The sequence below is a fragment of the Actinoplanes sp. NPDC049802 genome (assembly GCF_040656595.1).
GTDB lineage: Bacteria > Actinomycetota > Actinomycetes > Mycobacteriales > Micromonosporaceae > Actinoplanes.
Genome location: NZ_JBFAMR010000014.1, coordinates 54,278 through 139,151, shown reverse-complemented (window position 1 = coordinate 139,151; position 84,874 = coordinate 54,278). Strand labels below are relative to the sequence as shown.

Below are 84,874 nucleotides of genomic sequence, written 5' to 3'. Positions count from 1 at the left end.
GCGAGATCAGCCAGCCCGAGATGACGAACAGGAAGACGTCGATGCCGACGTTGCCGAAACGGGTCCAGGTCATCACGCCGCTGACCACGAAGACGACCTCGGCCGCCGGGCTGAGCTCGGCCGGCGGGCGCGGCACGGGCCGGACCCGGCAGGGCGGCCGCGCGGACCGGCGGGGCGGCCCCGGGAACGCGGGACGGTGTCACGCGTACCGGAGAGGTCAGGGGTTGATCGTGTAGCGGTCGCCGTAGACGTGCCAGGTCAGCGGTGTGGCCAGGTCGAGGTTGCCGGCTTTCAGGAAGACGCGCTGCGCGGTGTCCACCCGGCTGGTGTCGCTGTGCGCGGCCTCGGTGCGCATCTCGGCGGCGCGCACGTCCAGGAACGCGTTCAGGTAGGCGATCTCGTCACCGCCTTGCACCGGCGTACGCTGCCGGGCGGCCGCCCGGGCCCGGATGCTGCGCAGACCGGAGACTCCGTGCATCACTGCCGCGTCGAAGTAGGCGAACTGGCCCAGCGCCCGCAGCCCGTCCGCCTCGGCCAGGCGCACGGCGGGGGTGAAGTACATCCGGTCGCGGACGGCCTCCTGCACCTGACGGAACGCCGGGTCGGCGGCCGCCGCGCGCCAGGCTCCCGGGAAGCCCGGGTCGAGGCCGTCGTGCGAGTCCGTCCCGTCGACGGCGCGCAGCGCGGGCAGGTAGGCGGCCAGGCGGTTGCCGGGGCGCCGGCGGGTGTACTCGGTGACCACGGCGAGCATGTCCGAGGTGCCGGAGCAGAATCCGGCGATGCCGGCCGTGTAGCCGCGGCCGTCGTGGAGGTCCTCTATGTAGCCGTACTCGGAGCGCCACTCCAATGTCGAGTTCTCCGCGCTGGAGACCAGCTTGAGGGCGAGCTCCTTCTTCGCCCCGGCGGTCAGCCCGGCGGCGACCGGCGGCACGTCGGCCGTCACGGCGGTCTCGACGGCCGGGGCGGCGCCGCCCGGCCCGAACGCCTGGATCTCCCACAACGAGTAGCCCACGGATGTCCCCCGCCGGGTGGCGAGCACCCGGAGATGGCGCCCGGTCCCGTTGAGGTTGCGGATGTCGTCGGCGCCACCGTCGCCGGAGCCGGTGCGGTAGAGGTCGGTCCAGGACGCGCCGTCGCCGGAGAGCTGGATCCGATACGCCTCGGCGAACCCTTTGGCCCACGACAACCGCACCCGCCGGACGTCCTGGGCGGCGCCGAGGTCGACCTGGAGCCACTCGGTGCCGTGCCCGGCGGCGGACCACCGGGTCCGCGGCGATCCGTCGGTGGCCCCGGGAGCCGCCCACGCCACGCTCTCGGTGGACGAGGCGAGCACCGGGCGGCCCCGGGACAACAGCACGTCGCCAGAGGCCCTGGCCGCCACCGAGACGGCCAGGGGCACGCAGAGCACCGCCGCGATGCCGCTCCCCAGCGCCACTGATCGATACGACCCGGCCCGCATCCGCATGTCTCCACGCTAGGGAGACGGTGTCAGCGACGTTTGCGGTTCCGGGAAATGAGGAACACCACGACGACGATCACACCGACCACGGCCAGGCAGCAGAGGATGCCGAAGAAGCCGAAGCCGCCGCGCCGGGACCTGCGCGCCGCCTCGATCATCAGCTCGCCCGTGCCGGTCGACGCCCAGGCGGCCGCCGGAACCAGCAACGTCGCCAGCACCCCGGCCAGCGCCGCGGTGAACCATCGTTTGATCACGCCGAGCCTCCCGGGCCCGGTCTCGCGGTTCTCGCCCACCGGGGCGGGGGCGGGCGCCGCCGGGCGCCGCTCAGTGCGGTCGGTCAGACCATGCATGTCAGCCATATGCCCCATGCTGACCGATGTACGCAACGGGTAAGGAATCGTGTACGGAGGGGTTGCGAGCGAAGGGGGCGGCGATGGACGCGGATCTGACGGCTCTGGCCGAGGCGCACGGGGTGGCCACGTGGTACGAGAACTGGCGGCGCAAACGCACCGACGTGGCCGCCGAGTCGGTGATCGGCGTGCTCGGCATGCTGGGCGTCGACGCGAGCACACCGGCCGCGGTCCGGGAGGCACTGGCCGCCGCCCGCCGCCGCGACACCGGTGCCCGCCTGCCCGGGACGATCGTGCTGCGCGAGGGCGCCGTCCGGGATCTTCCGGGCCCGGCCGAGATCCGGCTGGAGGACGGTGGCGTACGAAACGTGGACAGCCTGCCGGGCGACCTGCCGCTGGGCTGGCACCGGCTGCATGCCGCCGGACAGGAGGTGACCCTCGTGGTGGTCCCGGAGCGGCTGCCCGAGCCGCCGGAGACCTGGGGCTGGATGCTCCAGCTCTACACGCTGCACTCGGCCGGCTCGTGGGGCATGGGCGACCTCGGGGACCTGCGTGACTTCGTGGCCGGGTCGGCGGGCGCCGGGCTGGTGGTGCTGAACCCGCTGCACGCGATCACACCGGTCCGGCCGGTGCCGGCGTCGCCGTACTCGCCGTCGAGCCGGCGCTTCGCCAACCCGCTCTACCTGCGGGTGGCCGACACCGCCGAGTACCGGCGTGCCGATCCGGCGTTGCGGGCCCGGGTGGACGCGCTGCGGCCGGTGGAACCCGCGGACGGCCTGATCGACTACGACGCGGTGCTGACCGCCAAGTTCGCGGCGCTGGAGCTGCTCTGGCCGCTGGCCGCGCCGGTCGACCTGGACCGGGATCCGGGGCTCACCGACTTCGCCCGGTTCTGCGCGCTGGCCGAGGAGCACGGACCCGACTGGCGGCTGTGGCCGGAGGAGTTGCGGCGGCCGGACGCTGCGGCGGTTCGCGCGTACCGGGGTGACCGGATCGCCTTCCACGTCTGGGTGCAGCGGCTGCTGGAGGAACAGTTCGACACGGCCGGGGAGGCGGCCCGGGAGCACGGCATGCCGGTCGGCATCGTGCACGACCTGGCGGTGGCGGTCGAGCCGGGCGGCGCGGACGGGTGGCTGCTGCAGGACGTGCTCGCCATGGAGGCCCGCACCGGGGCGCCGCCGGACGCGTTCAACCAGCTCGGCCAGGAGTGGGGCGGGGTGGCGTGGCGACCGGACCGGCTGATCGAGACCGGGTACGCGGCCTATCGGGACATGCTGCGGCGGATCTTCCGGCACGCCGGTGGGCTGCGGGTGGACCACGTGGCCGGGCTCTGGCGGCTGTGGTGGGTGCCGGCCGGCCTGGGCCCGGCGAACGGCACGTACGTGCACTACGACCCGGAGGCGATGCTGGGGATCCTGGCGCTGGAGGCGTACCGGGCGGGGGCCGTGGTGATCGGGGAGGACCTGGGCACGGTCATGCCGGTCGTCACCGAGGGACTGGACCGCACCAACATGCTCGGCTCGGCGGTGCTCTGGTTCACCCGCGACGACGAGGGCGGCTACCGGCCGTCGGCCGGATATCCGCGGAACGCGCTGGCCAGCGTCTCCACCCATGATCTGCCGACCGCTTCCGGCTTCCTGGCCGGCGAGCAGGTGGAGGTACGCGCGGCGCTGGGTCAGCTGGCCGGCCCGGTCGAGCGGGAGCGGGCGGCCTGGCGCAGGGACCGGGCGCAGCTGTTCGACCGGCTCCGCGCCGAGGGCCTGCTGTCCGGGGCACGGCCGTCGGCCGAGGAGGTGGTGGTGGCCATGCACGAGTTCCTGGCCCGTACGCCGTGCCGGCTGGTCACCGCCTCGCTGCACGACGTCCTGATGGAACGCCGCCAGCCGAACCTGCCGGGCACCTTCGACGAGTACCCGAACTGGCGCATCCCGCTCAGCCGGGATCTGGCCGGGGTGGTCGCCGACCCGCTGTTCCGCAAGGTGGCCGGGATCCTGGGCGGCCGGGCGCGGCCGCTCCCGGGCCGGCACCCGGCGGCCCGCGCGGGTCAGATGGCGAGCGGCTCCGGCGGCGGGTCGTCGTCCAGCGCGTAGAGCATCGGGTGCAGCGGCAGGTAGGTGTGCTCCCGCCGGCAGCGGGCCGGCGGGAGCAGCGAGGAGCGGTGTTCGGGGTGTTCCCGGCAGTGCCGGAGCGCCCGGAAGACCGCGTCGTCGTGGTGGCGGCCGCCGCCGTACTCGCCGCATCCGGAGCAGTCCCACCGCCAGAACGGCGCACCCTCGTCGGAGGTGTGGCGGCGGATCCGCAGCGGCGGACCTGCCGGAGACCGGTCCGCCGCGGACGGCCGCCGCTGTGCGCCGATCATCTCGGCAAGCAGGTTGCTCGACATGCGATCAGTGTGGAACGCACCCGGTGCGGCTTATAACCGTTTTGTCAAAGTCTCACCGTGCCGTGACCGTCCCCGGCCGAAGTCTCACCGTGCCGTGACGATTCCCAGCCCGGAGGCGGTGACACCGGGGAACACGCCGGTCAGGTCGGCCACCCCGCACCGGGCCCGCAGAATCTCGCCGATCACCGAGCGGTAGTCGGTCGTCACCGCCAGGTCGCCGTCACGCAACTCGGCCGCGGTCAGACCGGGCCAGCGGCCGTACACCTTGCCGCCCTTGACGTTGCCGCCCAGCACGAACACGGCGTTGCCGTACCCGTGGTCCAGGCCGCCCGAGCCGTTCTGCATGACCCGCCGCCCGAACTCGCTGATCGTGATCACGGTGACCCGGCGCAGGTGCTCCGGGCCCAGGTCGGCCGCGAACGCGGCGAGCGCCGTGGCGAACGACGTGAGCTGTTCGTACATCCGCTTGCCGGGCGCCGCGACACCCAGGTTCTCGTGCATGTCCCAGTCGCCGGTGTCGACCGTCGCGCTCAGCAGCCCGCCGTGCGTCTTGATCAGCCGGGCCACGTCGCGCAGCGCGCCACCCAGCTCACCGGACGGGTAGGCCGCGCCGTTGGCCGGGCTGTACGCCTTGGCCCGCAGCCTCGCGACCTGCCGCAGCCCGCTGGTCAGCTGCCCGGCGGTGGCCTTGAGCGGCGCCGGCGCGTCCTCGAACAGCCGCGTCATGGTGGCGGCGATCGGCCGGTCGGCCTGCTCGCCGGTGAGCACCATCTTGTCGATCGCGGTCACCCCGACGTACGGGGCCGGGCCGCCGAGGACCCGGGCCGGCATGGCGGTGCCCATGGCGACCGCCTGGAACGGGTCGCTGGAGCCGACCGAGCCGAGCATCCGGTTCAGCCAGCCGCTCCGGATCGAGGTCCCGGGGGCGGCCCGCTCCAGCTCCTCCATGGCGGAGAAGTGCGACCGGTTCGGCGCCGGCTGGCCGACCGCGTGCACCGCGGCGAGCTGCCCACCGGTCCAGTACGGCAGCAGCGGCGCCAGCGCGGGGTGCAGCCCGAAGAACGCGTCACCGCCGATCAGCTGCGACTTCGGCACCGCGATGGTCGGCCGGGCGGCGTAGTACGCGGGGTCACCGGCCGGCACCACGGCGGACAGCCCGTCGAAGCCGCCCCGCAGGGAGACCAGCACCAGCACGTCTCCGGCGTACCCGGGGTCGGCCGCGTACGCCAGGCTGGTCCCGGCCGTGGCCCCGGCCACCCCGGCCGCCACCCCGGCGCCGGCCGCCAGCAGCCGCCGCCGGGAGAGCACGGCCCGCTCGTTGTCCTCGCAACCACACACGGCACTCATCACAGGCCTCATCTCAGCGCGAAGGACGGGGAGTTCAGGAGCATCCCCATCAGGTACGGGTACATCCAGCCGGCCGCCGGGTCGTTCGCCTTGAGCGGCGACGCCGGGGTCCGGCCGTAGAAATCGGCGAGCGCGGCGATCTGCTTCGCGGTCGGCGCGATGCCGACCAACCGGACCGCGGTCCGCTCGATGAGCGCGCCGTACGTCGGGGGCAGTGCCCCCACCATGCCGGTGAGCAGCGACGCGGGCCGGGTCAGCGTCTCCGGCCACCAGCCGGCCGCGATCGACAGGTGGAAGTTCCAGCGCACCAGCAGCCCGGACGGTGAGTCCCAGGCCGGCGCCACGTCCGGGTAGCCGTTCGGTGGCCCCCAGAACAGCGGCGCCTGCCCGGCGTCACGTGCCATCCAGTACAGGCTCTCCAGGAACTTGATGCCACTGGCGGCCGGGCCGTAGCCCAGGGTCCGCACGGTGGCCGCCAGGTCCTCGAACGGCGTTCTGGCCTTCGCCCCGATCGACGCCGCGAACTCGGCGGACCCGAACAGCGCCCGCAGCACCGGCGCGATCGCCGACCGGTTGTCCAGGTAGACCTTGACGAGCGCGGTGATCAGCGAGGCGGGCGGCTGGTCGGCGACGAACCGGACGCACAGCTTGGTGACGATCCGGCGGGCCGTCACCGGGTGCAGGGCCAGGTAGTCGAGCAGCGCCATGGCGGCCGCCTCGCCCCCGGCCGTGGTGGCGTTGGCGTGCTGGAAGGACAGCACCCGGACCGCCCCGGTCACGTGGTTCGCACCGTCGTACCGGTATCGGCCGGTCGCGCCGTTCACGGTGAGGCCGGTGAGCAGCCGGGCGGCGTTCTTCACGTCCGCCTCGGTGTGCGCCAGCCCGACCGTGTGCAGCTCCAGCAGCTCCCGCCCGTAGTTCTCGTTGGGCGCGGCCCGGGTCGAGTAGCGGTTGTCCAGGTAGGTGAGCATCGCCGGGTGCCGGGCCGAGGCCTTCAGCAGGTCGGAGAATCTCCCGAAGGCGTGCCGCCGGATCGTCGTGTCGTAGTCGATCCGGCTGTCCCACACCTCACCGGCCGGGCAGGTCACGTTGAGGTGGTTGCTCCAGAAGTCGGACATCACCTCGAGCAGTTGCCGCTCGCTCCAGAGCGCCCGGGTGACGGCCGCGAAGCCGAGCTGCCACATCGGTTCCCAGCTGTGCCGCTTGAGCGTGCCGGCGGCGACCCGGGAGCGGATCTCGGCGGTGCTCAGCCTGGCCAGCGGCAACCGGGCGAGCACGTCGTCGGCCACCGGGTCGGCGATCGACGACGGGTCGAGCTGCCGGTCCAGCCACGCCGCGGCGCCCAGCCGCCGGATCTCGGCGATCGAGGCCGGGGTGGGGCCGAAGGTGGCCCGGCGCAGCAGGTGCAGCAGCGGGTCGGTGGGCAGGAGGCCGGCCGGGACCGGCTCGGCGGCGGCGGGCGTGCCGACGGGCAGGACGGCCGCGGCGCCGGCCGCCGCCATCCCGCCCATCACACCGCGCCGCGTCAACGTCTGCTCGAGGATGCTCACGAGGTAGAAGTCGGGAGACTCCGGTGGGCCCTGTGGGTTCCCGGCGCCGCGCTACCCACCCGCTACCTGGATACTGGCCCGATGGCACAGCGCAGGGCGTCGCGGCGGCGGGTGGAGACGGTCGCCTCCGGGATCGCCGAGCTGGTTCCCGACCCGGACCGGGACACCGCCTGGACCCTGCTGCTGGACGGCGCCCCGCAGTCACACGTCGATCTGGCCGACCCGACCCACCTGCAGTTCGAGTACGTGCGCCGGATGGCGGCCGCGATCGACCTGGCGGCTCCGGCGGGCCGCCCGCTGCGGGTGCTGCACCTGGGCGGCGGCGCGCTGACCCTGCCGCGCTACGTGGCGGCCACCCGGCCCGGCTCGGCACAGCGGGTGGTGGAGATCGACGGGCCGCTGGTCGAGCTGGTGCGCTCGGCGCTGCCGTTGCCGCCCTCGGCCAACATCCGGGTACGGGTGGCGGACGCCCGGGCCGCCGTCGAGGGGATGCGGGACGCCGGCTACGACCTGATCGTCCTGGACGTCTTCGCGGGCGCGCGAACCCCCGCCCACCTGGCCTCGGCAGAGTTCGCCGGCGAGCTGGCGCGGATCCTCGCCCCGGCGGGCCGGCTGGTCGCGAACGTGGCCGACGGCCCGCCGCTGCGGTTCGCCCGCGGACAGGTCGCCACCATCCGGGCCGCACTGCCGGAGGCCTGCCTGGTCGCCGACGCCGGGGTGCTGCGCGGGCGGCGGTTCGGCAATCTGGTGGTCATCGCCGGGCGTACCCCGCCGCCGGTCGCGGAGCTCGCCCGGCGGGCCGCCGGAGACTGGTTCCCCGGCCGGGTGGAGACCGATCTGGAACGCTTCGCGGGCGGAGCGGCACCCGTGCCGGACTCCGCGGCGGTAGCCTCTCCCCTGCCACCGGAAGGCCTCTTCGGTAACCGAAAGTGATCACTGAATGGGCCGAAGGTGCATCAGTGGTCACCGTCCTGTGTCGAATTCGTAAGTTCCGGTGTGATTCACGCCCGGTAACTGGCGACACCGGCGGTAGCCCGTTGTAATCGATGGTGCCGCGTGATCCCGATCGCGGCGACCACGGGGAAGGCAACCATGTACCACCAGCACTTCCTGTCCGCCAACGGCACGGACCTCGGACCGCTCGACGGCGGTGAGCGCGTCCTGTGGCGCGGCCGCTGCGCGGTCGCGGAGTACGCGTTCGACGAGGCCTCCTCGCTGCCCCGATGGACGCTGCCGGAGGAGACGGACGTCATCGTGACGGACCGCAGGGTCCGATACGTGTCCGGCACCAACGGCACGCAGCGTAGTGGTGAGTTGTTCTGGCTCTGGCCGCAGCACCTCCGGGTGCAGCCCGGCAACCGGGAGACCGGCCGCAACGCCACGGTCACCCAGATCCAGCTGGTCTGCAACGGCCCGTCCGGCACCTACCCGGCCCTGATCTTCGCCGGCGGCGACCTGGCCACGGTCGGCGACGCGGACCGGCTGGCGAACCTGCTGCGCAAGACGATCGCCCACTTCCGGGTGGAGAACGCCGACCTGATCGGCGTCCCCCCGATCCAGGTGCGGATGCTGTCCCGCCTGGCGATCGGCCCCGAGTTCACCAACTTCCAGGGCGGCCAGGGGCAGACCGTGTCGCTGCTCGGCTCGGTCCCGGTGCCCGCCCCCGACGGCGCGGAGCCCGAGCCGGAGTACGCCGGGGAGGTTCCGGTCTCGGCGCCCCGCGAGCACACCGATCGTCCCGGCTTGGAGGCCGACGCCCAGCGCGCGGAGGACGCGATTCGCGCCGAGCTGGCCTCCCGCAACGCCGAGCCGGACCTGGCGTCCCGTGCGGCCAGCCTGGCAGCCCGGGTGGCGAGCCTGGTCTCCGACTCGCCCGACGGCGGGCAGGCGAACCTCTCCGCCTACCTCGACAGGGACTACGGCTCAGGTCGCTGACGGGGCGAAGCAGTGCCCCGCGGCGACCCGTTCGTCGTGCACCCGGTGCGCCCGCGCGAGCAGTTCCATGAGATCGGTGTGCCGGCGGATCCGGGCCCGCTGCTTCTCCGGCAGCCGCTCGAGGTTCTCCTCCTCGGCCAGCAGCCGGTGGTAGATCTCGTCGCAGTAGGCCGGGTCGGTCTCGATGTCGAGGAACTCGGTGGCGTGCCGCCGGGCCGCGGCCACCGACGTACGGGCCCGGCCCTTGGGGCTGAGCAGCGAGGCGACCACGGTGATCAGCAGGACGCCGACGATGATGCCGAGGGAGACGAGGGTCGGGATCTCGACCACGTCGATGGGCTCGCCGTCGTTGATGAACGGCACGTTGTTCTCGTGCAGGGCGTGCAGGATCAGTTTCACGCCGATCAGCGCCAGGATCGCGGCCAGGCCGTAGGACAGGTAGACCAGCCGGTCCAGCAGCCCGTCGATCAGGAAGTACAACTGCCGTAGCCCGAGCAGGGAGAAGGCGGTGGCGGTGAAGACCAGGTAGACGTTCTGGGTGAGACCGAAGATGGCCGGGATCGAGTCCAGCGCGAAGAGGATGTCGGTGCCGCCGATCGCCACCATGACGAGCAGCATCGGGGTGAGCACCCGCTTGCCGTCCTGGTAGGTGAAGAGTTTGTCCCCGTCGTAGGTGTCCGACGTGTGCAGGAACCGCCGGGCCAGCCGGATCACGATGTTGTCCGGCGGCTCGCTCTCGCCGTCGTGCTTCTCCTTCAGCAGGTTGCCCGCGGTGATCAGCAGAATCAGGCCGAACACGTAGAAGATCCAGGCGAACGAGTTGATCAGCGCGGCGCCGAGCAGGATGAATCCGGTCCGGGCCAGCAACGAGACGACGATCCCGAAGAGCAGCACCTTCTGCTGGTCGGCGCGGGGCACCTTGAAACTGCTCAACAGCAGCAGGAAGACGAACAGGTTGTCGACCGAGAGCGCCTCCTCGGTGATGTATCCGGCGAAATACTCGGCGCCCATCGTGGAACCGCCGAACACCCACACGCCGACACCGAACAGAATGGCGATGGAGACGTAGATCGAGGTCCACAGCGCGGCCTCGCGCAGCCGGGGCACGTGGGCCTTGCGGACGTGGAAGAAGAAGTCGAAGAGCAGGAGACCGACGATTCCGAGGACGGTCAGGACCCACACCACACCGGACACCTGCTGCATCCGCTCATCCTAGAGGCGATCGTCCCCCGTCACTGCGGCTCGCAACTGTGACGAGGTCAGGAAGAGGGCGCCGCTCAGATTCGCGCCGCGCAGATCCGTACCCCGCATGTCGGCTCCGGTGAAATCGGCCCGGCGCAGGTCCGCGTCGCGCAGGTCGGCTCCGATGAGGAGCGCGCCGCGGAAACTCGCGCCGCGCAGATCGGCGCCGCGCATGCGCCTGCCGATCAGGCGGGCGCCGCTGTGGTCCGGCCCTCTGCGGCCGGCCCGGGCCATCTCACTCGCTCGGCGCAGAAGCGGGACGACCTTTCCCCGGTACGCGTCCACGTCCATTTTCCGCAGTTGCTCCGGAGACCGGCCGGCCAGCGCGTCGGTCTCGTCGAGAGCGGCACGCAGACCCGGGTGCAGCCGTCGCGTCTCGTTCAGCTCCAGCGCCTCGGTGAGATACCACATCAGCTCATGCAATTGCCGCATCACCGGCAGCACCGCGAACATGTCCCCGGCGATGTCCGGTGTGGACCGCCAGTCCTGTCCGCCGAACGTCTCGTTCGTGATCCGCTGGCCGGCGCCGAAGCAGTCGAACACCACGCAGCCGTGGAAGCCGCGCCGCTCCAGATGCTGGTGAATGGTGCACCGGAAGTCGTCGCCCAGATTCCGGCAGGGCTGCCCGGCCGGCTTGTCGATCGCGAAGTCCGAGGACCGGGCGAAGGCAGGCGCGACACAACAGAGCGCGGCGCACCGTGCACAATCAGCGGCAAGGCGAGTCATTTCATCCATTTCCGTGGAACTACTGATTCGGTGCGCCGGAAAGATAACGGCGAAATCGGGCGGCTGACTGAAATCGCCCATTATCCCCTCGCCCCGGCACCTGCGTCACTTTACCGACAGCGGCCCAAGGTCCCACTCACCTGCAACTTTGATCACTGAACGCCGATGGGGACCACATGCGATGGCACCAGCGGGTAGGGTGCCCAAGCAGGATGAACGATGACCTTGCGTGTCGATTGTCGATAGCGTCAGCGTTCAATGCCTGAGCGGGCGCTCTGAGTGCTGCCCTCACCACGGAGGATCTTCAACGACATGCACAGACGACCGAAAACGATTCTCGGCAGTATCGCCGCCGGCACGCTGGCAGCCACCGCGGCGGTGTTCGGCATCAACCCCGCGTCGGCCGCGGCCGCGCCGACCTTCGACATCGTTCCGCTGCGGACCGGCTACGGCCCGGTCACGCTGACCGGCACAGCGGACCCGGGCGACACCGTCCACCTGTATGAGTGGGCGTACGTGTGGGGCTACAACTGGACCCAGGAACAGCTCGCCGAGGAGCCGGCGAACGACTACAAGACCGGCGGCTTCGTCACCACGACGGCGAACTCCAGCGGTCGCTGGAGCATCAGCCGCGACATGGACTCCGGCCACGTCTTCATGGTCGGCACCGACGACGGCTACTCGCAGATCCGCAAGGGTCCCGTGCGTGTCAAGGCGGATCTGAACGTCACCGCGAGCGGAAGCACGGTTGACTTCCGGGTCAACGCCGACCCGGCGCAGCCGGGCCTGCCGGTGAGGATCCAGCGCTACTCCTCGTCCGGCGGTTGGACGACGTTGGTCTCCGGCCTTACCGTCGAGGTGACGATCGAGGGGCAGAAGTACGCCATCTACGAGGGCTCGGTCGCGGACCAGCCGTCCGGCGTCTCGTACTACCGGGCGTTCCTCGAGGGTAACGACGCGGATTGGGCGGACAAGTCCACCTACGTCGTCGCCAACTACTCGGAGAACCAGCAGGCCGGCAGCGGCGCCAGCAACGGGGTGCCGCCGGGCAACCCGACCCCGTCGCCGGTGTACGACACCGGTGTGACGACGCCGCCGACCACGCCCACCACCAAGCCGCCGACGTCGCCCACCACCAAGCCGCCGACCACGCCGCCGACGACGACGCCCACCAAGCCGCCGACCACCCCGGCCGGCCCCGCCGTGGGGGCGGTGCAGTTCACCCGGATCCAGTACAACGCTCCGGGCGTGGACAAGAAGACCAACAAGAGCTACAACGGCGAGTACTTCCGCCTCACGAACAAGACCAAGAGCACCATCAACCTCAAGGGCTGGACCGTTCGGGACGCCGCGGGCAACCTCTACCGGTTCACGGCGAACTACAACCTGGCCGCGGGCAAGAACGTGCTGGTCCGCACCGGTAAGGGCACGAACACCTCGACCGTCCGCTACTGGGGCAAGGCGAAGCACGTGTGGAACAACGGCGGCGACACCGCCTACGTGCGTACCGGTGCCGACAAGACGATCGACACCTGCAGGTGGACCAAGCCCGGCAATGGCTACACCAACTGCTGATCAGCGGTAACAGCAGGACGACGGCCCTCCGGGTTCTCCCGGAGGGCCGTCTCGTCACCGGCGGCTATCCGTCGACATCTCTCGTGACTCGCCCGATCAGGAGACCACGGCGACGTCACCGCCACCCGACTTCGCCTTGATCTCGTGAGCCGACCCGGGAACCTCCTGGACCGACACCTCCCGGTTGCCGCCGTCAGTGGTGGCGTCCACCTCGTACGCCCCGGCCGGGACTTTGATCTTGACGTTGCCGCCCTCGCTTGTCGCGTCGACCAGATCCGCCGCGACCGAGTACTCCAGATCGACGTCGCCGCCCGCGGTGCTCACCGTGGTGTTCGCACCGAGACCACGGCCGGTGACGTCGCCACCCGCGGTCCTGACCTTCACGACGGTCCCGGCGGGAAGCTCGATCCGGTAGTCGACGTGGCAGCCGTCCCCACCGCAGCCCCTGTCCACCAGGTTGAGCGTGCCGCCGTCGACGCTGTGCGAGGTCTCCGGCTCGGTGTCCGAGTAGGTCAGGTCCTCGGTGACCTTCACCGTGCCGGAGTCCGAAGCGGTGAGGGTGACGTTGCCGCCCTGAGCGTCCAGCGAGACGGTGCCGACCTTCGCACTGATGTCGTACGTGTTCTCCGCCCTCTGGCCGGCTCCGCTCGCCTGCGGGCCGCACCCGGCGGCCGCCAGCGCGCCCATCGCGATCACCAGGGTGCTCACGCTCGTCCTCGTCGATCTCATCGGGTTCCTTCCTCGGTGGCGCCCACCCGGCTGAGGACCTTGGTGTCCTCGGCCGGCTCGTTGTCGTGACGGACGGCCGGCCGGGGCTTCGGCGCGGGCCGGCCGCGCAGCGACCAGGCCCGGTCGCCGAGCAGCGACAGCGCCGCGGGCAGCAGCACACCCCGGACGATCGTCGCGTCGATGAGAACGGCGACCGCCATGCCGACGCCGAGCATCTTGTACTCGATGCCGGACAGCGTCGCGAAGATCGCGAAGACCGCGATCATGACGACCGCCGCGCTGGTCACCACACCGGCGCTGCCGCCGACGCCGTGGACGACCGCGTCCTCGGCGGACTCGCCGCGGGCCCAGCGCTCCCGCACCCGGCTCAGGATGAAGACGTGGTAGTCCATGCTCAGTCCGAACAGGATCACGAACATGAACAGCGGCAGCCAGTTGACCACCCCGCCGAAGGACGAGAAGCCGAGCAGCCCGGCGAGGTTCCCGTTCTGGAAGCCGAGGACCACGATGCCGATGGCCGCGCCGATCGCGAGCAGGTTGAGCACCATCGAGACCGCGGCCACCAGCGGTGCCCGGAACGCGGCGACCAGCACGATGAAGGACAGCGCCAGGACGAAGCCGATCACCCGGATCGTCCTGGTCTCCAGCACCTGGGCGAAGTCGTGCAGGCCGGCGGTGCGGCCGCCCACCGCGTACTCCAGATTGGAGGCCCCGGAGAACGCCTGGGGCAGCACGTCCTCGCGCAGGGTGCGCAAAGCCTCGACCGAGGTGTCGTCGGTGCCGCCGCCGGCGAGCGGGACCTTGACGCTCAGCACGCCGCCCACCGGGGTGGCGGAGATCTGGTCGCCGAGCAGGTCGCTCGCGGCGGCCTCCCGGCGCAGCGCCTCGACGGCCTGGTCGGCGGCGCCGGTGGTAGCGCCGTCGCCCCAGACCACGACCTGGGCCGGGTCGGCGCCGCCGGGGAACGCCTGCTGGAGCCGGACACCGGCGTCCACGGCCGGGATGCCGCGCGGCAGCGAGTCGAGCCGGCCGGGCTCGCTGAGCTTCATGCCGAAGGCCGGCAGGGCGAGCGCCGTCAGCGCGATCAGGGCGATGCCGCCGAAGACGACCGGGTGGCGGGAGACGCCGCCGGCGATCGCCGACCAGCCGCGAGAGCCGCTCGCCGTGGTACGGGACCGGCCGAGCAGCGGCACCCGGAGCGAGTCGACGCGCCGGCCGAGCAGGCTGAGCATCGCGGGCAGGACGGTGACCGAGCCGAGCACCGCCAGGCTCACCACGATGATCGTGCCGATCGCCATGCCGTTGAACGTGTCGACCTGGGCGAGGAACAGCCCGGCCAGGGAGAGGATCACGGTGATGCCGGAGACCACCACGGCGTGCCCGGAGGTGCGGGCGCTGATCCTGAGTGCCTCGGCCGGGTCCTTGCCGGCGGCCCGTTCCTCGCGCTCGCGGCGCAGGTAGAACAGCGAGTAGTCGACACCGACCGCCATGCCGATCAGCAGCACCACCGACGACACCGTGCTGTTGGCCGGGATGACCGTGCCGACCAGCCCGAGAACGCCGAGGCCGGCGAGCACCGCGCCGGCCGCGAGGAACAACGGGACGGCAGCCGCGATCAGCGCGCCGAAGACGACGATCAGGATGATCAGGGTGACCGGCAGGGACAGCAACTCGGCCCGGGCCAGGTCCTCGTCGGCGGCCTTGTCGACCGCGGAGGTCAGCGAGATGTCGCCGGCCATCGCGACCCGGACGTCCGGGTGCGCGGCCTGGATCGCCTCGACCTCGGTCCTGATCTTGGCGAAGTGCTCGTCCGCCTCCGCCCCGGGGCCCGGAATGGTGAAGCTGACCAGGCCGGACCGGCCGTCCTCGGAGACCAGCTCGGCGCGCGTCCGCTCGTTGTCGAGCGGCGTCACGATCTGTGTGGTGGCTCCGGGCAGCGCCTTGAGCCGGTCGCCCAGGTCCTTGGCGGCGCTCTCCAGCTCGGGGCTGCCGACGAACGGCCTGTCCCGGTTCGGAGCCTCGATGAGCACGTTCTCCGTGTACGTCGGGACGACCTTCTGAGCGCGGATCATGCTCTGTGCCCGGCCGGCCTCGCCCGCGTCGGTGGTCTTGGCGCCCGATCCCGCGGCGTCACCGAGCAGCACCGCCACGGCGACCAGCAGGATCCAGCCCACGATGATCTTCTTGGGGTGGCGGGCCGACCAGCCCACCATCCGCTCCGACAAGGGCTCCTTCGCCGTCGGCGCCTTCCGTGACATGACTGTCCCTCCTGGTTGGCCTGGGCTTTCCTCACCCGGCGGCTTGTCAGCCTCAGAATCCGAAGTCCATCGAGTACGAATGAGGCGTGAGCCGCACCCGGATCCGGCGACTGTCGGCATCGTCGGCCGGCCATCCGTGGACGACGTCCACCGCTTGCGCGGAGATGCTCATGAGGTTTCACCCTGCCGTCGCTTCCGTGGCGTCACCGCCCCTCGGCGCCAGCCTCCGGCATCCCGTTATCGGCACGCCTTCTCTTCGTTATCGCCAGGCGGTTCGCCGGCACAGGCCGCGGACAGCGACGACACCTTCCGGTACGGCCGGGTCAGCCGATACCGCATCGGCCCTTCACCCGCGCGAGCACCGTGAGAACGTCCTCCTCCAGCATCGGAGCACGCATCTCGCGGAACATGTCCCGGGCCCGCTCCAGACGGGCGATCGCCGTCTCCCGGCTCCCGCTGTCGAGTTCCAGTTCGCCCAGCCGGAACTCGATCCTCGCCTGGAGGATCGGCTTGCCGCTGGTGGCCGCCCGCTCACGGCCGCTGGACAGGGCCGCCCGGGCCGCCGCGTGGTCGCCGTCCGCCAGGTGCGCGGTGCCCAGCCCGAGCAGCGCGTACGACTCGCCGATCAGATCGCCGAGGTCACGCGTCGCGGCCAGCACGTCGCCGAAGATCGTCACCGCCCGGTGCACGTCGCCGGACTGCAGATGAGCCTGCCCGAGCCGGTACAGCGCCTGCGCCTCGATCCGCCGGCTGCCGGCCCGGCGGCTGACCTCGAGCGACTCGACGAGCAGGGCGGTGGCCTTCGCCGGCTCCCCGCGATCCAGCTCGACCTGCGCCATGTTGTGCAGCACGTGCGCGGCCGCGGTCATGTCGCCGACCCGGCGCAGCACCGTGAGCGCTTGCTCGTACCGCCGGTACGACGCACCGAGTTCACCGCCCATCCGCTCCAGATAGGCGAGGTGCCGGTTCGTCACCGCCGCGCCGTGCTCCTCACCGAGCGCCTCGAACAGCGCGACGGCTTCGTCCAGGTACCGGCGCGCGTCGGCGAGCCGGTTCTCCACGACAGCCAGGGAACCCATCGAGTACCGGATCACCGCCTGGCCGAGCCCGTCCCCGGCCTGCTGGGTGGCGGCCAGCGCGATCTCGGTGGTCTCCCGCCAGTCGTTGAGGTAGTCCCGCAACTCGAACAGGGTGATCGACTTGATCGTCAGGTCCCACGAGTAGTCGGCGGCGCCCACCTTGGCGGCCTGGCGGATCGCCGCCACGATGCACTGCCGTTCCCGTTCGAACCAGTCGAGCGGGTCGCTGAGAATCCGGTCGGTGACCTGCGGCGGAAGTCGCCGGCGCGCCGCCGGGCTGTGCATCAGATGGTTGCCCGGCCCGTAGAACCTGCGGTGCGCCTCCTCGGCGAGGAACAGCATCCCGCCGAACACTCGCCGGAGCGCCGCGGTCCGCTCCGCCGGCGGCTCCTCGGCGGCCAGGCGCTCCCGGGCGAAGACCCGGATGAGGTCGTGCATCCGGTACTGCCGGTGCCGGCTGTGCTCGGTACGGACGGTCTCCACGAGTTGCGCGTCCACCAGTTCGTCGAGCAGGTCGTGGGCGTCCGGCAGCGGCTCGTCGAGCAGGGCGGCGCACACCCACGCCGAGAAGTCCGGGCAGTCGACGACGGCGATCAGCCGGAACAGTCGCCGGGCCGGTTCGCTGATGTTGTCGTACGTGATCGAGATGCTGACCCGTACGCCCAAGGCCCCGTGGTTCAGCTCGTCGAGCCGTCGGGACTCGTTCTCCAGCCGGTCGACGAGTTGCCCGACCGTCCAGTGTGGCCGCGCCGACAGCCGCGCCCCGGCGATGCGCAGGGCGAGCGGCAGCCCTCCACACAGGTCGCCGAGCTTCTCGGAGGCCTCCCGCTCGGCCCGGACCCGGTCGGCACCGGCGATCCGGGCGAGCAGTTCCAGGCATTGCGACGGCTCCAGCACGTCGATGTCGACGTGCACCGCCCCGGGCAGGGCGCCGAGCCGGTTGCCGGCGGTGATCAGCACCGCGGTGCGCGGACTGCCCGGCAGCAGCGGCAACACCTGCGCCTCGGAGCCGGCGTTGTCCAGCACGACCAGCATGCGGCGGTCGGACAGCAGCCCGCGGTACATCTCCGCGCGCTCCTCCAGCCCGTCCGGGATCGCCGTGCCGGGGACACCGAGCGCCCGCAGGAACCGCTCCAGGATCCGCATCGGGCTGACCCGGTCGGAGCTGCGGCCGTGCAGGTCGGCGAAGAGCTGCCCGTCCGGAAAGCGGGACGCCAGCCGGTGCGACACGTGGACACCGAGCGCCGTCTTGCCGATGCCTGGCTTCCCGGCCACCACGATGATCGGCACGGCCAGTCGGCCCGGGTTCGCGGCGGCCGTCACGAGTTGCAGCTCGATGGCGTCGATCTGCCGGCCGCGGCCGGTGAAGTCGGCGATGTCGGTGGGCAGCATGCACGGCGCCGTCCCGCCGGGGCCGGACGGCCGCGCCGCCTCCCCGGCCACGATGGCCCGCTCCGGCACGCCGAGATCGGCACTCGACGTGAGAATGGCTTGTTCCAGCCGCTGCAGCCACTCGCTCGGCTCCAGGCCCAGCTCGTCGATCAGCGTGCGACGGGCCGCACGATAGGCGTCCAGCGCCTCGGCCTGCCGGCCCGACCGGTAGAGCGCCAGCATGAGCTGACCACGCAGCCGCTCCCGCAGCGGATGGACCGCGACCAGGCCGGCCAGCTCCGGAATCACCTCGCGGTGCCGGCCCAGCTCCAGGTCGTACTCGATGCAGTCCTCGTTGATCGTGAGCCGTCGCTCGGCGAAGCGGTCGGCGACCATCCGCAGCGGCTCGCTGTCGAGCCCCTCCAGCGCCGGGCCGCGCCACAGCGCCAGCGCCTCCCGGTAGCGGGCCGTCGCGTCCTCCCGGCGGCCGGTGTCCCCGGCGGCCCGTGCCTCCCGGACGAGCCGTTCGTAGCGGTGCAGGTCGACGCCGATCCCGTCGGGCACGAGCACGTACCCCTGATTGCGGGTGACGATGGCCTGAGGACGGCCGTGCGCGCCGAGCAACCGGCGCAGCGCGGAAACGCAGATCTGCACCTGCACGCGGGCGCTGGAGGGAAGGCTCTCCCCGTAGACCGCTGTCATCAGGCGGTCGATGGAGATGACCGTTCCGGCTTCGAGAACGAGGCTGGCCAGAACGATCTGCTGACGGTTGCCGCCGATGTCGAGCCGTCGACCGCCGGCGACCGCTTCCAGCGGCCCCAGCACGTGAAACTCCATGGGCGCCCGCTATCGCCGGCCAGACGGAAGCCGCAGTGCCCGTATTTCGCCTACCTGCTTCTTTCCGCCGTTCGAGGCTGCGTCTTCCGGGTGGAGTCGTGTCCGCAAGTCTCTGTCCCCCATGAGGTCGCCCCGAGCCTACGAACTATCCGAAGTGGTCGCCACCTCCTTCCCACAGGCTGCTCGCGGCGGCTCTTCGCGGTGCGGGGAACGCCTCACCCGGAGAGAGGGCGACTTTCCGGCCGCCTGATGTCGCCATACTTTCGATGAGGTAAGGCGGTCGGGAAACAGAAAACGCGGCTCGTCTGGTGACGAACCGCGTTTTCCCTTTGTAGCGGGGACAGGATTTGAACCTGCGACCTCTGGGTTATGAGCCCAGCGAGCTACCGAGCTGCTCCACCCCGCGTCGGTAGATAAAGCTTAGCGCGTCGCTTCCGAGGCCCGCACACCACCCCCTCCATCAGGGGGCGCGGCGCCGGCACGGGCTCCGCGTCATGATCGAACCGACCCGGAATGCGCCCGGTCGACCCGCGTCCCGGCCTTGATCTCGAAGGTGAAGACGGCCCCGGCATCGCGTTCCAGCACCAAGTCGACGTGGCCCTTGGGCTGACGGGTGACCCGGGGACCCGGGGCCGTCCCCCATGCCGGCAGCCGCTGGACGACGAAGACCGCTTCCAGGAGTCGGGTGTAATTCTCTGCACTGCTCTTTTCCATGCCCACGGCCTCGGCCATGGCGGCCATGTTGAGCACCTGACCAGACCGCGCAGCAAGCACGTTGAGTCCGGCCCGACATCTTGCCCTGCGACCGGCTGCGTGTCGTGGTGATCGACGAGGTGCCTTACCTGGTTACCGCTGAATTTTCAGACGTTTGCGCAGTCCAACACGGTTGCCAAGCTGAGCCCCGCAAGCCGATACATCGCCTAATTTACATCCATCGCTATGTGAGGCCAGGATTTCGCCAGTACGCCAACCGAAAACAACCACGAACAACCGAAGAAGAGGCAGCAGACCGATTGCACACCGGGCACACCCGTCGAGCCAAGACAGGAGGATCTCGTGTTGCCTCGTGCCATTCCATGCCGGCAGATCTTTGGCTCGGACCATGCCCGGACGAAGATCAAAAACGCGGTCCGTCACGAAGACGAACCGCGTTCTGACTTGCACCTAACTTTGGTAGCGGGGACAGGATTTGAACCTGCGACCTCTGGGTTATGAGCCCAGCGAGCTACCGAGCTGCTCCACCCCGCGTTGACTTCTTAACCCTAGCGCACTGACTCCGGGGGCCGCAAAACGGCCCCCGGAGACGAGCGTCACCCGCCCGTGGTTGCGGTCGGGCTTGCGGCTGCGGACGGGCTCGCCGACGTGTTCGGCGCGGCGCCGGACTGACTGGCCGTCTGCCAACGGGCCATGGCGTCGTCGAGTGCCTTGAGGGCCTCGCCCTCCTTGACGAAGTCGCCCGCCTGCCGGGCGGCCCGCAGGTCCTTGATCGCCTTGTCGATGTCGGCGGCCGCCTGGGCGAGCTCGGGGCTGAGCTCGCTGGGCGGCTGGTTGCCCGGCGGTGTCGTTGGTGTGGTCGGCGTGCTGGGTGTGCCGCCGGTGGCTGGCGGAGCACCGTTCTTCCCTAGGGCTGCGAGGGCTTCGAGTGCTTCGGTGAGGTTGTCCTCGAGGACGACGTAGTCGCCGGCGTCACCGTAGGACATCAACACCTTCTGCAGCAGCGGCGCGGCGTTGGCCTGGCTGCTCTTCACGTAGACGGGCTCGACATACAGGATGTCGTCGGCCAGTGGTAGTGAGATCAGGTTGCCGTAGAGAACCGAGGCCTGACCGCCCCGGGTGAGCAGGGCCAACTGCTGGGAGACAGAGGCGTTGTTGACCATCCGCTGGTGCACCTGGACCGGACCGGGAACCGCCGCGTCGTCGGGGAGCTCCCAGACCTCCAGTTTGGGAGAGCCGTCGACGTACGAGGCGGAGATCAGGGCCGCCATGTTCTCCCGGTTGGCCGGGGTGACGCCGGCGGTGAGCTGGAAGCGGGTCTCCTCCTGCTCGGGCAGCTTGACGTTCAGGTAGAACGGCGGCTGCTTACCGCTCTGCGGCGAGTCCGGAGCGTTCGGCACCTGCCAGAAGTCGTCGCCGGAGAAGAACGTCCGCGCTTCGGTGACGTGGAACTTGGTGAGCAGGTTGCGCTGCACCTTGAACAGGTCGGCCGGGTAGCGGAAATGCTCGGCGAGCGCCTGCGGGATCTGGCTCTTCGGGACGATCAGGTCGCCGCCGAACGCCTTGTTCCACGCCTTGAGGACCGGGTCCTGGTCGTCGAACTCGTAGAGCGTCACGGTGCCGTCGTACGCGTCGACGGTCGCCTTGACCGAGTTGCGCATGTAGTTGACGTCATCCTTGGCCAGGGCGAACGATCCGGTGCCGGTCAGCTCGTCACGGGTCTCGGTGGCCAGGTTGATCTTCTGAGCGTACGGGTAGGTCTTGGCCGTCGTGTAGCCGTCGAGGATCCAGGTGATGCGCCCGTTGACGACGGCCGGGTACGGGTCGCCGTCGATGGTGAGGAACGGCGCGACCTTGGCGACCCGCTCGCGCGGCTCCCGGATGTACATCAGCTTGGACTCGGAGTTGACCGCGTCGGAGAGCAGGAAGTTGCTCTCGGTGTTCTTGATCGCGAAGACCATCCGCCGGAAGAACGACCCGATCTCGACGCCGCCCTTGCCCTCGTAGGTGTAGAGGACCTCGCCGCTGTTCGCGTTGTTCTGCTCCTGCGGGCGGTCGAACTCGACGTTCTTGCTCTTGCTCTCCTGACCGACGATCACGTACTCGGTGGACTGCTCGCCGTAGTAGATCCGCGGCTGCTCCGCCTTGATCAGGTCGGTCGGCTCGGCGCAGTTGCCCTGGGTCTGCCCGGAGCCGCCGAGGAAGCCGGAGACGAAGTACGGCAGACCGGTGCCGCACACCCGGTTGGCCGGCGCTGCCACCAGGCCGTAGCCGTGGGTGTAGACGGTGTGCCGGTTGATCCAGTTGCGCTGCTGGTCGGTGAGCTTGTCGTCGTTGATCTCACGGGCGCCGACCACGTAGTCCTGGGTCTTACCGTTGATCGTGTACCGGTCGACGTCCAGCTTCTCGCCGAAGTCGTAGAAGCCGCGGGACTGCTGCGACTGCGTGAACGCCTGCGAGACGAGCTGCGGGTCGATCAGCCGGACGTTCTGCGCGCTGGTGTCGGCGGCCAGCGTCGCGGGTGGGCGGCCACTGGTCGCCGTGTACTGGGCGACATCGGTGTTCTCCAACCCGAACGCCGCCCTGGTCGCCTCGATCGATCTGGCGATGTATGGCGCTTCCTTGTCCGAGAGGCTCGGCTTCACCTGGAAGTTCTGCACGGCCAGCGGGTAGATGCCGCCGATCGCCACGGCCGAGATGGCCAGCAGCGCCAGCGAGACGCCCGGCCACACCAGGTTCCGCATCACCGCGTTGGAGAAGACGATGATCGCGATCGCCACCACCACGGAGATGTAGGCGAGGATCTCCTTGGCCGGCAGCAGCGCGTTGACGTCGGTGAAGCCGGCGCCGTAGAGGTCCGGGGACACGTGCTGCTCCAGCAGCAGCGCGCGCCGGTCCAGCACGTAGGCCACCGCCTTGAGCAGCACGAACACTGCGACCAGGGTGGTCAGGTGAGCGCGGGCGGCACCGGTCATCCGGTCGCCGACGCCCTGAAGGCGCACGCCGCCGAAGACGTAGTGCACCGCCAGCGAGCCGAGCACCGCCAGCACCACCGCGGTGAAGCCCAGGCCGAGCAGGTAGCGCAGGAACGGGTACTCGAACACGTAGAACGAGATGTCGACCTTGAACTGCGGATCCTCGACCCCGAACGAGCCACCGTTACGGAACAGCATCCAGTCGCCCCAGCGGCTCTGCGCGGAGAGACCCGCGAAGAAGCCGATGACGAGACCGGTCACGGCGATCCAGGTCCCCAGGCGCGGGGCGAGGATCATCCGGTACCGCTCCAGGGTGGCCTGCTCCGCGGAATGCGGGCGCAACAGCGGCCGCAGACGGTATGCCAGGTAGAGGTTGCCGGCGACGAACAGTGTCATCACCGCACCGACGGCCAGGAACAGCACGAGGCGGGTCAGCAGCACTCCGGAGAAGACGCTCGTCTTCTCGACCTCGGAGAACCACAGGAAGTCGGTGTACGCGTCGATACCCCAACCCAGCAGCGTGAATAGTATGAAGACCCCGACCAGGACGCCGACGGTGACGCGACCGCGCCGGCTCATCCTCGGTAGAGGACTGTTACGCATGACCAACGTTGGCTCCACACTTCGTCTGGCCGGTGTTTCACCTTACGATGTCGCATCCAGCTTCGGTACGCGGCAGAACTGTCTCGTCACTCCCGGCACGTGGATCACGAGGCCGAGCACGGCTTCGGATCGTTGCCGGAGGTGAAAGCCTGTATCGCGGCGAGCGCGTCGTCCACCGTGGCCACCTCGGCCATCGGCAGGCCGGGCACGGCGTTACGCAGCGCCTCCGCACAGTTTTCCTTGGGGACCAGGAAGAGCTCGGCGCTGGCCTTCTTCGCGCCGACCAGCTTCTGCGGGATGCCGCCGATCGGTCCCACGTCGCCGTTGTCGGTGATGGTCCCGGTGCCGGCGATGACCTTCCCGCCGGTGAGATCCTCGGCACGCATCTTGTCGATGATGCCGAGAGCGAACATCAGTCCCGCGCTCGGACCGCCGATCTTGTCAAGATCAATCTCAATCTCGTACGGGTTGGGCTGCTTGGTGTCGATCTCGACACCGATCCGCGGCGTGCCGTCGGCCTCGTCGGCCTTCGAGGTGATCCGCGCCGTCCCGGGCTGACCGCCCCGGTCGTACGCCACTGTCAGCGTGGACCCCGCCGGCTTGGCCCGGACCAGCTCGATCACCTGGGCACGGTTGGTGATCGGGGTGCCGTCGACCGCCGTGATCACGTCGTCGGCCCGCAGCACGCCGTCGGCCGCCCCACCAGGGGTGACCTTGGCCACGTAGGTCAGCACGGGGTAACCCAGCTCACGCAAGGCCACCGTCTCGGCGCTGCTCTGCGACTGCTTCCACTCCTGCGCGTTCTGCTCCTGGACCTGCTTCTCGCTCTGGTCCGGCGGGTAGATCAGCTCGCGCGGCACCACCGCGTCGGAATCGCTCAGCCAACTCCGGATCGCCTGCACCAACTCGACCTGCGACTGCACATTGACAGTGGTGAGGCGCAGCTGCCCGGCCGACTCCGAGGTCTCGCCCTTCGTGACCTGAATGACCTCGGTGCCGTTGTCCGAACCGAGGGTGTCGACCGTGGGTCCGGGCTTGAGCACCACGTAGGGCATGGGTGCGACCATCACACCGGCAGCCAGCAGAGCGGTGATCAGGGCGCCGAGGATGACGGTGACACCGCGACGTCTCATGCGCGAGAGCGTACCCACCCTGTCTGAGTTCTCTCTGAGCTGACACCTCCCTCGGTCCGCTGCGGGGTTTTCGCGCGTACCGTTGGGTCGTGCCTGATATCCCGTTCGGCTTCTCCCTGCCGGGCGCTCAGCCGCCCGACCCCTCCGACCCGCAGCAGATGCAGCAGTTCATGGCGCAGCTGCAGCAGATGTTCGCCGCGCCCGGCAGTGGCCCGGTCAACTGGGACCTGGCTCGACAGGTCGCCGCCAGCCAGCTCTCGGCGTCCGGTGACCCCGCGGTGAACATGCTGGAGCGCCACCAGGTCGAGGAGGCTCTGCGTCTCGCCGACCTCTGGCTCGACCCGGTGTGCGCACTACCCAGCGGCATCCACAAGTCCGTGGCGTGGAACCGCAACGAGTGGATCTACAACACTCTCGACGTCTGGAAGAAGCTGTGCGAGCCGATAGCCGGCCGCATGGTGGGCGCGATGGGCGACCTCGTTCCCGAGGAGGCCCGCGCCCAGCTCGGCCCGATGCAGTCGATGGTCGCCACCCTCGGTGGGGCGCTCTTCGGCGGCCAGCTCGGCCAGGCCTTCGGCCAGCTCGCGGCCGAGGTGCTCTCCGCCGGCGACATCGGCCTTCCGCTCGGTCCGGCCGGCACGGCCGCGCTCGTCCCGTCCAACATCAAGGCGTACGGGTCCGGCCTCGAGCTTCCCGAAGACCAGGTGAGGCTGTATGTGGCCTTGCGTGAGGCCGCCCACCAGCGGCTGTTCGGGCACGTCCCGTGGCTGCGGGCACACGTGCTCAGCGCCGTCGAGACGTATGCGAGCGGCATCACGGTCAACCGGGAGGCGATCGAGGAGGCGATGAGCCGAGTCGACCCGAGCGATCCCGAGTCGATGCAGGCGATGGCTCTGGAAGGCATCTTCACGCCCGAGGACACCCCGCAGCAGAAGGCCGGGCTGGCCCGGCTGGAGACCGCGCTCGCCCTGATCGAGGGCTGGGTGGGCCACGTGGTCGACGCCGCCGCGGCGGACCGTCTGCCGTCGGTCGCCGCACTCGGCGAGGCGTTCCGCCGCCGCCGCGCCGCCGGCGGACCGGCCGAGCAGACCTTCGCCGCCCTGGTCGGTCTGGAACTGCGCCCACGCCGCCTGCGTGAGGCGGGCGCCCTGTGGGCGGCCGTCACCGATCACCGCGGCATCCCCGGCCGGGACTCCCTCTGGGATCACCCCGACCTGCTGCCCACCGACGAGGACTTCGCCGACCCGGAGGCGTTCGCTCGCGGCCGCACCGACTGGGACATCAGCGAACTCGACGGCCTCGAGGACGGCCCCAAGGAGGACTGACGCTCACCGGGGCGCCCGTGGGGCGCCCCGGTGGTTCAGCCTGCCCGTTCCCTGTGTCCGCGCCGGGCCCACCGCCGGCCGCCGACTCGCGCTCCGGACGAGACTCCCGCACCCATACGCGGTTCCCGGAACGCCGGCGGGCGGGGCCGTCAACCGCCGAGGAGGGTGCGGGTGTTCTCCCAGCCTTCCAGGGCCGGGTCGAGGGTGGTCAAATCGGCCGGGCCGCGAAGGCGGCGCCACTGCGGGGTGGAGGTGACCTCGCCGGGAGAGGGCGCGGTCCTCCGCAGTGCCGGGGCCGAGCCGTCGTCAAGGTCGTGGTCGGCCAGCCAAGCGGGGGCGGGCAGGCTGGTGGCCACCCCGAAGAGGCCGCCGCCCGGGCCGCCCGCAGCCACCGCGACCGCTTTGCCGTCGAGCGGGCGAAGCAGCTTGCCCAGGGTCATCCCGGGCACGTCGGGAGCATCGGCGGCGATCACCGCGGCCTGATCGAAGCCGTCCTCGGCGGCGGCCCTGAGCACCGGCAGGACGGTCGGCGCCGGGATCTCGTAGATGCGCATGCCGGGCCAGGCGATCTCCTCGGCCAGGGCCCGGTCCTCGGCGGTCGTGGCGATCGCGGCCTCCGCTTGGGCCAGCCTCGCCAGCAGGTCGACCACGTCCTCGGCCATGGCGGTCCGCCAGGCGGTCCGATCGACACCCGGAGGGCTCCACGGAACCGGTACCAGCATTGCCACAACCACCCGCCGAGTCACGCTGTAACCCTATCGACCGACGGCCGGTTCCCTCCGCCGACGCCGGGCCACAGCTTCCGCTCGGTCTGGTTCTTGCTGCTCTCCGGCCTTCGGAACACCTCTAGGTCCCGCTCGGTCGCAGGTCCGGAGCTGCCCGGCCACAAGCCACACGATCGGTGGTTTTTTCAGCTAATTCACAGAAGTTTTTCAGATCAGGCGCTGCCGAGAAGCCGTTCACGGCTCCTCAACAAGACGACGCCACACAACCGGGCGGCACGGAGCCACAGGAGCGGGCGGAAGCCGTTCACTGCGCGCAATGAGCGGCTCAGCAACACGGCGCCACACGAACCGGCGCGGCGTCACACGAACCCGCACGAACCGGCGAAGCCGCACGAACCCGCGAAGCCGCACGAACCAAAACGCGGTGCCGTTCGGTGTGCACGGCAGTTCTTCAACGACACGGCACCGCGTGAAGCGGGCGGCGCGGGGCCACGCGAGCGGGTGGAAGTCGTTTGCTGGCATCCGACGGCTCCACGAGAACAGGCGGGGTGCAACGTCGGCCGGACGGGCTCTGAGGTCATGGGGGCCGTTGCGATCGGGGGCTGGAGAGAGCGTGCGGGGAGCACGGAGGGTGACCCACCACGACGATCTCACCCGGCCCGACCGGCTCGTCGCGCCGCAGGCGCGCCGCGGCAGGGAGTGGCAGGGAGCAGATCTTGCCGTTCGGGGGACACGCAGCCGTACCGATGAAGGGGTTTATTCGGCCATCACCAGCGTGCCGGCCGCAGCGACGCCCTCCAGGTAGCCGCGGGCGCGTTCGGCCTTGGGGAAGCGGTTCACGAGGTCCCAGAAGCGGGTGTTGTGGCTGGGTACGACCAGGTGGGCCAGCTCGTGCAGGAGCACGTAGTCGATGACCCAGTCGGGCATCTCCTGAATGCGGTGGGAGATACGGATGGTCGCGTCGTCGGGGGTGCAGGAACCCCATCGCCCGTTCTGGTTGGTGACCCAGCGCACGCTTGCCGGAACCACGAGCTCGGCGTGATCGGCGAGGTAACGGCTGGTCAGGCGGCGGGCGCGGGCCAGCAACTCGGCGTCGGTGCATCGCAGACGTTCCTCGCGGGCGGCGAGCCGGGCGAGCATCCGCTCCACCCACTCCGTCTCCTCCGCACGGGAGAATCGGTCTGGGATGAGGACCACGACTCGCTCACCGTCGCGATACGCGGACACCGTCCGTCGCCGGCGCTGGCTGCGCCGCACTTCCACGACAGGTTTGCGCGCGCGCGCCATTACCGGCTCGCGCGGCCCAGATTCGGGTTCACGTTGAGACGCTAATCCGCCGCACCCCTGTTACCGCAAGAGTACGGACAATGACTGTCACGGAAATGCGCACTTCGCCCGCATATACCCGAAAAAATTTTCCCCACCGGCAACATCGGTGACATTCGTCAACCTAGACCATCGTCGACACATGAGCCCAACGGGCCCGGCTGTCCGTTTTGTGCCTTTACGATGGGAATCGTCGGCGTGTCCCGGCAAAACTGGCTATAAAGGGTACTTAGGACCGGCACACTCACGTCGTCGGCGACACCGCCGACGCTGCGCTGACATGGAACCGCCCTGACCTGGGTAAGTGAGCGCCCCTGACGGGGGTCACAGTGACCGCCCCGGACAGGGTGGCCACATTCGCGTGGCCGCAAGGCGGTCCAGCGCCGCAAAGAGGTTCGCGCCCGCCGCCGCGAACGAGGCACCGGGCCGGGCGGCCGACGATACGACGAGGAGGAACCGTGGCCGACACCACGTACAACGGCTACTGCGTCAAGTGCAAGGAGAAGCGTGACTTCCAGGGCAACGTGGAGGTCTCCAAGACCGGCATGAACATGGCCAAGGGCAAGTGCCCGGTCTGCGGGACGACGATGAACCGGATCCTGGGCAAGGCCAAGGCATGACCCGCCACCACCGGGGAGGCGGCCACCGCGGCCACCTCCCCGGTGGCCGGCTGCCCGTAACCGTGTTCACTCAGACACGTTGAGTCAACTGGATGCACACACTGCCTGTGGATAACTCGCCCCCAGGCTGTGGACAACCTCACTCACAGCGGCTGAGCCTGTGGATAACATCACCCCTGCGCAGCTTCGCAGTGACACCCTGTCACCCATGAACCGGACACCGCTGCCCCGGCCCACCCTGGTCCCCGGGCTGCCCCGCTTCTGGCGCACCGCCGGCGAGCTGCAGCTCGGACTGGATCCCGCGCATGCCGTGCTGCTGCACCTGCCCGACGCACGCGCCGCCGGGCTCCTCGACCTGCTGGACGGTGAGCGGGCCGAGCGGCTCGTCCTGGTCCGCGCCGCCGAGCTGGGCATACCGCCGGCCGAGGCGCTCACCCTGCTGGACCTGCTGCACGAGGCGGGCCTGGTGCTGCCCGCCTCGTCGCTGCTGCCCGCCGCCCTGCCGGCCGCCGTGCGGAATCAGCTCACCGCCGAGGCCGCCGCCCTGGCCCTCGGCCGGGCCGCCCGCTCCCGCGTCCCGGGCACCGATCGCTCCGGTCCGTCGCCCGCCCAGATCCTGCGCCGCCGCCGGGAGGCCCGCGTGGTGCTCAACGGCCGGGGCAGGCTCGGCTCCACCATCGCGGTGGCACTCGCCCAAGCCGGCGTCGGGCACGTCCACGCCGATCTGTCGGGCGTGGTCGGGCCGGCTGAGATCACCGGCACCCCACTGCTCGCCACCGACGTGGGGCAGCCCCGTCACAGTGCCGTCACAGCGGCGATCGAGCGGATCGTGCCGGGCACCGGGGTGCACCCCGTCCGGCGCTCCCCGGCGTCCCTGGTCGTCCAGTTGGCCCACGACGAGCCGCCCGCCCTGGTCGCCGCCGGTCACGCGGCGCGGCGTCAACCGCACCTGTCCGTCACGGTGCGCGACGGCGTCGCGGTGATCGGGCCGCTCGTGCCGGCCACCGGCGCACCCTGTCTGAACTGCCTCGACCTGCACCGCAGGGAGCGCGACGACGGCTGGAGCGGCGCCGCGCCCCCGCCCGCGCCGGACGGGACCGAACCCTGCACGGTGACCACGTTGCTCGCCGCCACGGCGTTCGCGGCCGGCGAGGCGCTGGCCTTCCTGGACGGCGCCACGCCGGAGACCCTCGGGGCGGCGGTGGAGATCTCCACGCCCGGACGATTCCGTCGCCGGACCTGGCCACCGCATCCGCGATGCGGTTGTCAGCGGGGCCGTCGAAGGCCAACCTTCACCGGACCTTCACCGCATAACCACCAAACCACCGTGCGACAGGCCGGGTGAAGGCCGGATGTCGGTCACAATGATCTGGTGACGGACATACCGCGCCGCGCCGCGTCCCGGACAGCGAAGCTCGCCGCACTTCCGCTCGGCTTCGCCGGGCGCGCAGCCCTCGGTCTCGGCAAACGTGCCGTCGGCATAGCGTCCGACGTCATCTCCGCCGACATCCAGCAGCGCACCGCCGAGCAGATCTTCAGCGTGCTGGGCCAGCTCAAGGGCGGAGCGATGAAATTCGGCCAAGCCCTGTCGGTTTTCGAGGCCGCACTGCCCGAGGAGATGGCCGGCCCCTATCGCCAGGCCTTGACCAAGCTCCAGGAGGCCGCGCCGCCGATGCCGGTGGCCAACGTGCACAAGGCGCTGGCCGAGCAACTGGGCCCGGACTGGCGGGACAGGTTCGCCGAGTTCGACGACAGCCCGGCTGCCGCCGCCAGCATCGGGCAGGTGCACCGGGCCGTGTGGAAACTGCCGCCGGCCCGCCGCAACGCAAAACCGAAGTTGCTGCCGGTGGCTGTGAAGGTGCAGTACCCGGGCGCCGGTGACGCGCTGATCACCGACCTCAAACAGCTCTCCCGCCTGGCCGGCATGTTCAAGATCATTCAGCCGGGGATCGATGTGAAACCCCTGCTGGCCGAGCTCCGGGACCGGATCACCGAGGAGCTCGACTACGAGATGGAAGCGGAGACCCAGCGGGCCTTCGAGGAGGCGTACCGGGGCGATCCGGAGATCTTCGTGCCCCGGGTGGTGGCCTCCGCCCCACGGATCCTGGTCACCGAGTGGGTGGACGGCACCCCGCTGGCCGACGTGATCACCGGCGGCACGCCCGCCGAGCGTGACGAGGCCGGCCGGCTGATGGCGATCCTGCACTTCTCCGCACCCGGCCGGGCCGGTCTGCTGCACGCCGACCCGCATCCCGGAAACTTCCGGATCCTGCCCGACGGCCGGCTCGGCGTCATCGACTTCGGCGCGGTGGCCCGGCTCCCCGACGGCCACCCGGAACCGATCGGCCGTCTGGTCCGGCTCGCCCTCGACGGCCAGGCACAAGCAGTCGTCGACGGACTGCGCGACGAGGGTTTCGTCAAGGCGACCGACGACCTCGACGCCGAAGCGCTGCTGGAGTTCCTGCTCCCGATGATCGAACCGGTCGCGGTGGAGCGGTTCCGCTTCACCCGGAGCTGGCTGCGCTCGGAGGCGACCAGGCTCACCAATCCCCGCGGTCCGGCCTACCAACTCAGCCGGCGGCTCAATCTGCCACCGTCCTACCTGCTCATCCACCGGGTGACCCTGGGGTCGATGGGGGTGCTCTGCCAGCTGGAGGCGGAGGCCTCGTATCGCGAGATCCTGCAGAAATGGCTGCCAGGCTTCGCCCCCGCCATTTGATCAATCGCCCCTAAAAGATCATGGGCGCTGTCGTCGGTGGCGATACGTTCGACCGAACCCGTTCGCCATCATTGGCGTACTCCGATATGAAGAATCCACGGTCAACCACCATGACCCCTGGTTCGAACAAGGAGTGCAGCCAAGATGGAGCGACCTTCGACGGAAGAACTGACGCTCGTCGCCGACTGCGTGGATCTCTGGACGGCGGGCGAGATGAAGCTCAAACCACTGGCCGCTCATTACCGAACCGTGGTCGCCTCCATCTCCACAGCCGAGCGGCATCTCGGCGCGCTGTGGCGATCTGAAATGGTCGGCGGCCCGTACGGCCCGGCACGAAGCGCGTGGGAGTCTCTCGCCGAGACCGCGATCGCGATGCTGCGAGAGACCGCCGACAATCTCGAGGCGACCGGCGACGCGCTGGTGATGGCATCCGAGATGTACGCGGAGACCGAGGACATCAACGCCGAGGCGATCCGGAAGATGAAGGCGCCTGTCATCGCAGCCGCGACCTATGATCCGGCCACGCCGCCCGAACCAGGAGGCGTGGCCCGATGAGCTATGCCGAACTGCGCCAGCACGCACAGCGGATCGAGGAGCTCGCATTCGAGACGGCTATCAAGCAGTTGCGGATCGAGATGCTCCCGAGCGGCAGATACATCGCCCCGGACAGCTCACCGATCTCCGACGAGTTCGTCGAACTCGTACGGGAACAGAACTCGGGGATCGCCGCGATGTTCGAACCTTTTCTCGATCTACCCGACCCGGCATCATTGGCCCTCATGCACGAACAGCTCATGGAGGCCGCTCAGGCACTGGCCAGCGGACCCAACGGATCAATTGATCCGGTGCATGGGCTGAAATTCGTCGCCAGTGGCGAGATGAACAAGATCGACCACGTGAAGACGACGCTCCGCGAGTGGCGCGGCGGTGGAGCCGAGGTCTTCAAGGCCTCCTTCCTGGAGCCGTTCACGGATGTGGTCGGTAATCATTTCAGCCTGGTCGCCACCCTCATGGCCGCGATCAAGGCTGAGGAGATCCTGTGGGAGGAATGCCGTAAGAATCTGGACGAGTTGGCGCACGAGGCGATCAATGCATTCGATTCCATGGGTGACCATGGCTCCGCCTCGGCAGTCATCCTGTTGAGTCTGGCGTCGTCGATCGTCTCGGTCGGCGCCGCGATCACGACCGGAGGAGCGTCCGCAGCGCTCACCGCGGTCGGAGCTGCCACACAGGTCGCCGGAACCGTCGTGGACAAGATGCCCGCGGAGGAGGCGCCGGCGATACGACTCGATGCGAAGACTCCGTACGAACTCCGGCAGCAGATCCTTGAGGGTCTGTACGAGATCGCCTTCCATGTGCTCCGCAAGGAGCAACAGATCGCCGACGCGATGATCATGAGTTCCGAGACCGTGGCGAGGATGCGAACCGACTTCGTCTCCCCGCGCCCGACGCTCGCGGACCTGTCGAGGAGGACCATCCTCACCGATCAGGGACTGGGGCACAACGCATGAGGGGCAGACGAACCCGGATCGCCATTGCTGCGGCCATCGCATTGGCCACCTCGGGTTCTCTGGCCGGCTGCTTCCGCTCGGCGCCGGAGCAGCCGGTAAAACCCCTCTGCCCGATCGCCGCGCCACCATCTCAGCAACTCGGAGCCGAAACCGCCGGTGTTCGGGTCGTGGAGACAGGTTTCACCAGAGTCGGTGGATTCGGTACCGCGAAAGTCAGTATGGGCGCACTCATCCGAAACGACTCGGACAAGGTCGCCTATCGTACGTTGGTCACCTTCGACGCCGTCGATGCGGCCGGCCGGTCGGTGATCCACGATGACCATCGCCTTTTCCGCACTCAGCTAGTTCCGGTGATATCGCCCGGCGATACCCTGCCCGTCGGAAGCGCCAGCCTCCTCGACGAGGCCGCTCAGAGCCGGGAAAGTCAGATCGCGTCGATCAACGTGACCGCCCACGTCATCCAGTGGCTGGATCCGAACCCCCGCGCCGAAGGGCTCGCCAAGGTGACCGCCGAGGTCGTGGCCGGAAGCGGCAAACGCGACGACAGCGGAAAGGGCGAGATCACCTATGACTTCGAATCTCCGAGTTGCGCCCCGATGACCTCGCGAGGCGTGTCGATGGTCTTTCACAGTGAGTCGGGGGACATCCTCGGGGGCAGTCTGGCTAGTCCGACGTCGTGGCTCACATGCGAACCCGGCATCAACAGCGGCAAGCGGGAGATCATCTCCCAGTCCGACATTCCGGCCGGTGCCGATCTCGACCGCACCTCGATCACCGTCTACTGCGACTTCGATCGGGCGCAGCCCTCGCTGGCTTCCGGTAGTCCCTACAACTGACTTGAGCACGCCACGCAAGACGGCCCTGCAGGGGAACAACACGTAGGCATCGCCGGGTTCCTCACCGGCGGTGTCCCGAGAACCGGTGTGTGGTTCGGGCGCGAGTCGCGCCCGAACCACACACCGGGACGGCCTTCCCGGCGGTCGGCACCCGGTGTGGGTGTGGCTACGCCTGCGGCGGGTGTCGACCGCAAGAACGCGCCGTCCCGCCGCCGGAAGGCTGAGCGCATCAGGGAGAAGCCTCGAGATGGCTACGTGTTACCCGTCTGCGCGCCCTAACGGCCCGTCCGCTTGGACGGGCCGTTAGTTCATCAAGGGTCTGTCACTAGAGCCCGACACCGCGATCCCTGGTAGCCCGCCTGCGGGCGTCCATCGTGATCTGGTGGGAGGAGCGGTAGGCCTCAGGTGCACGGTCACTCTGAGGCCGACGCATTCGGGCACGGGACAACGCTTCTTGGATGAGTCTCATCTTCGGGGCTCCACTCGGGTTCATCTCGTTACTCGGCTTTCGGATCTCGATCACGGGTGTGGGGAGGGTGTGCATTTCAGGCCGCCAGGCGGACCGAATTGCGGGAGTCGAGACCGTTCGCGGCGAGCCGCTCCTCGACCTCGACGGCGAGCTCGGCGTCGCGAGCGACGTCGGCCTTACGCGGACGGCCACGGGGCCGCTTGCGCGGAACCACGGCGCCGCGCTCGAAGATCTCTCCACCCCAGACACCCCAGGGCTCCGCACGGTCGACCGCACCGGCCAGGCACTCGGCGCGCAGCGGGCAGTCCCCGCAGAGCGACTTGGCCAGCTCCAGCTGGGCCGGGGAGTCGGAGAACCACAGGTCCGGGTCGAACTTCCGACAGGGCAGGTTCGCCTCGATGTCGACGGTCAGGTCGATCGGGGCCAGCGCCAGACTCATAAAGCCCGGTCACCTCTCTCTTCTTCTCGATCTTCTGGATCGTGTTTCAGGTGTTGCACCGGCGGTCAGCCGGCCAAAAAGACTTGAGGCCGCGGATCCCATTTCTGGGTTCCGCGGCCTCGAGGTGAGCCGGAGGTCTGTTTGTCAGACCGGCCTTCCTCGAGGCGGGACACCGCTGCCACCATCCGTGTAACGCTTGCTGGAGATGGTGTTGCTGCCCTTGAAGCCAGTGGTCCCGTTGTTTCCGCCCGCACGCACCAGGGTCGCTTTGCCCAGCTCGGCCTGGGGACGGACCTGGTGCACCCGCGGAGCCTGGGCGAGCGCTGCCGCGGTCGGCAGGGCCCGGACGGGCTCGGACGGGATCCGCTCAGCGGCCAGCAGCGCCAACGGAGCGGCGGTGGTAGGCAGCGAGGCGGGCAGAGGCCAGGCAGCAGCCGGCAGCATCGACGGAACTGTCATCGTGATGTTGAGCTTCATCGTTGCCACCTGCCTCTCCATGACCTTGCATTCGTGGTTAGAACTACGTGGTTTCAGCCCAAGCGAACGAACCGCTCGCCAAGACGTATCCTGAGGCTATGCCTGCCCTACACGGGAGGGCAAACGAATTAACGCACTAGTTTCCGAAGTTTTTTGTCGCAAGATCATCTGGGCTGGCTCCGGCCACCAGGGCGAAGACCGCGTCGCCGTACTGGCCCAGCTTGCGGGGGCCGATCCCGGCGATCGCGAGCAACTCCGCCGGACCCGTCGGGCGGCGCTCCGCCACGGCCACCAGGGTCGCGTCGGTGAACACCACGTACGCAGGGACTTTGAGCTCGGCGGCAGTGCTCGCGCGCCACACCTGGAGACGCGCGTAGAGGTCCTCGTCGAGGTCGGACGGGCAGGTGGGACAACGGCCCAGCTTGCGGTCGGCGCCGGCCAGCAGGGTCGCGCCGCAGATCCGGCAGGAGGACACCTGCACCCGGCGCCGGTCGGTTTTCCGACTCCGGTCCACCGGGGCACGTTCGTCGGACATCGAACGTTCCAGCTGCGGAAGGAACCGGCACGGCCGACGGGCCCGGCCACCGGGAGAGCGGGACTGGCCGTACGAAAGCCAGAGCAGTTCACGGGCCCGGGTCACGCCCACGTAGAGCAGGCGACGTTCCTCTTCCAGCTGCTCAGCGGTTTTCGCGTACGTCGTCGGCAGGGTCCCGTCGGCGAGGCCGACGAGGAAGACGGCGTCCCATTCGAGACCCTTCGCCGAGTGCAGAGAAGCCAATGTGACTCCTGCCACAGTAGGCGCGTGCTGTTGCTCGGCACGGCGGGCCAGCTCGTCGTTGAAGGCGGACAGCGACACCTCCCGCTGGACCCGTCCCGCCTCGCCGATCGGCAGGATCCGCGGTTCGGCGGCGTACTCCTCGGCGAGGGTGACCAGCGCGGCGAGCGCCTCCCACTGCTCGCGTGCGGCGCCGCCCGGCGGGGGCTGGCTCCGGTTCCACCCGGTCGCGGCGAGCGCCTCCACGACCGCCTCGACGAGCGGGGTCTCACCGGGGATGGACCGCACGCCGGCACGCAGCGCGACCATCGCCTGCCGGATCTCGGCACGCTCGAAGAACCGTTCGGCGCCCCGCACCACGTAGGGCACCTCCGCCTCCGCGAGCGCCTCCTCGTACGCCTCGGATTGCGCGTTGGTCCGGAACAGCACCGCGATCTCGCTCGCCGGGGTGCCCGCCGCGATGAGCTCCCGGCACCGCCGCGCCACCGCGGCGGCCTCGCCCGGCTCGTCCAGGAAGACCTTGCGTTCCGGCTCGGGGCCGGGCGGCCGCTGCCCGACCAGCTCCAGGCGCAGTTTCGCCTCGGTGCCGCGGGCCTGCCGGATCACCGCGTTGGCCAGCCCCACCACCTGCGGGGTGGAGCGGTAGTCGCGGACCAGACGGACCACCACGGCGTCACGGCGCTGCCGCGGAAAATCGATCAGGTACGCCGAGGTGGCCCCGGTGAACGAGTAGATGGTCTGACTGGCGTCGCCGACCACGGTCAGGTCGTCGCGCCCGCCCAGCCAGGCGTCGAGCAGCCGCTGCTGGAGCGGGTTGACGTCCTGGTACTCGTCGACGACGAAGTGCCGGTACTGGGCGCGGATCTGCTCGGCGACGTCGGTGTGTTCCTCGATGCCCCAGACCGCGGCGCGCAGCAGATCCTCGAAGTCGATCACACCCTGGCGGCGTTTCAGCGACTCGTAGGCGGCGAACACCTCGGCCACCCGGGCCGGTTCGAACGGCGGTTCACGCAGCGCCTTGGCCGCGGCCACCACGTACTCCCCCGGCTCGACCAGCGACGACTTGGCCCACTCGATCTCGCCGGCCAGGTCGCGGGCGGCGGCCCGGTCGGCGCGCACCCCGGCGCGGGCGGCCGCGAGACCGACCATGCGTGCCTTGCTCTCCATCAGCTCCGGCATCTGCCGGCCCTCGAGCAGCCGCGGGGCGAAGTAGCGGACCTGCCGCATCGCGGCCGCGTGGAAGGTACGCGCCTGCACCCCGGCCGTGCCGAGGGCGGTGAGCCGGGCCCGCATCTCGGCGGCGGCCCGCGCGGTGAACGTCACGGCCAGCACGTGCCGCGGGCTGATCTCGCCGGAGAGCGTCCGGTAGGCGATGCGGTGGGTGATCGCACGGGTCTTGCCGGTCCCCGCTCCCGCGAGGATGCAGACCGGCCCAGCGGGCGCCGTCACCGCTGTCCGCTGTTCCGGGTCGAGCCCGGCCAGCACCCCTTCACTCCGCACGGTAGGGAATCATGACACCCGTCCGGGGTGTTGTGCTTGTCAGACGCACTGCCGTGTGACCTGTATCGAAGGAGCCCTGACCGATGCTGACCATGTACTCGACGTCCTGGTGTGGGTACTGCCACCGCCTCAAGTCGCAGCTCGACCGCGAGGGCATCGCCTACGACGTCGTCGACATCGAGCAGGACGAGGCCTCGGCCGCGTTCGTTCGCAGCGTCAACGGAGGAAACCAGACCGTGCCGACACTGAAGTTCGCAGACGGCTCGGCGCTCACCAACCCGTCGATCGTCCAGGTCAAGCAGCACCTCGCCGCCATCGCGGTCTGATCACGAAAAGGCCGCCCCGGCCCCGGGGCGGCCTTTCGCGCGAGTCTCAGGGAATCAGCGCCGGGATGCTCGAGTCGAGCAGGCCACGCTCCTTGAGCGCGCCGTAGAGCGGCGTGGTCTCCGGGTTGTGGCCCCACTGGTGGTCGCCGTCACCGTTGCCGAAGCCGCCGAGCAGTTGCTTCTGCACGTCGTTGAGGCCCGACCAGGCCGGCGTGTTCGGCAGGTCCGCGTTCTCGTCGCGCATCGCGATCCAGCGTGGGGTGTAGCCGAAGAACGCGCCGACGCGGGTGATGTCGGAGTAGTTGTCCGATCGGGCGTGCCAGATGCGGCGGTCGAAGACGACCAGGTCACCGGCGTTGGCGGTGATCTGGACGGCGCCCTCGGGCTGCGGCCACGGGACGCCGCGGCTCGGCGGCCCCGGCAGCCAGTTGGTCTTGTGACTGCCGGGCAGGACGGTGAAGTTGCCCCGGCCGGTCTCGCTCACGTCAGAGAACCAGTACGCCAGCTTGACCGACAGCATCGGCCGCGGGTCGGTCTCGATCTCCCGGTTCTGCCGGCCGCCGTCCTGGTGCCAATGCCACCACTCCTGCTGCTTCTCGTGCAGCTGCGGGTGGACGTCGATGTGCGAGTGGTAGATGTGCAGGTTCCACCCGAGCAGCGACCAGATGTACTTGAAAGCCTTGGGGTGGTCGATCAGGAAGGCCAGCTCGGGCACGTGAGCGATCGGCGACAGCTGGTGCAGCGCACCGGTCGCGCTCAGCTTGCCCTCGGCCCGGCACTTCTCGTAATACCCCAGGATCGCGGCCCGGCCGGCCTCGATCTCGCTCTCACTCAGCACCGACGACACGACGATGTAGCCGTCGCGATCGAACGCCTCCCGCTCCTCCGCGGACATCGGCGTCCACGCTGGCGCCTCCACCTGAGTCATCGCTTCCCCTCTCGTCTTTGAAAGGAAGACGCGATGGACCCTCGGATTGGTTGCCGGCTAACCGGAAAAAGTTTCCCAATCTTCGAGGAGCCACTTCTCGATCAGGTAGAACGCGATCGAGGCGTTCATCGGCAGTCCCCACGGGCCCTCACCCGCGATCATCTTCGCGACGTCCTCCCGGGTGAACCAGTGCGCCTCGTCGATCTCCTCCGGGTCCAGGCGCAGCGGCTGACCGGGGTCGGCGATGCCGTGGAACCCGAGCATGAGCGAACCGGGGAACGGCCAGGACTGGCTCCCCTCGTACCGGATCTCGGAGAGGGCGATGCCCACCTCCTCGTGCACCTCACGGGCGACCGCCGACTCGGCCGACTCGCCGGCCTCCACGAAGCCCGCGAGGCAGGAGAAACGCCGGCCGCTGCCCGGCCGCTCCGGCCAGGCCGCGTTGTGGCCGAGCAGACAGCGCCCACCGGGGCCGGGCATCCCGTCGTGCACCAGGATGATCATCGCCGGGTCGGTCCGCGGCCACATCATGTGGCCGTCCGGGTCCACCCGCGCCCAGCCCGCCTCCACCACGGTGGTCGGCTTCCCGCTCCGCGGTGAGAACCGGTGACTGCGATGCCAGTTCCCCAGAGCGACCGCTGTGGTCAGCAGACCGGTGTCGCGGGCGTCGAGCAGGTGCCCGACCTGGCGCAGATCCATCGCCCGGGCGCCCTCGCCCGCAGTGAGCGGGGCGTCGACGGCCCAGAACGGGGTGCCGTCCGGGCCGACGCCCAGGAACCAGCGCTCCCCCTCCGGCGCCTCCGACGGCGGCACCAGGATCAGCGCCGAGCCGCCGTCCGGGCCGTCGGTGACCAGCGCCCGGCCGCCCTTGTCCAAGTCGACGACGACGACCTGGCCACGGTCCCAGGCGGCGGTGAGCCAATCGGAGTCCCGGCGGTGGTGAGCGGCCCGGTCCAAGGTGGTACGCGCGAGCGGCGGAGCGCCCAGCGGTTCGGAACCTGTCAAGATGCGCTGCGCTCCACGACGGTCAGGGCGGCGAGCTGAGCCTCGATCTTCTCGGCGTCGCCGAGGACCACGGTCACCGCGCGGGACGGGGCGAGGTACTTCGCGGCCGCCGCGGCGACCTCCTCACGGGTGGCGGCCGACAACGCCGCCGAATGCTCGCGCAGGTGGTTGAGGCGAAGCCCGAAGCCGGCATAGATGCTGGCCAGCCCGGCCAGGCCGGACTGGGTCGACATACCCAGGCGGAGGGTGCCCAGCGCGTACCGGCGGGCCTGCTCCAGCTCCTCCTCACCGGGCGGGAGGCTGGCGATGCGGCCCAGCTCGTACTGCGTCTCGAGCAGGGACGGGCCGGTCACCTCGGTGGCCACCTCGGCGGCGGCGAGCAGGGCGGAACCGGCGACGAAGTGCTCGATCGACGAATACGACCCGTAGGTGTAGCCCTTGTCCTCCCGGATGTTCTCCGTCCACCGGGACGAGAAGTAGCCGCCGAAGACCAGGTTGGCCAGGCTGAGCGCGGCGTAGTCGGGGTCGGTACGGGTCAGCGCGGGCAGGGCGATCCGCAGCGAGGACTGCACCGAGCCGGGGCGGTCCACCAGCAGCAGCGGGCCGGTCTCCAGCGCCGGGGTGGGCGGGAGCGTCCCGTCCGCGGCGCTGCCGGTCCAGCCGCCGAGGATCTTCTCCGCGGTGTCGATGGCCTGCTCCGGGTCGATGTCGCCGACCAGCACCAGGACCGCGCCGTACGGGCGGATGCGGTCGGCGTGCAGCTCGCGCAGCGGGCCGGGGGAGACGGCTTGGACCTCTTCCGGGCCGGGGGTCTGGACCGCGTACGGGTGAGCGCCGTACATCCGTTTGAGAAGTGCCACCCGGGCCAGGTGGGTGGGCTGGCTCAGGGCGACCTGGATGTGGTCGGCCAGCCGCTCCCGTTCGGTGACCACCTCGGCTTCCGGGTAGGTGGCGTCGGTGAGCACCGCGGCGAGCAGTTCCAGCGTCCGGTCGAGGCCGGCGGCCAGGGCGTTGCCGGTGATCAGCAGCCGGTCCGGGTCGAGGCCGGCGGCCAGGCTGCCGCCGACCGCCTGGAGCTCGGCCGCGATGTCGATGCTCGACATGCCCCTCGTACCGGTGAACAGCGCCTGCGAGAGCAGGGTGGCCGGGGCCAGCGGCGCCCGGCCGAACGGGATCCGCAGCCGCACCTCGACCAGCGGCACGGCGGACCGGCGGATGGCGATCACGGTGAGACCGTTGGGGAGGGTGCGCTCCCGCTCCAGCGGCAGGTTCAGCTCGGCGTCCGGCACCAGGTCCGGCAGAGTCTTGGTCACGCGAGAACCCCCGGGATCACGTCGGCGAAGGCGCGGCGTTCCGGCCGCGAGATGGTCATGCCCCGGCTCCCGGGATCACGTCGGCGAAGGCGCGGCGCTCCGGCCGCGAGATGGTCATACCCCGGCTCCCGGGATCACTTCGACGGAGGCGCGGCGTTCCGGCCGCAGGGTGGCCGCGGCGGCGACGATCTTCTCCGCGGGCACCTCGCTGATCAGCTTGGGCAGATCATTCAGCAGCTCGGGACGGCTGCGCTGCAGCTCCAGCACCGCCATCGGCAGTGCCCGGCCGAGCACGTCGTCGGTGCCGTGCAGCAGGCGGGTCGCCATCCGGGCCTGGGTCCGGTCCAGCTCGCCGGCCTTGAGCCCGTCGGAGGCGAGCCGGTCGAGCTCCTCGTCGATGGTCCGGAGCACCTTGTCGGCGTCGCCGCCGGGCGGCAGGTGTGCCTGGAGGAGCAGCGCGGTCGGGTTGCGTACCTGGTACTCGTCGCCCATGAAGCCGATGTAGCCGCCCATGGTGGTGGCCGTGCGGTCACGCTGGACCAGGCGCTCCACGAGCCGGGAGGCGTCACCGTCGGTGAGCACCTCGGCCAGCACCACGAAGGGAAGGTAGTCGTCGAAGGCGCCGATCGGATCCGGCACCCGCCAGCCGCCGGCGACCGCGGGCAACGGGGCGATGCGATCCGTGTACGACTCGCGGATCTCCGCCGTCAGGTCCGGCTCGGCGAAGTCGGGCAGCAGCGGGGCCGGGCGGGCGGGCACGTCCCCGAAGTGGCGCTCGATCATGACGGTCGCCTCGGCCACGTCGAAGTCGCCGGCCACCGACAGCACCGCATTGCCGCAGGCGTAGTAGCGGTCGAAGAATCCCTGCGCGTCCTCGACGGTGGCGCTCTCCAGGTCCTCGAACGAGCCGTACCCGTCGTGCGCGTTGGGGAAGGTCCGGAACATCACCGGGGGCAGTCTGAGCCAGGGGAATCCGCCGTACGGCCGGCTCAGCACGTTGACCCGGATCTCCTCCTTGACCACGTCGACCTGGTTGCGCAGGTTCTCCTCGGTGAGCCGGGGGCCGCGCATGCGGTCGGCCTCGAGGAACAGCGCGCGCTCGAGGCCGCCGGACGGCAGGACCTCGAAATAGTCGGTGTAGTCGAGGTGGGTGGAACCGTTGAAGCTGCCGCCGGCGCCCTGGACGTGGCGGAAGTGTGCCAGCTTCTCCAGGTTCTCCGAGCCCTGGAACATCAGGTGCTCGAAGAGGTGGGCGAACCCGGTGCGGCCTTCCGGCTCGCTGCGGATGCCGACGTCGTAGACGACCGCCACGCCGACGACGGGGGCGCTGCGATCCGGGGAGAGGACCACGCGCAGACCGTTGCCGAGGGTGAACCGCTCGACCGGGTATTTCGTCGCGGGGATCTTGATTCTGGGCGCCACGGTACGAATCTAGCGGACTCGTCTCCGTAACCGAACGGCGACACCGAGTAAATACATCAATATCCGTTCCCGATCTACCGCCGCGAATCGGACGGGCGTCACACGACACGGACTTGACCAACCCCACCCACTTGACCCAGTATTCCCATCCAACAGGTAGGCAAAGTCGGGAAAGGGGGCCGCTCGCCGTGTACGTCTCGGCACGCACGGACTACGCCGTTCGGGCGATGCTCGCGGTCACCGCCGAGCACCCCCACCTGGCCAAGGCCGCCGGACTGGCGGCCGCACAGGGGATCCCGCTGAGCTTCCTGCAGGGCATCCTGCTCGATCTGCGCCGTGCCGGGCTGCTGCACAGCCATCGCGGCGTGGACGGCGGGTACGCCCTGGCCCGCCCCGCCGAGGAGATCACCGTCGGCGACGTGGTCCGCGCCGTCGGCGGCGCCCTCACCACGGTTCGCGGGCTACCCACGTCCACGGCCACCTACCACGGTGCGGCGACGGCGCTGCACGACGTGTGGGTGGCCGTCGAGGCCGCCATCGAGGGCGTCGTCGACCACCGGACCCTGGCCGAACTCTCCACCACCTCAGTGAAACGAAACTAGGAGTGAGCATGAGCTCCCGCACCGTACGTGCGCTTGCCCTCGCCACGGCCGCCGTCCTGGCCTCGACCGCGCCGGCCGCCTGCGGGTCCGGCGAGGAGTCCCCGGCCGCGGCGGGCGCCGCGGAGGCCGGGACCATCCGCCTCGGCTACTTCCCCAACATCACCCACGCACCCGCCCTGGTCGGTGTCAACAAGGGCTTCTTCACCGAGGCCCTGGGCAGCACCAAGCTCGAGGAGAAGACCTTCAACGCCGGCCCGGCCGCCATCGAGGCACTCTTCTCCGGCGCCATCGACGCCACCTACATCGGCCCGAACCCGGCGATCAACGGCTGGTCCGAGTCCAAGGGCCAGGCGCTGAGGATCGTCGCCGGCAGCACCTCGGGCGGCGCCGGCCTGGTGGTCAAGGAGGGCATCACCACTCCGGCCGACCTCAAGGGCAAGAAGATCGCCACTCCGCAGCTGGGCAACACCCAGGACGTCGCGCTGCGCGCCTGGCTGAAGCAGAACGGCCTGAACGCCGACCAGCAGGGCGGCGGCGACGTCTCGGTGCTGCCGCAGGACAACGCGACCGCGCTCCAGGCCTTCGCCCAGGGCGCGATCGACGGCGCCTGGGTGCCCGAGCCCAACCTGAGCCGGCTGATCCAGGAGTCCAAGGGCAAACTGCTGGTCGACGAGAAGACCCTGTGGCCGGACGGGCAGTTCGTCACCACCCACCTGATCGTCAGCCAGGAGTTCCTGAAGAAGTACCCGGGCACGGTCAAGAAACTGATCCAGGGCCACGTGAAGTCGGTCAAGTACATCGAGACCGACAACGCCGGGGCCCAGACCGCGGCGAACGCACAGATCGAGAAGCTGTCCGGCAAGGCGCTCAAGCCGGAGATCCTCCAGACCGCGTTCAAGAACCTCACGTTCACCCACGACCCGATCGCCTCGTCGCTCTACACCAGCGCGAAGAACGCCGAGTCGGTCGGCCTGCTCGATCCGGTCGACCTCAACGGCATCTACGACCTGACGCTGCTCAACGAGGTCCTCAAGGCCGACGGCCGGCCCGCGGTCAGCGACGCGGCGGCCTGACGGCCGGCGGACAGGAGGGCGAGTATGAGCACGGTAGTGCGGATCGACGACGTCACCAAGCAGTACGGGTCCGGCGGCAACGCTCTGCTCGCCCTCGACCGGGTGTCACTCACCGTCGGCACGGGCGAGTTCGTCTGCCTCCTCGGCGCCTCCGGGTGCGGCAAGAGCACACTGTTGTCGCTGGTGGCGGGACTGGACCGGATCACCGGCGGCACTCTGGACATCGACGGCGATCGGGTCGCCCTGATGTTCCAGGAGGCCGCTCTCTTCCCCTGGCTGTCGGTGGCCGGCAACGTCGAGCTGGCGTTGCGCCTGCAGGGTGTGGGCCGGGCCGAGCGCCGCGAGCGGGCGCAGCAACTGCTGGAGGTCGTCCGGCTGGGCGGTTTCGGCGGCAAACGACCGCACGAGCTGTCCGGAGGCATGCGGCAGCGGGTCGCCCTGGCCCGGGCTCTGGCCCAGGACGCCGATGTCCTGCTGATGGACGAGCCGTTCGGGGCGCTGGACGCGATGACCCGCGACATCCTGCACGGCGAGCTGGAACGGATCTGGCAGGAGCGGAGGCTCACCGTGCTCTTCGTGACACACAACGTCCGGGAGGCGGTTCGGCTCGGCGACCGGGTCGTCCTGTTGAGCAGCCGGCCGGGCCGGGTCATCGAGGAGTTCGAGATCGGCAACCCCCGCCCACGGCGCATCGACTCCCCCGAGGTGGCCTCCCGGGCCGCCGAGATCACCGACCGGCTCCGCGCGGAGGTCGCCCGCCATGCCCACTGAGATCATCACCGACAGCACGGCGGCCGACGAGCTCTCCGGCCTCGACGCCCTGGAACTCGAGCCGAAGCGGGAGAAGGGCGATCTCGGCACACGCGCCTGGCGCAGCGCCTGGCCGAAGCTGGTCGCCGTGGCGATCGCCGTCGCCGCCTGGCAGCTCGTGGTGCTCTCCGAATGGAAACCCAGCTATGTGCTGCCCGGCCCGGCGGACGTGTTCGCCGATCTGAGGGAGCTGGCCACCACGGCCGACTTCTGGGAGGGCGTGCGCCTCACCCTGACCCGGGCCTTCACCGGCTTCCTGCTCGCCGTGGCCATCGGCACGGTGATCGGCGCGGCGGTCTCCCGGTTCGCCCCGCTGCGTGCCGCGATCGGCTCGCTGATCACCGGACTCCAGACCATGCCGTCGATCATGTGGTTCCCGCTGGCGATCCTGCTGTTCCAGCTCAGCGAGAGCGCCATCATGTTCGTGGTGGTCATCGGTGCCGCGCCGTCGGTCGGGAACGGCCTGATCAGCGGCATCGACTACGTGCCCCGGACCTGGCTGCGGGTGGGACAGGTGCTGGGCATGAAGGGCTTCGCGAAGTACCGGCACCTGATCCTGCCCGCGTCGCTGCCGTCCTTCATCTCCGGGCTCAAGCAGGGCTGGGCCTTCTCCTGGCGCAGTCTGATGGCCGGTGAGCTGCTGGTCATCGTGCCGGGCGCGCTGTCCGTGGGTGCCCGCATGCAGAACGCCCGCGACCTGCACGAGGCGTCCCTGGTGATCAGCTACATCATCGTCGTGCTGATCATCGGCATCCTGATCGACATCCTGTTCAACACGGCGGACAACGCCCTGCGCAAACGCTGGGGCCTGACCGGCGACTAGAGCGGCCGGACCGATTTCAGCACCTCGTCGATGACGTGGTCGAACTGCTTGTGGGTGCCGGGCACGGAGACGTACAGAATCGCGGCCGTCGGTTTTCCGACGTCGATGACCGCCACCGCGGACAGCTCCTCGGTGGCGGTCAGGCCCGGCTCCCGGAAGCGCAGCCGGAACTCACTCACCCAGGCCGGACGGCCGCCCAGCGTCGTCACCTCGTCGCGCAGCGGCTCCATGGTGTTCGGCTGCGGGTAGTACTCGGCCCGGACGTCGGCCGCGACCTGCCGCCCCACGCACTCCAGGTCCAGCGTGACGGCGTCGTTGTCGGCCGCCGGCACGGCCGCCGACAGGATCGAGGCGTGGTAGCTGCCGCCGGCGTAGACCTCGGTCACGAAGTGCTGCCCGACCCGGTAGGGCACCCGCAGCGTGCCCGCCTCCCAGACGTCGGTCCAGGTCTGCCAGGGGGCGCCGTACCTCTGATAGGAGATGCCGGCGACGTCGTCGACGGTGCGCTCCCCGGTGGCCGGCGGCGGCGCGCTCGGCGCGACGGTCGCCGCGCCGTTCGGCGAGACCTCGGGCGCCGGGCAGGCCTGCGCCAGCGGCGGCCGCACATCGGCCGGCCCGGCCGCCTTCGACCCGAACGGATCGCCGTCGCCGCCCATGATCACGATCAGCAGAACGGTCAGGCCGATCGCCAGGATCGCCCCGGCCACCCCACCGAAGATCTTCAACTGCCGCCGGCGCCGTCGTGGCCCGTCCGGCGAAGGCGCCTGCGGCGGCGCGGGCGGTTGCGGTCCAGGCTGCGACGGTACGCCGGACGCGGTGACCATCCCCGATGCCCACGCCCCGCCCGGCCGCTCCCAGGGAGACGGGTTCGGGTGCGCGTCGGCCATGACTTCAGTGAACACCACCGGCGCGGAGATCCCACGAGCCGGTGGGCCCCGCCGGGATTGCCCAGCCGATCTACGCCGATCCCGGAAACGTCGGATACCGTGCTGCCATGGAACTGGTGTATCCCCCGGTCGTCGCCCTGGCCAAGACGATGTTCCGCGTGCTCGACAACAAGATCGAAATCGAGGGCGCCGAGCACATCCCGACAAGCGGCGGGGCGGTGCTGGCCAGTAACCACTCGAGCTACCTCGATTTCATCTACTGTGGGCTGGGCTGCCAGCCGGCCAAGCGGCTGGTCCGGTTCATGGCCAAGAAGCAGGTCTTCGACCACAAGATCAGCGGTCCGCTGATGCGCGGCATGCGGCACATCCCCGTCGACCGGAAGGCCGGCACCGCCGCCTTCAAGCACGCCATCGACTCGCTGCGCGGCGGTGAGATCGTCGGCGTCTTCCCGGAGGCGACGATCAGCGAGTCCTTCACCGTCAAGACACTGAAGTCGGGTGCCGCGCGGATGGCCCAGGAGGCCGGCGTGCCGCTGATCCCGATGGCCGTCTGGGGCCCGCACCGGCTCTGGACCAAGGGCCGCAAGAAGGAGCTGACCAAGCGCCACGTACCGGTCCTCATCAAGATCGGCGAGGCGATCGAGGTGCCCGCGGACGCCACCCCCGAGGCGATCACCGCGACGCTGAAGGAGCGGCTCACCGTGCTTCTCGACGCGGTCCAGCGGGCCTACCCGGCGAAACCGTCCGGCCCGGACGACCGGTGGTGGCTGCCGGCGCACCTGGGCGGGACCGCCCCGCTGCCCAGCGGCACGGTCGCCTGAGCCCCATCGTCTGACCGAAACAGATCGTCGAGGGCTTCCGGCGGCCCGGAAGCCCTCGACGTCCGCACGGCGCCGGAACGGCATCGGCGCCGCCCCCGAGCCGGGAACGGCGCCGATCTCGTCAAGTGCCGGCCGCTAGCCGCGGCCGGTGCTCAACGCGAATCAGACAGAGCGGATGTTGGCCGCCTGCGGGCCCTTCTGGCCCTGGGTCACCTCGAACTCCACCCGCTGGTTCTCCTCCAGGGAGCGGTAGCCCGACATCTGGATCGCGGAGAAGTGGGCGAAGACGTCGGCGCCGCCGTCGTCCGGGGTGATGAACCCGAAGCCCTTGTCCGCGTTGAACCACTTCACAACGCCGGTAACCATGCTCGTCTCCTCGACGGTCGATCGCTCCCGCCCATTATGGGCGGGAACGAAGTAATAAGACCCGCGTTCTGTGGGTCTCGTGCTGTCGTACTGATCGCCCGTACCGGAGAAACCCGGGTTACGACAAAGAGCGCCTGGGGCAGACTTCCCCACAGGCGCTCCTGAGTACTTGGGAACCAAACTGACAACGCTGGCGAGCGTAGCACGGAGAGAGGGGTTGCGAAGTGCTCGGAGTAGAAGTGGCGCGGCAGCTCAAAGCTTCCGGACTGATCTGGAAGCCACGGCTGGGCGACCGTTTCGCCGTCCCCGACCGCGATCTGGACGACGAACTGTTCGTGCTCAGCAACATGTTGGTCCAGGTGCACGACCGTCCGGAAGGGCGAATCATCGGCTTCAACGGCACCACCGAGTGGGCGCTCGACGACGTCGATCTGGACGAGGCGCTCTGGCTGCCCCGTGAGGACCAACTGCGGGAACTGCTCGGCGGCGCCTTCCGCGAACTGCGCCGCGAACCCGGCGGCCACATCGTCCGGATCGAGCTGCTCGGCCGCGAGCACACCTTCCCCGCCGCCCGGGCCGAGGACGCCTACGCGGCCGCCCTCCTGCACCTCCTGGCCGCGGCCATCTGACCGGCGCCCGGCCGGGATGCCACGCCGCGACCCGGCCGTCCCTTCCGGAAAACCTTCCCCGGTACGGGCGACACCGCACCCGCCCAATCCGCCCGTCCCGTAGCCGCCACGCGACCGTCTGCCGGGGCACGGCCGAAACGCGCCCGCCGGCGCGTATCGGTGCTCCAGCACCGGACCGCCGCCGTGGTCACAGTGAGTCGGCCGGGATCTCCTCGATCAAGGCGGCCAGGTCGGCGGCCTCCATCAGATCGGCGGGGCGGACCGTGACCTGTTCACGGACATAGTGGAAACCGGCACGCACCTTCCGCACCGGCACCCCCGCCAGCGACGCCCAGGCGATCCGGTACGCCGACAGCTGCACCGCCGCGGCCTCCGCCTCCGCGCCGCCCGGCCGCCGGCCCGTCTTCCAGTCGATCACGTCGAACCGGCCGTCCGGGTCGGCGAAGACCGCGTCCATCCGCCCGCGGATCACCACCCCACCGATCGTCGTGGCGAACGGCACCTCCACCTCGACCGGCGTCCGCTCCGCCCACTCCCCGGTCAGGAACGCCTCCTGCAGCAGGGCCAGCTCGTCGTCGTCCGCCGCGTTGTCGTCGGCCGCGCCCGGCAGCTCGTCGATGTCGATCAGCCGGGCCGACCCGAACCGCTGCTCCAGCCACGCATGGAAAGCGGTGCCCCGGCGGGCCTGTGGCGCCGGGCGCTGCGGCAGCGGACGGCGGAGCGTTCGAGCCAGCGCCTGCGGGTCCCGCCGCAGCACCACGAGCTGCGACACCGACAGGTGGGCGGGCACCACCACCTCGATCGGGCCCTCCTGGCGGGTGCGCTCGGCCCGCTCGGCCAGCAGCAGCCTCGCCTCCCGCCGCCAGCGGGCGATGTCCGGATCGTCGGCCTCCGCCACCCCGGACCCGGAAGTCGCCGCTCCGGCGGCTGCGGCTTCGCCGGCGGGCGACGGCGAACGATCCGGTCCGGCCGGTTCACCGTCCCCCGGCGGTGGCTCGGCGGTGCCGCGGTCGGCCGGGTCGAGATCCGAATCGGACTCGGTCGGGCGTACCCCGGAAGGTTTCGAACGGGGCGCGGGAATCGCCCAGGCGGCGCCCTCATCGGGAAGCCCGACCAGATCGGCCGCCAGGCCGGCGCGAGCCGCAACCTCGGGATCCGCGGCAGCCAGATCGGCGAACGCCTCGGCCGCGGAGGCGTCCGGGCGCTCGATCATGCGACGGATCAGGTCGGCGGCGGCCGCCATCGCCGGACGGCGAAGCCCGAGCGGATCGGCCGGCCACTCGGCCGTCGCCACCACCTGATCGCTCGGATTGGTGTCACCGGGCGCCGGCTCCGGCGTCCAGACATCCACCACACCCGCCCCGTCGGCGCAGGTCGCGCGGATCTCGTCGAGGAAGACCGACGGGCCGCGCGGGCGTTTCACCCCGTCACCCCACCAGTAACCCGAACACAGCAGCAGGCGGCGTGGCCGGGTCACGGCGACATAGGCCAGGCGGCGTTCCTCGCGTTCGTCGTGCTCCCGCCAGGCACGACCGAACGCGGTCACGGCGGCGGCGACATCCTTCTGCTCGACCGCGTCGCCCAGATCCAGCGCAGGAAGACCCGACGCGTCGCCACGCAGCGGAAACGGCAGCACACCGATGCCGCCGAGATAGTGGTCCGAAGAACGGGCCAGACCCGGCCAGACACCCCGGCACAGACCGGCGACCGAGACGACGTCCCACTCCAGGCCCTTCGCGGCATGCGCGGTCAGGATCTGCACCGCGCCCTCCACCACATCCACCTGGCCCGGCTCCAGACCGCGCTCCTCCTCCTCGGCGGCGGCCAGGAATGCCAGGAAACCGGCCAGGGTCCCCGTCTCGTTCTCGCCGATGTAGCGGGTCGCCGCCTCACCCAGCGCGTCCAGATGGCCGCGGGCCAGCCCGGCGTCACCGGCGGCCCAGCCGCGCACCGCCACCTCCACGTCCAGGCCGATGGTGCGCTCGATGTCGGCGAGCAGGTCCGGCAACGGCTGGTCCAGGCGGCGGCGCAGAGCGGCCAGCTCCCGCCCGTAGTCCCGCAGACGGCGATAGCCCTCGTCCGAGTACTGCCGCGGCGGGCCCGGATCGGCCAGCGCCTCCACCAGGGTGGCGTCGTCGAGCCGATCGGTGGTGATCTCCTCCGGATCCTCTCCGGAACGGCCCGAAGCAGCCGCGCGGGCCGCCGCTATCGCCCGCGCCCGCCGGTGCAGGGCCACCAGATCACGCGGGCCGATCCGCCAGCGCGCCCCGGTGAGCAGCCGCAACAGCGACGCTCCGTCGGCCGGGTCGGCCAGCACCCGCAACGTGCACACCACGTCGCGCACCTCGGGGGTGTCCAGCAGGCCGCCCAGACCGACCACCTCGACCGGCAGGCCCCGGGACCGCAGCGCCTCCTCGATCACCGGGATCTGACTGCGCACCCGCACCAGCACGGCGCTCGTCGGCCGCCGCTCCAGCGGGATCTCCCCGGCCGGGGCGCTCGGCAGACCGGCGACCAGACGCCAGGCCGTCAGCATCGAATCGGCGATCCAGGCGGCCTCGTCGGCGTACGTCGGAAGCAGCGCGCACGTCACCGTCCGCCCGCCGACCGCAGCCGCCACCCGGTCGGCCGACTGGAGCTGATGCACGTGGGCGCGCAGCGGGGCGGAGATCGCGTTCGCCACCCGCAGGATCTCCGGCCGGTTACGCCAGCTGCGGGTCAGCGTGCGCTCCCAGGCCGGACGGTCACCGGAATCCCGGAACTCCTCCGGAAACCGCTCCAACGTCCCCGCCGACGCGCCCCGCCAGCCGTAGATCGACTGACACGGGTCGCCCACCGCGGTCACCGGATGGCCCCCGCCGAACAGGTTGTTCAGCATCGTCACCTGGGCGTGGCTGGTGTCCTGATACTCATCCAGCAGCACGATCCGGAAACGGCCCCGCTCGATCGCGCCGACCTCCGGATGATCACGGGCCACCAGCGCGGCACGGGCCATCTGGTCGCCGAAGTCCATCGCCTCCAGGTCGAGTTTGCGCTGTTCGTACGCCCGGACGAGAGGCAGCAGAGTGAGCCGGCCCTGCTGGCGGCGCAGCACCTCCGCGACATCCCGGTAGACCCGCCCCGGGAACTCCTGCACCTCGGCGAAGAACCGGCCCGTCCAGGCCGCCAGATCGCCCGGCGTGACCAGATGCTCGGACAACTCGGCGGACAATGCCAGAACGTCGTCGGTGACCGTGCCCGGCGCCCGGTTCAGCCCGGTCATCTCACCCGTGTACGTGCGCACCAGCGAGTCGACGATCTGCCAGCGGGCCGCCTCCGTCAGCAGGCGGGCGGACGGCTCGTAGCCGGCCCGCAGTCCGTGCTCGGTCACGACCCGGGCCGCGTACGCGTGATAGGTCGAGATGGTGGCCTCACCGGCGAACGCGTCATCCCGGCCCAGCCTGCGAACCAGTTGGCCGAGGCGGGTCCGGACCCGGTGCGACAGCTCCCCGGCCGCCTTGCGGGTGAAGGTCAGGCCCAGGATCTCACCGGGATGCGCATACCCGTTCGCGACCAGCCAGACCACCCGTGACGCCATCGTCTCCGTCTTGCCGGAGCCGGCGCCCGCCACCACCAGCAGCGGCTCCACCGGCGACGCGATGATCGCCTCCTGCTCGGTGGTCGGCTCCGGCAGCCGCAGCAGCCGGGCCAGCTCGCGAGGCGTGTAGCGGGGCCCTGAGTCGGCGGCCCGGCGGCGCGGCCGCGGCCCCTCGGCGAACAACGTCGGCTGCGTCATCAGTGCGATTCCGGTCGTCTCGAAGTCAATGGTCCAGCGGTCCGCACCCCGGCGCCCGGCCTCCACCGCGCGGCGCCGCGCGGCGTCATCCGTCGCCGTCCGGGGTCGGTTCGACGACCTGGCGGCCCTTGCCGGATATCGGGCAGCTGGTGCGAACCGGGCACACCCGGCAGCGGCTGTTCGCCACCGCGGAGAACGTGGCCGCGGCCATCGTGTCCGCGGTGCGGCGCACCATCGCATACGCCCACTGCGGGTCGGTGGCCTCGGTCAACGGCACCTGAAGCTGCTCCCGGGCGTCCTTACCCGGCCCGAGCTGCACCAGCGCGGCGCCACCGCTGTCCGAGCCGTAGTCCGCGAAAGCCCCCGCCGCGATCGCCGCCTGATAGCCCCCCAGCTGCGGATTCTCGGCCACATCGGCGGACGAGACAGCGGTCGTCTTCCCCGTCTTCAAGTCGATGACGACGAGCCGCCCCTCCTCGTCCACCTCCAGCCGATCCACCCGGCCGGTCAACTGGATCGGCCGGCGCTCGTCCTCCAGCCGCACCGTGAACTCGTGCTCGATCGCCAGCAGCCGCCGCGGATTCGCCGCCAGCCAGCGCAACAGTTTGTCCACCATCGCCTGGGCGCGCTCCTGCTCCGAACCGGCCAGCCACTGCGCGGCCAGCTCGATCGAGTCGAAACGGGCCGACACGTACTCGACCAACTTCTCCCGGTCCGCGTTCGCGTCCTCGGCCAGCATCGCCGCGGCATGCACCAGATTGCCGATGCCCTGAGCCGGCCCGGCCGGAGCCGCCCCGCCGTGCCGCTCCAACAGCCAGCGCAGACTGCAGCGCAGCGCGCTCTCCATCGACGACGGCGTCACCTTGACCGCCTCACCCTCGTCGACGAGCGGCCGGTCGTCGGAGAGCGGCCGCAACCCCCACCACTCGTCCGGGTGCGCCCCCGGCACCCCCGCCGCCGCGAGCCGTGCCAACTCGGCCGCCGCGGCGCGCCTCCGGCTGGGCGTCTCAGCACTTCCCACCACGACGGTACGAAGCTCGGCCACCAGTGAGGCCAAAGTCAACGCCCGGGGCGGCCGCCCCATCGGAATCTCCACCTCGGCGTCGCCGTCCTCAGACGACCCGGCCCGGCCCGCATCCGAGTCTTCGCCCAAGTCCGCACTCGCACTGGGCCTTGCACTTGCACTCGCACTCGCCGAGTCACTCAGCTCACCCAAGCCAGTCGGGCCGCCGAACTCGCCGTCGTTCGGCCCTGAGTGGCCACCGATATCGCCTGCCTTTGCTGGACCGCTGGAGTCCCTCGGCTCGGAGCGATCCCCGAGGTCGCCGGACCGCGGCGGGGCGGCCGTACCAGCCGACTCCGAGGAATCGCTGAGGTCGGTGGCCTCGGAAGGGCGACTTGAGCCGGTCCCGCCCGCCGGGCCGCCCGGCGGACCGGACGGGTCGTCCGCGCCGTCCGGGCCACCCGGGCCATCCGCGCTGCCCGGACCGTCCGGGCCGTTCGCGCTGCCCGGGCCGTCCGGGCCGTTCGCGCTGCCCGGGCCGTCCGGGCCGTTCGCGCTGCCCGGGCCGTCCGGGCCGTTCGCGCTGCCCGGGCCGTTCGGGTCGTTCGGGTCGTTCGGGTCGTCCGGGCCGGTGTCCCAGGGGTCCGGGTCGGGCGGAAGGTCGCCGGGACCACCGCCGCCGATGCGACGGATGGTGGGGGTGGCCAGTTCGGTGAGGAAGCGGCTGGGCTGTTCCTCACCGATCGAGCCACCCACCCCGGCCGAGGAGACGGCGGTGACGACGAGGCGGTGGCGGGCCCGGGTGACGGCCACGTAGAACAGGCGCCGCTCCTCGTCGAGCAGGGCCGACGTCTCGCCGATCACGGCCGCGGGGCCGGAGGCGGGACGGCCGGCCAGCACGTCGACGAGGCGTTCGGAGCCGAGCAGACTGCCGCGCAGGCGCAGGTCGGGCCAGATGCCCTCCTGGACGCCGGCGAGAATCACCACGTCCCATTCGAGGCCTTTCGCCGCGTGGGCGGTGAGGAGCCGGACGGCCTCGCCGCGGTCCGCGCTCGGGGCGATCGAGTCGGCGGGCAGCTCCTGGCCGAGGACGTGATCGAGGAAGACCGAGACGCCGGCGCCGGGCAGCCGGTCGACGAACCGGGCGGCCGCGTCGAAGAGGACCACCATGGCGTCCAGGTCGCGGTCGGCGGCCTCGGACCGCCACTGCCGCGCCCGGCCGGAGTCACGCTGGTCGGGCATGGGGACGTTGCCGGTGCTCATCGCGAACCACCGGTCGTGCAGGCCGCTCTCCCGCCACACCGTCCAGAGCACCTGCTCGGCGGAGGCGCCGGGTGCGGCCGCCGCCTCCCGGGCCACGGTCAGCAGGCGGGCGATCGCTTGCGCCGGGCGGGCCCAGCGCCGCTCGACCAGGTCCAGCCCGGCCGGGTCGCGGATCGCGTCGACCAGCAGCTCACCCGAAGAGCGACGGTCGCCGGCGGCCACGGCGAGCGCCCGCAGCCCTTGGCGCAGCCGCCGCTCGGCCAGCGGGTCGGCCCCGCCGAGCGGCGAGTGCAGCAGCGCGACGGCCGCTTCCTCGTCGAGCGCGGGCGGATCCACGGCACATCGCAGGAGCAGCAGGAACGGCGCCACCGCCGGCTGCAGATGCAACGGCAGGTCCTCCGCGTGGATGACGGTGGGCACGCCGGCCGCGGCGAGTGCGCGCTGCACCGACGGCTGTTGCAGCATCGTCGACCGCATCAGCACCGCCATCCGCGACCACGGAACCCCGTGCAGCAGGTGAGCCTCCCGCAGCGCGTGCGCGATGTACGCCGTCTCCGCGGCCGTGGACCGGAACGTCCGGACCACCGCCTCGGGTCGCGGCCCGAACTCCTCACCCGCCCGGATTGCTTCCGATCCCCCCGCGGAAGGTGCGTGCGGGGAGACATCGCCATCGGCCGCCGGCGCCGCGCCGGAGGCGGGTGGGTACATGGGGCGGTGGCCGATCGGGCCGCGCATGCGGCGGGCGACTCGCCCGGTGGCGCTGAGCAGCGGTGGGGCGGCACGGTAGTTGGTGTGCAGGACCACCGTCTCGGCCGGGCTGCCGGAGGCCGACGGGAAGGTGGCCGGGAAGGTGCCGACCACGGTGGGGTCGGCGCCGCGGAAGCCGTAGACGGACGAGTCGGGGTCGGCGAAGGCGACCAGCGGCTTGCCGCCGCCGGCGACCAGGCTGAGCAGCTCGACCTGGGCCGGGTCGGTCTCGGCCAGCTCATCGACGTAGACGGACGCCAGGCGGCGGCGCTCGGCCTCCAGCAGGCCGGGCTCGTCGGCGAGAAGGCCGGTGGCGGCCCGGACCAGCTCGGCCGGGTCGTAGGCCGCGGAGCCCCGGGTGGTGACGTCGCGCAGGGCGAGGACCGCCACGTACTCCCGGAGGAAGCGGGCGGCGGCGGGCCAGTCGTCGCGGCCCAGACGCTCACCGAGACGGGCCAGTTCGACCGGGCCGACGCCACGCTCGGCGGCACGTTGCATGAGGTCGCGCAGCTGCTGGGCGAAGGCGCGGGTGGGCAGAGCCGGGCGGAGCGCCTCGGGCCAGCCGATGTCGTCGGTGGCCTCCGGGTCGGCGACGGTGGCCAGCAGCTCCCGGATGATCAGGTCTTGCTCGGGGCCGGTGAGCAGGCGCGGTGACGGCTCACCGCGCTCGGCGGCGGCCCGGCGGAGCAGGCCGAACGCATACGCGTGGAAGGTCCGCACCAACGGCTCGTGCACTATACGGCCGGGCTGGTCGGCGATCCGTGCCTCGATGCGGTCGCGCAGCGACGCCGCCGCTCGGCGCCCGAAGGTGAGCACGAGGATGCGCTCCGGGTCGGCGCCCTCGGCGATCCGGGCGGCGACCGACTCGACCAGCATCGACGTCTTGCCGGTGCCGGGACCACCGACGACCAGGAGTGGCCCGGCCGTGTGCTGGATGACTCGGCGCTGCACCGGGTCGGCGGGCAGCGCGACCGCGACCGGGCGGGGGCGCCGGACCAGACGGTAGGTGGGCCGGCGCACCGGGGGGAGGGATACCGGCGTGCTCACGGCATCTATGAGAGCACGCCGGTATGACGTTATTTCGGGCCGGCAAGCGCGGCGGCGCCGGATTCACACCCGGACGGCCATCCGGGTGAGCCCGTTCGGCGGGAGACGAAGGGCGCCGCGGTGGAAGCCTCAGGCGCCCTCGGCGGGGCTGGCGGTTCCGGAGGCCGCGCCGGACGGCGCGGCCCGTGGCCCGGCCAGCGCCTTCTCGATCAGATCGACGGCCTCCGGCACGGTACGCGCGACGAGCAGCATCTCCATGGCGACCGGACGGACGAACCTCTGATCGACGAGTCCACCGAGCCAGCGCACCAGCCCGTCGTAGAACCCGTCCGGGTCGAGCAGCACGATCGGTTTGCGGTGGACGTCGAGGGTGGCCGTGGTCCAGACCTCGAACAGCTCGTCGAGGGTGCCGAGCCCGCCGGGCAGGGTGAGGAACGCGTCCGACCGGTCGATCATCAGGTTCTTGCGGGAGCCCATGTCCCCGGTGACGACGAGTTCGCTGGTGGCGTGGTCGGCGACCTCCAGGTCGACGAGGCATTGCGGGATGATCCCGAGGGTGTGCCCGCCGGCGGCCCGGGCGCCGGCGCCGACGGTGCCCATCATGCCGACGGAGCCGCCGCCGGACACGAGCGTGTGCCCGCGTTCGGCGAGGATCCGGCCGGTGTCGGTGGCCAGGTCGAGCCAGCGTTGTTCGAGGGTGGTGGAGGAGGCGCAGAAGACGCAGATGTTCGCCACGTCAGCGGGGCCCGTTCGTCTCGGTGAGGGCCGCATCGGCCTCGAGGATGATCCGGACCGCTTCGGCGACGTCGTCGGTGACCTGGATCAGATCGAGGTCCATCGTGGAGATCTTGCCGTCTCCGAGCATCCGGCTCTTCAGCCAGTCGAGCAGCCCGCCCCAGTAGTCGGCGCCCATCAGGATCACCGGGAATCGGGTGACCTTCTTCGTCTGGACCAGGGTGATCGCCTCGAACAACTCGTCGAGGGTGCCGAATCCTCCGGGCAGGACCACGAACGCCTGGGCGTATTTGAGGAACATGGTCTTGCGTACGAAGAAATAGCGGAAATCGATGCCGACGTCGACCCAGTCGTTGAGGCCCTGCTCGAAGGGCAGTTCGATACCGAGCCCGACGGACATGCCGCCGGCTTCGGTGACGCCCCGGTTGGCGGCCTCCATGACGCCCGGGCCACCGCCGGTGATCACCGCGTACCCCGCTTCGGCGAGTGCCATGCCGAGGCTCTCGGCGAGCTCGCACTCGTAGCTGTCGGGTTCGCTGCGGGCCGAGCCGAAGACGCTGACCGCGGGCGGCAGGTCGGCCAGGGTGTCGAAGCCCTCGACGAATTCGGAGAGGATCCGCAGGGCCCGCCAGGCGTCCTTGGTCTTCCATTCCCCACGGTGGTGGGAGTCGAGGAGTTTCTGGTCCGCCGTGCTCGGCGGGATGGAGTCGCGGCGCAGTGTGACGGCTCCGCGATGCCGCTCCGGGGCCGGTTGTGGTCGCCCGTTGGTGCTGTCCGTCATGCCACCAAGGTAGTGCGGACGGTCAGTACCCGGTGAATAACCGGCTGCGTTTCGGTAAGAGGATTGCGACCCGCAGACCTTTTTGCCAGATTGAAGCAACCGACAGTAGCTCTGACGCGTCTGTACTGTTACCGACCTGGCATCACCGGGCTCCCGGCGAAGGAGCAGCCACGATGACGAACCGACACGAGCGCCTCCGGATGCAGCGCCGGATCCGCCTGGTGCTGGAGGAACGGCGAGCGGCTTTCGCGGCGCGTGACGCGGAGCCGGCCGTCGACCCGGAGGCGACGATGGAGATCCCGCCACCGCAGCGCGCGGTGGGGCGGGTCGCCGTGGAGTATTAGGGGGCGAGCCACCGGTAGAGCGTGGCCACCCCGTCGCGGATCTTGCCGATCTCGACGTGCTCGTCAGGCGCGTGGGCGAGCGCCGGATCACCGGGACCGTAGTTGAGTGCGGGAATCCCGAGGGCGGCGAAGCGGGCCACGTCGGTCCAGCCCAGCTTGGCGGCCGGCTCGATGCCGACGGCGGCGAGGAACTCGCGGGCCGGGGCTGCGTCGAGGCCGGGCAGCGCGCCGGGGGCCGAGTCGGTGATCTCCAGTTCGTACCCGTCGAAGACCTCGCGCAGGTGCTCGTGGGCCTGTTTCTCCGAGCGGTCCGGCGCGAATCGCAGGTTGACCTCGACGCTGCACTCGTCCGGTACGACGTTGCCGGCCATGCCTCCGCGGATCCGCACCGCGTTGAGGCCTTCCCGGTAGGTGCAGCCGTCGATGGTGACGGTCCGCGGGCGGTAGTCCTCCAGTCTCCGCAGCACCTCCCCGGCCGCGTGGATGGCGTTGACCCCGCGCCAGGCCCGGGCGGTGTGCGCTCGCCGGCCCCGGGTGTGGACGCGGGCCCCGACCGTCCCCTGGCAGCCGGCCTCGACCGCCCCGTACGTGGGTTCGAGCAGGACCGCGAAGTCGGCCTTGAGCCACTTGGGGTGTGCCTCGGCGACCAGGTTGAGCCCGTTGTGCTCGGACTCGATCTCCTCGGCCTCGTAGAACAGGTAGGTGAGGTCGTATCGCGGGTCGGGCAGGGTGACGGCGAGGTGGAGGGCGAGCGCGACGCCGCCCTTCATGTCGGAGGTGCCGCAGCCGTAGATCAGGTCGTCGACGACGGTGGACGGCAGGTTGCCGTTGACCGGCACGGTGTCGAGGTGCCCGGCGAGGATGACCCGCTGGCCGCGGTCCAGCCGGGTGCGGGCCATCACCGTGTTGCCCACCCGGCGCACGGTCAGGTGGGCGGCCTTGCGGAGGACGTCCTCCACGCAGTCGGCGAGCACCTTCTCGTCGCGGGAGACGGACTCGACGTCGACCAGGGCGCGGGTCAGCACCACCGGGTCGACCAGCACGTCCGGGGTAAGCGGGTTGCCCATGAGCGCACCATACCGGGACGGCACGAGGTCCTTGATCGCTCATGCCGCCGTCATGAGCCGGAGCCGGGCCCGATGATTCGCTCGCGAGCTGCCGGTCTCGGGGTCCGGTAGGGTTTCGCACGTGGAAACCGCGATCTCGACTTCGCCCGCCTGGGGCATCGGCCTCGCCACCGTCACCGCCGAGGGACAGGTTCTGGACACCTGGTTCCCGGCCGGGCATCTGGGGCTCGGCGAGGAGCCCGCCGACGTGCCGGTGCTGCCGGCCGGGCTGACCGGTCCGAAGCCGCTGCCCGGATTGAGCACCGTCGAGGTGCGGGTGGTGGTCAAGTCGCTGGCCGACCCGATCGCCGACGCCTCCGACGCGTACCTGCGGCTGCACCTGCTGTCGCACCGGCTGGTCCGGCCGAACGAGCTGAACCTGGACGGCATCTTCGGCAAGCTGGCCAACGTGGCGTGGACCTCGGCCGGCCCGTGCCCGCCGGAGCGGGTGGACGAGCTGCGGTTGCTGGAGCGTGCGGCGAACCGTCAGCTGACCGTCTTCGGGGTGGACAAGTTCCCCCGGATGACCGACTACGTGGTGCCGTCGGGTGTGCGGATCGCCGACGCGGACCGGGTGCGCCTCGGCGCTCACCTGGCCTCCGGGACGACGGTCATGCAGGAGGGGTTCGTCAACTTCAACGCCGGCACGCTCGGCACCTCGATGGTCGAGGGCCGGATCGTGCAGGGTGTGGTGGTCGGTGACGGCTCGGACATCGGCGGCGGTTCGTCGATCATGGGCACGCTCTCCGGCGGCGGCAAGGAGAAGGTGCGGATCGGCGAGCGCAGCCTGCTGGGGGCGAACGCCGGGGTCGGCATCTCACTGGGCGACGACTGCGTGGTGGAGGCGGGCGTCTACATCACCGCCGCCTCCAAGGTCTCGTTGCCGGACGGCCGTGTGGTGAAGGCCATCCAGCTCTCCGGTGTGAACAATCTCCTGTTCTGGCGCAACTCGCTCTCCGGCGCGCTGGAGGCCCGCCCGCGCAAGGGCACCGGCATCGAGCTGAATTCGGCGTTGCATGCCAACGACTGATCCACCCTGACGCGACAGCCTCACTGACGCAACGATCGGGCGGCCGCCGTGCGAACGGCGGCCGTCAGCGTGTCCAGGGCGTTCGACGAGAGCCGCCAGCACTGCCAGTAGAGCGGGACGTCCAGGTGGCCGCCGGGGTCGATCTCCACGAGCCTGCCGGCCGCGAGTTCCGGGCGGGCCTCCTGCTCGTAGAGCAGTCCCCAGCCGAGGCCGAGCCGGATCGCCCGGTTGAACGCCGCGGTGGCCGGGATGTAGTGAACCGGGGGGTCGTAGTCGTACCGGGCGTGCAGGAAGCGGTGCTGGATGCGGTCCTTGCGGTTGTAGACGAGCACCGGCGTCCGGCTCAGGTCGGTGATGTCGAGTGCGGGCGACGCGACCGCGAGGTAACGCATGACGCCCAGCCGCTCCACCCGGCAGCCCTGGACCGGGTGGTGGTCGGCGGTCACGGCGGCCATCGCGGTGCCGCTGCGCAGCAGTTCGGCGGTGTGGTCCTGGTCGTCGGTGTGCAGCTCGAACAGCACGCCGGGCACCTGGTGGAGCACCGGCAGGAACCAGCTGTCCAGGGAGTCGGCGTTGACCACGACGGAGAGCTGCACCGCGCCGCCGGAGCCGGACAGCCGGGCCTGGTCGAGGGCCTCACGTTCGAGCAGCGCCACCTGGCCGGCGAAGCGGATCAGCACCTCGCCCGCCGTGGTGGCCGTACACGGTTTGGCACGGCGCACCAGCACCTGCCCGACGGTCTGCTCCAGCGCCTTGATCCGCTGACTGACCGCGGACGGCGTGACGTGCAACACCCGCGCCGCCGCCTCGAAACTGCCCTGCTCCACGACAGCCTGGAAGGTCGCCAACTGCACCTGATCCACGTTAGGAAAACTAATCCGTCCTCAAAATGATTAGCTGGAGCCACGCCGAAACGGTGACTAGCGTCGAGACATGCTCTCCTCCGCTTTAGCCGGTTTTGTCGCATCCGCTGTGCTGATCATCGCGATCGGAGCCCAGAACGCGTTCGTCCTTCGTCAAGGGCTGCGCCGGGAACACGTACTCCCCGTGGTCTTGACCTGCGCCTTCTCGGACCTCGCGCTGATCTGCGCGGGCATCGCCGGGCTCGGCGCGGTCCTGACCGCGCGCCCCGAGCTGATCTCGGCGATCCGCTGGGCCGGGGCGGCGTTCCTGCTCGGTTACGCGGCGCTGGCCGCGCGCCGGGCGCTGCGGCCGGGGATCCTGCAGACGGCCGGGAAGGCGCCGGCCACACTGCGCGCCACCCTGCTCACCTGCCTGGCCCTCACCTATCTCAACCCGCACGTCTATCTGGACACCGTGCTGCTGCTCGGCTCGGTGGCGCAGCAGCATCCGCACCGGTGGCTGTTCGGGCTGGGCGCGGCCGCCGCCAGCCTGACCTGGTTCGTCTCCCTCGGTCTCGGCGCGCGGTGGCTGGCCCCGGTGCTCGCCCGGCCCACCTCCTGGCGGGTGCTCGACGGCTCGATCGCCCTGGTCATGGCCGCCCTCGGCGTCACACTCGTCGTGCAGGCTTGACTCTCCACCTGGTGGAGAGTCCAGGGTCAGTGATGTGGGGAGCGACATGCGAGGCATCGGCGAGGCGGCCCGGGCCAGCGGGCTCAGCGTCAGCGCGCTGCGGTTCTACGACAGCGCCGGCGTGCTGGTCCCGGCCGCGGTGGATCCGCTCACCGGCTACCGGCGTTACACCGGCGAGCAGATCAGAGCCGCCCGGCTCATCGCCGGTCTGCGGCGGGTGGGCATGCCGGTCGCCGAGATCGCGCAGGTGGTGCGAGACCTTTCCGACCCCTTTTCGGTACGGGTGAGGCTCGACGGCCATCTGGCGCGATTGGAGGCCGGACTGGCCGATGCCCGGCGGGAGCTCCTCCGCCTGCACACCCTGCTCGACCTGGAGGAGAAACTGATGACCCGCATCACCCTGCCCGCCACCGCCCTGTCCGCGGCCCTCGACGCCGTGCTGTTCGCCGCGGTGGGGGCCACCGATCCGCTTCCGGCCGGCGTGCTCGTCGAGACCGGCGACGGCGACGTCACCCTGGTCGCCACCGACCGCTACCGGATCGCCGTGGCCACCGCTCCGGCCACGGTGGAGGGCTCGGCCGCGCGGCTGTTCCTTCCGCTCACCCTGGCCGAGGACCTGCGCGGTCTCGGCGGCGGCGACGTCACCGTGGACCTGACCGCCGACCGGGTGGCCGCCCAAGCCGGCGACCGGACCGTCGAGGGCAAGCCTCTCGACCTGGACTTCCCGGACTGGCGGCGCCTGATCGGCCCGGGGCCGGAGAGCCGCCGGGTCACCGTGGACGTGGCGGAGCTGCGCGGTCTGCTCGACGGGGCTCCGGTCATCGACCGGGAACACGAGGGACGGGCCTACCCGGTGTCGGTCCTCGCCGTCGATCCGGCCGGCTCGGTGCGGTTCGCCGGAGCCGACGAGTGGGCCGCCGACGACGGGGCGCACGTCGCGGTGAACCGGGAGTTCCTGCTCGAGGCGCTGGACGCGGGCGGCGCCGGGCAGCTGGTGCTGGAGCTCGACGGTCCGGTCCGTCCACTCGCGGTCCGCCCGGTGGGCGGCGAATCCCATTTCTCGCTACTCATGCCGGTCCGGCACTGAGTCTGGTAACCGTTCAGCCACAGTCCGGCACCGGTCCTGGAAAGGCCGTGGGATCGAGTCGCTGATCAGCGGCGTCTGCGGCTACTTTTTGGTCCGTGCGCAGCAACCGGCAGGAGGAAGATCTCAACGCCGCGGCTACCGGCGCCTCCATGACCGGGTGGGAGTTCGCCTGGCTGGACGGCCTGGCCGTGGCGTCGGAGCCGTCCTGGTCCTACCTCGACCTGGCCCGGCCGTTGATGCGCCGGGCCAGCAGTGTCCTGGACCTCGACACCGGCGGCGGTGAGCTGCTCGCCGAGCTGGCCCCGCTGCCGCCGCACACCGTCGCGGTGGAGACCTGGGCGCGCAACACTCCGGCCGCCCGGGAGCGGCTCGCCCCGTTCGGGGTCGAGGTGCAGACCGAGCTGCCGTCCGAGGAGAACGGTTTCGACCTGGTGCTGAGCCGGCACGGGCGGCTGCCCGCGGCGGACATCGCCCGGCTGCTCAAGCCCGGTGGCGTGCTGCTCACCCAGCAGGTCGGCAGCGACGACCTGGCCGATCTCAACGTGGCCCTCGGCGCCCCGCCCCCGCATCCGCGGCGGTGGGACGCGGAGGTCGCGGCGGCCGCGCTCCAGGCGGCCGGGCTGCGGGTCACCGAGCTGCGGGAGGAGCATCCGCTCCTCACCTTCCGGGACATCGCCGCGGTGGTCCATCACCTGCGCACGGTGCCCTGGCAGATCCGCGACTTCACCCCTCATCGGTACGAGCGGGAGCTGGCCCGGCTGTCCGCGCTCATCCGGGTCCGGGGGGAATTCGTGGTGCGGGCGCACCGGTTCCTGGTCCGGGCCGAGAGGCCGACAGAGGTGTAAGCGGCAAGCCTCTTTCAGGGGAACGATTCTGTCAGGCGGCTAACCCATTCGGGTTCCGGATCGGAAAATTCCTTTCCGGACAGCGCGTGGAATCGGCTCGATACTTCACGTTTCAAGCTTCATTCCGGGGCGTTCCATGCCCTCTGGAGGATCCGAGCCCACCTCGGGCTTGCGGATCGGAGAAGCCACTGGACGTGGCCGTCCACGCAGGTGAAGACGGGTCTCCTGGATCTCCGGCACGGTCCGGAGTGAGCGGTGCGGTGGACTCCGTCACGCCTGCGGGGTAACCGGGACGGACCGGGTCCGCCGCCGTCTCGCATGCGACAGGGGACGGTACGGACGATCGTCGGGTTGGAACGGGTCAGCCATCTTTGTCGCAGCGCCGGGTGGCCTTGTGGGCCCCGGTGACATCCGATTCAACGACGCGCACCCCGAAACAGTCGCTCATGAACTGTACGGAGTGGCGCTCGCTCACCCGCGTTCCAGGAGGAACTTCCCATGCCCAAGTACACCAAGCGCTCCGTTGCCCTCGTCACCGCCGGCGTCGTCGCCGTCAGCGGAGGCGCGGCCTGGGCGGCCTGGAGCATCCTCGGCGGGGGTTCCGCCACGGCGACCGCCGGTTCCGCGGCCGACCTCGAGGTCACCGGTGCCAGCATCACCGCGCTCGTTCCGGGCGGCACCAGCGACATCACGCTGACGGTCGCCAACCCGAACACCTTCCCGGTGAAGGTCACGAGCCTGAACTTCGTCGGCATCACCACGAACAAGGCCGGCTGCGACGCCACGGCCAACGTGCAGTTCGCGAATGAATCGTTGCCGACCGAGCCGGCGACCGCGCTGGACGTCCCAGCCAAGAGCGGGTCGGTGAACGGCTCCAAGACGATCACCATCACCGGCGCGCTCAGCATGATCGCGGACGCGGACGACGACTGCCAGGGCGCCGCGTTCGCCATCGACACCGACGTGAACGGCATCAGCAACGCCGCCGCCTGATGACGATGTGGCGGGGCGCCGGGGCGCCCCGCCACATCCCATCCGCACCCTCCGCTCCAGCAGACAGAAACGGCAGCCAAACGTGCTCGGATCATCGCTGCGGGCTCGGCCCGTCCTCGTCACGTGCCTAGTCGCCACCACGCTGGCCACCACGGGCGGCGCCGCCTGGGCGCTCTGGAGCCTGGACGGGCTGGGCGTCACATCGGCGTCGGCCGGCGAAGTGATACAGCTCCAGGTGACCGCACGCCCCCGGCCCGACAATCCGCTCTACCCGGGAGCACGGTCGGCGCTTTCGATCACCGTCCGCAACGACAACCGTTTCCCGGTGCTGCTCACCACGGTGCGGCCCGGCACCGGCCCGGCAACGGTGGACGCTGCACATGAGAACGCGGGATGCGCCACCACCGGCGTCTCGCTGACGAAGTCGAGTTTCCCCGTCGTCTGGCGTATTCCCGCGCAGCGAAGCGCCACGTTCGCCCTGTCCAACTCCATCACGATGTCCAACGCCTCGGACTCGGCCTGTCAGGGTGCGACGTTCACCGTCCCGCTCACCGTCACCGGGACGAACGATGCGAGTTGACCGCCGGCGTCTGAGGGCCGCCCGACACGCGGTGGCCGGCGGAACGGCCGTGGCCTGCGTCTGGGTCGCGGCCGTTCTCCGTACCGAGAGAAGTGAAGTTGATCTCATGAAGGGCACGGCGGTCGTGATGGAGGTGAGCGGGAGCCCGATCGGGGGTCTGCATCCGGGGGCCGTGCGGCGCACCCGGGTGACGGTGACCAATCCTTTTCCGTTCGCGATCGCGGTGCGGTCGGTCGAGGCCCGGGTGGCCTCGACCTCGGAGCGCCGGTGCCGGCCGGTCGACGCCAACCTTCAGGTCGGCACCTACCTGGGCGTACTGCCACTCAGCGTCCCGGGAAACGGCCGGAAACCGGGCGGAGAGTTCGAGGTGACGATGCCGAACACGGTGGTCGACGCGTGCCGGAAGGCGTCCTTCAAGCTGGTGTTCACCGCCACCGCGACCAGGGTGGACCGGTGAGACGACGGTCCGCGGCGGCGATCGTCGTGACGGGAGCGGTGGCGGCGATCGCGGCCGGCAGTGGGCTCAGCGCCTGGGCCGCCTGGACCGTCAGCGCCGCCTCGGGACAGGCCGTTCTCAGCGGGGGCACACTGCCGGGAGTGAAGAAGCCGGATGCGGCGCTGGTCGGCGAGGTGCCGACGGTGAGCTGGGAGGCGGTGAAGCTCGGAACGGGGCAGGCGGTCGGCGGGTATCTGGTGTTCCGAAACGACGGGAACGACCGGTCGGAGGTGTGCCGAGTCGCGGCCACCGCCCTGACCTGCGCCGATGACGCTGCCGAGGTGGGGCGGGCGGTGACCTACACCGTCCACGCCACGGCCGGGAACCGCTGGGTGGGACCGCCCAGCCCGATCAGCGACCTGGTCATCCGGCCGGCCGGCCGGCTGGCGCCGAGTCCGGCGGCCGGCGCACCGAAGCCGCCCCCGAGCGCCGGGAGCCCCGGGACCAGCGGAAACAGCAGCGGAGCGCAGGCCGGGAAGACCGCCGGGCCCGGCAAAACCAGCAACACACCGACACCCGAGGCCGCGTCGTCGCCGTCCACCGAGGCCACCTCCGCCACGCCGGCACCGACGACAACCGCGCCGGAGACCGCCGATCCGCAGTGACCCGGGCCCGCCGACGGCGGCCGGGTGGGAATCCACCGGCCCGCGTGACCGGGCCCGGGCGGCTGGGGCCACCTCGGTCCACAGCGACCCGGGCCTCGCCGGCGGCGGGCGGGTGGAAACCGCCTCGGCCCACAGCGGCCCGGCGCGGGCGGTGGGGCCACCTCGATCCGCCGTGGTCGGCGCGGCGAGTGGGCCCCGCGGCGCTGGCCGGAGTGATCTTCGCGGATTTGGTGGAATCGCGCGGGCGGACGACGCGGATCCGGGCTGGACAAACCGGTTGCGGGCGGCCGGGGGCCGGATCGGTGGACAGCGGTGGGGCCCGATTCCATCACCCCGCGGGGGTAAACCGGATGGGCAGACCTGTCCGATTTATGCGCCAGAACGGCGGACGGAAAACCGATCACATCGGACATCTCCATCGGGGAACGTTGTATGAGCGCCGAATCCGGCATCATTCCCACCGGCCTTCGAGGAGGAACGAGCCGCATGCCCGACCTGAGCCATCCCCGCGCGGCTGCCACCACCGAGGTTGTCTCGTGAATCGGCGCGATGTCCTGCATGGCTTCACCGGGGACGAACTCCCGCGTACCGATCATGCGCATCTGGAGCTCGACGCGGCCGACCACGAGGAACCCACCTGGGAGGTTCGGCATCCGGGACCGCGGCGCAGGTTCGATCGGCGGGCCCGGACCATCCTCACCGCCGCGGCGGTCGCGGCCCTGCTCGCCAACGCCGGGGCGGCCTGGGCGTACTGGCGGTTCAACGGGCCGGAGAAGGACCACCTGCCGCCGGCCGCGACCAGCGTGGAGATCGCGTTGACCGCGAAGTCGGACAACAGCCGGCCGCTGCTGCCCGGTGACACCGGCAACCTGACGGTCACGGTGACGAATCAGCATCCGGTGCCGGTGCACATCACCACGATCATGGCCGCGCCGGGGCAGGTGGTCGCGGACTACGAGCACCGGGAGGCGGGCTGCGTCGACCCGCCGGTGGAGATCAACCAGAAGAGCATCGCGGTGTCGTGGGAGGTGCCGCGGAACACGATCGGGGCGTTCCCGGTGGCCGGGGCCCTGACCATGCGGGCCGGCGCTCCGGCTGCCTGCCGTGGCGCCACCTTCACGATTCCGGTGCGCGCGCAGGCCGTACGCCCATAGATCCGGTGCGCGCGCAGGCCGTACGCCCATAGGTCTTGAAAGTCCGGCGGCGGTCAACTCTGACGGCATGACTGTCTCGGTGGTGACCGGCGCGAGCGCCGGAATCGGGCGCGCGGTGGCCCGTGCGCCGGCGGCGCGGGGCGACCGGGTGGCACTGCTCGCGCGGGGCGCGGAGGGTCTCGCGAGCGTGGCGGAGGAGGTACGCCGTGCCGGCGCCACCGCGCCGCGGGCTCACACGTTGATCCGGTGCCGTGGGATGGGCCGCTCGATGGTGGCCGGATCGACCACGACGGCGTCGTGCAGCACGTGCCGGGCCCGGTCGGTGGCGACCCGGGCCAACTGTCCGTCGTGGCTGGCCGCCTCGATGCCGTCGGCGATCACCTTGGCGGTGGCCTCGCCGTAGGTCCGTGCGTCGTGGATCTCCCGTTCGTGCATGAGGGACGCCTCGTGCTCGCGGAGCCGGCCGGCCCGTGCCTCGGCCCGCTCGTACGCGTTGCCGCGGGACACCAGTTTGAGCCCGACGGCCGCACAGTCCAGCGCCACCAGCAGCAGCGCGATGCCCAGGTAGAAGACGCCGACGCCCCAGAAGTCGGTCTTCACGAGGTGCCACATGGCGGCGGTACGGGCGCCGAACCCGGAGTCGCCGCGCACCACCTCGGCGTTGGCCGCCCGTTCCGCGGTGATCATCTCGACCAGCCGGGTCTGTTCACCGGCCCGGGCGATCCGCCCGGCCCGCTGGTCGCGCTGCAACTCGGCGGCCTGCCGGTCGAGTTTCGCGGCCTGGTCGTCGAGGGCCCGGGAACGCCGGACCAGGTCGTGGCAGTAGCCGCCGCGCGGGCAGCCGGGGCTGTGGGTGACGCCGTGCCCGGCCGAGTCGGCGAGCGCCTGCCGGTAGAGCAGCCGGGCGTCCCCGCGTTTCCCGGCGGCCCGGTCGTTGAGCCGGCGGATCGCGGCGTCGTCGGCGGCGTTCTCCCGGCGCAGCTCGGCCAGCCGGGTGGTGTGACCGGCGACGGCGCCGCCGGCGTCGAGCCGGGCCAGCTGGGCGCTGTGCACGGCGGCGAGGTGGGCGTCGATCTCGCCGCGGTACCGGGCCAGCATCAGCGGCTCGGTGATCACCACGGCGAAGAGCAGGGCGAGGCTGAGCCGGCCCAGGTAGAGCCCGAGGGTGGGCGGTCGCAGCAGGTGCCGCGGGTCGGCCGAGTCGAGCTGCTCGTAGTTGATCGTCACCCGGCCCACGACCGCCCGGTCGTAGGCCACCACACCGATCGCCACCAGCGGACCGACCACCCATTGGTACCAGGGATGGGCGTATCCGGAACTGGCGTCGATGAACGCGGCGCCGCCGACCGTGGCATAGAGGAAATAGAGCAGTATGAAGACGCCGATCGATCGGTACAGGACACGGTCGGAATGCGTCGTCACGCTCTGCGGATTCACGTTCGCCACCCGCAGCAGCAGGTGCCCGAGGCCCTTGCGCATGGTGCCGAGTCTGGCCGACCCGGCCGCCGCACGTTGCCGGAATCGGCGGATCAGGCCCCGGGCAGGGTCGGCTCGGTGATGGTGACGCGCAGCAGCACCCGCGCCTCGACACTCTGCGTCTCCGGCGACAGGTCGAAGCCACCGGTGTCCTCGGCGGCGCCGATCGCGAAGGCCGCGGACCGCATCACCGGGTGGCCGCCGGCCGCGTCCGCGTCGGCGATCTCGACGATCCGGTCCAGCTCGGAACCGACCGCCTCGGCATACTCCCGGGCCCGGGCGAGGGCGTCGGCGACGGCCTCCCGGCGCACGTCGGCGCCGGCCCGGTTGCCCGGCCGCAGCTGCCACCACGGGCCGGAGATCGAGACCAGATCCTCGCCAGCCAACCGGTAGAGCAGCTCACCGAGCGACTCGAAGTCCGTGACGGTCACCGTCGTGGAGATCGATCCACGGTACGCCTCGGCCCGCTTGCCGCGCCGGTCGTACTCCGGGTTCATCTGCAGGCCGGTGGTCTCCCGGCGCTCGACGGCCTGGGCGAAGCGGTCGAGCAGGGCCGCGGTTTCGGTCGCCCGCTGGTTGATGCGGGCGACGAGGGCGGCCTTGTCGCGGTCCACCGCGGAGACCGTCACGGTGAAGACGGCCTGCTCCGGGGGGACTTCACGGCGTGCCTCGCCGTGGACGGTGACGATCGTCTTCTCCACGGCGAGGCGCCCCTTTCAGTCGGTGAACGGCTCCGCGAGGCGGTCGGCCGCGGCCGCCACCCGCTCGTCGGTGGCGGTCAGAGCGATCCGCACGTGACGGGCGGCCGCCGGACCGTAGAAGGCGCCGGGCGCGGCGAGGATGCCGCGCCGGGCCAGCCGGTCCACGGTCGCCCAGCAGTCCTCGTCGCGGGTCACCCACAGGTACAGGCCCGCCTCCGAGTGGCTGATCTCGAAACCGGCCTTGGTGAGAGCGGTCCGCAGGGTGTCGCGACGGGACGAGTACCGCGAGCGCTGCTCGGCGACGTGTGTCTCGTCGGTCAGGGCGGCGATCATCGCCGCCTGCACCGGCGCCGGGACGATCATGCCGGCGTGCTTGCGCACCGCCAGCAGCTCGCCGACCAGCGCCGGGTCGCCGCCGACGAACCCGGCCCGGTAACCGGCCAGGTTGGAACGCTTGGACAGGGAGTGCACGGACAGCACGCCGGTGTGGTCGCCGCCGGTCACCTCACCGGACAGCACCGAGACCGGCGTGCTCTCCCAGCCGAGCGACAGGTAGCACTCGTCGCTGACCACGGTGACGCCGCGCTCGCGCCCCCAGTCGACCACCTTGCGCAGGTGCTCGACGGGCAGCACCCGGCCGGTCGGGTTGGACGGCGAGTTGATCCAGATCAGCTTGACGCGGCGGTCCGGGCCGAGCGCGGTGAGCGAGTCGGACCGGATCACCTCGGCGCCAGCCAGGCGGGCGCCCACCTCGTACGTCGGGTAGCAGACGGAAGGGATGACCACCACGTCGCCGGGGCGGACCCCGAGCAGCGTGGGCAGCCAGGCGACCAGCTCCTTGGACCCGATCGTCGGCAGCACGGCCGGCTCACCGGAGGCGCCGCACTCGCGGGCCAGCCACTCCGCGATCGCGGCACGCAACCGTGGCGTGCCGGCGGTCAGCGGGTAGCCGGGCGAGTCGGAGGCGCCGGCCAGCGCCTCCCGGACGGCCGGCGGAACCGGGTCGACCGGGGTGCCGACCGACAGGTCCACGATGCCGTCCGGGTGGGCGGCGGCGACGGTCTTGGCCGGCTCCAGCAGATCCCAGGGGAAGTCCGGCAGGGCCGACGAGAGGGCGCTCAGTGTGCGTCCCCGCGCGGCGGCTGGGCGGCCACGAACGTCGCGTCCTTCTCGATCTTGCCGACCTTGGACGCGCCACCGGGCGAGCCGAGGTCCTCGAAGAACTCGTAGTTGGCGTTCGTGTAGTCCTTCCACTGCTCCGGGACGTCGTCCTCGTAGAAGATCGCCTCGACCGGGCAGACCGGCTCGCAGGCCCCGCAGTCGACGCACTCATCGGGGTGGATGTAGAGCATCCGATTGCCCTCGTAGATGCAGTCGACCGGGCACTCCTCGATGCATGCCTTGTCGAGAACATCGAGGCAGGGCTCAGCGATGATGTAGGTCACTGGTCTTTCCCTTCAAAGCCACGCCGCGGAACCGCCGACGACAAATTGCAGAGCCTAGTATTCCTGCCGAGGGAGGTAATGCGTGCTCCGACAGCAGGATGTGGGACACCGGGTGGTGGTACGGCGAATTGTAGGCGTAACCGCGGACCGCACGCTCTTCACGGATGCCCTCGGCGAACTCGTCGACCTCACCGAGACCGATCTCACACTCGCGACGGACAAGGGCACGCTCCGGGTGCCGCTGCGTGAGGTGCACCGGGCCAAGCGGGTGCCTCCGGCGCGCCGCCCGCACGCCGCCGCGGTGATCGCCCTGGAGATGGCCGCCGACGAGGCGTGGCCGGCCCCGGTCCGCTCCCGGCTGGGCGGCTGGCTCCTGCGGGCCGCCGACAACTGGACCGGCCGGGCCAACTCGGCCCTCCCGGTCGGCGATCCGGACCGCCCGCTCGAGGCCGCCATCGACGCGGTCGTGAAGTGGTATCAGGAGCACGGCCAGCGGCCGCTGATCAACACGCCGATGCCGCTCGCCGCGCCGGTGAGCTCGGCACTCGACGAGCGCGGCTGGACGAGCCGGCCGCTGACCCTGGTGCAGACCGCCCCGCTGGCGCCGCTGATCGCCCTGCCCGCCGACACCGGCCTGCCGCCGGTGGAGCTGGCCGACGCGGCCGGCGACGATTGGTATGCGATGGTCGCGCAGCACAAGGGCGCCCTGCCAGCGGCCGCGATCCGCATTCTGAACGGCGTACCGGAAAGGGTTTTCGCTCAGGTCCGCGACGCGGAGGGTGACCTTCTCGCGGTGGCCCGGGGCGCGGTGACCGGACCGGACCGCTGGCTCGGCGTGTCGCTGGTGCAGACCGTGCCGGCCGCCCGCCGTCGCGGGCTGGGCCGGCACGTGATGCGCGGGCTGGCGCGGTGGGCGTCGCAGCGTGGGGCGACCCGCGTCTACCTGCAGGTGGAGGAGCGGAACGCGGCGGCCGTGACGATGTACGGGCGGCTCGGGTTCAGCACCCACCACACCTATCTGACGCGCGAGGCGCCGCTCTAGCTAGCGGCCGACCACCCGGCGCGGGCGGGCCTTGCGGGCCTCGGTGAAGGCCTTCAGCGCCCGGGAGCGGTAGTCGCGGCCCAGCACCACCGCGGTCCAGTAGCCGAGCAGGATGCCGACGATCGCGCAGGCGCCGTAGATCCAGACCTGGGAGAAGAAGTCGCCGGCGCCGTTGGCGAACGGGCCGTCGCCGCTCAGGAACGGGCCCACCAGGACGGTGAGGGCCATGCCGCCGAGAGCGCCGAACGCCACGTCGGGCAGCCAGCCGGCCGGCTTCTCCCGCTGCGAGCGGACGAAGGCGAGGACCGCGAGAGTCAGCCCGATCGCCAGGAACATGACGATCGTGGCGATGCTCTGTGCGTCGTCCTCGCCGTCGAACGCGAAGCGGATCACCAGCCGGGCCACCGCGTTGATCGCGAACAGGCCGAGCGCCAGCGCCGTGATCCTGAACCAGCGCTGCTGCCTCATCTCGCCCTCCAGAAATCGTGCCGTGTAAATCTTCCGCCGGACATCTTCGCGGATGACACACGGTGTTTCCTAGAGGCTTCCGGAGAGTCCGCTGTGAGCCGGCGCCGCAACGGGCGGCGGTTTCAGGATCAACCGGTACGAGAACATCGCGAACGTCAGGCTGCCGGCCACCATCGTCACGAGGAAAACCCAGTTCGTGCCGCCGACCAGGTAGTCGCCGCCGGAGGTCCGGACGCCGGAGGCGGCCAGCATCACCAGCGTCCACACCGCCCACGGCACGGCGACCGCCCAGCGGCCGGCGGTCGTGCACGCGAACCAGGCGAGCGCCAGGTTCGCCACGACGGCCGCCGGGATGGCCAGCGGCAGGGGGAAGCCGCTCCCCTCGTACGGCGAGTCGCCGGCGAGCAGGGCTCCGATCGCGCCCACCCGCAGGGCGCTCAGCTGCGTCTCCAGGACCGCGGTGACGACCGCGGCGACGAGGGCCACCGCCGTCCCGGCGGCCCGGATCGTGGTGTCGATCATCTGCCGGCCGTGTCGAGACCGGCGAACAGGTCGTTCTCCCAGCCGTACGGCCCCGAGCCGGGCCCGCGGTCACCCTTGGCGAGCGTGTAGTACTCCACGCCCATGAACTCGCCGCCGAAGTCGCCGGCGATCCCGTACAGCCAGGAGTTGTCCGGGATCTGGGTGGCGTGGGCGCGCATCGCCGCGGTCTTCTTGGCGTAGTGGTCGGTGCCGTCGATCCGGGCCGCGATCTGCTCGTCGGGCGTGCCGAACGGCAGGTCCTCCGGCTTCTCCACGTCGGCGAACGGGTTGCTCTCCGCGCCGCGGAACGCCTCCATGCCGTCGATCAGGACGCTCAGTGGCATGGCGGTCCAGTAGATCTTCTCCGGGCCGTCCGGGCCGGCCAGCTCGGCGGCGCGCATCGCGACCCGGTGGGCCTGGATGTGGTCCGGGTGGCCGTAGAAGCCGTTCTCGTCGTAAGTGATCATGACCTGCGGGCGGATCTCCCGCATGATCTCGACCAGGTGGGCGGCCGCCTCGTCCAGATCGGCGCCCCAGAACGCGCCGGGGTGCTCGTTGGTCGGCAGGCCCATCATCCCGGAGTCCCGGTACCGCCCGGGGCCGCCGAGCATCCGGTGGTCGGTGACGCCGAGAGCCGCGTTGGCCCGCTCCCACTCGACCAGGCGGTAGCCGCCGAGCTGATCGGCGTGCGCGGCGCCGAGCCGGGCCAGCTCCGGCACGTGGATCTCACCCTCCTCACCGAGGGTGCAGGTGACCAGCGTCACATGAGCGCCGGTGGAGACGTAGTGCGCCATGGTGGCGCCAGTGCCGATGACCTCGTCGTCAGGATGGGCGTGCACCAGCAGCAGGCGGCGGGCGGGAAGGTCAGTCACGGCGGATACTGTACGCGCGACCACCGCCGAACTCGCTTCACCAGCCCGCGGTTTGCCCGGCGCGAGTCGCCCTTGATCGGCGATGCTGGGGGCGTGGAGTCCCCTAACGACGTGACCGTCGGGGCCGACGGCGCCCGAGTCGTGTTCCTCCGATCCGGCGAGTTGTGGCTGTTCGACGTGGCCACGGGGACGGAACGGCGGGTCGGCGCGGGGCCGGTCGGCTCGTACGCGGCCGACCGCGACGCCCGCACCGCCGCGATCCTGCGCGACGGCGAGCTGTTCCGCGCCGACCTGGTCGGGGGCACGGTCGCCGCGGTGCCGACCGCCGCTCCCGCCCACGACGCCCGCCCGGATCCGCTGGGACTGCGGATCGGGTACGTCACCGATCCCACCGGCGCGGCGGCGCTGCACGTCACCGGGCCGGACGGGGACCGGCTACTGGCCGGCGAGCCGGGCAGCGCGTGGCGGGAGCACGGCGGCACGATCGCCTGGGGGGTGCCGGGGCGGGCGGCGGGCGAGTTCGGGCGGGACCGGGGCTGGTGGTGGTCCCCGGACGGGACCCAGATCCTCGCGGTACGCAGCGCCCGTACCGTCAGCCTGCACCTGCTCGACCTGGACCTCGGCTGGGTGGACGTGCACTGGGACCGGGAGACGTACCCGTACCTGGCGCAGGTGCGCTGGTCCGGCGGCGGGCCGCTGATCACCGTGCTGCGCCGGATGCAGCAGCACGGGCTGATCCTCTCCATCGACCCGCGGACCGGGGAGACCCAGGTGCACGCGGAGCTCGCCGACGCCCGCTGGGTGGAGCCCATCCCGGGCACCCCGCGCCATCTGCCGGACGGCCGGGTGCTGGTCGGCGGCGAGCTCGCCCACGACGGCTTCGACGCCCGCTGCCTGTTCGCCGACGGCAGCCTGCTCACCCCGCCCGGCCTCTACGTGCGGCGGGTCGCCGGGACGCTGCCACGCGACGGCGGACCGGCCGGGGCGACGGACCTGATCGTCGAGGGCAGCCTGGGGGATCCGGCGGTCCGGGAGGTGTTCCGGGTCCACACGTCGCTGGGCGGCGGCGGGCCGGAGGTGAGCCGGGTGGCCGTTCTGGGCGCGACGGACCATGTCACCGTCGGTGGGGACGTGCTGGTCGCCGGTGCGCGGGTGTGGCGCGGGGACCGGTGGGTGGCGACGTTGCGGTCGTCGGCGCCGGAACCGCCGTACCGCCCGGATCCGGCTCTGGAACGGGTCACCGACCGGCGGTTACCGGCCGCCGTGCTCTATCCCACCGGCTTCGTGGCCGGGACGAGGCTGCCGGTCCTGGTCACCCTGGGCGAGGGGCCCGGGCATCAGCAGGTGCTCGCGGACCCCGCGGCCTGGCAGGAGCGCCGGCGCTGGGCCGACTCCGGCTTCGCCGTCGTCAGCATCGATTCCCGGGGTACGCCCGGAGTGGCGCCCAGTTTCGAGAAGGCGGTGCACCGCCGGCTGGCCGACGTGGTCCTCGCCGATCAGGCCGACGGCCTGTACGCGCTGCACGGCAAGCACCCGGACCTGGATCTGAGCCGGGTCGCGGTACGCGGGCACGGGCTGGGCGGCTGGCTGGCGGCACTGGCCGTGCTGCGCCGTCCCGAGGTGTTCCACCGCGCGGTGGCGAGGGATCCGGTCACCGACTGGGCCGACCTGCCGGTCCCGCTGGCCGAGCGCTACCTGGGCGACCGGGCCGACGCCGCCGACGTCTACGCCCACCACGCCCTGGCCGGCGCCTCCCCGCACGTGCTGCTGGTCGGGGCGGAGCTGCCCGGGTTCCGATCGGTCCCGAACGCCGGTTTCGAGGAGGAACGGGCCTTCCTGCTGGACCGCTGAAACTGTCGTACCCGGCGCATAGGGTCGTTTCATGACCCACTTCGATGAGGCGGGTGCGGCGGTGCAGGCCGCGCTCGACGCCGGTGCCCGCTATGCCGACGCACGCGTCATGGTGCGGCGGACCGAGGCCATGTCGGCACGTGACGGCGATGTGGAGGATCTGAGCTTCGACGAGAGCGCCGGCCTGGGCGTCCGTGCTCTGGTCGGGTCGAGTTGGGGCTTCTTCGCCGTCCCGGATCTGTCCGGCCCGTCCGCTCGCGCGGCCGGCGAGCGAGCCGCGCGGATCGCCGCGGCCAGCGCGCTGGTCCGTGGCCCGGCCTCCGATCTGCTGCCGTCGCCGGCCGTCTCGGCGAGCTGGGCCGGCGACTGCGTGATCGACCCGCTCGGGGTCCCGCTGTCCGGCAAGGGCGACCTGCTGGTCCGGGCCACCGCCGCGGCGAAGGCGGCGGGCGCCGACATGGCCGAGGCCGACTACGCGATCTGGGACACCCGCAAGTGGTTCGTCTCCAGCGAGGGCCACCGCATCGACCAGCACATCCGCGAGTGCGGCGCGGGCGTCACGGCGATCGCGATCGGTGACGGCGAGGTGCAGCGGCGGTCCTGGCCGTCGCACCGTGGCCAGTTCGGCACCCGTGGTTGGGAGCTGGTCGAGGAGCTCGACCTGGTCGGCAACGCGCCACGGATGGCCGAGGAGGCCCGGGCCCTGCTGACCGCGCCGCTCTGCCCGTCCGGCGAGACCGATCTGGTGCTCGGCGGCGAGCAACTGGCGCTGCAGATCCACGAGTCGGTGGGGCACGCCATCGAGCTGGACCGGATCCTCGGCTGGGAGGCGGCCTTCGCCGGCACCAGCTGGCTGGATCTGAGCCGGCTGGGCTCGCTGCGCTACGGCTCCGAGCTGATGAACATCACGATCGACCCGACCTTCCCCGGCGCGCTCGGCAGCTTCGGCTTCGACGACGAGGGCACCCCGGCCGTCAAGCGGCACGCGGTCCGCGACGGCGTCTGGGTGGGTGTGCTGGCCGGGCGGGACTCGGCGGCGATCGCCGGGCTGGACTACGCGGGCAGCGTCCGCTCCGACGGCTGGTCCCGGCTGCCCATGGTGCGGATGACGAATGTCGGTCTGGAGCCCGGGCCGCACACCCTCGACGAGATCATCGCGGCCACCGACGACGGGGTCTTCATGGATGTCAACCGCTCCTGGTCGATCGACGACCGCCGGCTGAATTTCCAGTTCGGGTGCGAGATCGGCTACGAGATCAAGAAGGGGAGGCTGGGCCGGATGCTGCGCAACCCGACCTACACCGGGATCGGCCCACGGTTCTGGCAGTCGATGGACATGCTGTCCAGCGAGACCGTCGCCTGGGGCACGCCGAATTGCGGCAAGGGGCAGCCGGGCCAGATCGGGCACACCGGCCATCCGGCCGCACCGGCCCGCTTCTCCGGCGTCCGGGTGGGGGTGCGCGCATGAGTGAGATGCGTTCGGCAGACGAGCTGGAGCTCGCCGTCCGGGTCGTCGAGCTGGTCCGGGAGCTGGGCGGGAGCGGCTGTGAGGCCGAGGTCAACGTGCGGCACGAGGCCGAGGCGCTGACCCGCTTCGCGAACTCGGCGATCCATCAGAACGTGGCGTCGGCCACCACCGACGTTCGGCTGCGCCTGCACACCGACGGCCGGACGGCCGGTGGCTCCACCACGCTGACCGGGCCCGACGGCCTGCGCACTCTGGTCGAGCGGACCCTGGCCGCGGCCCGGGTGAGCCCGGCCGACCGGTCCTGGCCGGGTCTGGCTCCGCCTGCGCCGCCGCGGCTGTCGGCCGGCCATGCCGGCTCGGGTGAGCGGTCCGGGCTGGGGTTCGGCTTCGACGAGGCGACGGCCCGGGCCGATCCGGCGGAGCGGGCCGCGCGGGTCCGCGACTTCGTGGAGGCGGCCGGCGGCCTGGAGACGGCAGGCTACTGCCGCACGCTGTTCGTGTCGGCCGCTTTCGCCAACTCCGCGGGCCAGGCCGTCCACGGGCGGACAGCGGAGGCCGCGATGGACGGCATCGCCCGCACGGCCGGCGCCGACGGGGTGGCCCGGCTGGCCGCCGCCCGGCTCGCCGACCTGGACGGCGCGGTGCTCGGGGCCCGCGCCGCCGCGAAGGCCCGCGCCGCGGTGGGCCCGATCGAGCTGCCCCCCGGTGAGTACGAGGTGGTCCTGGAGCCGGAAGCGGTCTCCGACCTGCTGAAGAATCTCGCGGTCTTCGGCTTCGACGGCCGCGCCCACCACCAGCGGCAGAGTTTCGCCGAGCCGGGCAAGGAACAGTTCGACCCATCGGTGACCATGGTGGATGAGCCGCTCGGCAGCCGCGAGGAGCCGGCCGCCGACCTGCCGTTCGACGACGAGGGCACGCCCCGGCGGGCGCTGGTGCTCGTTCGTGACGGGGTGACCGCGGCGGTGACCCACGACCGCACGTCGGCGGCGCTGGCGGGAGCCGAGTCGACCGGGCACGCGTCGCCGTCGTCCCGCTCGTGGGGGCCGCACGCCCGGCATGTCCGGCTGGAGGCGGTTCCCGTCTCCGGCAACGGCCCGCCGGCCGGCGGCACGGCGCCGATCGCCGACTCGGCACGGCCGCTGGTCGCCCGGATGCGCCGGGGCCTGCTGGTCACCGATCTCTGGTATACGCGGGTGCTCGACCCGAAGACCCTGGTGATCACCGGTCTGACCCGCAACGGCGTCTGGCTGGTGGAGGACGGCGAGATCACCGCTCCGGTGAGTAATCTTCGCTTCACCCAGTCCTATCCGCGGGCGCTCGCGCCGGGCCGGGTGCTGGGCATCGGCGCGTCGACGGTGCTGCTGCCAGAGCTGTGGGGCCGGGCGAGGTATGGTGCTCCCGCCCTGCATCTGGCCGCGTGGAACATCACGGGCAACGCCTCCGGGTAGGTCGATCGACCTACACAATCCGGGACGGTGTTTTGTGACCCGGCCCCGCACCACGTGCGGGACCACCGGCGTAACGTGTGCCCCACATCACTGTCGCGGCACGACGCGAAGCGGGGTAGCAGTATGTCCGGACAACGTCGCCCGAGACCCTGCACACGGCACTGTCAGGAGATGGAATGACGACGACGGCATCACGGCCGGGCGACGGCAAGGCACGCGCGGCGATCTCCGCGCGCACGCTGCGCACCGACCGCTGGTGGCTTGCACCCCTGGTGACCTTTATCGGACTCACCTCGTGGGTCACCTACGCCACCGTCCGGGTGTTCATGCACGACTTTTTCTGGGTCGGGGAGTACCACTACCTCACCCCGTTCTACTCCCCGTGCATGACCGACCGATGCGGTGACGCGGCGATGTTCGGCACCCCACTGCCGAACTTCTTCCTGCTCCCGGAGGCGGCGTTCACCCTGCCGCTTCTACTGATCTTCCGGTTGACCTGCTACTACTACCGGAAGGCGTACTACCGGGCGTTCTGGTTGTCGCCGCCGGCCTGCGCCGTCCCGGACGGCCACAAGACGTACTCCGGTGAGACCCGCTTCCCGCTGATCTTCCAGAACGCGCATCGGTACGCGTTCTACGCCGCCGGAATCATCTCGGTGATCAACACGTGGGACGCGGTCGTGGCACAGACCACCGGGCTCGGCCTGGGCAACGTGATCCTCTGGGTCAACGTGATCCTGCTCTGGGCGTACACGCTGTCCTGCCACTGCTGCCGCCACATCACCGGCGGCCGGCTCAAGCACTTCTCCAAGCACCCGGTGCGTTACCGCTTCTGGACCCTCGTCTCCAAGCTCAACGCCCGGCACATGCAACTCGCGTGGATCACGCTCGGCACCCTGGCGCTGACCGACTTCTACATCATGGGTCTGGCCGCCGACTGGTACTCCGACCTGCGCTTCATCAGCTGAGGAATCCCCCATGAGCAAGCTTACGAGCGAATCATCAGGCACAGTTGAGCGCTCGTCGCGCAGCCGGAGCGAAGCGGCGGTCATGCGATGAGCACCAAGATCGAACGACACCTGTACGACGTCGTCGTGATCGGCGCCGGTGGCGCCGGACTCCGCGCGGCGATCGAGGCCCGGCTCGCCGGGAAACGGACCGCGATCATCTCGAAGTCGCTGTTCGGCAAGGCCCACACGGTGATGGCCGAGGGTGGCGCCGCCGCCGCGATGGGCAACGTCAACTCCAACGACAACTGGATGGTCCACTTCCGCGACACCATGCGCGGCGGCAAGTTCCTGAACAACTTCCGGATGGCCGAGCTGCACGCCAAGGAAGCCCCGGAGCGGATCTGGGAGCTGGAGACCTACGGCGCGCTGTTCGACCGTACGAAAGACGGGAAGATCTCACAGCGGAACTTCGGCGGCCACGAGTACCCGCGACTCGCCCACGTCGGCGACCGCACCGGTCTGGAGCTGATCCGGACCCTCCAGCAGAAGATCGTCTCGCTCCAGCAGGAGGACTTCGCCGAGACCGGCAGCTACGAGTCCCGGATCCGGGTCTTCCAGGAGACCACGATCACCGAGCTGATGCTCGACGGCGACCGGGTGGCCGGGGCGTTCGGCTACTACCGCGAGACCGGCGAGTTCCTGCTCTTCGAAGCGCCGGCCGTGGTGCTGGCCACCGGCGGGGTGGGCCGCAGCTACAAGGTCACGTCGAACTCGTGGGAGTACACGGGCGACGGCCACGCGCTGGCCCTGCGCTCCGGCGCGACGCTGATCAACATGGAGTTCCTCCAGTTCCACCCGACCGGCATGGTCTGGCCGCCCAGTGTCAAGGGCATCCTGGTCACCGAGTCGGTCCGCGGCGACGGCGGGGTGCTGCGCAACTCGGCGGGCAAGCGTTTCATGTTCGACTACGTCCCCGACGTCTTCCGCAAGCAGTACGCGGAGACCGAGGAGGAAGCCGACCGCTGGTACACCGACCCCGACAACAACCGCCGCCCACCCGAGCTGCTGCCGCGTGACGAGGTGGCCCGGGCCATCAACAGCGAGGTCAAGGCGGGCCGCGGCAGCCCGGCCGGCGGCGTGTTCCTCGACGTGTCCACCCGGATGCCGGCCGAGCAGATCATCCGGCGGCTCCCGTCGATGCACCACCAGTTCAAGGAGCTGGCCGACGTCGACATCACCAAGGAGCCGATGGAGGTCGGGCCGACCTGCCACTACGTGATGGGCGGAGTCGAGGTGGAGCCGGACACCGGCGCGGCCCTCGGCACGGTCCAGGGGCTGTTCGCGGCCGGCGAAGTGTCCGGTGGCATGCACGGGTCCAACCGGCTGGGCGGAAACTCGCTCTCCGACCTGCTCGTCTTCGGCAAGCGGGCCGGTGAGCACGCCGCCGCGTATGTGGACGCGCTTCCCGTACGGCCGAAGCCCGCGAAGGTCGACGTGGCCGCCGCGGCCGAGGTGGCACTGGCGCCGCTGACCCGCACCGGCGGGGAGAACCCGTACACGTTGCAGCAGGACCTGCAGGCGGTGATGGGCGATCTGGTCGGCATCATCCGCCGCGAGGGCGAGCTGACCGACGCGCTCAAGCGCCTCCAGGAGCTGAAGGTGCGGGTGGCGAACGTGAGCGCCGACGGCGGCCGCCTCTACAACCCCGGCTGGCACCTCGCCATCGACCTGCGCAACATGCTGGTCGTCTCGGAGTGCACGGCCAAGGCCGCGCTGGAGCGCGAGGAGTCCCGCGGCGGCCACACTCGCGAGGACTTCCCGAAGATGGACCCGCAGTGGCGGCGCGTCAACCTGGTCTGCTCGCTCGACGAGACCGGCGAGGTGCACCTGGAGCGAAAACCGGTCCCGCGGATGCGCAGCGAGCTGATCGACCTGTTCGACCGCAGTGAGCTGGCGAAGTACATGACCGATGAGGAACTCGCCGAGGTGGAGGCAGAGTGAAACGCCACTTTCGTGTCTGGCGCGGCGACCCGTCCGGCGGCGACCTGCGCGACTTCGACGTCGAGGTGCACGAGGGCGAGGTCGTCCTCGACATCATTCACCGGCTGCAGGCCACCCAGGCGCCGGATCTGGCGTGCCGGTGGAACTGCAAGGCCGGCAAGTGCGGCTCCTGCTCGATGGAGATCAACGGCAAGCCGCGGCTCGGCTGCATGACCCGGATGTCGACGTTCGACGAGGACGAGACGATCACGATCACCCCCGTCCGAACCTTCCCGGTGATCCGCGACCTGGTGACCGATGTCTCCTTCAACTATGAGAAGGCGCGGGAGACGCCCGCGTTCGCACCGCCGCCCGGCGTCGCCCCCGGCGACTACCGGATGCAGCAGGTCGACGTGGAACGCAGCCAGGAGTTCCGGAAGTGCATCGAGTGCTTCCTCTGCCAGAACACCTGTCACGTGATCCGCGACCACGACGAGAACAAGCCGGCCTTCTCCGGCCCGCGCTACTTCATCCGGGCCGCCGAGCTGGACATGCACCCGCTCGACGACCGCACGGACCGCAAGGACTATGCGCAGGCCAGCCAGGGTCTCGGCTACTGCAACATCACCAAGTGCTGCACCGAGGTCTGCCCCGAGCACATCAAGATCACGGACAACGCGATCATCCCGATGAAGGAACGCGTGGTCGACCGCCGCTACGACCCTCTGGTCTGGCTCGGCCGCAAGATCTTCCGCCGGGACGGCATGGAGTCGGCGTCGGCGAAGCCGCCGACCGTCAACCCGTCGATGTCCAGCGCCCGCCTCCCGGAGACCGCCCCCGTCGGCCCGGACGGCCACATGGACATCGCCGAGCTCCTCGCCCCGCAGCAGGGCGGCCTGTCCCCCTTCGGCGAGGACATCGAGTTCCCCCTCCCGCCGGAACAGCTCTCCTACCACCACCCCGACCCGGAGAAACCCACCGACCACTGACGGGCGCGAGCGAGGCGGCGGGCTCCCCCTCGCCGTCTCGCTTCAACCCCGTCCCGGTACGCGGTGATCCGCCCCGCCGAGATTCCCCGTCCCCGGAAGCGCCACGCGATCAAGCGCCGCGCAAGGCTGTGCCGCGCCCACCGGGCTGGAGCGGGGTGGTCACCCCGCCTTCGGCTTCCGGTCCCCTGTTCCCGGCACTCCCGGGCCTTCTCCGGTCCCCTGCCTCTCCACCGCCCCGGACTCCCAGAGCTCCCGCCGGCCCGCTACCTGCCCACCGGCCCGGACTCCCAGAGCTCCCGCCGGCCCGCTACCTGCCCACCAGCCCGAGTTCCCAGAGCTCCCACCGGCCCGCTAGCTCCCCACCAGCCCGAGGTCCTGGGTCTTCCCGGCCGTGTGAGCGCGGGCGTTCGCGCCCGCCGAAGGCCTAGAGTCGCAGCGTGCCTCTGCTCACCACACCGGCGCTTCCGCCGGGTTCGCTGTCCGCTGCGACGCAGCCTGTCATCGACGGTGAAGGGCTGCGGTTGCGGCCCTGGCGGGAGGGCGACGCGGACGCGGTGGTGGCGGGTTTCGCTGATCCGGCCGTCCGGCGGTGGCACTGCCGGAGCCTGTCCCCGGCCGAGGCACTCGTCTGGATCGCACAGTGGCCGGCCCGCTGGCGTGCGGAGACCGACGCGGGCTGGGCGATCGTCGAGGGCGGGCAGGTCGTCGGCCAGACCGGCCTGCGGCACATCAGCCTCGACGAGGGCCTCGCACACATCTCCTACTGGGTCCTCCCGGCCGCCCGCGGCCGCCGAACCGCACCCCGGGCTCTGGTGGCGCTGACCCGGTGGAGCTTCACCGAACTCGGCCTGCACCGCCTGGAACTGAGCCATTCCACGCAGAACGCCGCCTCGTGCCAGGTGGCCCAGCGCTGCGGTTATCTCCTGGAGGGCACCAAACGCAGCGAGGCCCGCCACGCCGACGGCTGGCACGACATGCACCTGCACGCCCGTCTGTCGACCGACTGACCCGGCTGGTTGATCTCGGTGAGCGGCGGCGCGGTCAAGCGGCTGAGGCGCTGCCCGCGTGGCCGGACCGCCAGAGGTCGAGGCCGTCGAGGATGCGCTCCAACCCGAACGCGAAGCTCTGATCCCAGATCTGGTCGGGGTCGAGTTCGGTGACGCCGCTCTCCTGCCGCCACCGTGCATAGTCCGGATAGTCGCGCGCATTCTCCTCCAGGAACGGCTCCAGTTGCTCGCGGATCTTCGCGGCCGACTGCCCGGATCGCTGCACTGCCGCGGCGACCGCGGCCTCGGTGGTGGCCGCTCCGATGACGTGCGCGGTGATCAGGGAGTGCACGTGTGACAGGGCTGATCCGGTGAATCCCGCCGCGGACAGCAGCGCGACGCTGCGGTTGCTCATCCGCATCACGTTGGGCCCGATGGTGGGCCGCACCCCCAGCAGCCCGATCACCCACGGATGGCGCAGCAGCATGGCCCGCATGCCGTTGGCCATCACCGACACTCCCACCCGCCACGGGGTGTCGCCCGGCTCGGGCACGTAGATCTCGCCCATCACCTGGTCGACGGCCAGTTCGAGCAGATCGTCCTTGGTCGCCACGTGCCAGTAGAGCGAGGTGGCGCCGGAGCCGAGCCGTGCCCCGAGGCGGCGCATGCTCAAGCCGGCCGCCCCCTCGGTGTCGAGCAGCTCGATCGCCGTGCGCACGATCTGCTCCCGGCTGAGGGTCGGTTGACCGGTGCGTGGGCGGGCCTGGCGCGTCCACACCGAGTCGGTGAATTCGGGCATGAGGTCATCTTAGAGCGACTCGCACACTGTTCGACTCCACTGGTACGGTGTTCGAGCGAACTAGAACGCCGTACGAGAGAGGACTGTCAATGCCCGACCGTCACCCCCGCCGCTGGCTGATCCTGGGCGTGCTGTGCCTGAGCCTGCTCGTGGCAGTCGTGGACAACATGGTGCTCAACATCGCCATCCCGGCGCTGATCCGCGACCTCGGCGCGAGCCCCTCCGAGATTCAGTGGATCATCGACGCCTACATCCTGGTCTTCGCCGGCGCGCTGCTCACCGCGGGCAGCCTCTCCGACCGGCATGGCCGCCGCCTCGGCCTGATCACCGGCCTGGTGATCTTCGGTGGCGCCTCAGCACTGGCCACCATCTGCGAAACCCCGGGCCAGCTGATCGCGGTCCGCGGACTGATGGGCCTGGGCGCCGCTTTTCTGATGCCGGGCACCCTGGCCATTCTCACCACGGTCTTCGACGAGGACGAACGCAAGAAGGCGATCGCGATCTGGAGCTCGGTGCTGATGCTCGGCGCGATCGGCGGCCCCACCCTGGGCGGACTGCTGCTGGAGCATTTCTGGTGGGGATCGGTCTTCCTGCTGAACATCCCGATCGTGTTGCTCGGCATCCTGGCCGCTGTGCTGATCATCCCCGAGTCACGGGGCCCGGCCACCCGGCCCGACATCCTGGGCGCCCTGCTCTCCACGGTCGGCATGGCCGCGCTGGTCTGGGGCGTCATCTCGGCTCCCGAGCACGGCTGGGAGTC

74 protein-coding genes, 2 tRNA genes and 3 pseudogenes (1 of these 79 only partly in view) are annotated in these 84,874 nt (G+C 70.8%); 38 read left to right on the top strand and 41 right to left on the bottom strand.

Annotation, left to right across the window (positions count from 1 at the left end; translation table 11 throughout):
* From AB0I88_RS13240 to AB0I88_RS13230, 3 genes and pseudogenes are all read right to left on the bottom strand, one after another.
* A pseudogene (locus tag AB0I88_RS13240) lies at positions 1 to 136 on the bottom strand (site-2 protease family protein); the annotation flags it as partial.
* A gap of 81 nt (positions 137 to 217) precedes the next feature.
* Complete coding sequence (locus AB0I88_RS13235) at positions 218 to 1,465, bottom strand: chitosanase (protein WP_361022338.1); 1,248 nt, start codon at positions 1,463 to 1,465, stop codon at positions 218 to 220.
* Positions 1,466 to 1,488: 23 nt separating this feature from the next.
* Positions 1,489 to 1,713, bottom strand: a complete 225-nt coding sequence (locus tag AB0I88_RS13230) for a hypothetical protein (protein ID WP_361022350.1) — start codon at positions 1,711 to 1,713, stop codon at positions 1,489 to 1,491.
* A 179-nt stretch (positions 1,714 to 1,892) separates the two neighbouring features.
* Here AB0I88_RS13230 and malQ point away from each other — a divergent pair, with 179 nt between their 5' ends.
* The gene (gene malQ, locus AB0I88_RS13225) at positions 1,893 to 3,899 is read left to right on the top strand and encodes a 4-alpha-glucanotransferase (RefSeq protein WP_361022335.1); all 2,007 of its coding nucleotides are present in this window, start codon (positions 1,893 to 1,895) and stop codon (positions 3,897 to 3,899) included.
* Here malQ and AB0I88_RS13220 read toward each other — a convergent pair.
* From AB0I88_RS13220 to AB0I88_RS13210, 3 genes are all read right to left on the bottom strand, one after another.
* Positions 3,854 to 4,192 (bottom strand): hypothetical protein, encoded by a 339-nt coding sequence (locus AB0I88_RS13220; RefSeq protein ID WP_361022332.1) that lies wholly within the window; start codon positions 4,190 to 4,192, stop codon positions 3,854 to 3,856. The two genes, malQ and AB0I88_RS13220, sit on opposite strands and share 46 nt — an antisense overlap.
* A gap of 84 nt (positions 4,193 to 4,276) precedes the next feature.
* The gene (locus tag AB0I88_RS13215; protein ID WP_361022329.1) at positions 4,277 to 5,539 is read right to left on the bottom strand and encodes a DUF1501 domain-containing protein; all 1,263 of its coding nucleotides are present in this window, start codon (positions 5,537 to 5,539) and stop codon (positions 4,277 to 4,279) included.
* 8 nt (positions 5,540 to 5,547) lie between these two features.
* A complete protein-coding gene (locus AB0I88_RS13210) occupies positions 5,548 to 7,089 on the bottom strand; it encodes a DUF1800 domain-containing protein (protein WP_361022326.1) in 1,542 nt (513 codons plus the stop codon).
* An 81-nt stretch (positions 7,090 to 7,170) separates the two neighbouring features.
* On the opposite strand from AB0I88_RS13210, the gene AB0I88_RS13205 reads away from it, so the two are divergent.
* Both AB0I88_RS13205 and AB0I88_RS13200 read left to right on the top strand, forming a co-directional pair.
* Positions 7,171 to 8,022, top strand: a complete 852-nt coding sequence (locus AB0I88_RS13205; RefSeq protein WP_361022323.1) for a fused MFS/spermidine synthase — start codon at positions 7,171 to 7,173, stop codon at positions 8,020 to 8,022.
* Between the two features lie 123 nt (positions 8,023 to 8,145).
* Positions 8,146 to 9,024, top strand: coding sequence for a translation initiation factor 2 (locus tag AB0I88_RS13200; RefSeq protein ID WP_361022320.1), 879 nt, complete (start codon positions 8,146 to 8,148; stop codon positions 9,022 to 9,024).
* Between the two features lie 252 nt (positions 9,025 to 9,276).
* Here the strand turns inward: AB0I88_RS13200 and AB0I88_RS13195 are convergent.
* Positions 9,277 to 10,227: pseudogene (locus AB0I88_RS13195) on the bottom strand (TerC/Alx family metal homeostasis membrane protein); the annotation flags it as partial.
* A 9-nt stretch (positions 10,228 to 10,236) separates the two neighbouring features.
* Positions 10,237 to 10,992, bottom strand: coding sequence for a pentapeptide repeat-containing protein (locus tag AB0I88_RS13190; protein ID WP_361022317.1), 756 nt, complete (start codon positions 10,990 to 10,992; stop codon positions 10,237 to 10,239).
* Positions 10,993 to 11,304: 312 nt separating this feature from the next.
* Here AB0I88_RS13190 and AB0I88_RS13185 point away from each other — a divergent pair, with 312 nt between their 5' ends.
* Positions 11,305 to 12,567, top strand: coding sequence for a lamin tail domain-containing protein (locus tag AB0I88_RS13185; protein WP_361022314.1), 1,263 nt, complete (start codon positions 11,305 to 11,307; stop codon positions 12,565 to 12,567).
* Between the two features lie 96 nt (positions 12,568 to 12,663).
* On the opposite strand, the gene AB0I88_RS13180 is transcribed toward AB0I88_RS13185, so the two are convergent.
* From AB0I88_RS13180 to AB0I88_RS13145, 8 genes are all read right to left on the bottom strand, one after another.
* Entirely contained in the window at positions 12,664 to 13,275 is a 612-nt protein-coding gene (locus AB0I88_RS13180) for a hypothetical protein (protein ID WP_361022311.1), read from the bottom strand.
* Positions 13,276 to 13,292: 17 nt separating this feature from the next.
* Positions 13,293 to 15,554, bottom strand: a complete 2,262-nt coding sequence (locus tag AB0I88_RS13175) for an MMPL family transporter (protein WP_361022308.1) — start codon at positions 15,552 to 15,554, stop codon at positions 13,293 to 13,295.
* A 323-nt stretch (positions 15,555 to 15,877) separates the two neighbouring features.
* A complete protein-coding gene (locus AB0I88_RS13170; RefSeq protein WP_361022305.1) occupies positions 15,878 to 18,841 on the bottom strand; it encodes a BTAD domain-containing putative transcriptional regulator in 2,964 nt (987 codons plus the stop codon).
* 332 nt (positions 18,842 to 19,173) lie between these two features.
* Positions 19,174 to 19,247 (bottom strand) — tRNA-Met (locus tag AB0I88_RS13165).
* Between the two features lie 86 nt (positions 19,248 to 19,333).
* The gene (locus tag AB0I88_RS13160) at positions 19,334 to 19,582 is read right to left on the bottom strand and encodes a hypothetical protein (RefSeq protein WP_361022302.1); all 249 of its coding nucleotides are present in this window, start codon (positions 19,580 to 19,582) and stop codon (positions 19,334 to 19,336) included.
* A 430-nt stretch (positions 19,583 to 20,012) separates the two neighbouring features.
* Positions 20,013 to 20,089 (bottom strand) — tRNA-Met (locus AB0I88_RS13155).
* Between the two features lie 62 nt (positions 20,090 to 20,151).
* Entirely contained in the window at positions 20,152 to 23,109 is a 2,958-nt protein-coding gene (locus AB0I88_RS13150) for a UPF0182 family protein (RefSeq protein WP_361022299.1), read from the bottom strand.
* Between the two features lie 128 nt (positions 23,110 to 23,237).
* Positions 23,238 to 24,266: a PDZ domain-containing protein gene (locus tag AB0I88_RS13145; RefSeq protein ID WP_361022296.1), complete on the bottom strand. Its 1,029-nt coding sequence runs from the start codon at positions 24,264 to 24,266 to the stop codon at positions 23,238 to 23,240.
* Positions 24,267 to 24,355: 89 nt separating this feature from the next.
* Here AB0I88_RS13145 and AB0I88_RS13140 point away from each other — a divergent pair, with 89 nt between their 5' ends.
* Positions 24,356 to 25,591, top strand: coding sequence for a zinc-dependent metalloprotease (locus tag AB0I88_RS13140; protein ID WP_361022293.1), 1,236 nt, complete (start codon positions 24,356 to 24,358; stop codon positions 25,589 to 25,591).
* A 149-nt stretch (positions 25,592 to 25,740) separates the two neighbouring features.
* On the opposite strand, the gene AB0I88_RS13135 is transcribed toward AB0I88_RS13140, so the two are convergent.
* A complete protein-coding gene (locus AB0I88_RS13135; RefSeq protein WP_361022291.1) occupies positions 25,741 to 26,337 on the bottom strand; it encodes a hypothetical protein in 597 nt (198 codons plus the stop codon).
* 735 nt (positions 26,338 to 27,072) lie between these two features.
* Positions 27,073 to 27,603, bottom strand: coding sequence for a M48 family metallopeptidase (locus AB0I88_RS13130; protein WP_361022288.1), 531 nt, complete (start codon positions 27,601 to 27,603; stop codon positions 27,073 to 27,075).
* Between the two features lie 497 nt (positions 27,604 to 28,100).
* On the opposite strand from AB0I88_RS13130, the gene AB0I88_RS13125 reads away from it, so the two are divergent.
* The 6 genes from AB0I88_RS13125 to AB0I88_RS13100 all read left to right on the top strand — a co-directional run bounded on the left by AB0I88_RS13125 (position 28,101) and on the right by AB0I88_RS13100 (position 33,328).
* The gene (locus tag AB0I88_RS13125; RefSeq protein ID WP_169792401.1) at positions 28,101 to 28,262 is read left to right on the top strand and encodes a DUF5679 domain-containing protein; all 162 of its coding nucleotides are present in this window, start codon (positions 28,101 to 28,103) and stop codon (positions 28,260 to 28,262) included.
* A gap of 208 nt (positions 28,263 to 28,470) precedes the next feature.
* Positions 28,471 to 29,607 (top strand): hypothetical protein, encoded by a 1,137-nt coding sequence (locus AB0I88_RS13120; RefSeq protein WP_361022285.1) that lies wholly within the window; start codon positions 28,471 to 28,473, stop codon positions 29,605 to 29,607.
* 27 nt (positions 29,608 to 29,634) lie between these two features.
* Positions 29,635 to 30,981, top strand: coding sequence for an AarF/ABC1/UbiB kinase family protein (locus AB0I88_RS13115; protein ID WP_361022282.1), 1,347 nt, complete (start codon positions 29,635 to 29,637; stop codon positions 30,979 to 30,981).
* A 144-nt stretch (positions 30,982 to 31,125) separates the two neighbouring features.
* Entirely contained in the window at positions 31,126 to 31,536 is a 411-nt protein-coding gene (locus tag AB0I88_RS13110) for a hypothetical protein (RefSeq protein WP_361022279.1), read from the top strand.
* Positions 31,533 to 32,492 carry a hypothetical protein gene (locus AB0I88_RS13105; RefSeq protein ID WP_361022276.1) on the top strand — a complete coding sequence of 320 codons (960 nt, stop codon included), beginning with the start codon at positions 31,533 to 31,535 and terminating at the stop codon, positions 32,490 to 32,492. Before AB0I88_RS13110 ends, AB0I88_RS13105 begins: the two co-directional genes overlap by 4 nt.
* Positions 32,489 to 33,328 (top strand): hypothetical protein, encoded by an 840-nt coding sequence (locus tag AB0I88_RS13100; protein ID WP_361022273.1) that lies wholly within the window; start codon positions 32,489 to 32,491, stop codon positions 33,326 to 33,328. The genes AB0I88_RS13105 and AB0I88_RS13100 overlap by 4 nt, the downstream gene beginning before the upstream one ends.
* A gap of 545 nt (positions 33,329 to 33,873) precedes the next feature.
* Here the strand turns inward: AB0I88_RS13100 and AB0I88_RS13095 are convergent.
* The 3 genes from AB0I88_RS13095 to AB0I88_RS13085 all read right to left on the bottom strand — a co-directional run bounded on the left by AB0I88_RS13095 (position 33,874) and on the right by AB0I88_RS13085 (position 36,988).
* Positions 33,874 to 34,236 carry a WhiB family transcriptional regulator gene (locus tag AB0I88_RS13095; protein ID WP_361022270.1) on the bottom strand — a complete coding sequence of 121 codons (363 nt, stop codon included), beginning with the start codon at positions 34,234 to 34,236 and terminating at the stop codon, positions 33,874 to 33,876.
* Positions 34,237 to 34,380: 144 nt separating this feature from the next.
* The gene (locus AB0I88_RS13090; protein ID WP_361022267.1) at positions 34,381 to 34,713 is read right to left on the bottom strand and encodes a hypothetical protein; all 333 of its coding nucleotides are present in this window, start codon (positions 34,711 to 34,713) and stop codon (positions 34,381 to 34,383) included.
* A 136-nt stretch (positions 34,714 to 34,849) separates the two neighbouring features.
* Positions 34,850 to 36,988, bottom strand: coding sequence for an ATP-dependent DNA helicase UvrD2 (locus AB0I88_RS13085; protein ID WP_361022264.1), 2,139 nt, complete (start codon positions 36,986 to 36,988; stop codon positions 34,850 to 34,852).
* Between the two features lie 83 nt (positions 36,989 to 37,071).
* Here AB0I88_RS13085 and AB0I88_RS13080 point away from each other — a divergent pair, with 83 nt between their 5' ends.
* Positions 37,072 to 37,314, top strand: a complete 243-nt coding sequence (locus AB0I88_RS13080; RefSeq protein WP_361022261.1) for a mycoredoxin — start codon at positions 37,072 to 37,074, stop codon at positions 37,312 to 37,314.
* Positions 37,315 to 37,360: 46 nt separating this feature from the next.
* On the opposite strand, the gene AB0I88_RS13075 is transcribed toward AB0I88_RS13080, so the two are convergent.
* From AB0I88_RS13075 to AB0I88_RS13060, 4 genes are all read right to left on the bottom strand, one after another.
* Positions 37,361 to 38,242: a phytanoyl-CoA dioxygenase family protein gene (locus AB0I88_RS13075; RefSeq protein ID WP_361022258.1), complete on the bottom strand. Its 882-nt coding sequence runs from the start codon at positions 38,240 to 38,242 to the stop codon at positions 37,361 to 37,363.
* A gap of 57 nt (positions 38,243 to 38,299) precedes the next feature.
* On the bottom strand, positions 38,300 to 39,247 hold the full coding sequence (gene nudC, locus AB0I88_RS13070; RefSeq protein WP_361022255.1) for an NAD(+) diphosphatase: 948 nt from the start codon (positions 39,245 to 39,247) through the stop codon (positions 38,300 to 38,302).
* The gene (locus AB0I88_RS13065) at positions 39,244 to 40,560 is read right to left on the bottom strand and encodes a pitrilysin family protein (protein ID WP_361022252.1); all 1,317 of its coding nucleotides are present in this window, start codon (positions 40,558 to 40,560) and stop codon (positions 39,244 to 39,246) included. Before AB0I88_RS13065 ends, nudC begins: the two co-directional genes overlap by 4 nt.
* A 114-nt stretch (positions 40,561 to 40,674) precedes the next feature.
* Positions 40,675 to 41,982: a pitrilysin family protein gene (locus AB0I88_RS13060; protein WP_361022249.1), complete on the bottom strand. Its 1,308-nt coding sequence runs from the start codon at positions 41,980 to 41,982 to the stop codon at positions 40,675 to 40,677.
* 188 nt (positions 41,983 to 42,170) lie between these two features.
* Here AB0I88_RS13060 and AB0I88_RS13055 point away from each other — a divergent pair, with 188 nt between their 5' ends.
* Genes AB0I88_RS13055 through AB0I88_RS13040 form a run of 4 tightly spaced genes read left to right on the top strand, consistent with a single transcriptional unit; the run spans position 42,171 to position 45,290 of the window.
* Complete coding sequence (locus tag AB0I88_RS13055; protein WP_361022246.1) at positions 42,171 to 42,584, top strand: Rrf2 family transcriptional regulator; 414 nt, start codon at positions 42,171 to 42,173, stop codon at positions 42,582 to 42,584.
* 8 nt (positions 42,585 to 42,592) lie between these two features.
* Positions 42,593 to 43,657, top strand: coding sequence for an ABC transporter substrate-binding protein (locus AB0I88_RS13050; RefSeq protein WP_361022243.1), 1,065 nt, complete (start codon positions 42,593 to 42,595; stop codon positions 43,655 to 43,657).
* 24 nt (positions 43,658 to 43,681) lie between these two features.
* Complete coding sequence (locus AB0I88_RS13045; RefSeq protein ID WP_361022240.1) at positions 43,682 to 44,428, top strand: ABC transporter ATP-binding protein; 747 nt, start codon at positions 43,682 to 43,684, stop codon at positions 44,426 to 44,428.
* A complete protein-coding gene (locus AB0I88_RS13040; RefSeq protein ID WP_361022237.1) occupies positions 44,418 to 45,290 on the top strand; it encodes an ABC transporter permease in 873 nt (290 codons plus the stop codon). Before AB0I88_RS13045 ends, AB0I88_RS13040 begins: the two co-directional genes overlap by 11 nt.
* Here AB0I88_RS13040 and AB0I88_RS13035 read toward each other — a convergent pair.
* Entirely contained in the window at positions 45,287 to 46,177 is an 891-nt protein-coding gene (locus AB0I88_RS13035) for a hypothetical protein (protein ID WP_361022234.1), read from the bottom strand. The two genes, AB0I88_RS13040 and AB0I88_RS13035, sit on opposite strands and share 4 nt — an antisense overlap.
* A gap of 107 nt (positions 46,178 to 46,284) precedes the next feature.
* On the opposite strand from AB0I88_RS13035, the gene AB0I88_RS13030 reads away from it, so the two are divergent.
* Positions 46,285 to 46,998: a lysophospholipid acyltransferase family protein gene (locus tag AB0I88_RS13030; RefSeq protein WP_361022231.1), complete on the top strand. Its 714-nt coding sequence runs from the start codon at positions 46,285 to 46,287 to the stop codon at positions 46,996 to 46,998.
* Positions 46,999 to 47,160: 162 nt separating this feature from the next.
* Here the strand turns inward: AB0I88_RS13030 and AB0I88_RS13025 are convergent, their stop codons facing one another.
* A complete protein-coding gene (locus AB0I88_RS13025) occupies positions 47,161 to 47,364 on the bottom strand; it encodes a cold-shock protein (RefSeq protein ID WP_014447450.1) in 204 nt (67 codons plus the stop codon).
* Between the two features lie 224 nt (positions 47,365 to 47,588).
* Between AB0I88_RS13025 and AB0I88_RS13020 the strand changes: the two genes are divergently transcribed.
* The gene (locus AB0I88_RS13020; RefSeq protein ID WP_361022228.1) at positions 47,589 to 47,993 is read left to right on the top strand and encodes a pilus assembly protein CpaE; all 405 of its coding nucleotides are present in this window, start codon (positions 47,589 to 47,591) and stop codon (positions 47,991 to 47,993) included.
* A gap of 187 nt (positions 47,994 to 48,180) precedes the next feature.
* Here the strand turns inward: AB0I88_RS13020 and AB0I88_RS13015 are convergent, their stop codons facing one another.
* From AB0I88_RS13015 to AB0I88_RS13000, 4 genes are all read right to left on the bottom strand, one after another.
* Positions 48,181 to 51,768 carry an ATP-dependent DNA helicase gene (locus AB0I88_RS13015; RefSeq protein ID WP_361022225.1) on the bottom strand — a complete coding sequence of 1,196 codons (3,588 nt, stop codon included), beginning with the start codon at positions 51,766 to 51,768 and terminating at the stop codon, positions 48,181 to 48,183.
* Between the two features lie 85 nt (positions 51,769 to 51,853).
* Complete coding sequence (locus AB0I88_RS13010; protein WP_361022347.1) at positions 51,854 to 55,780, bottom strand: UvrD-helicase domain-containing protein; 3,927 nt, start codon at positions 55,778 to 55,780, stop codon at positions 51,854 to 51,856.
* Positions 55,781 to 55,957: 177 nt separating this feature from the next.
* Complete coding sequence (locus tag AB0I88_RS13005) at positions 55,958 to 56,563, bottom strand: TIGR00730 family Rossman fold protein (RefSeq protein WP_361022222.1); 606 nt, start codon at positions 56,561 to 56,563, stop codon at positions 55,958 to 55,960.
* 1 nt (position 56,564) lies between these two features.
* Entirely contained in the window at positions 56,565 to 57,344 is a 780-nt protein-coding gene (locus AB0I88_RS13000) for a TIGR00730 family Rossman fold protein (protein WP_361022220.1), read from the bottom strand.
* Between the two features lie 173 nt (positions 57,345 to 57,517).
* On the opposite strand from AB0I88_RS13000, the gene AB0I88_RS12995 reads away from it, so the two are divergent.
* On the top strand, positions 57,518 to 57,688 hold the full coding sequence (locus AB0I88_RS12995) for a hypothetical protein (protein WP_361022217.1): 171 nt from the start codon (positions 57,518 to 57,520) through the stop codon (positions 57,686 to 57,688).
* Here the strand turns inward: AB0I88_RS12995 and dapE are convergent.
* On the bottom strand, positions 57,685 to 58,755 hold the full coding sequence (gene dapE, locus AB0I88_RS12990; RefSeq protein ID WP_361022214.1) for a succinyl-diaminopimelate desuccinylase: 1,071 nt from the start codon (positions 58,753 to 58,755) through the stop codon (positions 57,685 to 57,687). The genes AB0I88_RS12995 and dapE overlap by 4 nt on opposite strands.
* 121 nt (positions 58,756 to 58,876) lie before the next feature.
* Here dapE and dapD point away from each other — a divergent pair, with 121 nt between their 5' ends.
* Positions 58,877 to 59,824, top strand: coding sequence for a 2,3,4,5-tetrahydropyridine-2,6-dicarboxylate N-succinyltransferase (dapD, locus tag AB0I88_RS12985; protein ID WP_361022211.1), 948 nt, complete (start codon positions 58,877 to 58,879; stop codon positions 59,822 to 59,824).
* A 20-nt stretch (positions 59,825 to 59,844) separates the two neighbouring features.
* On the opposite strand, the gene AB0I88_RS12980 is transcribed toward dapD, so the two are convergent.
* Positions 59,845 to 60,687 (bottom strand): LysR family transcriptional regulator ArgP, encoded by an 843-nt coding sequence (locus tag AB0I88_RS12980; protein WP_361022208.1) that lies wholly within the window; start codon positions 60,685 to 60,687, stop codon positions 59,845 to 59,847.
* Between the two features lie 70 nt (positions 60,688 to 60,757).
* On the opposite strand from AB0I88_RS12980, the gene AB0I88_RS12975 reads away from it, so the two are divergent.
* The 9 genes and pseudogenes from AB0I88_RS12975 to AB0I88_RS12935 form a co-directional block, all read left to right on the top strand.
* Positions 60,758 to 61,357 (top strand): LysE/ArgO family amino acid transporter, encoded by a 600-nt coding sequence (locus tag AB0I88_RS12975; RefSeq protein ID WP_361022205.1) that lies wholly within the window; start codon positions 60,758 to 60,760, stop codon positions 61,355 to 61,357.
* 46 nt (positions 61,358 to 61,403) lie between these two features.
* Positions 61,404 to 62,444: a MerR family transcriptional regulator gene (locus AB0I88_RS12970; protein ID WP_361022202.1), complete on the top strand. Its 1,041-nt coding sequence runs from the start codon at positions 61,404 to 61,406 to the stop codon at positions 62,442 to 62,444.
* 95 nt (positions 62,445 to 62,539) lie between these two features.
* Positions 62,540 to 63,289 (top strand): methyltransferase domain-containing protein, encoded by a 750-nt coding sequence (locus AB0I88_RS12965; protein ID WP_361022199.1) that lies wholly within the window; start codon positions 62,540 to 62,542, stop codon positions 63,287 to 63,289.
* Between the two features lie 498 nt (positions 63,290 to 63,787).
* Complete coding sequence (locus AB0I88_RS12960) at positions 63,788 to 64,282, top strand: hypothetical protein (protein ID WP_361022196.1); 495 nt, start codon at positions 63,788 to 63,790, stop codon at positions 64,280 to 64,282.
* Between the two features lie 82 nt (positions 64,283 to 64,364).
* Positions 64,365 to 64,862, top strand: a complete 498-nt coding sequence (locus AB0I88_RS12955) for a hypothetical protein (RefSeq protein WP_361022193.1) — start codon at positions 64,365 to 64,367, stop codon at positions 64,860 to 64,862.
* A gap of 106 nt (positions 64,863 to 64,968) precedes the next feature.
* On the top strand, positions 64,969 to 65,319 hold the full coding sequence (locus AB0I88_RS12950; protein ID WP_361022190.1) for a hypothetical protein: 351 nt from the start codon (positions 64,969 to 64,971) through the stop codon (positions 65,317 to 65,319).
* Positions 65,316 to 65,963 carry a hypothetical protein gene (locus AB0I88_RS12945; protein ID WP_361022187.1) on the top strand — a complete coding sequence of 216 codons (648 nt, stop codon included), beginning with the start codon at positions 65,316 to 65,318 and terminating at the stop codon, positions 65,961 to 65,963. Before AB0I88_RS12950 ends, AB0I88_RS12945 begins: the two co-directional genes overlap by 4 nt.
* A 536-nt stretch (positions 65,964 to 66,499) precedes the next feature.
* Positions 66,500 to 67,117: a hypothetical protein gene (locus tag AB0I88_RS12940; RefSeq protein ID WP_361022184.1), complete on the top strand. Its 618-nt coding sequence runs from the start codon at positions 66,500 to 66,502 to the stop codon at positions 67,115 to 67,117.
* A 67-nt stretch (positions 67,118 to 67,184) separates the two neighbouring features.
* Positions 67,185 to 67,328, top strand: a pseudogene (locus AB0I88_RS12935) (SDR family NAD(P)-dependent oxidoreductase); the annotation flags it as partial.
* Between the two features lie 20 nt (positions 67,329 to 67,348).
* Here the strand turns inward: AB0I88_RS12935 and AB0I88_RS12930 are convergent.
* The 4 genes from AB0I88_RS12930 to fdxA are packed head-to-tail and all read right to left on the bottom strand — an operon-like array spanning position 67,349 to position 70,739.
* Positions 67,349 to 68,596 (bottom strand): DUF4407 domain-containing protein, encoded by a 1,248-nt coding sequence (locus AB0I88_RS12930; RefSeq protein WP_361022181.1) that lies wholly within the window; start codon positions 68,594 to 68,596, stop codon positions 67,349 to 67,351.
* 50 nt (positions 68,597 to 68,646) lie between these two features.
* On the bottom strand, positions 68,647 to 69,294 hold the full coding sequence (locus AB0I88_RS12925; RefSeq protein ID WP_361022178.1) for an SIMPL domain-containing protein: 648 nt from the start codon (positions 69,292 to 69,294) through the stop codon (positions 68,647 to 68,649).
* A gap of 15 nt (positions 69,295 to 69,309) precedes the next feature.
* Entirely contained in the window at positions 69,310 to 70,416 is a 1,107-nt protein-coding gene (gene dapC / locus AB0I88_RS12920; protein WP_361022344.1) for a succinyldiaminopimelate transaminase, read from the bottom strand.
* On the bottom strand, positions 70,413 to 70,739 hold the full coding sequence (gene fdxA / locus AB0I88_RS12915; RefSeq protein ID WP_220142767.1) for a ferredoxin: 327 nt from the start codon (positions 70,737 to 70,739) through the stop codon (positions 70,413 to 70,415). The genes dapC and fdxA overlap by 4 nt, the downstream gene beginning before the upstream one ends.
* 82 nt (positions 70,740 to 70,821) lie before the next feature.
* On the opposite strand from fdxA, the gene AB0I88_RS12910 reads away from it, so the two are divergent.
* Complete coding sequence (locus AB0I88_RS12910; RefSeq protein WP_361022174.1) at positions 70,822 to 71,781, top strand: GNAT family N-acetyltransferase; 960 nt, start codon at positions 70,822 to 70,824, stop codon at positions 71,779 to 71,781.
* Here AB0I88_RS12910 and AB0I88_RS12905 read toward each other — a convergent pair whose 3' ends face one another.
* The 3 genes from AB0I88_RS12905 to mshB all read right to left on the bottom strand — a co-directional run bounded on the left by AB0I88_RS12905 (position 71,782) and on the right by mshB (position 73,643).
* Positions 71,782 to 72,249: a hypothetical protein gene (locus AB0I88_RS12905; protein ID WP_361022171.1), complete on the bottom strand. Its 468-nt coding sequence runs from the start codon at positions 72,247 to 72,249 to the stop codon at positions 71,782 to 71,784.
* A 69-nt stretch (positions 72,250 to 72,318) separates the two neighbouring features.
* Positions 72,319 to 72,771 (bottom strand): hypothetical protein, encoded by a 453-nt coding sequence (locus tag AB0I88_RS12900; protein WP_361022168.1) that lies wholly within the window; start codon positions 72,769 to 72,771, stop codon positions 72,319 to 72,321.
* Positions 72,768 to 73,643 carry an N-acetyl-1-D-myo-inositol-2-amino-2-deoxy-alpha-D-glucopyranoside deacetylase gene (gene mshB / locus AB0I88_RS12895; protein ID WP_361022164.1) on the bottom strand — a complete coding sequence of 292 codons (876 nt, stop codon included), beginning with the start codon at positions 73,641 to 73,643 and terminating at the stop codon, positions 72,768 to 72,770. Before mshB ends, AB0I88_RS12900 begins: the two co-directional genes overlap by 4 nt.
* A gap of 93 nt (positions 73,644 to 73,736) precedes the next feature.
* On the opposite strand from mshB, the gene AB0I88_RS12890 reads away from it, so the two are divergent.
* From AB0I88_RS12890 to AB0I88_RS12860, 7 genes are all read left to right on the top strand, one after another.
* Positions 73,737 to 75,494, top strand: a complete 1,758-nt coding sequence (locus AB0I88_RS12890; protein ID WP_361022161.1) for a prolyl oligopeptidase family serine peptidase — start codon at positions 73,737 to 73,739, stop codon at positions 75,492 to 75,494.
* 31 nt (positions 75,495 to 75,525) lie between these two features.
* On the top strand, positions 75,526 to 76,962 hold the full coding sequence (locus tag AB0I88_RS12885) for a TldD/PmbA family protein (protein WP_361022158.1): 1,437 nt from the start codon (positions 75,526 to 75,528) through the stop codon (positions 76,960 to 76,962).
* The gene (locus AB0I88_RS12880) at positions 76,959 to 78,410 is read left to right on the top strand and encodes a metallopeptidase TldD-related protein (RefSeq protein ID WP_361022155.1); all 1,452 of its coding nucleotides are present in this window, start codon (positions 76,959 to 76,961) and stop codon (positions 78,408 to 78,410) included. The genes AB0I88_RS12885 and AB0I88_RS12880 overlap by 4 nt, the downstream gene beginning before the upstream one ends.
* Positions 78,411 to 78,586: 176 nt before the next feature.
* Positions 78,587 to 79,378 (top strand): hypothetical protein, encoded by a 792-nt coding sequence (locus tag AB0I88_RS12875; RefSeq protein ID WP_361022152.1) that lies wholly within the window; start codon positions 78,587 to 78,589, stop codon positions 79,376 to 79,378.
* 87 nt (positions 79,379 to 79,465) lie between these two features.
* Complete coding sequence (locus tag AB0I88_RS12870; protein ID WP_361022149.1) at positions 79,466 to 81,361, top strand: fumarate reductase/succinate dehydrogenase flavoprotein subunit; 1,896 nt, start codon at positions 79,466 to 79,468, stop codon at positions 81,359 to 81,361.
* Positions 81,358 to 82,329: a succinate dehydrogenase/fumarate reductase iron-sulfur subunit gene (locus AB0I88_RS12865; protein ID WP_361022146.1), complete on the top strand. Its 972-nt coding sequence runs from the start codon at positions 81,358 to 81,360 to the stop codon at positions 82,327 to 82,329. The genes AB0I88_RS12870 and AB0I88_RS12865 overlap by 4 nt, the downstream gene beginning before the upstream one ends.
* A 437-nt stretch (positions 82,330 to 82,766) precedes the next feature.
* Entirely contained in the window at positions 82,767 to 83,336 is a 570-nt protein-coding gene (locus AB0I88_RS12860; RefSeq protein WP_361022143.1) for a GNAT family N-acetyltransferase, read from the top strand.
* Positions 83,337 to 83,370: 34 nt separating this feature from the next.
* Here AB0I88_RS12860 and AB0I88_RS12855 read toward each other — a convergent pair whose 3' ends face one another.
* On the bottom strand, positions 83,371 to 84,114 hold the full coding sequence (locus tag AB0I88_RS12855; protein WP_361022140.1) for a TetR/AcrR family transcriptional regulator: 744 nt from the start codon (positions 84,112 to 84,114) through the stop codon (positions 83,371 to 83,373).
* Positions 84,115 to 84,203: 89 nt separating this feature from the next.
* Here AB0I88_RS12855 and AB0I88_RS12850 point away from each other — a divergent pair, with 89 nt between their 5' ends.
* Positions 84,204 to 84,874, top strand: the beginning of a protein-coding gene (locus AB0I88_RS12850; RefSeq protein WP_361022137.1) for an MFS transporter. Its footprint extends 895 nt past the window's final position; 671 of the gene's 1,566 nt are visible here — the first part of the coding sequence; the start codon lies at positions 84,204 to 84,206; its stop codon lies off the right edge, out of view.

Coding starts and splice junctions, on each gene's coding strand:
- AB0I88_RS13235 (WP_361022338.1), bottom strand. CDS start 1,465: ATGCGGATGCGGGCCGGGTCGTATCGATCAGTGGCGCTGGGGAGCGGC.
- malQ (WP_361022335.1), top strand. CDS start 1,893: ATGGACGCGGATCTGACGGCTCTGGCCGAGGCGCACGGGGTGGCCACG.
- AB0I88_RS13220 (WP_361022332.1), bottom strand. CDS start 4,192: ATGTCGAGCAACCTGCTTGCCGAGATGATCGGCGCACAGCGGCGGCCG.
- AB0I88_RS13215 (WP_361022329.1), bottom strand. CDS start 5,539: ATGAGTGCCGTGTGTGGTTGCGAGGACAACGAGCGGGCCGTGCTCTCC.
- AB0I88_RS13205 (WP_361022323.1), top strand. CDS start 7,171: ATGGCACAGCGCAGGGCGTCGCGGCGGCGGGTGGAGACGGTCGCCTCC.
- AB0I88_RS13190 (WP_361022317.1), bottom strand. CDS start 10,992: ATGACTCGCCTTGCCGCTGATTGTGCACGGTGCGCCGCGCTCTGTTGT.
- AB0I88_RS13185 (WP_361022314.1), top strand. CDS start 11,305: ATGCACAGACGACCGAAAACGATTCTCGGCAGTATCGCCGCCGGCACG.
- AB0I88_RS13175 (WP_361022308.1), bottom strand. CDS start 15,554: ATGTCACGGAAGGCGCCGACGGCGAAGGAGCCCTTGTCGGAGCGGATG.
- AB0I88_RS13170 (WP_361022305.1), bottom strand. CDS start 18,841: ATGGAGTTTCACGTGCTGGGGCCGCTGGAAGCGGTCGCCGGCGGTCGA.
- AB0I88_RS13160 (WP_361022302.1), bottom strand. CDS start 19,582: ATGGCCGCCATGGCCGAGGCCGTGGGCATGGAAAAGAGCAGTGCAGAG.
- AB0I88_RS13150 (WP_361022299.1), bottom strand. CDS start 23,109: ATGAGCCGGCGCGGTCGCGTCACCGTCGGCGTCCTGGTCGGGGTCTTC.
- AB0I88_RS13145 (WP_361022296.1), bottom strand. CDS start 24,266: ATGAGACGTCGCGGTGTCACCGTCATCCTCGGCGCCCTGATCACCGCT.
- AB0I88_RS13130 (WP_361022288.1), bottom strand. CDS start 27,603: ATGGCGCGCGCGCGCAAACCTGTCGTGGAAGTGCGGCGCAGCCAGCGC.
- AB0I88_RS13120 (WP_361022285.1), top strand. CDS start 28,471: ATGAACCGGACACCGCTGCCCCGGCCCACCCTGGTCCCCGGGCTGCCC.
- AB0I88_RS13110 (WP_361022279.1), top strand. CDS start 31,126: ATGGAGCGACCTTCGACGGAAGAACTGACGCTCGTCGCCGACTGCGTG.
- AB0I88_RS13105 (WP_361022276.1), top strand. CDS start 31,533: ATGAGCTATGCCGAACTGCGCCAGCACGCACAGCGGATCGAGGAGCTC.
- AB0I88_RS13100 (WP_361022273.1), top strand. CDS start 32,489: ATGAGGGGCAGACGAACCCGGATCGCCATTGCTGCGGCCATCGCATTG.
- AB0I88_RS13095 (WP_361022270.1), bottom strand. CDS start 34,236: ATGAGTCTGGCGCTGGCCCCGATCGACCTGACCGTCGACATCGAGGCG.
- AB0I88_RS13090 (WP_361022267.1), bottom strand. CDS start 34,713: ATGAAGCTCAACATCACGATGACAGTTCCGTCGATGCTGCCGGCTGCT.
- AB0I88_RS13080 (WP_361022261.1), top strand. CDS start 37,072: ATGCTGACCATGTACTCGACGTCCTGGTGTGGGTACTGCCACCGCCTC.
- AB0I88_RS13075 (WP_361022258.1), bottom strand. CDS start 38,242: ATGACTCAGGTGGAGGCGCCAGCGTGGACGCCGATGTCCGCGGAGGAG.
- AB0I88_RS13050 (WP_361022243.1), top strand. CDS start 42,593: ATGAGCTCCCGCACCGTACGTGCGCTTGCCCTCGCCACGGCCGCCGTC.
- AB0I88_RS13045 (WP_361022240.1), top strand. CDS start 43,682: ATGAGCACGGTAGTGCGGATCGACGACGTCACCAAGCAGTACGGGTCC.
- AB0I88_RS13040 (WP_361022237.1), top strand. CDS start 44,418: ATGCCCACTGAGATCATCACCGACAGCACGGCGGCCGACGAGCTCTCC.
- AB0I88_RS13035 (WP_361022234.1), bottom strand. CDS start 46,177: ATGGCCGACGCGCACCCGAACCCGTCTCCCTGGGAGCGGCCGGGCGGG.
- AB0I88_RS13030 (WP_361022231.1), top strand. CDS start 46,285: ATGGAACTGGTGTATCCCCCGGTCGTCGCCCTGGCCAAGACGATGTTC.
- AB0I88_RS13025 (WP_014447450.1), bottom strand. CDS start 47,364: ATGGTTACCGGCGTTGTGAAGTGGTTCAACGCGGACAAGGGCTTCGGG.
- AB0I88_RS13015 (WP_361022225.1), bottom strand. CDS start 51,768: ATGACGCAGCCGACGTTGTTCGCCGAGGGGCCGCGGCCGCGCCGCCGG.
- AB0I88_RS13000 (WP_361022220.1), bottom strand. CDS start 57,344: ATGACGGACAGCACCAACGGGCGACCACAACCGGCCCCGGAGCGGCAT.
- AB0I88_RS12995 (WP_361022217.1), top strand. CDS start 57,518: ATGACGAACCGACACGAGCGCCTCCGGATGCAGCGCCGGATCCGCCTG.
- dapE (WP_361022214.1), bottom strand. CDS start 58,755: ATGGGCAACCCGCTTACCCCGGACGTGCTGGTCGACCCGGTGGTGCTG.
- AB0I88_RS12975 (WP_361022205.1), top strand. CDS start 60,758: ATGCTCTCCTCCGCTTTAGCCGGTTTTGTCGCATCCGCTGTGCTGATC.
- AB0I88_RS12970 (WP_361022202.1), top strand. CDS start 61,404: ATGCGAGGCATCGGCGAGGCGGCCCGGGCCAGCGGGCTCAGCGTCAGC.
- AB0I88_RS12960 (WP_361022196.1), top strand. CDS start 63,788: ATGCCCAAGTACACCAAGCGCTCCGTTGCCCTCGTCACCGCCGGCGTC.
- AB0I88_RS12950 (WP_361022190.1), top strand. CDS start 64,969: ATGAAGGGCACGGCGGTCGTGATGGAGGTGAGCGGGAGCCCGATCGGG.
- AB0I88_RS12930 (WP_361022181.1), bottom strand. CDS start 68,596: ATGCGCAAGGGCCTCGGGCACCTGCTGCTGCGGGTGGCGAACGTGAAT.
- AB0I88_RS12905 (WP_361022171.1), bottom strand. CDS start 72,249: ATGAGGCAGCAGCGCTGGTTCAGGATCACGGCGCTGGCGCTCGGCCTG.
- AB0I88_RS12900 (WP_361022168.1), bottom strand. CDS start 72,771: ATGATCGACACCACGATCCGGGCCGCCGGGACGGCGGTGGCCCTCGTC.
- AB0I88_RS12885 (WP_361022158.1), top strand. CDS start 75,526: ATGACCCACTTCGATGAGGCGGGTGCGGCGGTGCAGGCCGCGCTCGAC.
- AB0I88_RS12880 (WP_361022155.1), top strand. CDS start 76,959: ATGAGTGAGATGCGTTCGGCAGACGAGCTGGAGCTCGCCGTCCGGGTC.
- AB0I88_RS12875 (WP_361022152.1), top strand. CDS start 78,587: ATGACGACGACGGCATCACGGCCGGGCGACGGCAAGGCACGCGCGGCG.
- AB0I88_RS12870 (WP_361022149.1), top strand. CDS start 79,466: ATGAGCACCAAGATCGAACGACACCTGTACGACGTCGTCGTGATCGGC.
- AB0I88_RS12855 (WP_361022140.1), bottom strand. CDS start 84,114: ATGCCCGAATTCACCGACTCGGTGTGGACGCGCCAGGCCCGCCCACGC.